The 115,343-nt window shown below is 51.8% G+C and carries 78 protein-coding genes (2 of these 78 only partly in view); 44 read left to right on the forward strand and 34 right to left on the reverse strand.

Translation table 11 applies throughout. The features are described 5' to 3' along the window. The 6 genes from SH302x_RS12285 to SH302x_RS12310 form a co-directional block, all read left to right on the forward strand. On the forward strand, nucleotides 1-553 hold the 3' portion of the coding sequence (locus SH302x_RS12285; RefSeq protein ID WP_479368979.1) for a multiubiquitin domain-containing protein. It extends 128 nt beyond the left edge of the window; 553 of the gene's 681 nt are visible here — the last part of the coding sequence; its start codon lies beyond the left edge, outside the window; it ends in the stop codon at nucleotides 551-553. After that, nucleotides 528-1,715 carry a ThiF family adenylyltransferase gene (locus SH302x_RS12290; protein ID WP_479368980.1) on the forward strand — a complete coding sequence of 396 codons (1,188 nt, stop codon included), beginning with the start codon at nucleotides 528-530 and terminating at the stop codon, nucleotides 1,713-1,715. The genes SH302x_RS12285 and SH302x_RS12290 overlap by 26 nt, the downstream gene beginning before the upstream one ends. Continuing rightward, nucleotides 1,712-2,167 carry a ubiquitination-like system serine protease family protein gene (locus tag SH302x_RS12295; protein ID WP_479368981.1) on the forward strand — a complete coding sequence of 152 codons (456 nt, stop codon included), beginning with the start codon at nucleotides 1,712-1,714 and terminating at the stop codon, nucleotides 2,165-2,167. The genes SH302x_RS12290 and SH302x_RS12295 overlap by 4 nt, the downstream gene beginning before the upstream one ends. A 95-nt stretch (nucleotides 2,168-2,262) precedes the next feature. Then, nucleotides 2,263-3,552, forward strand: a complete 1,290-nt coding sequence (locus tag SH302x_RS12300; protein ID WP_479368982.1) for an exonuclease SbcCD subunit D — start codon at nucleotides 2,263-2,265, stop codon at nucleotides 3,550-3,552. Beyond that, nucleotides 3,549-7,571, forward strand: coding sequence for an AAA family ATPase (locus SH302x_RS12305; protein ID WP_479368983.1), 4,023 nt, complete (start codon nucleotides 3,549-3,551; stop codon nucleotides 7,569-7,571). The genes SH302x_RS12300 and SH302x_RS12305 overlap by 4 nt, the downstream gene beginning before the upstream one ends. A 21-nt stretch (nucleotides 7,572-7,592) precedes the next feature. Next, complete coding sequence (locus SH302x_RS12310; protein WP_479369267.1) at nucleotides 7,593-8,684, forward strand: competence protein CoiA; 1,092 nt, start codon at nucleotides 7,593-7,595, stop codon at nucleotides 8,682-8,684. Nucleotides 8,685-9,166: 482 nt separating this feature from the next. On the opposite strand, the gene SH302x_RS12315 is transcribed toward SH302x_RS12310, so the two are convergent. From SH302x_RS12315 to SH302x_RS12325, 3 genes are read right to left on the reverse strand one after another with little or no spacing between them, the layout of a single operon-like run. Continuing rightward, nucleotides 9,167-9,520, reverse strand: a complete 354-nt coding sequence (locus tag SH302x_RS12315) for a hypothetical protein (protein ID WP_479368984.1) — start codon at nucleotides 9,518-9,520, stop codon at nucleotides 9,167-9,169. Continuing rightward, entirely contained in the window at nucleotides 9,517-10,020 is a 504-nt protein-coding gene (locus SH302x_RS12320) for a DUF2924 domain-containing protein (RefSeq protein WP_479368985.1), read from the reverse strand. Before SH302x_RS12320 ends, SH302x_RS12315 begins: the two co-directional genes overlap by 4 nt. 25 nt (nucleotides 10,021-10,045) lie before the next feature. Then, a complete protein-coding gene (locus SH302x_RS12325) occupies nucleotides 10,046-10,261 on the reverse strand; it encodes a hypothetical protein (protein ID WP_479368986.1) in 216 nt (71 codons plus the stop codon). A 343-nt stretch (nucleotides 10,262-10,604) separates the two neighbouring features. Between SH302x_RS12325 and SH302x_RS12330 the strand changes: the two genes are divergently transcribed. After that, on the forward strand, nucleotides 10,605-13,199 hold the full coding sequence (locus SH302x_RS12330; RefSeq protein ID WP_479368987.1) for an MXAN_6230/SCO0854 family RING domain-containing protein: 2,595 nt from the start codon (nucleotides 10,605-10,607) through the stop codon (nucleotides 13,197-13,199). 22 nt (nucleotides 13,200-13,221) lie between these two features. Here SH302x_RS12330 and SH302x_RS12335 read toward each other — a convergent pair whose 3' ends face one another. After that, nucleotides 13,222-14,280, reverse strand: coding sequence for an ADP-ribosylglycohydrolase family protein (locus SH302x_RS12335; protein WP_479368988.1), 1,059 nt, complete (start codon nucleotides 14,278-14,280; stop codon nucleotides 13,222-13,224). 799 nt (nucleotides 14,281-15,079) lie between these two features. Here SH302x_RS12335 and SH302x_RS12340 point away from each other — a divergent pair. Beyond that, entirely contained in the window at nucleotides 15,080-15,250 is a 171-nt protein-coding gene (locus SH302x_RS12340; RefSeq protein WP_479368989.1) for a hypothetical protein, read from the forward strand. Nucleotides 15,251-15,490: 240 nt separating this feature from the next. On the opposite strand, the gene SH302x_RS12345 is transcribed toward SH302x_RS12340, so the two are convergent. From SH302x_RS12345 to SH302x_RS12355, 3 genes are read right to left on the reverse strand one after another with little or no spacing between them, the layout of a single operon-like run. After that, nucleotides 15,491-16,777, reverse strand: a complete 1,287-nt coding sequence (locus SH302x_RS12345) for a putative sensor domain DACNV-containing protein (RefSeq protein ID WP_479368990.1) — start codon at nucleotides 16,775-16,777, stop codon at nucleotides 15,491-15,493. 11 nt (nucleotides 16,778-16,788) lie between these two features. Beyond that, the gene (locus SH302x_RS12350; RefSeq protein ID WP_479368991.1) at nucleotides 16,789-18,441 is read right to left on the reverse strand and encodes an FAD-dependent oxidoreductase; all 1,653 of its coding nucleotides are present in this window, start codon (nucleotides 18,439-18,441) and stop codon (nucleotides 16,789-16,791) included. A gap of 31 nt (nucleotides 18,442-18,472) precedes the next feature. Then, a complete protein-coding gene (locus tag SH302x_RS12355; protein WP_479368992.1) occupies nucleotides 18,473-19,210 on the reverse strand; it encodes an SDR family NAD(P)-dependent oxidoreductase in 738 nt (245 codons plus the stop codon). Between the two features lie 127 nt (nucleotides 19,211-19,337). Between SH302x_RS12355 and SH302x_RS12360 the strand changes: the two genes are divergently transcribed. Further along, the gene (locus SH302x_RS12360; protein ID WP_479363345.1) at nucleotides 19,338-20,801 is read left to right on the forward strand and encodes an IS701 family transposase; all 1,464 of its coding nucleotides are present in this window, start codon (nucleotides 19,338-19,340) and stop codon (nucleotides 20,799-20,801) included. Nucleotides 20,802-20,897: 96 nt separating this feature from the next. On the opposite strand, the gene SH302x_RS12365 is transcribed toward SH302x_RS12360, so the two are convergent. After that, nucleotides 20,898-21,233 (reverse strand): MDR/zinc-dependent alcohol dehydrogenase-like family protein, encoded by a 336-nt coding sequence (locus SH302x_RS12365; protein WP_479368993.1) that lies wholly within the window; start codon nucleotides 21,231-21,233, stop codon nucleotides 20,898-20,900. Between the two features lie 91 nt (nucleotides 21,234-21,324). Here SH302x_RS12365 and SH302x_RS12370 point away from each other — a divergent pair, with 91 nt between their 5' ends. Beyond that, nucleotides 21,325-21,657, forward strand: coding sequence for a winged helix-turn-helix transcriptional regulator (locus tag SH302x_RS12370; RefSeq protein WP_479368994.1), 333 nt, complete (start codon nucleotides 21,325-21,327; stop codon nucleotides 21,655-21,657). A 452-nt stretch (nucleotides 21,658-22,109) separates the two neighbouring features. Beyond that, nucleotides 22,110-23,183: an integrase core domain-containing protein gene (locus SH302x_RS12375; protein WP_479368995.1), complete on the forward strand. Its 1,074-nt coding sequence runs from the start codon at nucleotides 22,110-22,112 to the stop codon at nucleotides 23,181-23,183. A gap of 70 nt (nucleotides 23,184-23,253) precedes the next feature. Here the strand turns inward: SH302x_RS12375 and SH302x_RS12380 are convergent, their stop codons facing one another. The 9 genes from SH302x_RS12380 to SH302x_RS12420 form a co-directional block, all read right to left on the reverse strand. Further along, the gene (locus tag SH302x_RS12380) at nucleotides 23,254-23,550 is read right to left on the reverse strand and encodes a cyclic-phosphate processing receiver domain-containing protein (RefSeq protein ID WP_479368996.1); all 297 of its coding nucleotides are present in this window, start codon (nucleotides 23,548-23,550) and stop codon (nucleotides 23,254-23,256) included. Nucleotides 23,551-23,571: 21 nt separating this feature from the next. Beyond that, nucleotides 23,572-24,255, reverse strand: coding sequence for a class I SAM-dependent methyltransferase (locus SH302x_RS12385; protein WP_479368997.1), 684 nt, complete (start codon nucleotides 24,253-24,255; stop codon nucleotides 23,572-23,574). 52 nt (nucleotides 24,256-24,307) lie between these two features. Continuing rightward, nucleotides 24,308-25,765, reverse strand: coding sequence for a DUF6896 domain-containing protein (locus SH302x_RS12390; protein ID WP_479368998.1), 1,458 nt, complete (start codon nucleotides 25,763-25,765; stop codon nucleotides 24,308-24,310). A 3-nt stretch (nucleotides 25,766-25,768) separates the two neighbouring features. Continuing rightward, a complete protein-coding gene (locus tag SH302x_RS12395; RefSeq protein WP_479368999.1) occupies nucleotides 25,769-26,236 on the reverse strand; it encodes a macro domain-containing protein in 468 nt (155 codons plus the stop codon). Nucleotides 26,237-26,252: 16 nt separating this feature from the next. Then, on the reverse strand, nucleotides 26,253-29,360 hold the full coding sequence (locus tag SH302x_RS12400; RefSeq protein ID WP_479369000.1) for a DEAD/DEAH box helicase: 3,108 nt from the start codon (nucleotides 29,358-29,360) through the stop codon (nucleotides 26,253-26,255). 5 nt (nucleotides 29,361-29,365) lie between these two features. Next, nucleotides 29,366-32,257: a helicase-related protein gene (locus SH302x_RS12405; protein WP_479369001.1), complete on the reverse strand. Its 2,892-nt coding sequence runs from the start codon at nucleotides 32,255-32,257 to the stop codon at nucleotides 29,366-29,368. Continuing rightward, a complete protein-coding gene (locus SH302x_RS12410; protein ID WP_479369002.1) occupies nucleotides 32,245-34,380 on the reverse strand; it encodes a phospholipase D-like domain-containing protein in 2,136 nt (711 codons plus the stop codon). The genes SH302x_RS12405 and SH302x_RS12410 overlap by 13 nt, the downstream gene beginning before the upstream one ends. After that, nucleotides 34,380-35,669 (reverse strand): hypothetical protein, encoded by a 1,290-nt coding sequence (locus tag SH302x_RS12415; protein ID WP_479369003.1) that lies wholly within the window; start codon nucleotides 35,667-35,669, stop codon nucleotides 34,380-34,382. Before SH302x_RS12415 ends, SH302x_RS12410 begins: the two co-directional genes overlap by 1 nt. Before the next feature lie 88 nt (nucleotides 35,670-35,757). Further along, nucleotides 35,758-36,120, reverse strand: coding sequence for a helix-turn-helix domain-containing protein (locus tag SH302x_RS12420; protein ID WP_479369004.1), 363 nt, complete (start codon nucleotides 36,118-36,120; stop codon nucleotides 35,758-35,760). Between the two features lie 110 nt (nucleotides 36,121-36,230). Between SH302x_RS12420 and SH302x_RS12425 the strand changes: the two genes are divergently transcribed. From SH302x_RS12425 to SH302x_RS12445, 5 genes are all read left to right on the forward strand, one after another. After that, a complete protein-coding gene (locus SH302x_RS12425; RefSeq protein WP_479369005.1) occupies nucleotides 36,231-37,955 on the forward strand; it encodes a class I SAM-dependent DNA methyltransferase in 1,725 nt (574 codons plus the stop codon). A gap of 2 nt (nucleotides 37,956-37,957) precedes the next feature. Further along, entirely contained in the window at nucleotides 37,958-38,422 is a 465-nt protein-coding gene (gene tnpA / locus SH302x_RS12430) for an IS200/IS605 family transposase (protein WP_479369006.1), read from the forward strand. 274 nt (nucleotides 38,423-38,696) lie between these two features. Further along, on the forward strand, nucleotides 38,697-39,752 hold the full coding sequence (locus SH302x_RS12435) for a virulence RhuM family protein (protein ID WP_479369007.1): 1,056 nt from the start codon (nucleotides 38,697-38,699) through the stop codon (nucleotides 39,750-39,752). A 119-nt stretch (nucleotides 39,753-39,871) separates the two neighbouring features. Further along, the gene (locus SH302x_RS12440) at nucleotides 39,872-41,083 is read left to right on the forward strand and encodes an ISAzo13 family transposase (protein ID WP_479369234.1); all 1,212 of its coding nucleotides are present in this window, start codon (nucleotides 39,872-39,874) and stop codon (nucleotides 41,081-41,083) included. 98 nt (nucleotides 41,084-41,181) lie between these two features. After that, the gene (locus SH302x_RS12445; RefSeq protein ID WP_479369008.1) at nucleotides 41,182-42,411 is read left to right on the forward strand and encodes a restriction endonuclease subunit S; all 1,230 of its coding nucleotides are present in this window, start codon (nucleotides 41,182-41,184) and stop codon (nucleotides 42,409-42,411) included. A 53-nt stretch (nucleotides 42,412-42,464) separates the two neighbouring features. On the opposite strand, the gene SH302x_RS12450 is transcribed toward SH302x_RS12445, so the two are convergent. Beyond that, nucleotides 42,465-43,928 carry an IS701 family transposase gene (locus SH302x_RS12450; protein WP_479363345.1) on the reverse strand — a complete coding sequence of 488 codons (1,464 nt, stop codon included), beginning with the start codon at nucleotides 43,926-43,928 and terminating at the stop codon, nucleotides 42,465-42,467. A gap of 141 nt (nucleotides 43,929-44,069) precedes the next feature. Here SH302x_RS12450 and SH302x_RS12455 point away from each other — a divergent pair, with 141 nt between their 5' ends. From SH302x_RS12455 to SH302x_RS12475, 5 genes are all read left to right on the forward strand, one after another. Then, on the forward strand, nucleotides 44,070-45,167 hold the full coding sequence (locus SH302x_RS12455; protein ID WP_479369009.1) for an SIR2 family NAD-dependent protein deacylase: 1,098 nt from the start codon (nucleotides 44,070-44,072) through the stop codon (nucleotides 45,165-45,167). Between the two features lie 3 nt (nucleotides 45,168-45,170). Further along, the gene (locus SH302x_RS12460) at nucleotides 45,171-48,398 is read left to right on the forward strand and encodes a type I restriction endonuclease subunit R (protein ID WP_479369010.1); all 3,228 of its coding nucleotides are present in this window, start codon (nucleotides 45,171-45,173) and stop codon (nucleotides 48,396-48,398) included. A gap of 45 nt (nucleotides 48,399-48,443) precedes the next feature. Continuing rightward, the gene (locus tag SH302x_RS12465) at nucleotides 48,444-50,621 is read left to right on the forward strand and encodes a GNAT family N-acetyltransferase (protein WP_479369011.1); all 2,178 of its coding nucleotides are present in this window, start codon (nucleotides 48,444-48,446) and stop codon (nucleotides 50,619-50,621) included. Between the two features lie 58 nt (nucleotides 50,622-50,679). Next, complete coding sequence (locus SH302x_RS12470) at nucleotides 50,680-51,594, forward strand: GIY-YIG nuclease family protein (RefSeq protein WP_479369012.1); 915 nt, start codon at nucleotides 50,680-50,682, stop codon at nucleotides 51,592-51,594. Nucleotides 51,595-51,827: 233 nt separating this feature from the next. After that, nucleotides 51,828-56,594 (forward strand): DUF3320 domain-containing protein, encoded by a 4,767-nt coding sequence (locus SH302x_RS12475; RefSeq protein WP_479369013.1) that lies wholly within the window; start codon nucleotides 51,828-51,830, stop codon nucleotides 56,592-56,594. A gap of 226 nt (nucleotides 56,595-56,820) precedes the next feature. Here SH302x_RS12475 and SH302x_RS12480 read toward each other — a convergent pair whose 3' ends face one another. Continuing rightward, nucleotides 56,821-58,605: a TROVE domain-containing protein gene (locus SH302x_RS12480; protein ID WP_479369014.1), complete on the reverse strand. Its 1,785-nt coding sequence runs from the start codon at nucleotides 58,603-58,605 to the stop codon at nucleotides 56,821-56,823. A 65-nt stretch (nucleotides 58,606-58,670) separates the two neighbouring features. Between SH302x_RS12480 and SH302x_RS12485 the strand changes: the two genes are divergently transcribed. Next, nucleotides 58,671-59,018, forward strand: a complete 348-nt coding sequence (locus tag SH302x_RS12485; protein WP_479369015.1) for a four helix bundle protein — start codon at nucleotides 58,671-58,673, stop codon at nucleotides 59,016-59,018. A gap of 310 nt (nucleotides 59,019-59,328) precedes the next feature. Continuing rightward, nucleotides 59,329-59,997 (forward strand): hypothetical protein, encoded by a 669-nt coding sequence (locus SH302x_RS12490; RefSeq protein WP_479369016.1) that lies wholly within the window; start codon nucleotides 59,329-59,331, stop codon nucleotides 59,995-59,997. 138 nt (nucleotides 59,998-60,135) lie between these two features. Here the strand turns inward: SH302x_RS12490 and SH302x_RS12495 are convergent, their stop codons facing one another. The 9 genes from SH302x_RS12495 to SH302x_RS12535 all read right to left on the reverse strand — a co-directional run bounded on the left by SH302x_RS12495 (nucleotide 60,136) and on the right by SH302x_RS12535 (nucleotide 67,798). Beyond that, nucleotides 60,136-60,504 (reverse strand): four helix bundle protein, encoded by a 369-nt coding sequence (locus tag SH302x_RS12495; protein ID WP_479369017.1) that lies wholly within the window; start codon nucleotides 60,502-60,504, stop codon nucleotides 60,136-60,138. A 78-nt stretch (nucleotides 60,505-60,582) separates the two neighbouring features. Beyond that, nucleotides 60,583-61,224 carry an HNH endonuclease gene (locus tag SH302x_RS12500; protein WP_479369018.1) on the reverse strand — a complete coding sequence of 214 codons (642 nt, stop codon included), beginning with the start codon at nucleotides 61,222-61,224 and terminating at the stop codon, nucleotides 60,583-60,585. A gap of 177 nt (nucleotides 61,225-61,401) precedes the next feature. Beyond that, a complete protein-coding gene (gene tnpC, locus SH302x_RS12505; protein ID WP_479363298.1) occupies nucleotides 61,402-63,144 on the reverse strand; it encodes an IS66 family transposase in 1,743 nt (580 codons plus the stop codon). A 72-nt stretch (nucleotides 63,145-63,216) separates the two neighbouring features. Further along, nucleotides 63,217-63,606, reverse strand: a complete 390-nt coding sequence (gene tnpB, locus SH302x_RS12510; protein WP_479363297.1) for an IS66 family insertion sequence element accessory protein TnpB — start codon at nucleotides 63,604-63,606, stop codon at nucleotides 63,217-63,219. A 26-nt stretch (nucleotides 63,607-63,632) separates the two neighbouring features. Further along, on the reverse strand, nucleotides 63,633-64,013 hold the full coding sequence (tnpA, locus tag SH302x_RS12515; protein WP_479369019.1) for an IS66 family insertion sequence element accessory protein TnpA: 381 nt from the start codon (nucleotides 64,011-64,013) through the stop codon (nucleotides 63,633-63,635). 84 nt (nucleotides 64,014-64,097) lie between these two features. Continuing rightward, the gene (locus SH302x_RS12520; RefSeq protein WP_479369020.1) at nucleotides 64,098-64,490 is read right to left on the reverse strand and encodes a hypothetical protein; all 393 of its coding nucleotides are present in this window, start codon (nucleotides 64,488-64,490) and stop codon (nucleotides 64,098-64,100) included. 441 nt (nucleotides 64,491-64,931) lie between these two features. Next, nucleotides 64,932-65,294, reverse strand: a complete 363-nt coding sequence (locus tag SH302x_RS12525) for a hypothetical protein (RefSeq protein WP_479369021.1) — start codon at nucleotides 65,292-65,294, stop codon at nucleotides 64,932-64,934. 174 nt (nucleotides 65,295-65,468) lie between these two features. Beyond that, a complete protein-coding gene (locus SH302x_RS12530) occupies nucleotides 65,469-65,888 on the reverse strand; it encodes a hypothetical protein (protein WP_479369022.1) in 420 nt (139 codons plus the stop codon). Nucleotides 65,889-67,159: 1,271 nt separating this feature from the next. Continuing rightward, a complete protein-coding gene (locus SH302x_RS12535) occupies nucleotides 67,160-67,798 on the reverse strand; it encodes a hypothetical protein (RefSeq protein WP_479369023.1) in 639 nt (212 codons plus the stop codon). A gap of 450 nt (nucleotides 67,799-68,248) precedes the next feature. Between SH302x_RS12535 and SH302x_RS12540 the strand changes: the two genes are divergently transcribed. Then, the gene (locus SH302x_RS12540) at nucleotides 68,249-68,476 is read left to right on the forward strand and encodes a hypothetical protein (RefSeq protein WP_479369024.1); all 228 of its coding nucleotides are present in this window, start codon (nucleotides 68,249-68,251) and stop codon (nucleotides 68,474-68,476) included. Between the two features lie 722 nt (nucleotides 68,477-69,198). On the opposite strand, the gene SH302x_RS12545 is transcribed toward SH302x_RS12540, so the two are convergent. Continuing rightward, nucleotides 69,199-70,029: a helix-turn-helix domain-containing protein gene (locus tag SH302x_RS12545; RefSeq protein WP_479369025.1), complete on the reverse strand. Its 831-nt coding sequence runs from the start codon at nucleotides 70,027-70,029 to the stop codon at nucleotides 69,199-69,201. Nucleotides 70,030-70,368: 339 nt separating this feature from the next. On the opposite strand from SH302x_RS12545, the gene rbsK reads away from it, so the two are divergent. The 13 genes from rbsK (at nucleotide 70,369) to SH302x_RS12610 (ending at nucleotide 87,408) form a co-directional block, all read left to right on the forward strand. Beyond that, the gene (gene rbsK / locus SH302x_RS12550; RefSeq protein ID WP_479369026.1) at nucleotides 70,369-71,313 is read left to right on the forward strand and encodes a ribokinase; all 945 of its coding nucleotides are present in this window, start codon (nucleotides 70,369-70,371) and stop codon (nucleotides 71,311-71,313) included. 46 nt (nucleotides 71,314-71,359) lie between these two features. Further along, nucleotides 71,360-72,754, forward strand: a complete 1,395-nt coding sequence (locus SH302x_RS12555; RefSeq protein ID WP_479369027.1) for a DUF1593 domain-containing protein — start codon at nucleotides 71,360-71,362, stop codon at nucleotides 72,752-72,754. Between the two features lie 149 nt (nucleotides 72,755-72,903). Beyond that, on the forward strand, nucleotides 72,904-74,109 hold the full coding sequence (locus SH302x_RS12560) for a zinc-dependent alcohol dehydrogenase (RefSeq protein ID WP_479369028.1): 1,206 nt from the start codon (nucleotides 72,904-72,906) through the stop codon (nucleotides 74,107-74,109). Nucleotides 74,110-74,172: 63 nt separating this feature from the next. Beyond that, complete coding sequence (rbsD, locus tag SH302x_RS12565; RefSeq protein ID WP_479369029.1) at nucleotides 74,173-74,580, forward strand: D-ribose pyranase; 408 nt, start codon at nucleotides 74,173-74,175, stop codon at nucleotides 74,578-74,580. 25 nt (nucleotides 74,581-74,605) lie between these two features. Next, nucleotides 74,606-75,625, forward strand: coding sequence for a D-ribose ABC transporter substrate-binding protein (locus SH302x_RS12570; RefSeq protein ID WP_479369030.1), 1,020 nt, complete (start codon nucleotides 74,606-74,608; stop codon nucleotides 75,623-75,625). A gap of 2 nt (nucleotides 75,626-75,627) precedes the next feature. Then, nucleotides 75,628-76,260 carry a DUF2291 family protein gene (locus tag SH302x_RS12575; RefSeq protein WP_479369031.1) on the forward strand — a complete coding sequence of 211 codons (633 nt, stop codon included), beginning with the start codon at nucleotides 75,628-75,630 and terminating at the stop codon, nucleotides 76,258-76,260. Between the two features lie 42 nt (nucleotides 76,261-76,302). Next, a complete protein-coding gene (locus tag SH302x_RS12580) occupies nucleotides 76,303-77,895 on the forward strand; it encodes a sugar ABC transporter ATP-binding protein (RefSeq protein ID WP_479369032.1) in 1,593 nt (530 codons plus the stop codon). A 25-nt stretch (nucleotides 77,896-77,920) separates the two neighbouring features. After that, nucleotides 77,921-78,898, forward strand: coding sequence for an ABC transporter permease (locus SH302x_RS12585; protein WP_479369033.1), 978 nt, complete (start codon nucleotides 77,921-77,923; stop codon nucleotides 78,896-78,898). A 26-nt stretch (nucleotides 78,899-78,924) separates the two neighbouring features. Further along, nucleotides 78,925-79,395: a nucleoside hydrolase-like domain-containing protein gene (locus tag SH302x_RS12590; protein ID WP_479369268.1), complete on the forward strand. Its 471-nt coding sequence runs from the start codon at nucleotides 78,925-78,927 to the stop codon at nucleotides 79,393-79,395. Continuing rightward, on the forward strand, nucleotides 79,392-79,571 hold the full coding sequence (locus SH302x_RS12595; protein ID WP_479369034.1) for a hypothetical protein: 180 nt from the start codon (nucleotides 79,392-79,394) through the stop codon (nucleotides 79,569-79,571). The genes SH302x_RS12590 and SH302x_RS12595 overlap by 4 nt, the downstream gene beginning before the upstream one ends. A 58-nt stretch (nucleotides 79,572-79,629) precedes the next feature. Next, complete coding sequence (locus SH302x_RS12600) at nucleotides 79,630-80,955, forward strand: nucleoside hydrolase-like domain-containing protein (protein WP_479369035.1); 1,326 nt, start codon at nucleotides 79,630-79,632, stop codon at nucleotides 80,953-80,955. A 742-nt stretch (nucleotides 80,956-81,697) separates the two neighbouring features. Further along, nucleotides 81,698-85,849, forward strand: coding sequence for a ThuA domain-containing protein (locus SH302x_RS12605; RefSeq protein WP_479369036.1), 4,152 nt, complete (start codon nucleotides 81,698-81,700; stop codon nucleotides 85,847-85,849). 320 nt (nucleotides 85,850-86,169) lie between these two features. Then, on the forward strand, nucleotides 86,170-87,408 hold the full coding sequence (locus SH302x_RS12610) for an NAD(P)/FAD-dependent oxidoreductase (RefSeq protein WP_479369037.1): 1,239 nt from the start codon (nucleotides 86,170-86,172) through the stop codon (nucleotides 87,406-87,408). A gap of 46 nt (nucleotides 87,409-87,454) precedes the next feature. Here SH302x_RS12610 and SH302x_RS12615 read toward each other — a convergent pair whose 3' ends face one another. Beyond that, complete coding sequence (locus SH302x_RS12615) at nucleotides 87,455-88,870, reverse strand: DUF1501 domain-containing protein (RefSeq protein WP_479369038.1); 1,416 nt, start codon at nucleotides 88,868-88,870, stop codon at nucleotides 87,455-87,457. A 27-nt stretch (nucleotides 88,871-88,897) separates the two neighbouring features. Then, a complete protein-coding gene (locus tag SH302x_RS12620; RefSeq protein WP_479369039.1) occupies nucleotides 88,898-91,849 on the reverse strand; it encodes a DUF1553 domain-containing protein in 2,952 nt (983 codons plus the stop codon). 258 nt (nucleotides 91,850-92,107) lie between these two features. Here SH302x_RS12620 and SH302x_RS12625 point away from each other — a divergent pair, with 258 nt between their 5' ends. From SH302x_RS12625 to SH302x_RS12635, 3 genes are all read left to right on the forward strand, one after another. Further along, entirely contained in the window at nucleotides 92,108-94,747 is a 2,640-nt protein-coding gene (locus SH302x_RS12625; RefSeq protein WP_479369040.1) for a PSD1 and planctomycete cytochrome C domain-containing protein, read from the forward strand. 68 nt (nucleotides 94,748-94,815) lie between these two features. Then, nucleotides 94,816-96,210 (forward strand): DUF1501 domain-containing protein, encoded by a 1,395-nt coding sequence (locus SH302x_RS12630; RefSeq protein WP_479369041.1) that lies wholly within the window; start codon nucleotides 94,816-94,818, stop codon nucleotides 96,208-96,210. Between the two features lie 855 nt (nucleotides 96,211-97,065). Beyond that, nucleotides 97,066-97,806, forward strand: a complete 741-nt coding sequence (locus SH302x_RS12635; RefSeq protein ID WP_479369042.1) for a hypothetical protein — start codon at nucleotides 97,066-97,068, stop codon at nucleotides 97,804-97,806. On the opposite strand, the gene SH302x_RS12640 is transcribed toward SH302x_RS12635, so the two are convergent. Continuing rightward, the gene (locus SH302x_RS12640; RefSeq protein WP_479369043.1) at nucleotides 97,803-103,967 is read right to left on the reverse strand and encodes a hypothetical protein; all 6,165 of its coding nucleotides are present in this window, start codon (nucleotides 103,965-103,967) and stop codon (nucleotides 97,803-97,805) included. The two genes, SH302x_RS12635 and SH302x_RS12640, sit on opposite strands and share 4 nt — an antisense overlap. Nucleotides 103,968-104,192: 225 nt before the next feature. On the opposite strand from SH302x_RS12640, the gene SH302x_RS12645 reads away from it, so the two are divergent. Continuing rightward, entirely contained in the window at nucleotides 104,193-105,257 is a 1,065-nt protein-coding gene (locus SH302x_RS12645) for a metallophosphoesterase (RefSeq protein ID WP_479369044.1), read from the forward strand. A 184-nt stretch (nucleotides 105,258-105,441) separates the two neighbouring features. On the opposite strand, the gene surE is transcribed toward SH302x_RS12645, so the two are convergent. Further along, the gene (surE, locus tag SH302x_RS12650) at nucleotides 105,442-106,227 is read right to left on the reverse strand and encodes a 5'/3'-nucleotidase SurE (protein WP_479369045.1); all 786 of its coding nucleotides are present in this window, start codon (nucleotides 106,225-106,227) and stop codon (nucleotides 105,442-105,444) included. A 321-nt stretch (nucleotides 106,228-106,548) separates the two neighbouring features. Here surE and SH302x_RS12655 point away from each other — a divergent pair, with 321 nt between their 5' ends. Then, nucleotides 106,549-107,205: an arsenate reductase/protein-tyrosine-phosphatase family protein gene (locus SH302x_RS12655; RefSeq protein WP_479369046.1), complete on the forward strand. Its 657-nt coding sequence runs from the start codon at nucleotides 106,549-106,551 to the stop codon at nucleotides 107,203-107,205. Between the two features lie 22 nt (nucleotides 107,206-107,227). Here SH302x_RS12655 and SH302x_RS12660 read toward each other — a convergent pair whose 3' ends face one another. Then, nucleotides 107,228-108,490, reverse strand: coding sequence for an aminotransferase class V-fold PLP-dependent enzyme (locus SH302x_RS12660; RefSeq protein ID WP_479369047.1), 1,263 nt, complete (start codon nucleotides 108,488-108,490; stop codon nucleotides 107,228-107,230). A gap of 388 nt (nucleotides 108,491-108,878) precedes the next feature. On the opposite strand from SH302x_RS12660, the gene SH302x_RS12665 reads away from it, so the two are divergent. Both SH302x_RS12665 and SH302x_RS12670 read left to right on the forward strand, forming a co-directional pair. Beyond that, complete coding sequence (locus tag SH302x_RS12665; RefSeq protein WP_479369048.1) at nucleotides 108,879-112,418, forward strand: PVC-type heme-binding CxxCH protein; 3,540 nt, start codon at nucleotides 108,879-108,881, stop codon at nucleotides 112,416-112,418. A 5-nt stretch (nucleotides 112,419-112,423) separates the two neighbouring features. Beyond that, a protein-coding gene (locus SH302x_RS12670; protein WP_479369049.1) for a PVC-type heme-binding CxxCH protein crosses the window boundary here: on the forward strand, nucleotides 112,424-115,343 show its 5' portion. 185 nt of this gene lie beyond the right edge of the window; the window shows 2,920 of its 3,105 coding nt (coding positions 1-2,920); its start codon is at nucleotides 112,424-112,426; its stop codon lies beyond the right edge, outside the window.

Raw genomic sequence — 115,343 nt, forward strand, 5'->3', positions numbered from 1 at the left:
AGCAACCAGCCTGTTTGCGATCCTGCCCAACGGCGATTTCGAAGACGTTCGACTGAAAGAGACGTTCGATCTACGTGGTCGCGGAGTAGAGACATTTGTTTGTTTCACAACCGGCGTGGTTTATCCGTTCAAGATTAACCAAAGTCAGTTGAGCTGGGGACTTCCGACCATCAAGGGATCGCAACTTTACGAACTGTCACGAGTCGATGACGCTAACGCCGTTTTCTTGGATGTTCCCGGAGGTACGGATCTGTTGGTCGATCCGGCGGAAACGATCGATCTCACGCAAGCCGGTGTCGAACGCTTCATCACGGCACCGCGTCTGATTGAAATTTTTATCAACAGCCGATCGCACTTCATCGCCGAATCGCTGATTTCGCACGAGCAACTAGTTCAGCTTGCGTTTCCAGGAAGCGTTGATCCGAACGTGATCTATTCCATCACTTACAGCTTTGCTGCGTCTAAGCCGTACAGCGGTGATCTTAACGCCGGCCACTCTGTCCTCGTCAAAAAAGGAACGCGATTCAATGTCACGCCAACTGTTCAGTCTTAATGACGACCTCAAACGGCTACGCTCGGAAGGCTACTCGGTACACCGATACGGCGGATACTTAGTGATGGCCGACGTGCCGTATGTAAATGCTGAGGGGCAGATATGTCGTGGAGCATTCGCCAGTGCGTTGCGGCTCAGCGACGATCGAACGCTCAAGCCTGACGATCACACGATTCTATTCGTGGGAGAGCCTCCATACGCGTCCGAGGGCCAGCCGATCCCGATCCATTCTGTGGTCAATGAACGTATCGCAGAGGGTATGGTCGCAAGCATCAAGTTTTCGCGAAAGCCACCTGACGGATATCGCGACTATCACCATCAATTGACGGTGTATGCGGCGATCTTTTCGGGACCGGCCGAAGCCATCGATCCGGAAGTCAATCCTCGCGTCTTCCGATCTCCTGAGGCTGAAGAAGACACCATCTTCAACTATGTTGACACGGCAACCAGCCGTGCGGGAATCGGCGAGTTGGTGGATCGCTTGCTTGAAGAACGTATCGCCATAATTGGGCTTGGTGGCACGGGTTCGTATGTACTCGATCTTGTATCGAAAACTCCCGTCGAGCAGATTCGTCTGTTTGATCGTGACTTGATGGAAACCCACAACGCATTTCGATCACCAGGGGCAATCTCGATCGATTGTTTGCGGGAGCTGCCTACGAAGGTTGAGTACTTGCGACGTATTTACTCCAACATGCACCGTGCGATTATCGCGCATCCGGTCGAACTAAATGCTGCGAATGTTCAATTGCTGGACGGAGTCACGTTCGCATTCATCTGCATCGACAATGGCCCAGCCAAGAGGGTGATCATTGAGAAGCTAGAGCAGATCGGAGCGTCGTTTATCGATTGTGGAATGGGTATCAACCTGGTTGACGGCAAGCTAACTGGCATCGTCCGCACGACGACTAGCACGCCTGATCGTCGTGAACATACCGGACAGGGACGCATTTCTTTTGCCGGCGGAGGCGCAGATGACGTTTACTCGTCCAACATCCAGATCGCTGAGTTAAATGCGCTGAATGCCGTTTCGGCCGTAGTCAAATGGAAAAAGCACCGTGGGATTTACCATGATGCGATCGGTGAGATGCACTCCCTTTTCACAATTGAAGTGAACGAAATCGTCAACGCCAACACTGACTTAGTTGAGGTTGAAGAATGAGGTTCCATCAAATTGAACATCGCTTTGTGAACACCATTCCGTCAGCCATCGAACCCGGCGTTTTGTACGTCTCGATGGAATTTGCAACAGCGATCCATCTTTGCTGCTGTGGCTGCGGGCGCGAGGTTGTAACACCGTTCACGCCCACTGACTGGAAACTAACGTTTGACGGTGTCTCGATTAGCCTTTGGCCGTCGATCGGCAATTGGAACTTCCCATGTAGGTCGCACTACATAGTCAAAGCTAACCGCATCATCGAAGCGGCTCCGTGGTCACAAACGATGGTGGAAACGGAACGCGACCGAGATAAACGCACTAAGGCAGCATACTTCGCTGGCCAACAACAGGATGTTCAGCCCACCGAACAGCCCAAGCTAGTGGACGATATAGCAGCGCGCCCAGCAACCGGTGGCATAACGGGCCTTTGGAATTGGATTATCGGGAAAAACTAAGCGTGATAACCGCGGTTGCTTCAGCTGTGCGGCAATCGCCAATCGTAAGACAGGCAAATTAAAACGTTAACATTCGAATGAATCGAGGTTGAAGAATGGAATCAGTTCCAGAAGCAAAAGGCAGTTCGCAGGTTGTTGTTCTCCATACCGCCGATTGGCACCTTGGCCAATCGTTTCTTGGTTACAATCGCGATGTTGAACACTCTGATTTTCTTGAATGGCTGGTCAGTGAGATAAAAGAGCGGCAGCCATCATTGCTTCTCATCGCAGGGGACGTGTTTGACACGATCAATCCGTCTGCGACCGCACAGCGGTTGTACTATAACTTTCTGGCCAATGCTCACGCGGTGTGCAAGCATCTGCAAACTGTGATCATTGCTGGCAATCACGATGCGGGCGCGAGACTGGAGGCTCCTCAGGACTTGCTTGACACGATGCGAATCAGCGTTGTTGGGACGGTCGTTCGTGATGATGAAGGCGAGATCAACCTACGTCGATTATTGATTCCAGTTCGAGACCTGGATGGTAACCTTCAAGCGATAGTGGTTGCCGTTCCATTTCTTCGCCCCTCAGATGTTCCGCTTGTCATTGGGGCTAATGACCCGTACCTGGAAGGCATACACGAGTTGTATCGAAAGGCTAGCGAGCAAGCATGTAAGTACCGTCAAGAGCACGATGCAAGTGTTCCCATAATCGCAATGGGACATCTCCATCTCGATGGCGGTATTGAGTCGAAGGATTCTGAACGTCGACTAATTATAGGAGGGGCCGAAGCTGTCACCATCGAAATGTTTTCCGATGAGTTGGCATACGTTGCCCTTGGCCATTTGCATAAAGCACAAGAATTCCGAGCTGGTCGCATTCGATATAGCGGAAGCCCGCTGCCACTTTCTTTCACCGAAATGCCTTACTCGCATCAGATCATCCAGCTTAAGTTTGATGGACAAAATATGGTGGATTCTGAATGTCTCTTGCTGCCAAGAAGCGTAGAGCTGCACTCCATCCCTGCATCGGGTTATGCACCGATCGGCGATGTACTTAGAGCAATCACAGAGCTGGAACTAGAGGACCAGCCTGTCGCCGAAAAGCAACCCTACTTAGAAGTGCGTGTTCTTGACGATCACCCAGATCCGGCGCGCCGCCGAAACATTGAAAAGGCACTTGAAGGTAAACCGGTTCGACTCGCATCGATCAAAGTCGAGTATCCAAGTCGAACGAAATGCGACGACGATGAAGCGAGCGAGGTGCCTAACCGTGACCTTCGCAGTATCCAGCCAGAGGAAGTCTTCTTGAATACCTATCAGCAGCAGTACGGCAACCAACCAAGTGATGCTCTGATCGCCTGCTTTAGAGAGATAATGCTGCAGGAGGTGCAAAAGCAATGAAGATTTTACGAGTGACCGTCAACAACCTTGCATCCCTTTCGGGACAGCACACCGTTGATTTTACAAAAGAGCCTTTTCGATCGGCCGGACTCTTTTCGATAAGTGGCCCAACCGGCGCTGGGAAGAGCACTCTGCTAGACTCGCTATGTTTAGCTTTGTACGACCAGGTGCCTCGACTTGACGGCATTGGCCGCTCAAATGAGCTTCCAGACGGCGCAAATCAGTCGGATACACGAACACTTCTGAGGCGTGGCGCTAGCTACGGTATGGCCGAAGTGGCATTTGCTGGCCTGAATGGTGACGAATGGACCGCACGCTGGGAAGTTCGCCGCAGTCACGGAAAGAGCGACGGCAAACTGCAACCGGTCGATATGACTCTCTATCGCGGACACATCGCACCGGGTTCAAAAGGCGTCGTCGAAGAAGGTGGAAAGAAAACGCTGGTACAGGAAGCAATCCGAAGCAAGATCGGGCTGTCTTTTGAGCAATTCACGCGAGCAGTCTTGCTCGCGCAAAATGACTTTGCGGCGTTTCTTAAGGCGACCGACAAGGAACGTGCAGAGATACTCCAGGCACTTACGGGTACTCAGCACTATGAAGCCATTTCTCGTGCAGTCTATGAACGCTGCCAGTCTGAGATGCAGGCTGTCACAACTGCTAGGCAGGTCTTGGAGTCCAGTAGTTTTCTATCCGAAAGTGATCGCGCTGATGCGGAAGCAGCCAGCATCCAAGCCTCAACAAATGTCTTAAACCTTTCGAATGACTTGGAGAAGCATTTAGCTCATCGTAAGTGGTTCGACTTGTTAAAAGCCTTAGAAGTAGAGCGAGATGAAGCTCAAAAAAATCTAGAGCGAGCGTCAGCGGCATATAATGAATCCGAAAAGCTTGTTCGCGAGCTTGAGTTGACCGAATTGGTGAAAAGCCAAGCCGGTGAACTGCGGTCAGAACAGAAGCGTGCGTTGGACGGCATGCATAGAGCTGAGCAGCAATTGCAACAAGCCCGCGATCATTTGCAGACCGTTGAGCTAGCGTTTTCAACTGCGAAGGATAAGCGGGACACTGCGCAGCATGCGATCCAGACTGCTAGAGAAGAATCATCTCAACTGCGTAGACAGATCCAGGAGGCTCGAGATCTCGACTCGAAGCTGGTACCGCTAAAGTCTCAAGCGGATGCTGCAGAAGCAAGTTCAGCCGAATTGATTAGGCAAGCAGCGTCCGCCGTCGAGCGATTCGATGCTAAAGTCAATGAGAAGGCGGGGATTGAAGAACAAGTTGCATTGTTGGAGATGGACCATTCGTCCGTTCGGGTTTATCAACCATTCACTGCTGAAGGAAAACTTTGGGCGGAGCGCATTGGGAAAGCGACTCAAATCCAGAATTTGGTCGTGAACCTAAGCCAAGACTTAGATCAGGCCACCGAAGCAGCTGAGGCCGCTCGGTCCAACACCGCCCTGCGTCGCAACGAGTCGGCAGAAGCACTGAAGACCTTAACGCATGCCGAGGACCAGCTAAGGCTGGCACAGAATGCCGTCGCACAAATCGACGTAAGCCAACTTGAGGTCGAACGATCACAGTACAGCAACGATCTTGGGATATTGTCCCAATGGAAGACACAGTTCGTCGAATTCTGCGGTTTGCGGGATATGGTCGTTGAGCTAACCGCGAAATGCGCAAGCCTGAATGAAGAGCAGGCGGTAGAGATTGCTCGGCATTTGGCGATCTCAAATGATGAGCTACCCCAAGCGGAGACCGCGTGGGCGACTGGAATTGCCCAGTTTAATCGCATGCGAGACGCGTTAGATGATGTGGCATTGCGGTTCCGGCATGCGCTCACCGATGGTGAATCATGTCCCGTGTGTGGCTCATTGGATCATCCTTACTCGCACGATGACCCCGGCTATGAATTAGTCGCATTGAAGGTAGCGGAGGAACACGTAAATGAGCTGGGGGCTCAGGTTGAATCGCTTCGATCCCAGAAGAGCGGCCTAAAGGCAGCCTGCGACTTGCGGGCAGTAAGTGCAGAGAAGCTGGCGGATGAGTTGTCGGACCTGCAACTTCGTGTTGCGAACTTTACGTTCGATTCATTAGATCACTCTACTATTGAACATTTGCAAAGCATCCCGCTCGAACAACGATTGGCAGCAGCCAATGAAACGCAAGCGGAAGTCAGCCAGCGAGTGGAAGATATTTCGTCGAAGCTGAAGGCTTACCAATCCTCCGCCGCTGCTCTTGAAAAAAGTAGAGGCAATGTTGATGCACAACGCGAAGTGGTCAATCGATCAGCCCAAGATGTCGCCAAGGCAGAAGAAGAGGAGCGAACTTGTGCTCAAAGGCTTCAGACTGTGGCTTCGGACATTAAGAAAGCGAATGGAGAGTTTCAACGCATCGATACCGAGCTTAAAGAAGTATGGTCAGCTTGGCCAACAGCTCGCGACGAGTATCGTGCTTCTCCCGACGCCTTTGAACAAAACTTCACGGAACGAGTGAACGCTCTCATCAAAGTGCAACAAGATCTTGATCGTTTGAAAACAAATCTACGGATAGTTGAAACGGAGCTGTCGGCCTCCCGAGAGCATCTCGATCGCTCTACTGCTTCGAAAGAACAAGCAGTAGAAAATGCAAGGAAGGCTCTAGAAGACATGAATGCTGTAATGTCGGCGCGTTCCAGCTTGCTGGATGGCAGAGAGGCATCAGCTGTTGAAAAAGAGATCGAGCTGAAACTGAAGGCAGCGGAACAATCATTTGAAGATGCAGCACGAGCCTATGTTGAATACGACAAGGCTCTATCGGTGGCAAAGGAACGGCTTGCGGATTCGGAGAAAATATACGCAACTGCTGCGGGCGAACTAACCTCCGCCAACGAACAAATGGATAAGTGGATAGAGCTGTTTTTCGAAAGAAAAGGCACCCCCATAACATTCGAGGAAATCGACCTCCGATTAGGGCGCGACCAGAACTGGTTTGATAAAGAGCGATCGGAAATAGATCGGCTCAAGCAGGATGTGCAGAAAGCGCAGGGGGCGTTTGAAGTCCATGATGCTCAATTCACGCAGCACCGCAATGAGTGTCCTACTGATCGATCTTTTGAAGACGTAGTCAAGGCCATTGAAGAACTTCAAACGCAGGTGGCCCAAGCGCGATCGACGTCCGAACTCGCTCTCGATAGGCTAAAGCAAGACGATGCGTTGCGCAAAGCCAAAGCCGAGCAACTGATGCGATTGGAACAGCTCGAATCACAAGCTATTCCATGGCGGCAACTTAATGATTTGATCGGTTCAGCCGATGGAGCAAAGTTTCGGATGATTGCGCAGCGCCGCACCCTTGATCTACTTTTGGGTTACTCAAATCATCAATTGATGCAACTTTCGGCTAGATATCGATTAGAAAGATTACCAGAGTCGCTGAACCTGGTAGTCATCGATTGTGAAATGGGAGACGAAGTTCGTTCAGTTCACTCACTCTCTGGCGGCGAGTCTTTTCTGGTGTCCCTGTCGCTCGCTTTAGGCTTGGCATCTCTGACATCTGAACGAGTCAGAGTTGAGTCATTGTTCATTGACGAGGGCTTTGGGAGTCTTGATCCCGAAACATTGAACGTCGCTATGGGGGCTCTCATGCAATTGGAGTCTCAGGGAAGGAAAGTCGGCATTATCTCCCATGTCCAAGAAATGACAGACGCCATTCCTGTTCAGATCCGAATTGAGAAGGGACGTGGTGGGGCATCTCGCGTCGTGATTCCCGGCTCCGAGTCTGTTAGCCGTTCGGACGATAAAGGCGGTATTTCCCGAGTTGACAATCCGGCGGGGGAATCTGTAAGCGGAACTCACACGGATGGCCTTGCTGTGAGAATGATGGCTGTCCTTCAGCGCGAGACCGATGCAGGAAGAACTAAGGTTTCAACCCGAGCTTTGCGCGAGGAACTAGGCTGCTCGCCTTCGGAATTCAAATCGGCTCAGTCGGTCCTTTCGTCTGAAGTGATTCAGGAGGGTCGGTCGTTGCAATTGCGAGTTGAAAGGAATTGACCGTTGTTAACCAGAGCGTTCGTGGGTGAAGAGCGACTATACGCCTTTCGGAAAGGCAGAGGCGTCTGTCCTACATGCGGGGCTCCCGTTATTGCTAAGTGCGGTGTGATTAAGACTCATCATTGGGCACATGAGTCAAGAGACGATTGCGATACGTGGTCCGAAAGTGTCGGCCCTTGGCACCTTGCATGGCAGCAATTAGTCGCCGAGGAGCACGTGGAAGTAACCATTGGCGTACATCGAGCAGACATCGTGGGCAACCACGGTAAAGTTATCGAGCTGCAGCACTCGTCCATTCCGCCGGACGATATTCATGCTCGCGAGAACTACTATGGCGATATGGTTTGGGTCTTTGACGCAACCGGTCGATTTCCGTGTGTACCCAGCGGCGACAAGGTCTTTTTCTCACTTGGAAGCACGAAGCACATCGAGTTTTGTAGGAAGCCAGTCTTCCTCGATTGTGGTAACTACATCGTCGAAGTGGAATCGCTTACGAAGACCTTTGACAAGTTCTCTGGTTACGGACTGCTTCGCGATCAGAGCTGGTTCGCCAATCAGTTTTTGTCAGATGTGATCAGACCTGACAACACGTTAGCAACGCTTTCTTCTGGCCGGCTTGCTGCCGACCGCTGGCAAGGCAAACAGCCATGGAGGCTCACCGACAATCCGTCACGATGGCGAGATCCTGCGACTGGTCGTGTTTACGTTCTTCCTGCTAAAAGCTTGTATCTCCCAATGAACTACAAGTGGAATAGTAGCGAAGGAAGCGTCTGGTCGGATGTCATCCAGGACCATGACAGACTTGCGAACGGCTGGACCGAGTCAGAACTTTCAGACATGAAGAGACTTTTGAACGGGATGCCCATGATCCTCAATGGACGCCTTCGGGTAATGCCGTCACCAGCGAACCAGATGCAAGTAGAGCACACGGTTTCAACAGTACAGCAATGGATTGGCAAGGCCGATGCGCACATGCAAGCGGGTAGAATTCCATTGATCAAGTCAGAGACATTCGAATCGCTGGTCGATCGTGCCAAGAAGCGAGAAATCGAGACCTACGGAAGGCTACTTAAGCCCGAGCTAAAACCCGCCCCTCAGCAAACACTTTTCTAAATGATCGACGGACAACGTACACGTAAACTTGGAGTTGTCCGACGTGGAGCTAGTCCACATCGGCGTGGCGTTTTCGAAGGGTGAGCGATACAGGTCTGCTGAGTTGCGAATAACCCCGAGGCTCTCTGACGACTCTCCAACGCCCTCGGCCCAGGTTATTCGCCAGACCAGCCAACGAGCCATAACCCAGTCGAGAGTAACCAGGCGAGTTTCGCGAGGTGTCGGTTCCACTCAACTCTACCAACCCCGTCAAACTTTGTTTGACCGTGGGGTAAAGTCTTGAAGCCGGCGATGGTGCAATGCACTGTCGCCGGCTTTTTTCGTCTTCCCACGAGTTTTTTGGGGGGGCAAACACACTTTGGTTCAGTGTCCGCGAATCTCTGGCTCTCCAAGTAGAGACTCTCTATCGGACAGTCCCGCCATCTTCCGCGAGAGCTCGTACCCCCAAATCTCACGACTCTCTTGTCTCTCTGACCTCCGGCTTATGTGATTTTCCCACGCCGAGAGACTCTCCAGAGACCACCCCAAAAATGCCGTTTTGGCCTGCAAAGAATCATTCTGTGGGACGTCGTTCGGACAAATTGCATAGATATTCCTGAGAAGCGGTCTGGTCCGGTTCGGTAGGTTGGTCGTTCCATATTTCCGCCGGTGTAGCCGCCGTCGTCATAGTGTTCCGGCAAGCATACCCAGCCCTCGGCTTCTTGGCTCTTGATGTAACATTCGGCGGATTCGCGTTGTGCATCCAGCGTATTAAACTCTTGCTCAAGTCCTTCTTCGGTCGACTTACGAGTATAGATCGCGCAGTTGAGTGGTCGTTGATTGGTTGTTGTCTTCACGATGCGGCCTCTGTTTTACCAAGCTTGAAGAATTGACATCCGTTGATGTTCTTTGGACCCGTCACGATGCGAGCAATCGATGTGAGCGTCTTGTACTGTTCACCTTCATATTCGAACGAGTTAGGGAACACTCGCACTTGGATGCTGCGCCCCTTGTAGTTCTTCATCAGCACCGTGCCGGCAACAGGCAATCGGCTATCCGCTGGCGGCATGATGATGGTTGTGGCTGTTTCGAAGGTCGCTTCAACTGGTCGTGTTCGGATCTTTGGGGCAGAAGTTCGAATGTCGGACGATTGGGCGATCTCCATCGCAAGCCTGCGAGCTCGTTCGGAGACGTCGCCTTCTTCGTTGGCTTGGAGTTTCCAAGCGATGCGTTTGATGAGCCATTGTTTGTTGCGAGCCTTGGTGTCTTCGCCGAAGACCTCGCGGTATCGCTCGCAAAGAGCGCCGACCGAGAGTCGCTCCATGCTTGCGACTTCCTTGGAGATGTTGAGTACCATTGGTTCTCCGTTTTGAGCAAGTGACCTAGAGACCGTTAACCGGATTGGTCACAGAGAGCCCTGGCTTGGAAGAAACCTCAATCGCACCTTCGACGTATTCCGCAGAGAATTGTGGCTGGCGCTGGCCGCGATCGACTTTGCGTTTGGCTAGATAGCGCAGGACACCGTCTGACAGCAGCGAGACAAGCTCGGCTCGCATTTCTTCGGGCGACATTCTCTCAACGCTTCTCGGTGGCGACATGGGTAGCTCCTACGTGGGGATAGATTGGATCGACCGGGGAAAGACGGACGATTTCGGACGCAACAAAGATGTGCGCCTCTATCTGTAGGGTTACACGCAAAGAGTTGGATCGGACGAAGCGGCGGGGCGAGATTTCTGCAGTTAGTCACGAGAACGGAACGTTACTTAGTTCGTGTCCGAAACACTCAGCTATAGCAGACGTCTAGAACTTTGACGCAAACAGGATTTTCAAGCTTTCGAAAGCACTCGTTTATTTGCTATACTTTTGGAGGGAGGCTGTGCCTTGGCTTCCTTCTAAATCTTGAAAATAGCCTTGGCGATTACCTCCCTTTTTTCATACACGATGGCAAATTTATTTCCAAACTCGGTTCGAGAACTGCTCTTATCGCGATGCTCTCTGGTATCGCTTTCAATGGGAAATGGCGGTAGTGGAGACGACTTAGTCCGAGCCGCCGAACTCGAGTTGGCCGAGTTAGGCTATGTCGTTTCTGACAGCTTGCGACATAGACTTGCAACTTGTTCTCCCATGGGGCTACGGGAATTCCTTACGTGGACGGTTCCGGTACTACTTGCAAAGGTTGGGGCTGACCGAAAGCATGTGCCGTTGTTTCGGAATTTCCCTCAAGGTGTCCCCAGCGATACAGAAGAACTGTGGTGGCGGAAAGTCCTTGTTCATTTCCTTCAGTCTGATGATCAGCCATGCTTGTTTTGTGGACAAGTTGGCACGACCCATGTTTTGCAGCCTTGCAAGCATGTTGTTTGTAGCAACTGCTTTGACGGCTCAAACTACAGCGCATGTCCGTCGTGCGAACATCACGTCGACATGTCAAATCCATTCTTTACTACAACACGAATTCAAGAACAGCCAAAAGAAACGATAACGTTCAAACGAATCGATTTGGCCGAGGATCAAGATTCAGCCGCGCAGAATCTTTTTGCGTCGCTGTGCAATCGCACCCAGGCCATGTCACCAGTTGATCGTGAAGCACTTGGGACCATAGTCCGCGAATACGGTTCGTCAGTTCTAAATTGGATCCCCGACTCGTTTCCTGTGCGTGAAAACATCGCATTGGTCTTCGGAAAATTAATTCTGCAAAGCCAAATTGATGAGGTAATGCCGATTGCTAAACGCTACTTCAAAACAGCAACGGACATTCTTCGTTTCATTGCGGTCGCGTCAGGTACAGATGGGTCTTTGCAGCCAGAGACGGTTGTCAGAACGATTGATGCTGCAGAAAAGAACCAAGGCTTTTGGGATCAGTTGTTGCAACGATTGGAGCTATCCGCCATTCGTAATCTGCCGCCTAATACCAACGTCAAATTCCGCCTGAACCGCTTCAAAGTAGTCAAGCTTTCACGTCCGTTGCGACGTTTCCTACTTGAAATGATGAATGGCTTTTCAAGAACGAATCTCATTGAGGATATGTTGAGGCACCGTTCGTATTGGGTGTGGGTTGGCGAGTTCCTACATCCTCATGAGTATGCGAAACGATATCCACTGACTGCCGAAGCGTTTGAAGTCGTCCGCAAACGAACCCCGGACGGAAAACAAACTCCGAAGTATAGTACTTGGAACGGACAGCTTGAAGAGTCACTGGCCAAGCGTCGTGGAGACAGGGTACTTCAACTTTTGTGTGAGCGTCCAGGAGTGTTTGCTCGGCGACTGGACCATGCGCTTCGCACCGCTGACGATTCCGGCCAACTCGCGCAAATTGCCGACGCTTTTATAAGTCGAATTCAAAGCTTTGCAACGCCAGTACTGCTTACCCTGGCAAGCCACTTGCCTTTGAGAACCAAGCGGTCGTCCCAACGAGTTTATTGGCCGAAGACCAAGGTTGGATTAGGGGTTTTTGACAGCGACAAGCGTCCAACGCTTCAGGAAGACACTGTCCGTTTGGTTTGTGATGCAATCGACGAAGAATTGCTAAGTCGATTTGGCAAGGCAACTGGATTCGAGCATGCAATCATCGATAGAGAACTTGAGAACGTAGTCGTACCGTTTAATGAGCGTACAGCGAGTGTATCCGCAACATCTCTTCCGCGAGGGTCCAAGGTCGCTGTTTCAATCGACAAGACATTGCGTATGTTTCTGCATTGGTGTCAGCCAAAAACCGAAAGCAGCACAACGGATCTCGATCTTTCGGTTGCGTTGTATGACCAGCAATGGAAGTACCTGGGGGTCTGCTCGTACTACCAACTAAAGTTGGTTTCAAATGCTGGAAGGTTAGTCGCGGTGAGTGCTGGCGATTTACGTGATGCCCCATGGCCAGATGGAGCTACCGAATTCGTCGATCTCAAGTGCGATGCTGCGAAAGGAATAGGCGCTAAATACGCGGTTATGGTGGTTAACAACGATTATGGTATGCCATTTAGTCAATTGGAACGCGGTTTTGCAGGTTTAATGCTTCGCGATGACGATAGCGGTCAACACTTTGACCCACGAACTGTGAAGCTGAAGTTCGCATTGGCTGGAGAGAATGGCACATTTATGCCATTGGTATTGGACCTCGAAGAACAGTGCATGCATTGGCTAGACGTTCAGTCGAAGGGGCAATTGCAGATGAACAATGTTGCGAATTCGAATTCTGATATTACAAAAATCTGCCCAGGCTTGATCAGCTATTTCCGAAGTGGTGCGAGATCGTCCATGTATGAACTTGGATTGCTGCACGCAGCTGCACGGTGCAAAAAGGTCACGATTCGTGGAGCTAGAACAACTTCACTATTACGCGGCGATGACGAGTCGTGCGTATCTTTCCTGAAACGGTTGAGATCTAGCGAAGTTGCGACCACCGAGCAGATTCAGGTGTTTGAGAACCCTGTGCTTGGTTTCCTTTTTAATGGCGATATTGACTTGCCGATTTCTAGCAGTGTCTATGCTGTGTTTGCAGAGACAACTCGCTCCGCCCTATCGGCCAGTGATCTGCTGGCGTTCTAAGGTGCCTCCAGATTCCTGCGTCTCAGGAATACGGTGGGCCGAGTCGACGAAAACCATGGCAAAGCACGATCGCCAAAAAGATGAGATTCCGAAGGACCACAGCAATCGGATTCGCGCTTGGTACACGAGAGGCATGTGGACTCGGCCAATCCTGTGACAGAGCCGTCCCAAGCGATTCCATCCATCTGACGCTTCTTGGCCATTCCCAAATGCCGCTGATCAACTCGGTAGGAATGCCTTCCTTACCGACGCGTGCTCCGACGATGCCGCCAACGATCGCAGCGGTCGTATCTGCATCACCACCACATTCAATTGCTGCGGTCACCGCCTTTTGAAAGTCGTTCGGAAAAGAAAGCCAACAATGAATGGCAACTGGCACTGTGTGATAGGTGTACCCCGAAATACCGCGACCAAGTCCAAGTGCATTCGCGTAGGTCAAAGTCGGTTCGTTCTGCGCGACAGATGCACTAGCTGACCGCAGCATTTCAATCAAATCGGCAGCTTCGCTGGGCAAGGCTTGTGAAACGAGTTCTAGCCATCGTTCCGCATTGACACTGTCATGCTGTGAAGACTCGCGAGCGGCGAGTGCAACTGCGACAGCTCCAAATTCGGCTTTGGGATCAGTATGCGTTAGACGGGATGAGGCTCGAACGTATTCGAGTAACTTTGGAATATCGTCAATCGTCGCACCGAAAATTGCAGCTCGCATGGCGGGACCGTTGCCTGCAGAATAGACCCCGGACTTCGACGGTCGGATGCCAAACCAAAGCTTGATACAACTTCGAGCCGTGGCTTTTCCAACGCCGGCAGGCAGAGCCAAAATCCACCAACGCAATCGTGATGCAAATCGTCTGGTGAACGTGTCAACATTATCGCCGGATTCGATCAGAGACTGTGACACCATGCATGTAAGCTCGGTATCGTCCGAGACCATGCCACGCCCGAACACGAATCGATATCGTTCTGGCGGCCCCAGTAACTTGCGGGCACGACTTGGCGACATTCCTTCATAGGGCAAGCCAAGGGCATCACCCACAGCGGTTCCTAAGATGCATCCAATGATTGTCTTCTCATTTACCATTAACCTATTTGCCTCCCACAGCTTGATCCTAGATTTCGTACGGCCTCAATTCTAGCGACTTACTAACCGAGACAGCCTTTCGCCTCTGGATATCCTGAAATCCAACGATCGAACAGCACTCTGTTCGTAGTTTGGCGATCCTCTGTCCAGTCGAACGGCTTTGGGCAGGCGACCGATTGATCCGTCCTCGAATCGGAGATTAACTACGGAACAGCCGAGAGCCAGGTTAACGCGCTAGTTGCCCAGCGTTTGCCCAACGTATTGCGAACACTTAGCTCCGAAGCCAATCTCGACGAACCAACAATTCACAATGTTAAGCGTCGAAACAAGCGGGCAGGAACCGCTCGAGACCGTCTCCAACTCACTTGCAGACACTGTGTTAATCAAAACCGGGAGCGGAAACGGAGATCTTGAGAGTTCTCAGTGAAGATCTGGGGTGCCGGAGGGGACGGCTCGCGTTTCTGTCGTTGCCCGCTCCCCGGGCGCAACCCTCTTCGTAACAATACTCACTTTTGCGATTCGCGCTACAGGATTGAAGAACAAGAATTTAGGTGAGTTCGAGACCCGTTCGGTCGGACTTGCAGCGTGAAACGAGTTCGAATCTTTTTCTCGAACTCGTTTCACTCGCAGACTCAATGCGAGATACGAACCCTGGAGTTAACAGAATAAGGTTCGAACAGAGTAGTTTTGGGTGGTCACGAGTGTTGATGACGGCCCCTCCGCAACTATTCTAGAGATAGTCTTCGGTGTGCAAAAAGTGCGATCCACCCATGATTTCCATTGGTTTATGCATTTCGAGATGGCTAGCTTCCGCAACGTCTACACGTCACTTCTACTTGTCATCTCTCGCTCCACCGAGAAGGAACTCGCGCGCCAAGTGAGCTACCTCAAGGCGGAAAACCAGATCCTTCGCAGTCGCTTGCCCGATCGCATTAGTCTAGCGACTACCGTAGTAAAAATGATGACTTGAGGTGCGTCTACGAGCCGAGCTTCCAACGAGACTGCGGCGATTTGGCGAAGCTGCTGAGAACTACCAACGCGCAATCGGACTGACTTCCGATCCAGCCGTAAGAAGCTTTTTGAAGGAAAGATCCAAACTAAATGGAACCATCTGAAGTAATCGTAAACACCGATCAATGTTAGTAGAATCGTCCTCCGTGATGCCGAACGCCATTCAAGTATTAATGAGTAAGTGGAATCCGTTGCGAAGTCACGGCAGATAAGGCCAATAAGTGAGGCGGTCCTGGTGATGCGCGACAAAGCGAACGTCGCCATCTTGAGAGACAACGATCGCAATCGTATCGGGCAAGCCAGTGACCAACCGATATGCTGAGCGGTGACGAGTGCCGGAAGCGTCGGCTCGCTCATGGAAGGTCTCGTGAGCTTCGAGGTCTTTGGCGCGATGGATTGTGTGCACAGGAGTGTCACCAAGTATTTCGGCACCGAATCCTATCAATCGAAAGTTGCGGTCAAGAACTAAAGCACCATCTACGCTCATTAAGTCGGCAAGGAAATGCCCAAAGTCGATGAGCGACTCTTCGAGTTCTGCTAGTTCCGGATCTCGCATCCTTCGATAATCGCGATAGGTAACCTTCTGAAGCCCTTGTAAGTGACCGATTTGCCTAGCAAGATGGATCACACGTAACATCAGGCGTCGAAAACGCTGCGTTGAGTCGTCTTCGATGAATCGAACCCGAAATCGCAACCAGCGACTAATACCTGGATTGCGAAGGGCTTCATCGGACAAATACACCAACATTCCACCATGCTGACGATTGCGGACCAATCTCAGCGTTCGACGGACCACGCTTTGGGCTAAGTCACGCACGAAATCGTCGCACATTTTTGTTGATGCATGGTCCAAGTCGGCGACTTCACGATCGATGATCTCCATCAACTCGGTCCGCACATGGCCGAATCGTTGGGGAAGCCATTTAGCGCGGAAGGGATCAAAACCCTCAGTCAAAATACGGCCGCCCGACGACTCGAGAATTCTTGAATATCCTGAGCTGGCGATCAAATGGCCCGGACCAAGGCAGTGCAGCACCAAGTTGGGTGGTAGTTCGCCCGCTTGTTCAGTGGAAGAATCCACTCGGTTGACCCAATCCGTGCCGGTTGTGACAATACCCCAGATAACTGAATTGCCTTGCGCATCAAATTGCACTGCCAACAGCGATCGGTAGTATCCCGCAGCGGCGGCAAGTTTGCGGATCTGATGGGGCGACAGCTCGCAGGGTTCGTCAAATCGCATTACATGAAGCGGACTAGCTCCATTGTGCAGTTCACGTTCAAAGACGCTTGGCTCGCCTACGACAATCCGACAAAGAATGGGTTCGGTTTCTTCACGTAGCAAACTCGCTTGATACATGGCATCCATCAAATGCGCGATATCTTCCTTCGCTGGGAGAATATGAATATGTTGTGGATATGCAGTGGCCCAACGCTGGCAAACTGCTTCAGCGATTTCAGAAGGATAGTTAGATGGAGTTCGGCTCATAGTTCACCTTTTTATTGCAAACTGAGCATTCGGTGAACGCAGGATACAGCCAGCGATCCATCTCCGACTGCAAAGCCGCAACGTTTAGTGGTTCCAGCACGCACGTCACCGGCAGCAAGAATGCCAGGTACTGTTGTCTCCAAATCGCAGGGGACTCGGTCAAGCGTCCAGTGAGAACGCAGCTTGGCATCGCTCATGAAAGTAGAACCGGTCAGTATGAAGCCCTTGTCATCGAGCAGCACTTGTTCAGGCAACCACTCGGTATGAGGTGTTGCTCCAATAAAGATGAAGAGGCCACAGCATTCGATGGTCGCCTTCTCACCTGTGGCATAATTGACAGTCTTGACCGATTGAACCGTCCTTTCTCCCTCAATGGATATCACTTCGGTATTCGGAACGACTTGAATTTTGGGATGAGAATTGACGCGAGCTGACAAGTAAGATGACATTCCCTTCGAGAGATCGGGGCCACGGATCAACATGAACACATACTTCGCCTTAGTAGCTAGAAACATCGCCGCCTGCCCCGCCGAATTCCCACCGCCAACCACGACTGCGGTTGCCCCTTCACAAACGCGGCCTTCGACCGAGGTGGCTGCATAGTAAACACCCGATCCTTCTAGTCTCGTGCAACCAGGTAGATCAAGCTGTCGATAGCTGACTCCACTGGCAATCATCACCACGCGTGCTCGAGCTGTTTGTCCGGTACACAATTTCAAATGATGCTCACCAGACGCATGCTGCTGGAGTGACTGCACAGTGATCGGAGCGATGAATTGCGTTCCGAATTTAAGAGCTTGTAAGTAGCCACGATTGGCCAGCTCACTACCACTTAGACCTGTTGGAAATCCTATGAAGTTCTCAATCTTCGAGCTACTGCCGGCTTGACCACCGGGACCAACACTGTCGATGACCAGCGTTTGAATCCCTTCGGAAGAGGCGTACACAGCGGCCGCCAACCCGGCTGGCCCCGAACCTACGATGACCAAATCGAAAAGCTGCTGATCCACATTGCGATTGATGCCGATGCAGGTCGCAAGTTTTGGAAGCGTTGGATCGCCGATCGTCGAGCCATTGCAACGAACAACAGGCAGCTCCAATTGCTCCGCTCCCAATCGTTGAAGCTGCTGCTGGCCATCGTTGGTATCCGCTTCAAAGAATGAATACGGGACATGGTTCTTGTAAAGGAATTCGCGGAGTCGCGTTGTCGCTGGCGTGTTCGTAGTTCCAACGACTCGAACGCCGACAAAAGGAAGGTCGGCCAACAACGTTCGTCGCAGTTGAAATGCGTCCAATAGCATGTCGCTGACTGTCGGGCATTGACCAAGTAACTTTCTCAACTGATCTGCCGACAAGCGATAGGCCTCGACCGGTTCTGTCGCAACCGCCACGAATAGCGATGAGCGCCCCGTCAGCATGTCGACATCACCAACAAATTCGCGCGTACCATGATTGGCGATAAGCCGCTCACCATCGCAATCGCGTTCAACGATCTTGACATTGCCCGATCGAATCACAAAAAACGGATAGTCTTTTTGACCATGGGATACCAACTCTTCACCGGTTGCGAACTGAGCCAGCTCGGCAACACCCGATATGGTCGCAAGCTGCTGATTGTCGAACTTTGGGAAAGCTTTGAGATGGATTGCGTCGGTCTGGGACATTGTTGTTCTCTAGTTCATTTGCTACGAGCTCTTACCAGTTGAGCTCCAAAGGTCCGCCAAACTTCCGCATTTCCGCGAAGAATCGACCGTTGGGGCCACCATGAGGCAGTGTCGCTAGATACAGAGCCGTCTCTGCACCTTCCTCGGCGGTGAACGGTGCGTCGGGTCCACCCATGTCTGTCTTTAGCCAACCCGGCGAATAGGCGTTAATTAGAATATCAGAACCTCGAAGCTCCTTGGCAACAAGTGCAACAATGCCGTTCAGAGCAATCTTTGAAACGCGGTAGGATATCGCTGCTGGATAGTAGTCCGACGGAATGGAATTGAGCGAGGCCATCTCGGTCGAGACATTGACGATCCGTCCATAACCATTCTTTTGCATTAACGGAACGACCGCCTGGATCATCGATAGGACCGCTGTTGCGTTCGTCTGCATTGTTTCGGCAAACGTACTTGGATTCACGGTCAGAAAGCTAGACTCACTTGCCCCATAACTTGGATTGATCCCAGCATTGTTCACCAAGACGTCGAGTCTTCCGAACTGTTTTTCAATTTTCTCAACTGCTGGTTTGATACTGGATACAGATGTGACATCTAGCTCGACAGCGCTCGCGTCGATACCGAGAGCCGACAGCCGCTTCTTGGATTCTTCCACTTTGGAAAAATCGCGACCGGAAAGAATCACCTTCATTCCCTTCTCTTGGCCAAGTCGAGTGGCAATGGCGAGTCCAAGTCCTTTCTTACTTCCCGTAATCAATGCTATTTGCATATTCTCATTCCTATCTGCACTTTAGGGAATCTCATCAATCAAGTCGAGGATTGATCTTGCCACGAAAAAGGCCCTTCGGGAAATTGGAGGTTACCACACCAAACCAATCATCCACAAAGGGCCAAGGATGGCTAAGCGTAAACACTCCGGCAGACCTCCACAAGCTCAACATGCTGCGAAATCCACGTCGTCTCAACACGACAAACGGCAGAGGTTGGTTACGGCCAATCCGAATCGTCAATCCACTGAAGCTGCCAGCGTGCCACTGCTGGGCGGTATAGCCACACTCACTACCGCCATGAGCAGCTTGCTGGACAAGCGAATCGCGTTCCGGCTGCCGATTGTTGTTGCCGGAGCTTTGCTGGCCGGAGGTCGCCGGACGGCCGCCAGTTGGTTTCGATGTGCGGGTGTCAAAGACGATTGGGATCGCTTTTATGAACTGCTTCAATCCGTCGGCAAGAACGCCGCTGCGTTGGCGTTTGCGGTTCTTGGGGTAATCCTCAGAAAGTTTGATCCTGGTGAAAAAGGTTACTGGACGATGGCCATCGACGATTCGCCAACCAGACGATTTGGGCCATGCGTGGAGGCGGCCAACATTCACCACAATCCGACTCCTGGCCCGGGTGATGGAGACTGGCTCTACGGACACAACTGGGTCTGCTTGGCGATGCTGATAAGCCGTCCGCTGTTTGGCATAATCGCGCTGCCCATATTGTCGATGTTGTACGTTCGCGAAGTTGACATCACCAAGCTGAAACAGCGATATGAATGGGAATTTCGCACTAAACACGAACTCGCCTTGGAGCTCTGCCGAAAAGTGATGCGGACCCTTAGAGCCCTGGGAAGCAAGGCTGGGTTCATCGTCGTGTTCGACGGAGCGTATGCAGCGATGGTGTTGATCCGACCGCTGATTGCCGAAGGGGCGATCATAGTGACGAGGCTGCGTAGTGACGCCAAGCTGTTTGAGCTTCCCGTGAACAAAACCGGACAGCGTGGTCGGCCTCGCAAATACGGCAAGAACCGTATCAGCCTCAAAAAGCGAGCGACTAATCGTCGAGGTTGGAAAACGATTAGCTACTGTTGTCGCGGCGTTATGGTCGAGCGTCGCTACAAGACATTTTTGGCGACAAGCCAAGTTGTGGGTGGGACAGTTCGAGTGGTACTGCTGGAATACACCAGGGGTAATTGGGCGGCGTACGTTAGCACTGACGCTTTGATGAGCGTCGAGATGATTCTGAAGACAGCGTCGGATCGGTGGGCGATCGAAGAGCATTTTCATGACGTCAAAGAAATCTGGGGTGCAGGTGAGCAACAAGTTCGTAACGTGTGGTCGAGCATTGGCTGCTGGAACCTGTGCGGATGGTTGTATACACTGGTTGAATTGGAGTGTTGGGATCACACGAGTGAACAACTGGTGGACCGAAGCGATCGTCCATGGGACAATCCAACTCGCCGTCCTTCGCACAATGACCGCCGGCGAGGAATAGCCCGGAAAATGCTGCGCGAAGTATTTTTGAGAGATCTCCAATCTGCCGCCGATCCATCAAAAATACGCGACCGATTCGAAAGACTCTTGGCCCTAGCGGCATAAGCCTAGCACGCTATTCCAACAATCCCCTAAAGTGCAGTTCCTATAAAACTACTATGAAAATCAATCCCCACTTAGCAAAATTTGATCGGGCACAACTTATCGTTGCAGAACAAGCCGGTACCGAGGCGAACCATTGCGCAGCATTTCAAACGCTTCATTGATATCGCTCATCGCATAAACTTCTGTGACGGGTTCAATCTTGTGACGGGCTGCAAAGTCGAGCATCTTGCGAGTCGTAGCAATGCTGCCCGAGGGTGACGATGCGAGGGATTTTTGTCCCAAGAGCATCGGAAAAACAGTCGCTTCAACCTTTGGAGCCGCACCCACTGTATGTAATGTCCCTTTCGGAGCCAACGTGCTTGATGAGCAGCAAATCCATGAGCGGTGGTCATATTCGTCTCCGTAAACGTTGAACTTGAAGTCGAGCCTCAATGATCATAGAGACTATACAATCTATTGGATAGGTACTAACCTAAAGGTGCGTGCATGTCTGATTCGTGACTGTTAAGACTGAATTAATTTGATGGCCAAAACTTCTTTTCGCTGTGGCATCGAAGCCTCTTTGGCGGTGATCGGCGGCAAATGGAAATCCATTATTCTGTGGCATCTAGAGGATCCGCGACGTTTCAGCGAATTGAAGCGACGCGTGACCGGCATCAGTGAAAAGATGCTCATCCAACAACTCCGCGACCTTGAGCATGATGGCATCGTCGCGAGGAAGGATTACCAAGAAGTTCCGCCGAAAGTCGAATACTCGCTCACACCATTTGGACGTTCAGTGAAAGAGGCTCTTGCTCCACTTTGTGACTGGGGCAAGAAGCACATGAAGCGTATCGAGAAGTTGCAGGAATCGTGAGGAAGTTCGAAACGCTTCCGTGCTCACGCGACGGGTTGCTTCCCTCTCCCCGTACAGAACGCTCTCTGCAAAGAGTCTCTGAGAGATTCTTCAAAAAATGCCTTTCTGGCAATGTTTTACGGATTTCGTGCTTGGTTCGGTGGGGCGACTTAGCGAACTAGATGCTCACGAACGGCATTCGATGTCGGTTAACAGAAGAATGCTGACTAGCGGTTTTTCTTCGCTTCGAAAAGCGAACCACGCTTTGGGTTAACAGCTAGAGACACCGTGAACGCTGGCTGTGACTTTGCCGGTTGCTTCGGTTGTTTTTCGACTCGATCGACGAATGGCAGACGGCAAACCCAATTTGGGATCGCCCGATTCAAAGCTTCGTTTAGGTTCATCGGCTGAGCGGGGTACAAAAACCTCGCCACTCCGATTTTCCCGAGTCTTGCAAGGATTTCGCAGCTCCGATGGCAGCCATCATTCACCCGCTTCTGACACTGCTCGCTTCGCTGACTCGTCAGGAGCTAGCCCGCCAAGTCACCTACCTCAAAGCGGAGAATCAAATCCTTAGGAGTAAGTTACCTAAACGGATCGAGCTAAGCAATCAGGAGCGTCGCCGGCTCGTAAAGCACGGCAAGAGTCTCGGAGCGCGGATCAAAGACTTGATCTCGATCGTCAGCTATTCAACGTTCCGCAAGTGGGTGCGGAACGTTGAGGACGCGCCGGATAAGCGGCCCAAGGCAAAGGACGCTAAGCCTGGCCGGCCACGCGTCGAGGAGAGCATCAGCGAAGCGATCATTCGCATTAGAAAGGAGACCGGCTGGGGATACACCAAGATCGTTCAGGCGATGCGCAGGCTGGGCCATAATATCTCCCGCCAAACCGTTAAGAATGTGCTGGTCGACGCTGGCCTCGGTCCTCAGCCGAATGACACCCCCGATACCTGGTCAGAGTTCCTCAAGCGGCACGCCGACACCATGTGGCAATGCGACTTCGCCTGCAAGCGGAAATGGACGATTAAGGGGATGGTCGATTTGTATTTCCTGGTCTTCATCCACATCGGCACTCGGCGGATCTGGGTCTCGCCGTGCACGGCAAATCCGACGGGCGATTGGACAGCCCAGCAAGCCCGCAACTTCGATATGTTCCTGCAGGACGAGAACCTGCCCTGCACGATCCTGCAACGTGACCAGGACACAAAGTATGTTCAAGCGTTCGACGACGTATTCACAGGCGGTGGCCGCACCATCAAGAAAACGCCGATCAAGTCACCGAACCTGCAGGCGTTCGTCGAACGCGTCATTCAGACGCTCAAGCACGAGGTCTTAAACGGCTTTTGCGTCGTCAGCGAGCAGCACTTGAATCACATCCTAAGAATCGGGGCCGACTGGTACAACAAACGACGCGGCCATTCAGGTCGCGATAACTTGCCGCCCGTTCGAGACGATGGCGATCCGCCAGTTGTCGATTTGACGAAGCACAAGCTGGTCTGCCACACCGAGCTCGGTGGTCACCTAAAGTCATACCGCGCCGCGGCGTGACTAACGGGTCGCTGAAAGCGTTCATGGGATATTAGTACCACCAGTTTCCTAGATTTCCGAGACTTGGTCACTAGTAGTTGTTTGCTCGGGCCATGATGGCTCGGATTCCCGCTTCCATTTTGGTGCGAGCAGAGACGTTGGCGGAATGAACCGACATCTTCGGCGGCACGAATCCGTGCAACGCAACTTGCACTTCAATCCAAAGCACAACATCGTATCCGGTACCACGCTCGTCATCACCAAGATCGTGGTCCAAGCTAATCTCAGTCACCCGCCCAGACTTTAACAACTCGACCGCCTCGCTGGGCCAATACACTCGCGTCCAGCCCTCAGGCGTCGCTCTTTCATCATCTAAATAGACTTTCATCTTGAGCCATTCTGCTTACAGCTATTCGTAGTAGGAGGTCACGACCGGTTGCTTGGTATAGTTTGGGCCCGCGGAATCGTCCGCTCCGCGAAACTTGAAGGGAATGATCAGTTCCCTGTGGCCAGTGCGTTTCAACAAGTGCTTTGCCGGCAGGAATTCGAATCCCTCATCGCGAAGGAAACGCAAAACATTGCGTTGTCCCTTGCCTGCCTCTGACAGACACATATTGGCAACGTCTAGGTTCGCTACGAAACGGCCATCGCTAACCAGCCAAGAAGCCGCAAGTCCTATCGCTTTCAGCTTATCGCCAAGATAGTGAAGCCCATGCACACAAGTGATTAAGTCAAATTGCTCGGTCGGCTGGTAATCAAAAACAGAACACTGCAATAGCTGCAGATTGATCGATTTGTTGGGCAAGAACATTCCCACCAAATCAACACCAATGATATTTACCGATCCACCGCCGATACTCTCGCACGCTATCGCGGCTTGAATCAGAGCCTTACCGCTTCCACAGCACAGATCGAGCCAGCGAACGGTACTCTGTCTCGCCAATCGTCCTTGCAACCATTCCAGTGGATCAAATCCCAATTCCACATCGTAACCATTGGAGCCACGAAGATCCCTCTCACGATTCATGGTGCAATTGGCAACGACTGGCGAGTCTTCAAGCTCATCGGCATTCAACAGTCGATTGTTGTTCATGTTTTAGTTGGCCGAACCGCCAAGTATCCGGAAAATGCTGCCCTACGCGTGCCTACGTTGAAGCTGGGCGGAAGCGATCACGAAGTTGGTAAATTCGATCGTGCAAGACCTGGATCTCATATTGGATTAATGAGTCATTCCTTTGCTTCGCCCACTCGCCCGCTGTCAGGTATTTTTCGTTTGGACGCGAGTATGGGTTTCTTTGTTCCCAGGCATGAACCCACTGATGCAAATCAGAATTTCGGGCTTCCAAAAGAGCCGAGCGGCACTCGGTCGTTGCTTCTTGATCTGTAGTCTCATCTAAAACTGACTTCAGTTCAGTGTGACACCATGGCAAATCGATGATCGCCAGTGCCGATGCGATCTGAATTCGATTATGCGGAATGGTCGATCGGAGAGCACGACGAACGAGAATTAGCGCGCAAGGCAAGTTGAATTCCATGGCAAGAATCGCGGCATCGCTCAAACCGTGTGATTGTATCTTTAAGAATGAATTCTGCAGGTTTGCGTTTGATTTCAAATTCAGCAATAACTCGGCGACAGTACTCCAAATGTAGGGCGCTGGCACGGTACCATTGGGATCAACTCTACTTGATAGCTCAGTAAGGTTGTCTGCATACGCCGCAGCGAGCTGTTTCTCTTTGATAATCTGAACAACTCGCGACATTCTGCGGTCGGCCGGCCCCGCAAGTACTCTCTGCAATTCGTTGTCGAGCTCTGGATAGTCACAGTCTGCAAGGGCCTGCAACGCGTTGACCTCCAGATTTTGATCGCTATTTCGGCAGAATTGAAGCAACCTTTGACGCCGAGCAATCGTGCAATCATCTGCTCGTGCTTTCTCGCTTTTCAGCATGAACCAATCGGAGACAGCTGTAGCAATCAGCGACTTAACGCGGTCAAGATGCCATCGCGGTTCAAATTCATCGAGCACTTCACAATATGGTCGCCAGTCGAACGCCAACTTGAATACACGATCTGTTTCGTGCCGAACAAGCAATCCTAGCTCTTCTAATTCGGCAAACCCGAGCTCAACAGTCTCTGCAGTTGGATAAAGCTCTCGAACCCGACCCTCAACAAAAGTTGGCTGAGACAGGGACTCAAGATAGTTAACATAGAAGTATGGCGTGATCCAATCAGCGGTCTCGTCGAGAAAATCAACGTCGAGATACTCTCCGCTCAATCGATTGGTCATGGCACAACCTCTTCCATGAAAACGATACTCCCACTCCGTATCACGCGGCACTAAGCCTACCGTTGGACCATCTGGATGGCCCAATGAACCTCGATGAGCAAGTTCATTTGCATCTCCGCCGACCCGAAACTGCATACTCTCAAGCACAAACTGCTGCCGATCGCGGTGAAGCACTAAGCTCAATAGTAGCCAAACGGACCAGGGGGATAGCGAGATGGGATCGCTACGTTCGTTTGGTGAGCGTGTATCGGGGACCGCCAATGAGTCCTTGGCGATTCTAAGTCGACTTAGTATGTGATCGGACAGGCGAATGTTCATTTGCTACTTCTTGTATCGGACAACGACGATTCTACCAGAGTAATCCTCCATGCCGAGCTGATCGATCATTAGCTTCTCAACCTTCGCAATCGAGCCGCCCCCTGTACCTGCACCGATGAGCGGAAAGGCAACAGAGGCAAACGAGTGTTCTCGGGCAATTCGAATTGCATTTCGACAGGACTCACGAATCGAATACTCTGATGCTCGCCACCACATGCTAATTCCAGCCACGTGGATGATACCCTTGAAAGGCAGCCGACCAGCGTTGGTCAAGACCGCTCCGCCAAGTGGAATCGGTCCATGCTTGGCCACCTCGCGAAATGGCTGATAACCCGCGCGCTTCTTGATCGCACCTGAAACACCTTGCGGTAGCAAGAGCCACCACGGAATGATATTGCGATTCCAGGCGTTGACGATTACCTCGACGTCCTGATTGAGCAAATCACCAGTGGTTACTTCTACTTCTGCCATTTAAGTTTGCTATTTCTTATACTGCAATCTGTCGAGCCATCGTTCGGAGCAATCGAGTGGGTACTGATTGAAGCAGTTTCCACGTGATGCTTATCGGCCTGCTGCCGGTGTGATTGACGTATTTGCATGGGCCAAGGAAGTGATAGGGAGCCGAGAGGCCGGACGGCAGATTCTTGGTCTCGCGGACAAACAGCAACGGTGTGTAGCCCAGTTCACTTTGACGAATGTACCGTTGGCCCGTCGGCGATTGCTCGGACGTGTTGCTTTGCGATTGCCAATGGAACAAGTCGTGTGAAATGAGGTAGTCCTCATACATCGTGGTGGGCGAATATTCGTCTTCGGACTTCTGCAGCGTCACGAAGAACACATCGAGCTTGCGGTCCTTTAGATGCAAGACTCCTTCCCGCTGGCTCGGTCGATTATTGAAACTCCAGTGACCAAGTGCAATCAGAATTTCATCCCGCGTATAGGCAGCGTGGATCGCCAGAGGATCGTAAGCCGTTGAACCAGGCGATGCGATCAGAGGCGAATGCTTGAGGCGGTAGTCCAGTACCGCGTTGAGATCACTGATTGCAGATGGATTGGCTCGCAGCCGATGTTCAGCGAGGTCGAGAGTCAGTTCCGAATGCTGGGTCCCCCAGAGCGTCGTCTGCAGCATTTCAATGAGTGCCGGCGCTCTCGTTGACGCTGCTGGCTCGGGCGATGCAAGATACTCTGTCAACGCACTGATCTGCTGCGGGCAATTGATGTGGCTAAGACGACAAAGGCCCTTGGCAAGCTGCAGCTCGTCGGGTGCGTCGATTGGTGCTCCGATCCCAGCGTCTGCCAATAGACGCGACCACAAGCCTCGTTTGAGCAATTCGTCCAAAGATGTATCAAAGTAGTCGAGGGCGTCTTCGAGCGTCGGCGTTCGCCCAAGGTACTGCATCAAGTCACGCAACGAAGCCAACATTCGCGGGCGTACCAATCGAATCGATTCCCGGACGTTCTCAAGAACTCGCTGTTGAGCCACTCGCTCGAGTTTGATTACGCAACCGCTGGGCAAGTGCGGAAACTCGGCTTCGATTTCGTCGTCGAGCTTGGCGGTCGGCTTGCTACTAAGGGCCCGGAATCGGCTAGCGAAACGAAACTCTTTACGCTGTGCGCCAATGAAGTCGAGTACCGTCAAACAATCTTTATGTGGATGCAATCGCAGGCCACGACCGAGCTGCTGCAGGAATACAGTGAGGCTTTCCGTGGGTCGTAGAAATAACACGGTATCAACCTCGGGAATGTCGACACCTTCGTTGTAGAGATCGACAACGAAGATGATGTTCACCGTGCGATCCCGCAGTCGCTGCTGTGCTGAGTTCCGTTCCTCATCATTTGACTGGGCCGACAGGGCAATCGACGAAACGCCGTTGTCATTGAAGAACCTTGCCATGAATTCGGCATGGGCAACGCTGACGCAAAAGGCTAATCCACGAACGTTTGCAAGATTCAAAACCGTATCATAGAGTTTTTCAAGAATCAGCTTTGCTCGAATGTCGTTACCAGTATAAAGCCGATTTAGGTCATCGACTCGGTAGCCGCCACGCTGCCAAGCAAGACCGTCGAGGTCTACCGAATCGGCGACTCCGAAGTACTGGAAAGGGCAAAGTAAGCGACGGTTGATCGCATCGGGCAGCCGGATCTCTGCGCTGGCTCGCCCGCCGAACCAGCTCAGTAAATCGAGTTGATCCGAGCGTTCGGGCGTCGCAGTCAGCCCCAGCAGGATCGTCGGCTGAACGTGTCCGAGCAGCGATTGGTAGCTCGGCGCGGCCGCATGGTGGAACTCGTCGACGACAATGTATTCGAATCGATCGGCCGCCTGGTCGATCAGATTCCGCGAGTTGTAGCTCTGGATTGAGCAGAACAGATGATCGCGCTGCCCTGGATCGTGGCCATCAACAAGCAGATCGCCAAAGTTCTGGTCGCGAACGACGCAGCGGAACGAAGCCAAGGCTTGGTGGAGGATTTCTTTGCGGTGAGCGATAAACAGCAACCGAGGTTTTCGCCCAAGTTGCTGTGCCACACGAGCGTAATCAAACGCGGCGATCATCGTTTTGCCAGTACCTGTCGCAGCCACCACGAGGTGGCGATGCTTGTTCTGGACCTCACGTTCAGCAGCGATGATGTCGAGAATCTCTTCTTGGAATGGAAATGGTCGCAGATCGAAGTTGATCGCTGTTGGCGCGTCCGATAAAACCTGGCGTTCGCGTTGAATCGCATCGCGTAGTCTTGGGACAGCCTGCTCGTCGAATGCTTGAAACTCGTCGTCTTGCCAATAGGTCTCGAAGGTGGCCGTTATTTTGTCCCAGAGATACGACAACTCGTATTGGCTGATCTTGGTTGTCCATTCAAGTCCTTCAGATAACGCTGCGTTCGAAAGATTCGCCGATCCAACGTATGCGCTGCCGAATCCTGTGTTCCGATGAAACAGATAAGCCTTCGCGTGCAAACGCGTTCGTTTCGTATCGTAGCTAACTCGTACCTCAGTTCTCGGCAGCTCTCGAAGCACTTCAATGGCCTTGGGATCGGTCGCCCCCATGTAGCTCGTCGTGATCACGCGAATCACAGTTCCATCGCCAGCAGATCGTTCCGACAACTCACGCAGGTTGTCCAGCAAGACTCGCAAGCCACTCCATTTGATGAATGAGCAAAGGATGTCAACACGATCGCACGTCGCGATCTCTTTGCGGAGTTGGCTGCCAAGACTCGCATCCAACCGTGTGCCGGTGAATAGCGACGATCGCGACAGCGGACTGTCTGGGCGATCATTGGTGGAACCGCTCACAGTTCGATGAATCGCCAGCAGTCGCTGTAACGGCGTCGCAATGCTAAGGCCAGCAGAGTCTTGTTCGCTAAGGACCTCCGAGAGCGTTCCAACGATCCGCTCAACCAATAGCCGCTGCTTCTCGGCCGCATCCGAGCCACGATGCAACGCTAGGCTTGAAGCGATCAACCGTTCCAAATACTGAGCCAGAACCGAATGTGACTCCTCCGAGTCCACAGGCACGAGCGCTACCAGACGCGGATCGCCTAATCGTAAAATCTCCGCTTCGATAGCCTTCGTCAGTAAATGATCGTATAGCCCCGCCTCCATTGAACCTAAATCTCCAGGTTGAAGCTCAGTTGCTCGACGAACTGCTGCGGTAAGTTTGGCCGGCAGCCTGCGTCATCATTGGGTATCAACTTCGTGACTTCGTCTTGGCCCATCACGATGCGGAACCACTGTTCTCGGTCTCGCATCACACGGAACTGGCGCTCGTCGGATGCACCTGCAACATACGGCAAGTAGACATGAATCGAATGACGATTCTCAGCCTTACATCCAAGCCGATCAACTCGACCAGTTCGCTGTTCAATTTGGCTCGGGTTCCATGCCAGATCGTGATGAATCACGTTTCGGCAATAGCGGTGTAGGTCGACGCCTTCCCCCATGACTTCACTACAAACCAGAATGTCAGGGAAGAATGGCGTGTTGAACGCCCGCATGAGACGTGTACGCTGGTCGCGATCCGTCAGGCCAGTTGCCTCTTGAACATTCGCAAGCGTCATCGTGAATCCGTCTTTCTCATCTAGTTGATCTGATGAGAGCGTCTCGTCGACCTTGATGCGAATGGCACCGGTTGACGTTCTTCTGGCGGCCTCTAGAAATCCTTCTCGCTCTGCCGAAGAGCAGCGTCGAACGAAGAAATCCATGAAGGCTTCGAATTTACGACGCCAGGAGAACTTTGAGCCGTCGTCGTGATTTAGCATGACTCGAACAGCCTGCGCGGGAGTCACGGTTTCAAGTTGGTGAATCGGAAATGCTCGTACCAGCGTTGTCGATACTCGCATGAAACGTCGCATAATGTCCACAAGCTCATCACGCACCAAAGCCGATATCGCCTCGCCACGATTCTCCGCCAGTTTTGAATCAACGATTTGCGACAGTTCTTCATCCAATATCTGCCGACCCGTTGTCTTCACGTCATCAAAGTAGCGGTCTTGAACTTTAGCAACTAACTCGTCGATCGCTTTGTCGGATACACCGGTCTGCCCAGCGGCTGCCAATCGACGACGTGCTAGAGCGTAGCTGCGTTTCTCGACTTCATTGCTGATGTGCAGTCGCAAAGCTCTACAGGTGTGACGATAGAAAGCGAAAACGAGAACTTTCTCGCCCTGCTCCCACAGGTCGACGACCCGAGCCACCGTCGCCGCAATCTTTGGATGAGCCGCACCCGTAACAGATAACAACGCGCGATCGAACTCTTGGAGGTACCAGTCTGAATGCGTGCTGTCGACAATGTACGTCGGCGAGTTTTGCACTTCCTCTTCGTCGCGGTCTTGCTGATTGTGCTGGCGAGTGTGCCGGAATGCTTCGTACGATGAGCATAGTGCTTCACCCAACAGTTCCTTACCCGGCGCGGCGGCGCTCCGCGCTGCAAGGAAAAAGGGCAACAGTTGGTCTGGTGGCACCGCTAATCCATCTTCGCAGACTTGATCGTTGTGAATGGCTGCGCCGCAAAGTCGGAGTCTACGTTTAACCGGCAAGTTGGCCCAATTGTCTGTCTTGTTGAAACGAATCAACCAAGGGCGTAGTTGCTCTTCGGCTTTGCTCCGATGGTGCAGGCATTTCTCAAAGGACTCACGCAACGACCGTTGGCGTGGAGTTAGCGACGGCAGATCCCTTTCTTGAATCTCTTGCCACCACTGCGTCGGCTCAACATCTGATGGCAGATCTGTTGGTCCCAAACGCTGCCAGCACTTCTGCAAATGAATAGCGGCTCTTTGACTTTCAGTGAGTGCTTTCTCTAGCTCATCAAGCTTTTGATGTAGGACGGTTGGCTCCATGCACTGCGAATTCTTGTCCCAATGAATGTCGCCAAATCGCCGAAGAACCCGAATCAGCTCCTGATGCCCGAGCTGAAAAGGTGTCGCCGTCAAGAACAACATCCGATCGAAAGCGCGTGAGAGCGCCCCTTCACCAGCTCGTAAGTCCTCATCTGAATCCGGGGATTGAAGCTGTCGAGCCAAGTTGGTCGTTGGGTTCTTCAGATGGTGCGCTTCATCCATGATCAGCAACGGCGAACGCCACGAAGCTTTTGCCAAAAGCTCTCGCCATGCCACATCTTCCATCCTCTTCAACTCATGTCGAACTACCTTGAGCCGAGCTGAGAGGTTCTCGCTTTTTCGTAGCGGCATTTGCTCCAGTGCTTCGGCAAGCGGCCGCAGGTCGAGCTTGCCCTTTTCTAAAGCCTTGAGAACCGCTTCGGGCACTGGATCATCTGCGAGCTGACGCTTTTGATTCCCGACCTCGGCGTTGTAAAGCTCCCTCCATTCTCTTGGATCTTTACGCAAGAGATCGTCCCAGAGTTGTTCCTTCCAGCCACTCGCGGATTGCTCGCCGAGTGCTTGCAACAATTCCGCCATGAATCGGTGAGCAACCTTTCGCACTCCGACCAAAGCTGATTTGCCACGCGCATGTCTCCGAAACGCCTCGCGAACTAATGCAAGCCGAACCCATTTGTCAGACTGACGCCTTGCCATCGATCCTTGAGCAAGAAAGACAATATGGCAACGGATACGCGCCGGATCATCCAACAACTTCAGAAAGTCGACGCTGCTTCTCGCTACACCGTATCGAAACGCATCCGTGGCACGAAGCTCTTTCGGAGTTGCTTGGTTGCGATCGATCGGATTGTGCCCGGAGACATAGAGCTCACAAAATGTCTTTAGGTCATTCGCCCACTTGTCGATCAAATTGGGCGGGGCCATGACCACAACAGGTCCACGCTTACTTTGCAATCCAACGCAGTAGGCCACTGCCAGAGCAACAAATGTCTTGCCCATCCCTACTTCATCTGCCAAGACGACACCAGGTTGCACTCGCAGGCGATTGAGTATCTCAACCGTTTCACGCTTTTGGCGATCTTGGTCTGCAATGGGCACATGCTCATTCTGCTTTGAGCCCAGCACCAAGCTGTCCACAACTTGGAATGTATCTACTGCTGACATTGCTTTACTGTCCTTCCCCAAAATGCGAGCAGGTCTTTTCCGAACCTTCCGCTATCGGATCTTACGCGTTGGTCTAAGCACCGAACTAAGTTGCTTAGAAACGGCAGATAGATTTCATTGAACAGATCGCGCGTTACTGTTCCGGCTTCATCCGAATAGTTCACCTCGTGAAGCAGAATCATGAAATCGATCAGCGACAACAGAGCTTCCTCGGCATTGGTCGAGGTGGTCAAAGCTTCAGCGCACAATCGCTCTGCCAGTGCCTTGACACCAATGAAGCCTTCCAATCGCCAAAGTATCGCTTGCTTCGTGCGTGCCGGGCGCTCCAGGTTTTGTCGCAGTCTCGCAAACACACGGGCCCGATTCCGAATCCGATGCAGAAAGGTATTGGCCAGGGAATATGCTCTCAGCGGGTCGAGATCTGCCGGTTCAGCCGAGTCCAAGTCTTCGTCAAATCCGTCTTCACTTCGCTGTATCGTCTTAGTCCAAACCCGAAGAGCGGCACCTGGATCAGAGGCAGCCAGGATTATCAACAGATCATCGGCCGACATGTTTTGAATCTCGGTAGGTGCTGGCAGATCATCTGGGCACTCGACGTTGATGGGCAAGAAACCTTCACTCCAAGTGCCGTCGTGGCTAAGCCAACGCACCAGCAATCGAGAAGGAGGCGTTGCATGCTGCCAATCAACTTCAACTTGGGCTTTGCCTCCAGCCCCGTTCCATTCGCTGGCGGTAAGAGTGAACCAGTGTGTTTGAGGCAGTGACTGACAAATCCAGTCTGTAGGCAAATTCGTGGGATCGAGATCGAGGGTCAACTTTGGGTTGGTGCCCGCGCGAAAGGTAGCAGATACGAAGGACAACGGAACGCATGCAACATCACTTCGCTCTTCCTCATCGAGTTCTTGCGCTGGACCTCGAAGCAAGTCTTCGCTCAGATTGTCAACCGTCTCCATCTCCGGCCAAACTTGATCTAGCTGCTTCGATGCTTTGGATTGGCCACCGAGTTTAGCGATTGTCAGCAGATTCAATTCAGCATTAGCGGCCCCATCGACTCCCATGCCGGCTTTCGTGAAATTCGAAGAGCCAATCATCAGGGCAGCATAACCGCGAGCATCGTCGTAGCGTCGTAGGGCCAGCATCTTGGCGTGCCATGGACGTTCATTCCCCTGAGTGTCAGTTTGTGGAAGTATCTCGAACTCGACATGATCGACGTATTTTCTACTCGTAACGAGTAAGCTTTTTGGAGCTGCAAGTCGCGGAGCTTCCGTTCCCAATCGGTCCAGGGAAGGGACCGCGATATAGATCGATCGCGTTCTTCCCCGTGCATAGGCCTTGCAAAGGGCGGCTGTCGTTGCGTCTTCCGCGTCACCGACGTCGAAGAACGGAGAAGCAACCCATATCTCCTCAGGACCTCCATGCTTGAGACACGCTTTCACAGTCTCAGAAAGTGCGCTCCGGGCTTCCTCAGATCGAAAGGCATTCCGGGGCAGGGTTGCAACCAGTACTTGTTGTATAGACGGATCTCTAGTCGCTTTCGGCCAATCCTGAATCAGCAACTTCACTTGCCCTAAAAATGCTGTCGCACGCTTCTTCTGTGGGCTCTCGCCTTCACCACTGGGGACGAAATCGATTAACGATTCAAGGAATTGAACTGCGTCGGCGACGAGTCTCTGATCGGTACCATCCAGATTGCCGTCAATGGCGATCGTCACCTCCTGATTACTGCGATATCCCTGTTCTGTCAAATTCGCGGAACTCACAATGACACGTATGCAATTCTCCCAAGCCAGCAGACTGAGCTTGGCGTGCTGCTTCCCGCGAGGAATGTGTACTGACAATACATCCCAGCGAAGAGAGTGTTCGACACCCGCCTGCGATCGATCGACAAGCACGCCGGCGTATGCTTTTCCAAGGTTGGCCTCCCGCTCCAACAGATAAGCCAACTCCTCTCGCTGCGGATCAGAATCAACTTGCAGAAAGCGAGCCAAGCACTGTTCCTCAAAAAGTCCAGGCTGAAACGTGAATGTTGTAGCAAGACAGCCGATCGGTTCACCGGCCCCCACAGGAGCTCGCCACAGCTCAAGCATGGCAACGGCAGCGTCGGACTTCCGTTTCTTTGCCATTACCTTAGGTCCTTGTAGAAGTTGCGGATGGGTCGCGCACGGTAGTCATGGACAAAACGATCGGGCATCGGATCTGAGATGCTATCGCGATACTGCTGACGCAGATAAATACGGTCTTCCCCTAACCGATCGAACCAGGTTCGCTTGCCTGATTCGCTCTTTCCTCGTTGAATCGCTTCATGATGTTCGCACAAGGCAACGGCCGTCTCGGGTGTCGTCATCGGTTCGGCGAACGCTCTGAACCTTTCATCGAATTTACTGGCCAATCGTCCGTCCAAGGCTTGAACCGCTGCATACGCCGACTCGAACGCTGTCGAAAGATCAGCAACAGCGTCAACAAACGTCGACTCACCGCCAAGTTCTGTAACTTTAAGCCCTCGCATATCGGCATACACCGCATGCTTTCGAATCAGATTGAATCCATCGCTCAACTTGCGACAGAATGCTTCGTAGACCGTGATCGCATCAAGCAATGTTGACAGGTTCGGTACACGCGACTTCAGCTCAGCGAACACTCGCTCTTCACAGTAAATGTCGTCGTCTAACTCGTCTTGAAGGCTCCAGATATCGGGCAATGCACCAAGCGATCGGTGGTCATTGTTTAGCAACAGCCGGCTGAGAACTTTCTTTTCGTGTTTGCCTGCATCATCGGGTCGCATCGAATGTGCGAGTTGATCCCATTTGTCGGTGTTCCAATAGGTGTGTGTGCGTGGTGGAGTTGCTTCCAAACTGCGACGCAGCCCTGTTCTCCAGACGTCAAATATTTGATTAGCATCTTGTCGAGTGCCCCAACCTTGATCGCGAGCCCATGCCTGCACGAGTTCTTCTGCACTGGCCTGCGGATTCATGTGCACATCGACAAGCCCAAGATGGATGGCCAGTCGCTTGTACACACCGTGAAAGCCGAAGATCCGCGGCGTCTTCAGATAACTACGTTCATCGAGATACTGATGCGCTCTCAGCGCACGTTTTGTCACCAGCGTACCTGGCACTCCACGCAGCTCCGGAGCAATCGTTGGCGATCGCAGCAAAGCCTCCACCACCAGCCACTCCCAAACCAGCCATGGTTCACAGCCGCTGTCGCCAGCTTTCCACTCTAGCTCCTCGCTGAGAACAGCCCCAACTGCCATGACAGTCAGAAACCGGATGCGTTGCATACGTTCTCGCACCGCCGGCACCAGCTTTGTCGCAAGCTGATCAGCGATCAAGTACAGCCCCAGCGGATCGAGCGTGCCTTCGCTGCTCGTCTCTGGGTCAAACGCCGTGAGGGCGGGAAGCGTTAACGACATGAAACAACCATGGATTGCTGCAAATGCGCGGCGAACAAGACATTCTTAAACACGTATTTGAGATTGAACAAGTACGGAACGGAATGAATCACTTTGGTTTACCCACTCGGTTTCTTACCAACTTTTCAAGCCGGAGGTTTTCAACCATTCGATCAATCGTTGAAGAGTCGCATTGAGCAAGTTCGCGAAACGCTTCGGGCTGCTCGAGAATGCGTTTCGAAATGGAATCCGGGATTCTGTGCGAAAGAAGAAGCAGCTCTTCTTCATCCGCGTCGAGTGCGGATGCCAATCGTTGAATCAGACTAGCAGAGGGAAACTCCCCAAAGTCGAGCTTACCTCGTTCAATTTTGCTCAAATAAGTAAATCCGACTCCAACCATCGGTGCGAGCCTCCGCAACGAATAGTTCTTTGCTGCCCGCAGATCCCGGATTCTTTGACCAAAGGTGTTCATAGTGAATACCTGCTTGTGGGGTTAATGCTAGTATCGTACGATAGTTGCAGGTTTTAGGCAACACTCCCCGCGAGACTGAATTTTGCGGGTTACCTTTCTGGGCTATTCGCATGCCGGATGAAAAACAGAACCAATTTCTACGAGACCTAGATCGAAAGCTGTGGACAGCGGCCGATCGCTTGCGATCCGACTTAGACGCGGCTGTCTATAAGCACGCAGTTCTGGGACTTATCTTCCTCAAGTACGTATCAGATTCGTTCGAGATCCGCCAAAGAGAAGTCGAAGCTCAACTACGCGATAAAAAGCACGATTACTACCTTGACCGCGATGATTACGAATCTGAAGAATCTTACGCGGAAGCCATTCACGATGAACTGGAAATCCGCGACTACTACCTTGAACGAAACGTGTTCTGGGTACCGGCACTAGCGCGTTGGAAGACGATTCAGGAAAGCGCCCCACTGCCGCAAGGTACCGAGATCGAGGTCAAGAACGGAAAGAGGATCACGTACAAGATCAGTTCCACCGGCAAGCTGATCGATGACGCTTTGGCCGAGATCGAAAAGGAAAACCCAAAGCTCAAGAATGTCCTCAACAAGGGCTATACGGGGCTTCAGCTTTCGCAAAGCAGCCTTGTCGGCTTGATCAATTTAATTGCCGAGATCCCGTTTCAGCATGAAGAGCTTGATGCCAAAGACATTCTGGGGCACGTCTATGAGTACTTCTTGGGCCAGTTCGCTTTAGCCGAAGGAAAGAAAGGCGGTCAATACTACACACCCAAATCGATCGTCAATCTGATCGTTGAAATGCTCGAACCATTTAAGGGTCGTGTCTATGACCCAGCTATGGGTAGCGGCGGGTTCTTCGTTTCCAGTGAACGATTCATCGAAGAACACGGTGGCAAGATCGGCGACGTTTCGGTCTATGGCCAGGAGTCAAATCCAACCACATGGCGACTCGCGGCCATGAACATGGCGATTCGCGGCATCGATTTCAACTTCGGCAAAGAGCCATCCAACAGCTTTACAAGCGACCAGCACCCCGATTTGCGAGCCGACTTCGTAATGGCGAATCCACCCTTCAACATGAAGGAGTGGTGGAATGCAAAACTGGAAGGTGATCCACGCTGGATGTACGGCCAACCACCTCAGAACAACGCCAACTTTGCTTGGCTCCAGCACATGCTCTATCACTTGGCACCGAAAGGCTCGATGGCGCTGCTGCTGGCCAATGGTTCAATGAGCACCAGCACCAGTGGTGAAGGCGAAATCCGCAAGGCGCTCGTCGAAGCCGATCTAATCGAGTGCATGGTCGCGTTGCCTGGCCAGCTATTCACCAACACACAGATTCCGGCTTGCATCTGGTTCTTGACCAAGAACAAAAACGCTAGTGGTCGAGGCAAAGCGCCTTTTCGCGATCGACGCAAAGAGGTGCTGTTTATCGACGCCCGCAAACTCGGCACGATGGTCGATCGAGTGTTGCGAGCATTCAGTGACGACGACACGAACAAAATAGTATCGACCTTCCACCATTGGAAGCGCGGCCCGATCCTGAGCGGCGAGGCGCTAGCCGCCGGTGGCACAGTCAGTTATCGCGACATCGCCGGGTTCTGCAAAAGTGCGACGCTCGAAGATATCGCGGGCCACGGTCATGTGCTAACTCCTGGGCGATACGTTGGGGCCGAAGAGATCGAAGACGATGGCGAGCTTTTTGAAGACAAGATGGCCAAGTTGACCGCTGAGCTTGCCAGTCAATTTCAGGAGTCCCATCGACTCGAAAAAGCGATCCGCAAAAATTTAGCGTTTATCGGGTTTGCCCTGCCGGAGGTCGGTTAGGCATGTCCACCTTTACGAATCTACTATTTCACATCATCTACAGCACCAAATATCGGAAGCCGCTTATCCAAGCGGCATGGCAAGATGATCTCTATGGATACATTGGTGGTATCGTTCGCGAAAACAAAGGCACATTGTTGAAAATTGGGGGCATTGCGGATCATGTCCATTTATTGGCAAAGTTGAGTCCCACGCTCGCAATTTCCGATGTCTTGCGAATCGTCAAAACGAATTCATCGAAATGGGTAAATGAGCGGGTGGATGTTCATTATAAATTCCAATGGCAACCAGGATTCGCAGCATTTTCCGTGAGCGAGTCGCAAGCCCCTGTAGTCGAAGCTTACATCGCCAATCAAGCAGAACATCATCGAGCGAAATCATTCCAAGAAGAATTTCTTGCCATTCTGAAGAAGCACAACATCGAGTTCGATCCTCGCTACGTCTTCGAGCAGGAGATCATCGAATGAAACATCAATTGTCCCCAAAGCAGCTTCCGAACATAGCCGCAACGCGGCGACAGGTTGTAGCCATGGGCGTGAGCCCGTGGAACACAAGCGATTCGACGCGTGTTAGTCCCGAAGGGACGAAAGGAGCCCCGCGCCGCGCACGGCCTTTCGCCCCTTCGGGGCTGTCGATCCAAAAAACGACCACATTCCATGGGCTCGCGCCCATGGCTACAGCCTTCCGTCCCTTCGGGACTATGTACGCCATCACCATGTCCAACCGTGGGGGCGAAGTTTAATGAACGACGACCTACCCAGCCCACCCAACCGGCAGTTCTTATTTTACGACACCGAGGACGGCGTCACCCGTGTTCAGATGCTCGTCGACGGCCACACCGTCTGGATGCCCCAGAAGGCGATTGCCGAGCTATTTGAGACCAGCGTAGCCAACGTAAACATCCATATCGGCAACATTTGCGACGATTCCGAGGTCGATCCCGATTCAGTTATTAAGGAATACTTAATAACTGCCGGCGACGGCAAGCAGTATCGAACGAAGCACTATAGCCTGCAAATGATCCTCGCGATCGGCTTCCGGGTTCGCAGCGCCCGAGGAAGCCAATTTCGCCGTTGGGCCAACGACACGCTCAGGCAGTATCTCGAAAAGGGATTTGTCCTGAATGATCAGCGGCTCAAGGCAGCCGAAACGACCTTCGGCGTCGATTACTTCGAAGAGCTCCTCGAACGCATTCGCGACATCCGAGCGTCGGAGCGGCGGTTCTATCAGAAGATCACCGACATCTACGCCACCAGCTCGGACTACGATCCGAAGGCGGAGATCACACAAGAGTTCTTCGCCACGGTGCAGAATAAACTAGAGTGGGCGATTACAGGGATGACAGCGGGCGAAATCTTGAAAGCTCGAGCCGACTCGGGCAAGCCCAACATGGGGCTACAAACTTGGAAAAACGCGCCTGACGGCAAGATTCGCAAGTCTGATGTAACGATCGCCAAAAACTATCTCAGTGAAGACGAGCTTCGAGAGTTAAATCGAGTCGTCACCATGTATCTCGACTACGCCGAAGATCAAGCGCGACGCCAAAAGCCGATGACCATGTCAGCTTGGGTTGGCAAGCTTGATGCGTTTCTCGAGTTCAACGATCGAGCCGTCCTCAATCATGCAGGCAGCATTCAGAAGAAAGTTGCCGATCAGTTGGCTTTGGAGCATTTCGATCTGTACTCCGCCGAACTGCGTCGGATCGAAGCGACAGAACCGACAAGTGACTTCGATCGCTTCGTTGACGGAGTGAAGAAGATTAAGCCACCACGGAAGGATCCAAATAGCAATGACTAGCGAATGGCCAAGACGAACTGTTCATGAACTCCAACAAGATGGTGTCTTAGGCTTCGCTAAACAATAAGTGTCCGGATTAGGGTTGATTCCGATGATTAAAATTTGCGATGATTTCGGGTATGCCGGATGCACAAGTCATAACATGGATCGCACAGAAGTATACCGCAATTGAAGCGGATTTGGATGAACGCGCCCGTCGTCGATGGGCAGCCGCAGAAGCGCGATCCTTGGGTTGGGGAGGAATCTCTGCTGTTGCTGCGGCAACGGGGGTTTCGGAACGCACTATTCGTCGCGGCATTCTCGAACTCGATGATCCCAACGCAGCATCCTCCAACAGACAAAGACAACCGGGGGCCGGTCGTAAATCTCGGGAGGTTGAACAGCCGAAACTTAAAAAGGCTTTGGATCGACTCGTTTCATCCGGCACTCGCGGCGATCCGATGTCCCCTCTTCGGTGGACATGCAAAAGCACCAAGTCCCTTGCCGTTGAATTGCAGCGGCAAGGATTTCAGGTCAGCAGTGTGAAGGTAGGCCAACTGCTCAAGGCGGCTGGCTACAGCCTTCAGGCGAATCGTAAGACCATCGAAGGCAATCAACACCCAGATCGAAATGCGCAGTTTGAATTCATCTCAAAGCGAATAGTCCTACTTCAGAAGAAGCATCAGCCAACCATTTCGGTTGACACGAAAAAGAAAGAAGTCTTGGGAAACCTGAAAAACGCAGGGAAAACGTACCGACGCCGAAAAGATCCGATCAAAGTCGAGACGCACGACTTTCCCGATAAGGAATTGGGCAAGGCAGTCCCGTATGGCGTGTATGATATTGGGCGAAATGAAGCAGGCGTGACGATTGGTATTAGCAGCGATACAGCCGAGTTTGCCGTATCGGCAATCAGTAGATGGTGGAAACGGCTGGGTTCCAAAAGCTACCCGAAAGCCATGCGGGTACTAATCACAGCCGATAGTGGCGGGAGTAATAGCCCGCGCACACGACTTTGGCGAACCGAGTTACAAAAATTGGCCAATGCTACTGGGCTGATCATCGAAGTTTGCCACTATCCTCCCGGCACAAGCAAGTGGAACAAAATTGAACACAAACTGTTTTGCCACATAACCCGCAATTGGCAGGGAGTTCCTCTTGAAACTCTAGAGGTTGTTGTAAGCCTCATTGGCAACACACGTACGACCACCGGCCTAGAGGTGCATGCATGGATAGATGGAAAGACCTACGAGAAAGCTCGAAAGGTTACCGACGAGGAGCTCGCAGAAGTTATAATTCATCGGAATAAATTCCATGGAGAATGGAATTACGAAATACACCCGGCAAAATAAATAATTACGGACAGTAATTGTTTAGCAAGGCCTTACTTGTTGAAGACGGAAATCATGGCGAGAGTCGACCTCGCCCCGGAGAATTCGGAGAGGGGGAAGTGAGCTTTATCCGCGCGGCGGACATGGCCGATGGTCGAGTGCTATTCGATACTGCTCAAAGAATAAATAAAACAGCAGTGAAACGAATTCGCAAGGGAATTGGGTGCGGTGGAGACGTACTGCTCTCACACAAAGGAACAGTTGGAAAAGTGGCCTTTGTCCCGCTGGAATGCCCTCCGTTTGTATGTTCACCACAGACTACCTTTTGGAGAACTTTAAATCCTAAAAAAATTGATCGTCGATTTCTTTACTCATATCTATGCTCGTCTGGTTTCCGAAAGCAATTGGACGCACGCGCTAACGAAACGGATATGGCTGGGTACGTCAGCCTTACAGCCCAGCGGACATTCGAAATACCGCTACCGCCTATTGAAGTGCAGCGATCCATTGGTGACATTCTTGGCTCCCTCGACGACAAGATCGAGATTAACCGTCGGATGAACGCGACGCTGGAGTCGATGGCGCAAGCGATCTTCAAGAGCTGGTTCATCGACTTCGATCCCGTCCACCGCAACGCCGCCCGTCGCCTGGCCAAGCCAGCTAAACCTGATTCAATCGCGATCTTCGACCACGTTTTTCCGGATTCGTTTGAAGAGTCAGATATCGGGAGAATACCTAAAACATCAGAGGTCTGCTCACTATATGACACTGCTGAATATATTAATGGAGCCGCATTTCGCACTAGTGACTTTTGTGATCCTGCGCTGGGTCTTCCTGTGATCAAGATCGCGGAGTTGAAGTACGGCCTTTCACAACAGACCAAATACTCCATGCGACAACTTCCAGAGAATCAAATGGTCAGGCAAGGTGACCTACTCTACTCGTGGTCTGGGAGCCCAGACACGTCACTCGACGTATTCGTCTGGACGCTAGGTGAAGGCCTACTCAATCAACATATATTTAAAGTAGTTTGCAACTCTGAACCCCAGAAGCATTTCGTGTACTACCTTCTTCGGCACTTGCGATCGGTTTTGGTGGAGATTGCTAGAAACAAACAGACGACAGGATTAGGGCACGTAACTGTTGCAGATATGCGGCGTCTTATGCTCTGCGTCCCTCCGTCGAGTCTATTACGGACTTGTGATGTGGTTTTCTCAAACCTATTTAACCAATGCCTAAATATACAAATCGAAATTCAGAGGCTCGCGCTGCTCAGAGATAGCCTTCTTCCTCGCCTAATTGCCGACGGCGGCTCAGTGCCAATTCTGGGAGACGGGATAAATGGCTAAAAAAATCTGTTTAGATCTGCACTTTAGGGGATTGTTGGAATAGCGTGCTAGGCTTATGCCGCTAGGGCCAAGAGTCTTTCGAATCGGTCGCGTATTTTTGATGGATCGGCGGCAGATTGGAGATCTCTCAAAAATACTTCGCGCAGCATTTTCCGGGCTATTCCTCGCCGGCGGTCATTGTGCGAAGGACGGCGAGTTGGATTGTCCCATGGACGATCGCTTCGGTCCACCAGTTGTTCACTCGTGTGATCCCAACACTCCAATTCAACCAGTGTATACAACCATCCGCACAGGTTCCAGCAGCCAATGCTCGACCACACGTTACGAACTTGTTGCTCACCTGCACCCCAGATTTCTTTGACGTCATGAAAATGCTCTTCGATCGCCCACCGATCCGACGCTGTCTTCAGAATCATCTCGACGCTCATCAAAGCGTCAGTGCTAACGTACGCCGCCCAATTACCCCTGGTGTATTCCAGCAGTACCACTCGAACTGTCCCACCCACAACTTGGCTTGTCGCCAAAAATGTCTTGTAGCGACGCTCGACCATAACGCCGCGACAACAGTAGCTAATCGTTTTCCAACCTCGACGATTAGTCGCTCGCTTTTTGAGGCTGATACGGTTCTTGCCGTATTTGCGAGGCCGACCACGCTGTCCGGTTTTGTTCACGGGAAGCTCAAACAGCTTGGCGTCACTACGCAGCCTCGTCACTATGATCGCCCCTTCGGCAATCAGCGGTCGGATCAACACCATCGCTGCATACGCTCCGTCGAACACGACGATGAACCCAGCCTTGCTTCCCAGGGCTCTAAGGGTCCGCATCACTTTTCGGCAGAGCTCCAAGGCGAGTTCGTGTTTAGTGCGAAATTCCCATTCATATCGCTGTTTCAGCTTGGTGATGTCAACTTCGCGAACGTACAACATCGACAATATGGGCAGCGCGATTATGCCAAACAGCGGACGGCTTATCAGCATCGCCAAGCAGACCCAGTTGTGTCCGTAGAGCCAGTCTCCATCACCCGGGCCAGGAGTCGGATTGTGGTGAATGTTGGCCGCCTCCACGCATGGCCCAAATCGTCTGGTTGGCGAATCGTCGATGGCCATCGTCCAGTAACCTTTTTCACCAGGATCAAACTTTCTGAGGATTACCCCAAGAACCGCAAACGCCAACGCAGCGGCGTTCTTGCCGACGGATTGAAGCAGTTCATAAAAGCGATCCCAATCGTCTTTGACACCCGCACATCGAAACCAACTGGCGGCCGTCCGGCGACCTCCGGCCAGCAAAGCTCCGGCAACAACAATCGGCAGCCGGAACGCGATTCGCTTGTCCAGCAAGCTGCTCATGGCGGTAGTGAGTGTGGCTATACCGCCCAGCAGTGGCACGCTGGCAGCTTCAGTGGATTGACGATTCGGATTGGCCGTAACCAACCTCTGCCGTTTGTCGTGTTGAGACGACGTGGATTTCGCAGCATGTTGAGCTTGTGGAGGTCTGCCGGAGTGTTTACGCTTAGCCATCCTTGGCCCTTTGTGGATGATTGGTTTGGTGTGGTAACCTCCAATTTCCCGAAGGGCCTTTTTCGTGGCAAGATCAATCCTCGACTTGATTGATGAGATTCCCTAAAGTGCAGTTTAGATGACAAGCAATTGATAAAGTCAGTGGAGTCTCATCTAAATAACGAGTTTCAAAGGTACGAAGACTTTAATGAGGCATTCGATGGGCCGGACCCAATTCTGATCCCAAGTCTAGATAAGTACCAGGATCCCCACCGGTTTCAGGCAAGCGAACTTCTCTTCTACACAGATCGTGAAGCCTATTTTAACGAGCTTCAATTTTGGGAAAGTGCGAGGATATCTGAAGAGCATAATGAAGCCTTGGAAGTCTTAAAGTCTCATGACCAACTACCACTATTTAATGAGTTAGCAGAGGCTGTAACTCGCCGGCGCATAGCGCCATTTATTGGAGCGGGTCTGTCGTACATGTGCGATTACCCGACGTGGGGAGACGCACTTTTAGAGATCAAATCAAAAATTGACGGCGTTGATGATGTCAGTTTTTCTGAGGCAATGTCGCGTTTTGACTACCTTAGTGCCGCGCAGTTGCTCTGGGATAAGGACGAAACTCAACTCAAGAACTACATAAGAACAAAGTTCTCCGATGGTCGCCTTCCGGATGGGAAGGTGAAAGGCCCGGTAACATGGTTACCCAAATTCTGCTTTGGCTGTGTGATAACCACCAATTTCGACCCTGTAATTGAGACCGTGTTTGAAAAGCGATTCGAAGGCTACATGCATGGAGTACAGGCCGCAAACAAGTTTGTCCCGAAGCTAATCAAAGGGGAACGCTGTATATTGAAGCTTCATGGAGACGCAGAAGATCACGACTCTTACGTATTTACCAAGAATCAGTACTTGAATGCGTACGGCGATCCGTTTGACTTTAAGAAGCCATTACCAAAGGCGCTTAGACAGATATTTGTTAGTCATTCAATGTTGTTCGTCGGTTGTAGTCTCGAAACCGATAAAACTCTCGAATTGTTCACTCACGTAATTGAACGGTCTGACTTCGAGATACCCACTCATTTCGCTTTTCTGCCTCTGCCAGGTTCTGCGTGTACGGAAACAAAGGCGCAGAAGGAGAACCGGCTACTCAAGCTTCATATTCATCCAATTTGGTTCCCAGACAAAGAATTTCGTCTCGTCGATGGCTACTTAAGACTCTTGATAGACATTTCAAGCGGAAGAATTAGGGTCTAGGAAATGATCAACGAACTCTCACTTGAGAATCTCTGCCTGACTTGGTTCCAGGAAACTGGCTGGAATTTCATCCATGGCCCGGATATCGCACCAGATTGCTCATCGGCTGAACGAGTTGACTACCGGGAAGTGGTGCTGAAAGATCGTCTGCGGGATGCAATCGCCAAACTGAATCCGCAATTGCCGGACATCGCCATCGAAGAAGTCGTTCACACGCTGACAAACTCGTCTGTACCCAATCTAGTCAAGGGGAATCGCGAACTTCATGCATTGCTGATTAACGGCGTGAAGGTCGAGTACAACGCCGACTCAGGTCGTGAGACTGTTTACGCGCAGGTTATTGACTTCCAGAATCCAGACAATAACGATCTGCTGGTTGTCAATCAGTTTACGATCACTGGGACCAAGCAATCGCGTCGGCCTGACATCGTCGTGTTCATCAATGGCCTGCCACTGGCAGTTGTTGAACTTAAGAACCCGGCTGATGAAACGACAGATGTTTGGGAAGCCTACTCGCAATTCCAGACCTACAAGAAGGAAATCAGCGATTTGCTGACTTTCAATGTCGCCCTGGTCGTCAGCGACGGCATCGTGGCTCGCGTCGGTTCACTCACCGCGACACAAGAATGGTTCATGCCTTGGCATGTGATCAAGGATGAAAACGATCGACCGTACCTAGAATTCGAACTCGAAAAAGTGGTGCGTGGATTCTTCCAGCCTGAGTTGTTTCTCGACTACATTCGGCATTTCGTCCTATTCGAAGAGGACGGCGACAAGCTGATTAAGAAGATCGCCGGTTATCACCAATTCCACGGTGTGCGTGAAGCTGTCCGAGTAACTGTCATAGCAGCAAATCCCGAAAAGCCAGCGGAAAAAATTGGTGAAGAACGCGCGACCTATGGCCGCGAAGTTGTGCCCGGTTCGCGCAAGGCTGGTGTCTTCTGGCATACTCAGGGGTCTGGCAAGAGTATTTCCATGTGCTGCTATGCGGGAAAACTCATTCAACAGCCGGAGATGCGAAACCCGACGTTGGTGGTTATCACCGACCGTAATGAACTCGATGGCCAGTTGTTCCAACAGTTCTGTTCTGCCAAGGACTTGCTGAAACAAACACCCGAGCAAGCCGATAGTCGTGAGCAGTTGCGAGAGATGCTGGCGTCACGCGAGTCGGGCGGCATTATCTTTACAACGGTGCAGAAGTTTTCATTGCTCGAAAATGAGACCAAGCATCCAGAGCTATGCGCCCGTCAGAACGTCGTTGTCATTTCGGACGAAGCTCACCGCAGTCAGTATGGGCTGACCGCTAAGCTGCGCAAGATCAAAGACAAGGAAACTGGTGAAGTCGTTGGATCGAAGTACGTGTTCGGATTCGCCAAACACATGCGTGACGCTTTGCCGAATGCCTCGTTCATCGGTTTCACAGGCACCCCGATCGCACTTGAGGATAAAGACACTCGTGGCGTGTTTGGCGACTATGTCAGCATCTATGACATTCAAGACGCAGTCGATGACGGGGCTACGGTTCCTATCTATTACGAGAGTCGACTCGCCAAGATCGACATCAATCGAGCTCAGATCGAGGAACTGAACAAGGACGTCGAAGAGGTTGTTGAGGACGAGGAGGACATCGCCGCTCGTGAGAAGACGAAGAGTCGTTGGGCAGAGTTAGCCAAGCTAGTTGGCGCTGACAAACGAATCGCACAAGTGGCGGCCGACTTGGTTGCACACTTTGATAAACGCAATGATTCAATCTCCGGCAAGGCGATGGTGGTTTGTATGAGCCGCCAGATCTGCGTTGATTTGTTCAATGCGATCATCGCGATTCGCCCTGAGTGGGAAGGGACTCAGCTTAAGAACGACCGGGGAGAGGAAGTTGGCTACAACAACGAAGATGGTTCGATCCGAATCGTTATGACGGGATCTGCTTCCGATGACGAAGCAATCCAGAAACATGTCTACACAAAGAAACAAAAGAAACGACTCGAACAGCGATTCAAGAATCCAGACGATCCACTGAAAATCGTAATTGTCCGCGATATGTGGCTAACCGGTTTTGATGCTCCTGTTTGTCACACCATGTACGTCGACAAACCGATGTCTGGCCACAACTTGATGCAAGCGATTGCCCGAGTCAATCGCGTTTTCAAGGACAAACCTGGTGGTGTCGTCGTCGACTATTTGGGTATTGGGAGTGAACTCAAGAAAGCACTCAAGCTCTACACCGACGCAAAAGGCAAAGGGCAGCCGACGCTCAAGTCCGAAGAAGCTCTGACGATTTTGATTGAGAAGATGGGCGTTCTTCGCGGAATGTTCCACGGATTCGATTATTCCAAGTACAAGGACGATGCACTCCATCTTCTGTTACCGGCAGCCAACCATATCCTGGGCTTGGAGGAGGTGAACGGAAAGACCGGCAAAGCTAGGTTCCTCGATGTAATGGCGTCCGTTAACAAAGCGTATTCTCTTTGCAGTACGCTCGATGGTGCGGCTCAGTTCCATTTGGAGATTGCCTTCTTCTCGGCAGTCCGTGCCGCAATTGTGAAAGCAACGTCGGTCGATCAGAAGCGAACGGAAGAATCGAAGAATTCCGCGATGAAGCAAATCCTCGACAACGCCATTGTTGCCGAAGGTGTTGTGGATGTCTTTGCGTTAGCGAACCTCAACAAGCCCAACATTGCGTTGCTCTCCGAAGAGTTTCTGAATGATGTTCGCAAGATGCCGATGAAGAATCTGGCGGTGGAACTTCTCGAGCGTTTACTGAAAGACGCCATTCGAGGCCGTTGCCGGACGAATGTTGTGCAAGAGAAGAAATATACCGATCGGCTTATGGAGGCACTTCGCAAATATCACAATCGAGCCATTGAAACGGCTCAGGTTATCGAAGAACTGATCGCAATGGCCAAGGATTTTCAGGCTGGCCTGAAGCGTGATGAAGCCTTGGGGCTAAATCCAGACGAGCTTGCTTTCTATGATGCACTCGCAAACAACGAGAGCGCCGTTCGTGAAATGGGCGATGAAACGCTTAAAAAGCTTGCTTCGGAGTTAACAGAAAAGCTCCGTACGAGTACGACCGTCGATTGGCAGGTCCGCGAAAGCGTCCGCGCCCAGTTGCGATTACTGGTACGTCGTTTACTCAGACGCTACAAGTACCCGCCAGACCTAGAGATCGCGGCCATTGAACTTGTTATGAAGCAAGCGGAAGCATTGGCTGAGAACTGGACTCGTGACTGACCATTTTTTCATTAACAGGTTCTTGATTGTGATGGAGTGTAGCCAATGCGAGCATTACTAGAGAAAATTGAAAGCGAAAAATCACAAGCACGCTTCTACCGAAGGCAATTGGAAAAGCAGCGTACCCTCGACTATTTGAAGGTCAAGTCGCTTGGATCCAATCGATGGAGCTCGCAGAAACGCAACGTCAGTCTGAACACAAAAAATGAAAATGAATTCCACGAACTTGGTCCGTCCGTACTTGCCTGGAAACATGCTAGAAAACTTGAAAATCGTCAGCACGTTTCATTAATTGAAGGCTGCTACGGCATTAGCGAACGTCGCGCCGCTCGATTTGTAGGTGCACTAAGCAAGGAGGACTTTGGCGACCATGATGATATCGATTCACTTGATTGCTTAAGGATCGAAAAAGCAAAGCAATTTAGATCCCTCGGATATTTGACCCTTACAGACGTTGACGATTTCATTGCCTTTCAAAGTGCTGGAGGCTGCCCTACATGCTCGGTTAATATAACAAGTGATTGGTACGATCCTCCATCGGGAATCATTCCCTTGCCATCCGAAGAGTCCGTCCCTTGCGGAACTCATAGTTTCGCACCGTACTACTTCCGGGAAGAAAACAAGTTTACTTTCGACAATAGTTGGGGCATCGATTGGGGAAATCTTGGAAGCGGCGAGTTCAGTTATGAGTTCTTCGATCAGAACGTTGTGGAGATAATAGGATTCGCCGGAACCGTTGAACAACTACCAATTGAAATGCACGAAACTAGCGTATTCGGGTGGAAGTGGAGTCTTTCAGAAAAGTTCTCATTTCATTGTCGCGAGATTATAGACGGACAAACCAAAGATCGCATCGCGTGGTCTTTTGCCAAACGCATTGGTAATCATCTTGTCGTATACGAGTTTTTTGTTTGGCCAAGCTACCGTGAGAAAGGCTTTGGACGGCAACTAGCTCAACTTATGCTTGAGCTAGCACGTGATGCGAAGCTCACGATTAAGCTTGAAGTATCGTTCGCAGATACAGTCCCGGAAAATCTCGATGCAGTTGTCGCGACTGGCAATCTGTTTGGTGTGGGATTTGAAGAGGCCAGCAACCGTTTCTATAGTCTGGATGGTTTTCAGAGCAATGAGTTTAGTTCGCCAGCGATCTCTATTTGTCGGACACCGCCACCGCCAGCGGCTTCACCCTTGGAATGGATTAGAAAGAGACCCGAGCAACCTTTAGTCGAACCGGTTTCTGTGCCGGTCCTGTTCGCTACAAACAGAGCTGTCGCGGAAGAAGACGGTAGACACAAGCTTACATCGAGTCGATCCGCAACATTGAACTATGGATTTCGTACTGAACGCGTGGAGAACATCCAGCGCTTTGGCTCAGCTGGCCGTAGCTGGATAAAAGTCGCAATCGATTCTGCGGAGTGGTTAAGTAACTCGATTAGATCGTTCAAGCGCGATTTCAACGGCCTTAATCTTCAGACTCAAGATTCGTTTCAACAGTTAATTCAGCACCTCTATAAACATGAAAGCGAGCGGAGACACCTAATCTACATCCACGGATTCAATACTACGTTTGACTTTGCCATGAAGCAGGCGGCAAGGCTAAAGGCTGATTTAAAACTTACCGGTAACGTGTTTCTATATTCCTGGCCGTCAGCCGGAAATGCGACGGCCTACTCAGCTGATGAGGCAGCAATCGAAGCCTCGCTTCCACATTTCTCTGAATTCATGCGTGTCGTGCGACAAGCGACGGAAGGTGATTCTTTATCCGCACTGGCGCACAGCATGGGGAATCGGCTGCTTGCAAATTGGATTGGCTTGCAATCTACGCAACAAGCGAATCCAACTTTCAGGAGCGTAATTTTCGCTGCTCCAGACGTAGACCACGATGTATTCAAGAACACTGTTTCCGGCTGGAATAACGTCTTCGAAACAGCAACTCTTTACGCCAATAGCGCTGATATTGCACTACAACTCTCTGAGCTAAAACATTCGTATGCTCGTGCTGGCCTCGTTCCCCCGATCGTCAATGTGCATGGACTCGAGACACTTCTCGTTCAGGGTTTTGATCTGTTCGACTTAGCGCACAGTTATTTTGAACAGGCGGGTAATACCTTACATGACATTTTCGTTCTATTGAATTTTAGAGTCCAAGCTTCTGAACGCCCAGGAACTAGACCCCTAGTGTTTGAAGACGGCACAAGTTGCTGGGCTTTGCCGCACAGGTAGTTAAGCTAGATGTTTCCGAGATAGCCTAGAGCCGTAGATTTCCACTTTATAGCCAACAATGATCGGCAAAACCATTCGCATTCACCTGGTAAACGGATTGCCCTCCGAGATAATGACCGCAGAAGTCATTAACTGGACCGGCAAGATTATTGTCGCGCCGCGATCGATGCTGGCTGAACTTGCCAAGCGTGAGGAGGTGAAACGGACCGGAGTTTATTGCTTGCTGGGTCCAGATCCTGAGAATCCCGCTCGTGACAAGGTTTACGTTGGCGAGGGTGACAACGTCTTCAAGCGACTAACCGCTCATGATGACGACGAGTCAAAGGAGTTCTGGGTCCGCTGTGCGGTCATCATCAGCAAGGACCAGAACATCACCAAGTCGCATGGAAGATACATCGAGAGTCGCTTGATTTCCTTGGCAGACGAAGCCGACCGAGCAACCATTCACAACGGAACAGCGCCTCCGATTCCACCGTTACCGGAATCCGACATCGCGGATATGGAGTACTTCATCTCGCAAATGCAGCTTGTCCTTCCAGTCCTGGGCTTCAACTTCCTACAGGCCAAGCCAGTGATTCAGCCCGGAGGAACCGGAGTAACGACAGACGCTTCTCCGATCTTCACTTACTCACCATCCGGCGCATCGGCAAAGGCCCAGGAGATCAATGGCGAGTTCCTCGTCTTCAAAGGCTCCACCGCCCGAGTTACTGGGCCACAAGGCTGGACGTCCTATCGTGGCCTCCGCGATCAATTGGTCCTCGAAAAGAAGCTCGTGCCTTGCGACTCACCTGAGTTCTACGTGTTTGCAGAGAACGTCGCATTCTCAAGCCCAACCGCGGGAGCAGTGATCGTTAACGCAGGCAACGTCAGCGGTCGCACAGGATCGTGGCGAGTGGAAGGGACCAGCAAAACCTACCAAGATTGGCACGAGCAGAAACTTGCGGCGTCTGTAGGAACCTTGTTTGTCGAATAATCCAGTATGAATGCCGAACCAGAACGGAAGACATCTACGGTTTTTGACGAAAGGTGAAACAGCCAACATCCTCCTCTAGACATACTCTAAGTCGTTAGAATCTACGTAAGAGCTACAACTGACTCTACCTCATACGACCCGGAAATTTCAGGCAAGATGTTCCATCTTGACTAGGGTCCACTTGGTTAACATAGTGTTGAGAAACTAACAACGTCATTTTCCGGATGATCCCAATGGACCTGATTACCGCAATTGAGAAAACTCGACGCGACTTGCTTGAACTCTCGGCTCGCAATCGACTGATTCACACACCGCTTGAAACCAAAAAACCGGGCTGGATTCAGATTGTTGGAGAACGATCGGACCAACTTTTCGACATACTCGTTCGGCAGACCAAGGCAATGACTTTCTTGCCAAAAGATGTCGACGAGGCAGCGAATGAGCTACAGGAATTTCGACTCGCTTTCGACGATCCGGATGAAGACCTTACGGCACCGGTAACAGACGAATCCGATTGCCACACTGACCTGTTTCTTCAAACTAACATTGGGTCGGACAAGCTTCATGATAAACTTCTAAAGTGCTTTTACGAGGCCAGAACATCTGAGGAAGAGCAAGGTGTAAGCATTCTGTACCTGGCTTGCGGCTTTCTCAAATGGCGGGAATCGCCGACCTCGACCGTGAACCGTTTCGCTCCGCTGCTCCTGATACCGGTCGAGCTTTCCCGGAACAATGCTCGCAGTAAGTTTCGACTGAAGTTTCGCGACGATGAAATAGTCACTAATCTGTCCATTCAAGCGAGGCTTCAACAGGACTTCGGTATACGGATGCCGGATCTGCCGGAGTCCGCAGCCGACGATGAAAACTGGACTCCTTCGAAGTACTTTGCCGAGATCGCGAATCTTGTAAAGGAACGCGACGGTTGGGAGCTGATGAGCAATGAGTGTCTGCTCTGGTTCTTCTCATTTACGAAATTCCTAATGTTTCGTGATCTCTCCCCCGATGCTTGGCCCAAAAACGCGAGCCTCGAGAGTAACGTCCTGCTTCGATCGCTTCTGACCGAAGGCTTTCGACAAGAAGAAAGTCACGAAACGTGTAGTGACAGTGAGCCAATCGATTACATCCTAAACCCAGCCGATGTTGTTCACGTTACGGATGCCGATTCATCTCAAGCAGTTGTCATTAATGAGATTACACAGGGGCGTAATCTAGTTGTTCAGGGGCCGCCGGGAACGGGGAAATCTCAAACAATCACAAATGCGATCGCGGCCGCAGTTCACGCCGGGAAACGTGTTCTGTTCGTATCGGAGAAGATGGCTGCTCTTGAAGTTGTCAAACGAAGACTTGATCAGCTTGGACTTGGACCGATGACTTTGGAGCTTCATTCTCACAAGTCCCGAAAACAAGAAGTACTTGCGGAGCTCAAGGCAACATTGGAGCTTGGGGTTCCGACCGGCATAAAAACGGTCCCAATTGAAGAGTTGCGGCAAACCGTGTTGCGTCTTCGCGAGCATGATGCAGCTCTGCACAACCGCGTCGGCAAAACTGGCGTCTCGCCATACCAGGCCATGGGAAACCTCATGCGGTTGCGATCGCTCGGAGTTTTTCCGCTGGCCTACCAAGTAAAGCAGGCTGCGGAATGGACGGATCAGGAGTATCAATCCCGAAAACAAATTGCATTAGAGTTAGACATGCTGCTCGCACAGTCCGGGGTTCCATCGCAGAACCCTTGGTACGGGGCAAGATGCAAGCCGATGCCACCTGCGGACCTGGAGCGCCTTGTCGTCGCAATTATAGAACTGCGAACACAGGTTCAAGAATTGAAAGCCGCTGGCTGTGAACTCGCAGCTATCGTGGGACTCCCGTCTCCGACAAACCTTGTTTCAACCTCCGAAATAGCGCAGCTTGCTCAGTACGTGAAGCGATGTCCAGAGTTCACTGACCGAACCAAACTGACCTCAACTGGCTGGGAAACGGATTTGTCAACCGTTGAAAGGGCCGTTGAGAATGTTTCGAAGATGAATGAGCTTCGTATCGAGCTTAGTGATCGTGTAACAGATTCAGGCCTAATGTCGGATTTGAATGGAACTCGGAAGTCACTCGCGGCGCACGGCGCAAGCTGGTTTCGCGTTTTCAACGCTTCGTATCGGAAAGCTATTCAGACTCTTCGCGGAATTTCAAAAGAGTCTACTCCAACAGCATCCCGTGACCGAGTCGAATTGGTCGACAAGATTCTGCAATATCAAGCCGCTTTGTCGCAATTGGAAAAGGATTCAGAGCGTTGCCAAAAACTGCTGGGCGAGGTTTGGCAAGGTTCGCAAACGGTAATTGAAACAGCGAATGCCATCGTACAATGGGTCAAAGAGGGCTCAAGAGCTAAGATTCTTAAAGATCATGGACGTTCGGTGGCGAGTGGAATCTCGGATTTGCAACGCACCTCACAGCCGCTGAGCAGTATTGGAAAGCATTTGAAGGTTGTTGATACCGGATTGGCGGATATAGCAAAACAACTGAACTTGGATGTGAACGCTGTTTTTAAGACCGATCAAGTCCGTGCGGTACGACTCGAGGACTGGCTCGAGCGGTTTGAACGATGGCTGTCTAATAAAGAGCAACTAAGTCACTACTTGGCAGCAAGGACACGCATGGATCGTTTGGGCCCTGGAGGTCTGGACCGGACTGTAAGCGAAATAGAGAACGGCACCATTGAGGCGGGTAAAGTTGCAGATCAGCTTGACTTCATACGCAATGAAGCCGTATTGACCGAAGCTTGGCGTTCAATTCCAGAACTTGGCGAGTTTCAGGGACACTCATACGAATCGCTTCGAGATCGATTTGCGCAACTCGATAAAGATCGAATTGCCATGAGCCGACTTGAAGTTGCCCAGAAGCACCATAGCAATTTCCCAAGCGCCGCTGCGGATAGTGGTCAGGTTGGCGTAGTTCGCCGTGAGATTAACAAAAAGCGTCGGCATATGCCTATTCGTCGACTAATCAAGGAAGCAGGACATGCAATTCAAAAAGTAAAGCCAGTCTTCATGATGAGCCCATTATCCGTGGCGCAATTTTTGGAGCCGGGCGCTGTTGAATTCGATTTGCTTGTCATAGACGAGGCCAGTCAAGTGCAACCGGTCGACGCTTTGGGTGCAATAGCACGTTGTCGACAAATTGTCGTTGTTGGTGATCAACGTCAATTGCCACCAACCAATTTCTTTGGACGCGTCTCTGGCGAATCTGACGTCGACGAAGATGACGATGGTATCGCGAATGCTGGCGACTTGGAAAGCATCCTTGGACTTTGCGAAGCGCAAGGAGTTCCTAATCGAATGCTGCGATGGCATTATCGAAGCCGTCACGAGTCACTCATTGCTGTAAGCAATCGACAGTTTTATGAGAATCGACTTTTTATAGTTCCAAGCCCGCTAGCCAGCGGTGGTCAATTGGGACTCAAGCTACGCTTCGTATCGAATGGTTGCTACGATCGCGGTGGAACTCGGGCGAATCGAAATGAGGCGATCGCCATCGCGAACGCGGTGATGGACCATGCTCGAAAACGTCCCGAGTTGTCACTAGGAGTTGCAACTTTTAGCGCCGCCCAACGAGATGCCATCTTGGACGAGATTGAACTTCGCCGGCGTGAAGACTCTTCCGTCGAAGACTTCTTCATGGCTGGTGGGCCAGCACCGTTTTTTGTCAAGAGCCTAGAAAATGTTCAGGGAGATGAACGCGACGTTGTCTATATTTCCGTCGGATACGCACGAGACAAAGACGGTTACTTCGCCCAAAATTTTGGACCGCTAAATCGCAAAGGTGGCGAACGGCGCTTGAACGTACTGATTAGCCGTGCTGCCTCCGCCTGCGAAGTCTTCTCGTCGATTAGAGCGTGCGACATAGATTTGAATCGAAGTCAAAGCGATGGTGTTGCTGCTCTTAAAATGTATTTGAACTATGCAGAAACTGGTCATTTGGAATCAGAGAAATCGCATGGTGATGTGTACAGCGATTTTGAAGATCAAGTCGCACGAGCCTTACGATCAAAAGGACTCGAAATTGATCATCAAATTGGTGTAGGAGGCTTCTATATCGACCTCGCAATACGAGATCCAGAAAACCGAGGTCGATATTTGCTAGGGATAGAATGTGATGGTGCTCAATTTCACAGCGCCAGGTGGGTCCGTGACCGTGATCGATTGCGGCAGCAGATTCTTGAATCTCGAGGATGGCACATTCATCGAATTTGGAGCACAGACTGGTTTCAGCGACCTGACGAGCAAGTGAATCGTGTTATCAAGGCACTTGCTAGTGCAAAAGTACAATGGGCCGAGGCCGATCGTGTGAGCGCCGAATCCGCAACCATCATAACCGGCCGCATGAACCGCGATGCTCCTGATGGCCAACCCTATTGGACACGATTAGAAGTATTAAGCGGAAACGACACGGTGGATTGCTTCGTCAATGAGTATGTTGAAGCCAATTTCTCGGTTAGAGAATTCTCCGGAAGCCCGCTCAACCTCACGGAGCAGCAGTTAGCAAAATTGGTTAGGCAGATCCTCGAAATTGAAGCTCCAATCCATTTGGATGAGATTGGACGTCGTATAATCAAACTACTGGGAGAAGGTCGACTGGTAGCATCCTTCAAGAACAAAGTGGAATTAGCAGTCCAATTGCTCCTAAGCCGCAGTGCTGCTCATCGCAGAGGCGACTTCGTATTTGGAGCCGGGCAAAAAGATTTCTTAGTACGGTCTCGCCGGTCGCTCGAAAATGCAAATCTGCGTAAGCCCGAAATGATCGCGCCCGAGGAGATTCGCGCGGCAGTAATCAAAGTAGTCACCGACAGCATCGGCACGAATGTTTCCGAGACAATAGCATCAGCTGCGAAAATGCTCGGGATCAGTAACGGTCAGTCTACGCAAGCAATCTTTACGAAGGAAATCGAATCCCTTGAGACGGAATTAGCCGTCGAGGATCGGGACGGTAGGCTCTTTGTGAGATCGAACTGAAGATGTACAGAATCAAATTACGCTTTAACATTTGACTTTTCGCACCTGGTGACGATTTGCTAAATGATAGCCAAATATCAAAAAGCCTTTCGGAATTAAGTGTGAGGAATTGTCCCTGCATCAGTTGAACCAAACGCTTTAACAAAAACACCCGCGAGCCGGAATCGCGGCCCGCGGGTGTTTTATATTGTAATGGCAGCGGCTCAGCGGAGTGAGCCTACTACAGTTACAGTTCGATCGCTTCAACTTCAGCGACGAATCGCTGGTTATTGTCGGCGAGGAACGCACTGATCACGTTGAACACGGAGTCACTGAAGCCACCGATATTCATGATGTCAGTTCGCTCACAGGCCTGAACCGTGTGGTACGGCTGTAGATCGATGTTGACCAGCTTTGGATTCGCTTCCTTGCCTGCCAGCTTTCGCTTGTTGGCAACGAAGGCTTCCCAAGCCGTCATCACACCGGTCGAACCGTGCCGTCCTGTTCCGACCCAGCTCTCGTTATCGCTAACAAGAACGATGCCAGCGAACTCTCGCTTCGCAAGCTTCTGGTTGGCAGCTACCAATGGCAGCGAACAATCTGTTCCACCACCACCGTACTTTGCCAACCGTTCAGCGATGCTCAGGATCGAATCGTTTGGATCGATCTTGGCATCGTATGCCTTTGTATCGAACGGAATGACAACGCTGTCCGGGTTGCGTCGCAGGATCGCTGCGGCGAACAGTGCTGCTACGTCTACGCATCGCATCTTCGAAGTCGCACCTCGGCCTCGGTTCCCCATGACCGCACAGCTCATCGAACCAGACGTATCCAGACCAATCACCACCGGTCCCGGCAACTCCGGTACGTTTCCACAGGCGATCTCGGCTGCCTTATGCAGGGCAGTGCGGATCTTCTGCGGAACTTCCAAGTCCGCGTTCAAGTACGCAGCAAAGTACTGGTACGGAAACTGCTTCGATCGACGAATCTCCGACTCGTCAGCGATCCGATCTGCCACGTAGTCAACCATTTGTAGGTCAGTCACTCCGTGGCTGATAGTGATTCCACCATCCCCGTCACGGAGTGCCGGGGCCACATTGAGCACATCGTGTCGCAGCAACGTGTTCAAGTTCATACGCAGTGCCTGCGGACCCATTTTGCGAGCAAGTGCAGCCCAAACCGTCGGTCCCTTAGCGACATCCGACAACAAGTCCCATCGGACGTTGTCGAGTCCACCAGCGATCAATGCTTGTGCTTCTTCGCTTTCCGAATTGCGGTACGCAATCAGCGACTGAACTTCAACCGGCAAGTCGGCTTCCGTTGCCGGTGCCCACTTTTTACCTTTGCCAAGCGTGTTACCCGTGGTTGAACCACTTTCGCTTCCCGAAGCTCCTCCGTTGGAACCACCTTCGAAAATGCTCTTATCAGTCAACCAACCGAACATCGCTCGGCGAGCGTTATCCTTCGGCGTCGGTCGAGCCATACGCAGAATATCCCGCAAGCTCGGATCGTTCCCGATCGACGCGCTCAGTAGCTTTCCTACAGAAGCTGTGTTCAACCAACGCTGGAACGCTCGCTGCACAGAGCTCGACAATCCAACGCGGCCCTTGCCAGCCTTGTTCTTGACGGTGTTGTTTTTAAAACGCCCAGACCGAATCATCTGGAACACAGTACGCAGAACTCGACCGTTGTCGACCACGCGATCGAATACTCGGTGCATCAGCTCCGTATCACGAACCGACAGCGCGACCAACAATGCAGCCGGCATGTCCTTCATGAACGCCTTCTCACGTGCGTACAACGCCAGCTTCGCCAAGTACTGGTTGTCGTCGACTTCGTCGATCAACTTCAGGACTTCGTCGAGCTGCGTCTGGGCCGTGCTATAGAACGCGTTACCGAACGTACCCGTTGCGGCAACTTGAGCCAGGGCGTGCTTCGGCTCGAGCTTGTACGCGCGGCCACCCGCTTCGTTGACTGCGTTTGCTCGCGGCAATCGGTTGGTAAGACTTGCGAATAGAGACTTGATGGCCATGGTAGAATTGTGAAGTTTGAAGTTTGAAGTTTGAAGTTTGAAGTTTGAAAAGGAGCACGTTGGATATGAAGAGTGATTTACCAGACAGAACGTTCGCGTTTGCGGATCGAATTGTTCGGCTTTGTTTGCACTTGGAGCAGAATGGACGAGTATCGACAACGCTCGCAACGCAATTGCTTCGAGCGGGCACATCAGTTGGAGCCAACGTCGAAGAAGCCGGATCAGCGGAAAGTCGAAAGGACTTCGTTCATAAGTATTCAATCGCCTGCAAAGAAGCTCGCGAGTCCCACTATTGGCTGCGTTTGCTTACTGCGTCGGAAGTTGTTCCAAAAGAGCGGTTGGATCCTCTGACCACCGAAGCCAACGAACTGATCGCCATCTTGACCACGATCATCAAGAAATCCCGCGACTAGATTTCAAACTTCGAACTTCCCACTTCCCACTTCATCCGTGTAATCCGATTTGGCAGTCAGCCAAAAAGACTCGCCGCATCGGTTTCCCATTGCGACATGTCATAAAAATGGAACTGAGCGAGGAAGTGGTTTAGATCCTTCGCTTTGGTAAAGATGTAGTCCAAACCTGCAGTTCAGTTGTCAGAGCCGATGACTGGATTCGCGCCAGCATGGACCTGTTCGATATTTGACAAGAAAGTTGCAGAAATCATCGCGTTCCGTTACGTTGATGGTTTAGGTCTCACTTCCTCATTGCCGTACAGAGTTCCCAATGCGTGTAGCAATAAGCTTTTTGCTGACGATACTCACTTTCGCCACTCATTCATACTCGCAAGAGGTTGATTCTCCGGATGCACTTCAAAGTGGCAAACAAGCTGACTACTACATAGCTGCACATTTTGCTACTGGCTATTGGGGCAAGAAGGGTAACGAATTTCTGTGTCCAGTTTTAGGAGAGGTTGAGCAGACGAAAATTGCCATCTATGTGAAAGAAATCAACACCGGAACAATAGCTACGGCAGTCGAGCTTGATCGGATGATGCAGAAGTTCCCGCAACTCAGTCGATCTTTCATGATCGTGAGTGAGGAAGGGCGTTCCGAATCGATGACCGACGAGGAACTTACAACACGGCTTAAAAAGCTTCAAGATTTGGAGAAGCAATCTGGGATCGAAAAGCTCTCCCTTGCTTATTTGCAGTACTCCATCACACCGTCACGCTGGAGGAACTCTCTGGGATTCTTCGAATCGGCGGATATAATCGTCGCTGTCATAGAGCCGGGCATCTCCCAAGCCGCCTCGACCAAAGAAGACAGCGGAAGATTGCCCTTACGAACGGTCAAGCCGTTCTACCGGTTTGTCGAGCGAATTGACTCAAAAGACATAGATCAGAAATCAGCCGAATCGCTAATTGTTAGAGCACTGGCATCCCTATCTGAATAGTCGCACTTAAAGATTTACTTTGCGTGGGTCAGCAGGAACGCAGTGATTCGAACACTGTCCATCGGCTTTGGAGACCGAGTCCGCTCCCAGGCGAACATTCCTGAGTAAGTTGTAAGGGGTGAGGTGCGAGTAGTGAGGTTAAGAACCGGATTCATCGCGGCGTTGCGACTTGATAAGCCCACTGAGGACCTTCATCAGTTCATTGACGATTGCATCCAGTTTCTGACTATTACTTTCGTTTATGTAGTCCAGGCGAGTCGCGAGCGACAGTTGATACTCGAGTTCGCGTCCCGATCCAAATGCGATATCCAGAAATCTCAAGAAGTCAGCATTTGAATTTCGTGCACAGCCTTCCACTATGTTGGAGGGAACCGAAACAGCCGCTCGCCGAATCTGGGACGTCATTCCAAACATTTCTTCTTTCGGAAAGTTCCTAGTGATTTTGTAAACCTCCAATGCCAGCTGGTCGGCGAGTTCGAAAGCTCGGAGTTTTCTATGGTCACGCATTTCCTGAGTCCTGCGGGGTGAGTATTGAGAAGTGAGGTTCTTGCACTGATCTTTCGATTTTACCTCACAACTCAACTCTCAATCCTCAATGCTTACCACCCAGTAGGCTTCGCTAATGAACTTGGACCAGCTCTTCACGCGATTCATTCGATCGGCGTAGATCGGCTTCCACGCTGGACGCTCTGGCTCCTTGCGAAGCTTCATGTGCGCCTGCGCCGGAGTCCGGTCAGCCTTCTTCGAATTGCAGTCGATGCAAGCCAGTACGCAGTTGGTCCAGGTTGACGTTCCACCCTTAGCTCGCGGAACAATGTGGTCAATCGTGAGCTCTTCGCTGCCAGGCTGCTTTCCGCAGTATTGGCAGGTCATCTTGTCACGCTTGAAGACGTTGCGTCGGCTGAAGGTAACCGTCTGCGTCGGCATCGCATCGAACTTCGTCAACGTGATGACTTCCGGGATGCGGATGCGCTGGCGTACCGACTGGATGAACGGCTCGTCGCGATCAGGAACTAGTCGGCTCCAATCGCTCCAGTCGTACAACTGGTAATCGACTGGATCGACGATCTTGGCAGAGTCGTTCCACAGCATGATCAGAGCACGCGCAACCGTCGCCACGTTGATCGGCTGCCAGCTACGGTTCAGCACCAACGCGGGACGCTGAAGCGATGGGCTCAGGCCGATAGACGTTTCGTAGTTGTCGAGGGTTGCTGCGATGGTGCTCATGATAGAATTGTGAAGTTTGAAGTTCGAAGTTTGAAATGAGTATGTGCAGATGAAGAGTGATTTGCCCCAGCGGACGTTCGCTTTTGCTGAACGGATTGTTCGGCTTTGTGTTTTTCTTGAGAAGAATGGTCGAGTGTCAACGACTCTGTAAGCGTCCACCACAACCAGTTGTTGGGGTTAGTTGGATTGGCCCTGGGTTTGCTGTCGCTTGAGCTTGGCGGAGATGATTCTGCGGGCTCGTGTTATCTGCTTGCGGTCTGATTTATAGCGGCTTTCCTCTGCCCGGTACTCGCGAATCGCTTCGGGATGCTCCTGCTTCCATACGTCCGGCAAAAGTTTCTCGTATTGAGTCTCGCCTGCTAGTACGCGATCCAAAATGTCCTTCAAGTACTGCCAGACATCCAAGTGGTGACGTTTGGCACTGCTCACAATGCTCATCAACCTAGCCACCCGCTCGCCAGATTCCACGTTGCCAACAAACAACCAGTTCTTCCGTCCCAATGCCACCTGACGCATCAACTGCTCTACGCGATTGTTGTCGATCGGAATCTGGCCATGCGCCGTGTAGATCGTCAGAGCATCCCAGTGGTTACGGATATATCCCAACGCTCCTGCCATGTCCGACTTGGGAAACAATTGCCCTTCATCCAAACTATCAATGTACTTCTTCATCGCCTCCAACAACGGTACCGCATAACGCTGACGATGCTCCACTCGTGATTCCGCATTCATCCCCTGCTCGCGCGCGTTCACATCGTAAAGCCCCTGCAGCATATCCAACAGCTTTTGCCGATACGGATTCTCCTTGGACACCTCGTAAACCTTACGACGCGCATGCGCCCAACAAGCCGCGAACTGCAAGCGATCGCGGTTATCAAGCACCACGGCTTCATTTCCTGAGAAACAATCACCTTGAATAATACAGCGACTCTCTCGAAAGAATTCATCCGGGCCATCCCGGTGACGCGATATCCGAAAGTCAAAGATGTTATAGGGCGCTTGATCTAGACCCCGATAAGCCCACATCTTCCCTATCAAGCTATCTTCACCCTTGCCTTTCGCTTCACGCATCTTCTCGATCAACCGCTGCGTCTTCAGGTCACCGGGTTTAACCTTCGGCTCCTCCTCTGGCATCAGCATTCGACAACTGCTTTCATCCAGTCCGACTGCGGAGTCCTTCTGCACACGCCTGGCCATGAACATGAAGAACCCAAGCAACGCAAAGTCCACTTGCACCATCAGATTCTGCAATGTCGAACGACTGGGCGTCCAACCACTGCTGGCAAAGACATCCGTCTGACGATACAGCGGAAGATGCAAGTCAAGCTTCTGAGCGACCACCACCGCACCGATACTCGAATCGTATTTGTTACCCTCAACCAATCCGGTTGGTCGCTCGGCAGAAACGATTCCATGCTCTTTGCAACATGGGCAGCCATACTTGGGGTTCTCGATCACTCGCTTATAAAGCTTGGCTGGTTCATAAACCAAGGTTTCGGTCCTATCGACACCGATCATCGCCATGGGACCATGCTCTGGACAGATGCGATCTTGCTCTGGAACATCGCGAAGTTCCTTCACTTCAGGAAGGTGCGACGGGAGCGATTCATTGCGTTTCTTCTTGGCTTTGGGCGTGCTTTTGGATTGAGCGTCATCCAGAACCTTTTGTGCTTCGGCCTCCGCTTCTTGCCGAGCTTGCTCAAGTTCTTCTTGCGAATCGAAGGGGAGCCAAGGAGTCGCACCGGGCGAAATATGCTTCTCTTTTTTCTTGTGCATGTTGGCAAGCATCGCTGCCAACTTGCGGTACTCTGTCTCGAACCATTGGAGCTTGGCCTTGAGTTGCTCGTTCTCTTTCTGCAGCAATTCGATTGCCGAGAGAGGCTTGTCAGATGGATGATTATTCGAGGTCGCGTCTTGCATACTTATTGAACGCATGAAGCCCTAAAGTGGTTCCGCAATATCTTCAAAAAAGAGTAACTTGATAAAGAGATTTTACAAGCCTGATGACGAGGTAGTATTGTTGCTAACATGAGCCTGCACCGAGAATCGTTTTCGACGCTTGATGTTGGAGACATCGATGCCACTGAGCAACATGGAAAGCTGAGCGTGATCAATGACTAGGCTCTTGGACTGGCTTGAAGTAAGTGGCACCTGGATGGTACCAGCTTCTAATCTTTTCATGAAGATGGCGAGCCCATCTCGATCCCACCAGAGTATCTTGACGCGATCACGACGACGATTGATGAACATGAAATAATCACCAAGTCGAATATCGCGTTGAAAGTTGGCTTGGACGATGGCGTGCAGGCCATCGTAGGAACGTCTCATGTCGACCGCTTGCATGTAGAGGTAGACCCGAGTGGTTGAGGCGACAGCGAGCATAGACGGACTCAATAAGTTGCGGATGGCTAATTGCGAACAATGAGTTGCTGGAAACCGGCGTCTAGATGATCGCCGGAGTCATGCTGTCGAGCGGCCCATGTCAACAAAGTCTCGACAGCGCTGGAGGAATCAGAGCGGCAAAGGATCTTGATGCCACGTGTTTCGATGGTGAAGTGAAGCGTATTGTTGCTTGAATCGGATTGCGTTTGGCTTGGTGACGTTGCGCTAAGAGTTGTTGGATTAGGATTAAGGGCTGTTGGATTCGAGTGAAGCTTCTTTCTCCAATAGTTGAAGACATGGAACGAAAGGTTTTCATTTCGACAGAACTGAGCGATGCTAAGCCGCGAGGACTGAAAACGTAGGAGTCGTTGAGCCCAAAGTTGGGACTTGGAAAGATCACGAGTCATGCTGTAGGTTCCTGGCATAGAGATTTCGGCAACCCCATCGGTCGCCGCTATCAAACCCTACCCTCCAAATCAAGCCCCCGCCGACTAAAAACCCACTGGTTCTGATGTACGCTTACCGTCCAGCAACATGCCAGCGTCAACTCTTAAATCGATCCTTGTACGCTGGATTTGCTCCAATGGAAGTTCAGTTGAGGTAAACATTGGCGGAAGCTGCCATTCCTCACTAAGAAGGTACCATTTTTCACCAATAAGGACTACTTTTTTGGATAACTCGGGGCGTGCAAGATCGAACGAAAGTGGCTCAGGGTCGCGAATCGCAGGTTCTTCCCCAATACGTTGCAATCGAGGCGGTGTCTTTCCCATGGTATCTGGAGAGAAATCAAGTGAGGGATCTGGACCCATGGTTTGTGAGTATGCTTGCAGCTCCAGGAATACAAGTGCTGCGAGAATTAGCGAAAAAATAGTAACGCGATTCATGCTCCATCCTTCATAAACTTGCTGAACGTGACCAATATCTCGATCGTCTTTGGATCAATGTCCAGAACCCGAGAAGCGGAAACTGTCGTGTCAACTAAAGGGGGCACTGATTCGAGTGTGCGTTCGTCAGCTTGAGAACTGGCTCGATCAGTATAAATGTTCGGACCGAATTGGCAATAAAGCATTCTGCGTGAGCGTCCTGATGCATTTCTATGATTGTTGAATCGCTAGGCGGATCTCCTTCCCATTCGACGAACGGGCGTAAGCGAACTGATTCGCAATTAAATTCAGCGGGATGACGACAACGGCAACCGTGCTCACACAAGTAACGTCGATTTCAAGTAACGCGCGATCGGGGGCGTTGATTCATTGCTTGGTGGTCCGCCGTTAGTGCTCAGATTAACCGAGGGTTTAGGCCGTGCTCGCCGTTGCGGGACTAGGCTACGGAACAACCCCCATCTCCTTGAAGCTAGCAAAGCCTGCTTGGGTGAGTTCAGCAAGCTCCTTAAAAAGCGTGGGCTCGACGGAGGTGAAGTTGAAGCAGGACTTGCCCTGCATGCGGGACTTGAGCTCAGGCGATGCGGATGCCAAAAGCTCAGGTTTCAGGTAGACGGGCATGAAGTGAAAGCTCACGTACGACTTTTTCACTTGAACAGCTCCGAAGAACAAGGGTTTCTTGTTCTTCTGCATGTGCCGAGTGTCGACGTAAAGCTCTGTCGCGTTGTCTTTCTTCGTATCGAGCTTCGCTGCGTAGGGTGCCATGACCTTGTGCAGTTCTGAGAAGACGGCGGTGAAGTCTTGCAATGGAGTTCCTTAATCGGCGAAGTGTCTATGAAGCAGTTCTTCGCGGCCTAAATTCCGCGATCATCCCATACCGTCCAAGACACGTACCATCGGGAAACGGCTGCTCCACGACTTGGGTGCATCGAATTGTTCGGTTATTTGATACTTTTCAGCGTTGTGACTGGTTGCCGTGTTTTAATCAAGTCTATAGTTCTCGCGAGTTCCATCCTTTAAGTATCTATAAACCGCTATATTGGGATCTGCCCAAATCGTATATAGCCTTCTGCCATTGGGACGCGTGAAAGGTTTTGCATCTATATCATTCGTGAACTTAAAGTCCCAGTCAATTCCAACATATCGTTGGATCTCACGCAATCGCTTTGGATATCCGTTAGCCCTATCATCGGGATCAGATACACCAAGAAAATGAATGCATTGATCGTTTGGTTTCACCGTAGCTACTAGTTCATCCCAGTTGGCAGGCCATTGTTTATCATTGCGCTCCAAGTAGCAGACGACTAGTATACCTGCATCCCAGGCAGCATAAGCTTCGTTAAGATGGATGTAAGCGTTAAGAGACGGGAAAACTGCGATCCCCACGATGATAATAATCATAGCAAACAAGACTAATTGCGCTTTGCGTGTGTCTTCCATTCTTCCTCTCTTAATAGCCGCACAGCAGCGGTAGCAGAGACGCGACGATCAATTGCTTTTGTCAAGATCGTCGGCTCCGTGATTTCAGTTCCTCGGATGATTCGCCGCTTTTACAACAAGTTGTGCGGAGCCATCGTAATCGACCGAGTCATTTGCGTCGGAGAACGTCGGCATCCACCTAACGCCATATTGGGCGTCAATAGTTGACATACCGATCGCGTAGAGCTTCGGCGCGACTCATTAATTGTGTGTTAGGGCAATTCTTTTAGGAGCACAATGTTTGAATGAAAGTGGTAACCGTTGGTTGCATAATCAGGTTGGAATTCGCGTGGAAGATCTGATGGTACGCCTACGTACCCACCTGTCTCATAAACAAGCAACCTATACTGCTTTCCCACGTATCCTTCTTTTAGATTGTCAATCATCTTGATGTTAAGTTGGCTAGCGTTCGTACCATGCTTCAGTTTGTACAAACTAAAATGATCTGTCGCGATCTTTATTATTGCCTTCTCATGTACCTGGAAATCAACTACAGGGTGATTGTGCAATTCCTTATCTCCGACCATCTGAATTCTTAGCAGGAAGGTCCCAGATGCAGCTTTATAACCTAGCGAGTCGCCGTCAACTACGGTCGCGACTATGTTCGTCATTGTACCCATTGGAATCCCTAAATTTCCAAGAAGGCCGCGTTCGTGGATATTTCGCAATGTGGCCTGTTGAGATTCTCCGCTATTCTGTGCGGAAATTTCTTGCGCTGAAACACTAACTGCATGCACTACAGAATATGTGATTAGCACGCACATCAGCGGGACTATACTACTGGATCGCATTCTCATGATGTCGCTTGCCAAGGTTGTGATATCGTAACAGAACGACTGGGTTCACCCAGTCCGAGCAGTTGACTCGACGCAATCGAAAACGGCTGATCGAGGGTAGTGCCTGAAAGTACACCCAACCTTGGCGTGAGTTTGCGGCTTGGGGAACTTGTGGATGTGCTTACTTCCCTGCGTTTGATTCCAAAGCAACCGCTCCGATTCTATTGCAAGTATCAGTATACCAAACGATTGGCAAGTGATATTAAAATTGGAGACCAGCGTTTCGTATCGGGCTTCACGGTCTGTAATACACGATGACTAACTCGCAACTGAAAAAGGCTGGCTTGGAAAATCACCGGATTACTGGACGAAGCTTGCTCTTGAACGACGAAACAGTCCCAGTTGCGGACGCAAAGACTACGTTTCACGAGAGCGATCCCGGGTGTCCGGGCAACTATTTCGATCGCAGGATGCTTCGTGTTCGACACTTGAATTTTCAGAATCAATGAGCCGGAAATTTCCGAATTCGGCATATGTCCTTGCGAGATTCAGTATCCGACGGTACGAAACATGGTGAGCCAAATTATAGCGTTTCGTCTGTCCGCCCTCAACATAAACAAGGTTCGCTTGGTAGGGGCCTTTCCCGATCAATTGGATCGCATCGACATCGCAAAACCTGATTGATATAGTTTCATGAATTGGATGAAGTATCAGTTGATCAAGAAATCCCGAAAGGAATCGGCGCAGAATTGAACGGCTCGTATTACCCTTGCCAATAGTCAGGATCTCCAATTTGGGATCGAGTGAAATATTATCTCCAAACTGAGTTCGGATAAAGTAGGGGATCAGTCCGCCGAAGCCTCCCCAAAGTAGAATCATCGCCAAAATGTAGCGGAGATCAATATCGAAGAATGTTGTAGGAAATTGAATCGGAATCACCACAACAACCACCGCGAAAATCGCCATAACTGACGCAAAAGCGAAATGTGAGTACGACGCCTCTTGATAAAGGATTCCATCTCGACAATGCAGTGCGGTGTCCGGAAGCAGCCCCATTGAAGTATGATCAAACTTAAGAGGTTCCCTAGGTATTTGCATAGTTGACGCCGTCTTTCAACCGGACTGAATGCCCCAATGGCCGAGCGAAGGCAAGTGAATTTACCATGAGGAATCGACCGATCCCCTGCTTTGGTGAAACGTATTGTTCGTTCAGAATTTCTAATGACGCCGGAGTTAGCAGTCAACTGGTGCAGTACCAGGAGATAAATGTTTCTTCTGCCGGCCAAAACAAAAAGCGAGCAACCAAAAAATCAACATCACAGGCAATGAGTATATCCCAATGAAGAAGAGCCCGATCGATGCTTGTGGATCCGGGTGTAGGTAGACAATATCAGTAAACGCCCATACGAAGTAGAACGTGTAAATTACAGAAGAAACAACGATTGTCGCCTGAGCTTTTCGTGAGTTGTAGAAATGTGCAACGATTATGCTAAAAACCAGCGGACCATGACTGAACGGAAAGGCAATCAACAAGAAGGGATCGTACAGCGCGAAGACGATGGCCCCTATGGCGATTGCAATACATACGGAAACGAAGCCGCTATGATTCAAGTTTTCCTATGCACTGCCTATATGAATTCACCCAGCGAATTGCTGGTCAAAGCCATTTTACAGGTTTTACTCGATAGTTGTGTCGTGGTGAAATCTCGATTAAGGCGGCCATCGACTGCTTGATTACGAAGCATTCTTCTGCAGTCGACTGTCAAACGACTGCGGGAAACGTACATGCCATTGGTCGAGACGCGAAAGACAGCACTGTCGGCAGACGGGCGCGGACTTCGTTCCCATGGGTGACACTCAGCACGCCCACTAGGTTCGAAATGTAGAACAAGTTTGCGTTGGCACAACGTGTTGGGCTTGAGATGAGGCTCGGCATACAAAGCGTCGATCAAACCCTCGTTCGCTTGAGCTGAGTTACACTATTACACTCGTATTTTACTCAGGCCGATTGCGCCCGTGTGGCTCACTAACGCGTCAGCTAGAGGCTTTTTCTGAGGATTTTCCATGACAAAGTCGGCGGACGACCACAATCGCTAAAGTCAACTACTGATGGAAACAACCGAGTAGACTTAGCGGCCGGTTTTGGGTTTGTTTCCAAAGGGGGGGGCCAAAGGGGCTGCCCCTCCCTGGCAATCCAGTTTCCCGATGGAGATTCGCTTGCCGCTAGAGGGTCAGACCGTTTTAGAAAAAGGCCTCATTAGTCTTGGAGCTGATTGGTTACTTGATCATAAAAACTGATGAGCCCCTGATCGAATTGGTACTTACAACGGCAACGGGATGTATGGACAAGACGACGATTGCCGGCATCTTGTAAAGGCATTCGGTTGCTCATGTGTGTAAGCCAAGGACAGAAACGGCTAGTTGACCCGAGATACGCCGAGCAATTGCATTGCGCCCTATTCCAATTTGTTTCGGTGCAACTTTCGATAGTCGCGAGGGGAACACCCGCACTCGCCTTTGAACGCTTCGTTGAATCGACTCAGACTCTGAAAGCCTGCTTCCATCGCGACGTTCAGGATCGAGTCGTCTGTCGTTACCAACAATCGCTGTGCATGAGAGAGTCGATGCTGGACAACGAAGGCGGTCATGGTTGTGCCAAATGTCTTCTTAAAAAGACTCATCGCGTAATTGGGATGCACTTCATTTGCAGCGGCAATGGATTCAGAAGTTAGCGGTTGCTGGTAGTTCTTTGCGATATAGCAGGCAAGTTGGTCAGCACGTGATAAGCCAAGAGGAGTAGGGCGTGTTGCCGCCGACGCAATCCGTCCCGACATCCGCAAGAGCCTCGCTCTGACCTCCAACTGTGCAGCTCGCTCATAGACTGGCGATTGTGATTTCAGGTCGACTTCCCACCTCGCGAAAAGTGAAGTATCCGCATCATCAACCACACTATCGATCAGCAACTCACCCTGCAATGCTCGATTCACAAACTCGCGACTGATTCCAGCGCGTAGGAATTCCGTCAACGGGAGCGTCACAACAAAATAGGGGGAATCCGTGCCAAAGTCTACTATCTGATGCGGAATCGCGGCCCAAAACAGACCGAGTTTCCCTGCGGATATGGTTGTTCGACGCCCACCGAGCAAGTATGTCAACGAGCCAGACGCAAGCCAGTTCAGCTCGATCTCGTTATGCCGATCCGGACGCTGCATGAAAGCCGGAGTCCAAGCTTCGCACGTGAATCCATACGGTGAAAATTCCGGTCGTTTGTCATCGAACTTCTTCATACAGCTTAGAATACCGTGAGTTCTTGCCGCATGACAGTGAGATAAACGGTGAAACGGAAGGTAAACTCCTCAAACCTGCAGCGGGTCTTTACTTGCCTTTCCAAGAACCATCTGCAAGACCCACCTAATTGCCTCGTAAGCTTGACCGTCCCGCCAACCGCCCAACCGACTAGCATGTCGAAGCCGCGAAAGGATTTTCAATGAGAATTCGCAGAGCACGCCGACATGTGTGTCGAAGAATAGACGTTGTCAAATCGTCTTTGACGCTGCACCACATAAAACATTCGAGTACGCAACTGGCAATAATAAGGACAAGGGAGAAAGCACGAAAGGATCTCAATGACAAACCGTAGCCGCATCTGTGTTATCGGTTCCGCTAACGTGGATCTCACCTTCCGCACGCCGAGATTTCCGCGACCGGGTGAGACGTTAACTGGAGATTCGTTGCATCAAGGAATGGGAGGCAAGGGAGCTAACCAGGCGGTTGCAGCGGCGCGTCTGGGCGCTGATGTCACTTTTATTGCCTGTGTCGGTGACGATTCTTTTGGCGCGGTAGCGATTCGGCATTACCAGGTAGATGGTATCTGCACTGATCATGTACGTCGCGTTGTTGGGCAACCCACGGGAACCGCTGCGATCGTCGTGAATGATGATGCAGAGAACTGTATCATTGTGATCCCGGGTGCGAATGCGCAATTGTCTAAATCTGACATTCAGCGAGCGGCCAGCGTTATTGAACAAGCCGACGCCGTCGTGTGTCAACTCGAGACCCCGATCGATGCAACTTTAGAAGCATTCAGAATAGCGCGAAGGGCAGGCAGACTCACCATTTTAACGCCTGCTCCTGTGACTGAATTGCCAGACGAGTTGCTGCGTTTGTGCGATTTGTGTGTTCCCAATCGAACTGAGATTGAAGTGCTGGTGAAGCGCGTTGTCCGTAACGAAGAGGATGCTCAAGCAGCGGCCGACCTGCTTCGTGCTCGTGGCGTGGGGGCCGTTGCAGTGACGATGGGACGTCATGGAGCCTTTATCGTCAACGAGTCCCAAGCCATGCATATTCCCGCCATGAGAGTAGACGCCGTGGATACAACGGGAGCTGGCGATGCGTTCTCGGCTGCACTATCGGTTTTCCTCTGCGAAGGATTTTCGATGCACGAGGCGGCTGTACGGGCCAGCATCGTTGGCGCGTTGACAGTGACGCGTATCGGAACTCAATCTGCATTCCCTAGTCGTGAGAAGGTCTCACAAATTATCGCCGCCCCTTCGATGCAGCCACTATTGTAAACGTTCGGATCACTCAGCCAATCACACTTACCCTCGGAGATGCCACATGTTAAATACCAAAATCGTGCAAATCGTTGCCTTTTTTATGCTCGCATTTGCATTCGAATCTTCTGCAGTTTGCACCGCCGATGACGCAAAGCCACGCGTGGTTGTTCTGACGGACGTGTCGACCTGGGAGACAGACGACAGTGAATCGTTAGTGCGTTTGATGGTCCACGCAGACTTATTAGAAATCGAAGGGCTCGTGTTCACGACTGGCTGGAGTTTAGCGGAAACGCGCGATGACTTCATGGGGCTCATCCATAAAGCCTTGGACGCTTATGAAAAGGATATTCCAAACCTGCTCAAACGCTCTGGACAAAATGGGCACCTAAATATTGAGTCGCGTCAATCCATTGGCTATTGGCCTAGTCCGAAGTACCTCCGCGAGCGCACCATGTTTGGGAGCAAGAAACGTGGTGCTCAACATATTGGGGAAGGAAACGATTCGCCCGGCAGTCAACTCATTATCGATCTTGTGGATGAAGATGACGATCGCCCCCTTTGGATTACTGTCTGGGGTGGAGGCAACACGTTAGCTCAATCGATCTGGCGAGTTAAGCAGGATCGTAGCGAAGCGGAACTCAAGAAGTTTCTGAGCAAGCTGCGAGTATACACGATTACCGACCAAGACCGCGATCAGAAGACCCCGTTTAGCGATAGTGCTCATCAATGGATGCGACGCGATTTTGAAAAGGATCTGTTCTTCATCTGGGATGAATGCGCCTGGAAGTTTCAGAATGGAACGGGGCGAAAGAACTGGGTTGAATATGAGAAGCACATTCAAGGGCATGGACATCTTGGGAACGAATACCCGAAATACAAGTACGGAGTGGAAGGTGATACACCTGCGTTCTTGCATCTGTTGCCTACTGGATTGAATGACCCCAATGTTCCAACACACGGAGGCTGGGGCGGCTATTTTGCCTGGGGCATAGGCGAAGATAAAGAAACGTCGTGCTATACGAATTTTGATGCACCTGTGTACGAGCAATGCCGCAAGCTGCAAGAGCATTTTTACCCAGCTACTTTCAACAACTTCGCAGCTCGTATGGACTGGGCGAAAGACGGCACGGGCAATCGCAACCCAGTTGTTAAAATTGATGAGGACCTGTCATTGAATATCCTAACGAAAGCTCCAAAGGCAGGTGAACAAGTAACGCTCGATGCATCCGGTTCAACGGATCCTGACCACGACAATCTGTCGTTTCAATGGTGGGTATTATCTGCTGCTGGCACCTACGATCATGCAGTTGAGATTGACGGGCACGACCAACCCAAAGCTACACTGAACCTGCCACTTGATTCGGCAGGCAAAGTTATTCATGTCATTTGCGAGGTCACTGACGACGGCTCTCCTAGTTTGACCAGTTATCGCCGAGTCATCGTCGAACCACGCTAATGACACTCACCCAAAAGCTTAGTTTTCCGTTAGTACGGGCCCCAAAACCGGAGGACTTCTTGTTTGGTGGCTGTAATAATTGCCGATAGACTGGCACGCTCAAGACTTGCATGTGCTTTACAGAGTAATTCAAAGGAAAAGGCCTACCGATGGTACAAGTAACTGAAAACCGACCGGCAACCAAATTATCTCCCAGCAAGACCACGCAAGTTCGAGCGGTCTGCATGACGGCTCCAGGCCAGACGGAGATGCGTACCTATCCTTACCCGAAGATGGATCACGACTCAGCCATCGTGAAGGTTGACATGTCGGGTATCTGCGGAACAGATCGGCATATCTTCCTAGGAGAAGCTACCGAGTTGCGAGGCAAGTCGATCTATCCCTATATCGGTGGTCATGAAGTCATCGCGACGATCGAAGAGATCGGTGACAATGCCGCGCGAGTGATGGACTTCGACGGCCAGTTGTTGCAGCCGGGCGATCGAGTTGCGATAGCGGTTGAAGTGAACTGTGGTGAATGTTGGTATTGCCGCAATCAATACAACAATAAGACTTGCGAGAATCAACTGCAAGCATATGGACTTCATCCAAACGCCGACATTGCTCCGCATGTGCGAGGAGGCTTTGGGGAGTACATGTTCTTGCGTCCGAAGACTCATCTTTTCAAAATCCCCGAGGAGATGCCGACGGATGTAGCGGTCTTTGTCGAGGAAATGGCTGTTGCTTACCATGCGTTAGCTCGCGCAAGTGTGCCATTCGCGCCAGTAAACGAAGGCTTCGGCCCAGGCATGTCGGTAGCTGTGCTTGGCAATGGTCCTCTCGGAATACTGCATGGCGTTATGGCAGGCATTCAAGGCGCTGGTTTGTCAGTCGCCACAGACCTGTCCGATTTGCGACTTGGCATTGCGAAGAACTTGTATGCTGATGTGACCATCAATGCGTCCAAAGTGCACGTCGAAGAGCGCATTGAGCGAGTCAAAGAAATGACAGAGGGAGTTGGCCCGGACCTAGTAATCGAGGCTGCTGGCGAGCCAGAGGCGTTTGTAGAAGCGCTGCGCATGGTTCGCAAAGGGGGCACAGTGATCGAAGTCGGAAATTGGGTCGACTTGGGTAAGACGGTTTCGATAGACGTGATGCGTCATATCAATTCCAAGAACCTACACATCCATTCGGTCTTCCATTGCGGAACGAACTGGAAACCTGTGTTAAAGGTGCTTCAGCAGCAAGCGGACCGATACGATTTTCCCTCCCTCATCACTCATCGATTCAGCCTGGACGAGCTAGTCACAGGATTCGGTACTGTGACTGACTTCAACAAGTGTTGCAAGATCGAGGTCATTCCGCACAAACGGTAAGTTTTTCCCGTACATTAATCGATGGGTGGGTGGTCCAAGGGAAAGTGCGGAGATTTAAGCCACATGAAACGCGGACGGTTGTTGAACAGTGAATTGAGTTACGCGATAAGCCGAATCGGCCACTCGTCCTCGATCGTTTTATGCGATGCAGGGCTGCCGATTCCTGGCGAAGTCAAACGTATCGACCTGGCCATTGAAGATGGTTATCCATCGTTCATTCGGACGCTAGATGTATTGCTAAGTGAAATGCAGGTCGAAGAAATTGTCGTCGCCAGCGAGATCCATCAAAGCAACCCCGCCGTCTATCATGCTATGTTGGAGGCATTTAAGAAGCATGGCATGGAACCCGTTGTTACTGAAGTTTCGCATGATCAATTCAAGCGGATGACGCGTGATAGCGAAGCGATAGTGAGGACGGGTGAGTGCACTCCGTATGCAAACGTAATACTTAGGTCAGGTGTGGTGTTTTAGTCTGGATAACTTGAAGGCGGAAATCATGTATCGTTTAAAAAGCAGCTTGAAGCTACTACTTCTTGCAATCTGCGTACTTGCCATTGGCATCACCGGCTGTTCCAACTCGTCCTCAACAACAACGGGTGAGGAATCAGGTAACATCAATGAGCTATCAAAAGAAGCGATTCCGAAGAAGTCCCTGAAAATAGCCGTGATCATATCGACTCTCAACAATCCATGGTTTGTGGTTCTAGGTGAAACAGCTCGCGATCGTGCGCTTGAACTGGGGTGCGAAGCGACGATCTTTGACTCACAGAACGATACCGCCAAAGAGGCTGCACACTTTGACAACGCGATGGCCGCTGGATTTACCGCGATCATCTTTAATCCGACGGATGCCGATGGTTCTATCGCAAATGTGAAGAGAGCCAAGGAAGCGGGAGTGCCGGTATTTTGTATTGATCGCGAAATAAACTCGAGCGATGCTGCAACCACGCAACTTCTCTCGGACAATTACTCTGGCTGTATCGCCCTCGGCAAGTACTTTGTTGAGACGGTTGGTGAACAAGGGGAATATGTTGAGTTGCTCGGCTTAGTTGCAGACAATAACACCTGGAACCGTTCGAAGGGTTTTCATGCCGTGGTTGATCGTTACGAAGGCCTGAAAATGGTGGCGCAACAAAGTGCTGACTTCGATCGTAGCAAAGCGATGGAGGTGATGGAATCAATTTTACAGTCGCAGGACAATATTAGTGCCGTATTTTGTGGTAATGACGCGATGGCGATGGGAGCATATCAAGCTCTGTTAGCGGCTGGTAAAGCAGACTCGGTGAAGGTGTTCGGCTATGACGGTTCGGACGACGTGATCCGATCGATTAGCGAAAAAAAGATTGCAGCGACAGTTATGCAGTATCCCAAATTGATGGCGACCACTGCGGCTGAATATGCTTATGAGTATTTAGTGAACGGCAAGAGAGACTTTGAACAGAAGATTCCCGTCAGCGTGGACCTGGTGACTCAGCAGAATATTGCAGAGTTTGTTGGGTTTGGCAAAAAGGAGTAACCATGTCGAACAGGCGGCGATTCGTTTTCAGCGGGCTTCTTGGAATTCTTGTGGTTCTATGTTGGTTTTTTCCGCTATTTCACATTCGCCAACTCGGTGGAAGTGCTGCGAAGGCTGCGGGAGCCAAAGCTACGAGTGGTGAATCAGAAGCCAAGATGCAACCTCGTCCATTGAAAGATTACGCCACGAGGGCGACGGACGTAAGGCAGTTGTGGGAATCCTATGCTGCCGACGCGGCTAGCGCCAAGAAGCAATTCGGCCAGCAAGCAGGACTGGGTGGCGCGGTCTACTTCTGCGTTCAAGGAAGTGGAACTGTCGAGTCGATCAGAAATGATCGTGCGACTGTATTCATTCAAGGCAGCGAACGCCGCGTTTGCTTAGAACTCGGCATTGTTGTCGATGGTACGGTACGTGAGGCGATTGGTGTGAAGGCGAGTGAGTTTTCTAATTCACAGGACTTCAACTCTTTTTCATCCGAGCTAAATCGCCAAGTCGAACAAGCTGTCATAGCTCCAAATCGTGAGCTCATTAAAGACGGAGCCCTCGTCGACTTCGTTGGGTGCGGGAAGGTTGGTGGTGAGTCAGACCTGGATCCCTTGTGCCTTATTCCAATTCAATTGAGGGTATCTCAGTAAAGCTAAACGTCATTCAAGGACGTAACGCGTCGACGATTCATCATGACATCAGCCAGCCAACGATTTTTACTAGCAGGCGAAGGGCTCTCTAAGAGGTATCCTGGGGTTGTTGCGTTAGATCAAGTGGACTTCACGGTCCATGTCGGCGAGGTTCATGGATTGATTGGTGAGAACGGTGCCGGAAAATCAACGTTGATGAAGATTTTCGCTGGCATCATCCAAGCTGACGAGGGCGTGATTCGCTTGGACGATCAGCCGATTCAGTTGTCGAGTCCACGTAATGCAAACGATCGAGGGATCGCACTGGTGCATCAGGAGCTCAATCTCGTCCCCTATCTGACTGTTGCAGAGAATATCTTTCTCGGGCGAGAGCTAGTTTCAAAAGCAGGTCTCATTCGATTGAAGGAACAAGAACGCAGGTGTCACGAATTGCTTGCAGAACTCGATCCCTCGATTGACCCCCGCTCCGTGGTCCACCGCCTGCGGGTCGGGCAACAACAAGTCGTTGAGATTGCCAAAGCAATCAACTGCAAGGCTCGAGTTATCTTCATGGATGAGCCTACATCTGCGATTAGCGATACAGAAGTCGCCGCTCTCTTCCGATTAATTACATCGCTTCGTAACTCTGGCATTTCGATTGTATATGTGTCGCATAAGCTAGATGAACTACTTGAGATCACAGACCGAATCACCGTACTACGCGATGGCCAGTTTGTTCAGACGGTTCAGACAATTCAGGCGGATCGCAACACGATCGTGCGGTTGATGGTCGGTCGAGAACTGAAAGATCTTTACGTCCATTCACCTCCCCTGCAGCAGCGTTGCGAGCGTCTGCGAGTGGACTCGCTAACCCTGACCCGGAAGAACACGGCGCGGCCTGTCGTCGATAACTTCACGTTCGACGCGTATGGTGGCGAGGTGCTGGGGATTTTTGGCTTGATGGGTAGCGGCCGAACGGAACTGCTTGAAGCGATTTATGGCTTACATGCTCAGCAAATGTCTGGCAAGATCGCGATTGACGGTGTATCCACAACCATCAACTCGCCCGCTCAAGCTATCCGCTTAGGGCTGGGGCTAGTTCCCGAGGATCGTAAACACCAAGGCTTGATTCTGTCGATGAGCGTTGAACAGAACATCAGTTTGTCTAATCTGCAAAACATGACGAACTGTGGAATTCTTAGCAACCATCGTGAGCGCAATCATGCTGAAAGCTATGTGCAACAATTTGCGATTAAGACGCCCACGGTAACGCAACCAGTTCGAACACTCAGCGGCGGCAATCAGCAAAAAGTGGTTCTATCGAAAGTGCTCTCAAGAATGCCTCGCGTTCTGATGCTTGACGAGCCCACGCGCGGGATTGACGTAAACGCCAAGCGTGAGATCTATGCATTGATTGATCGACTAAAAAGGGAAGGCATGGCCGTTATTGTTGTCTCATCGGAGTTGCCAGAACTGCTGGGAATCGCCGATCGCTTCCTCGTGATGTGCGAAGGTTGCAAGACCGCAGAGTTCGATCGAAACGACGCGAGCGAGGAACTGCTGATGCTGGCGGCAGTGCCCAAACAGGCAGCAACCGCAGCGGTGGTGACGAAAAACTCCAAACCAACCGACGCGTTCAACACCAATACAAACTAAACAGAAACTTACTCTGAACACTTTAATGTCCGATCAACAAAAACTTTTTCACTATGCCAGCCGCTTTCAATCGCTGCTAGTGCTAATACTCATGATTGTCGCGATGAGCCTTTTGTCAGACCGCTTTCTGACAGCGGCGAATGGCTGGAATATATTGCGTCAGATCTCTGTGAATGTCTGCCTTGCCATCGGGATGACCATGGTCATCGTATCGGGTGGCATCGATCTTTCTGTCGGTTCGGTCCTGGCATTCACGGGTGCGGTTACTGCAGGCTTAATCAAAAGTGCCGTTCCGATCCCTTGGTTGGGCGTAGAGCTTCAGTTCACGGTCTGGGGAGCGATCGTTGCTGGACTTTGTGTGGGTACGTTTCTTGGGTGGTTTAATGGCGTGATGATCACCAGGTTGAAGATTCCTCCGTTCGTGGCAACGTTAGGCATGCTCAGTATTGCACGGGGGCTGACGATGCTGTGGACCAAGGGATTTCCGATTACGGGTCTAGGAGATGATTTTGCAGTTCTGGGAACACGAGCGTATGCCGGTGTTCCCGCGCCGGTTTGGATCGCAGGCATACTGGTTGGCATCTTTGTTTTAGTTACCAAGAAGACACGTCTGGGTCGTTACATCTATGCAATTGGCGGCAATGAAGTGACAGCAAAGCTATCTGGCTTAAATGTGAGCGGCATCAAGGTGACTGTATACACGTTAGCGGGAGCGCTTTCAGCAATTGCCGGGCTGATTATGACCTCAAGACTGGACTCCGCGCAACCAAACGCGGGCACTGGATATGAACTTGACTGTATCGCAGCGGTTGTAATCGGTGGCACATCGCTGTCTGGAGGCCGCGGCTCCATTTTGGGGACCGTTATCGGCTGCTTAATTATTGGCGTGTTAAACAGTGGGCTTGTGCTTCTGAATGTTTCTCCTTTTTGGCAACAAGTCGTCAAGGGGGCTGTCATTCTTGTGGCAGTCGCCATCGATCGAAGGCGCGAGTCCCATGAGTAAGCTGAAACTGATTCACTTTAAAACTGCTGTCTTGGGGCGGAGCCAATACGACCGCTTCAGCGCTGTGGGAACTAAAAACAGAGTACTCAAAAGAACAATTCGACTATGCAGTCTCACGCATTCGAATCTACTGCATCTGGTACCAAGACGATGGTGGTAAATGGATTCAAGAGAATGTCCCTGAGGCTTATATCAATGAGGCCTATCAGTGGGATAACGTGTGGGATTATGAAAGCTATGATCATGCCCGTAAGCCCGGCAAACTCAGCGCGAACCCACCCTTTGTGCAAGAGCTGATGAAGCCAGAGTGGGTCACCTCGCACGTTACAGTTGGGCATGGACCACTCGGTGCGCTCTATCCACAAAAATACATTAGCGAAGGCGACACTCCAGCGTTCTTGCACTTGGTCAACAATGGCCTTGACGCTTCCCGAGACTACTCGCTTGGAGGTTGGGGAGGACGGAGCGTTTTCGATGATTCGATGGAGACCAAGTGACGTTCCGCTGGTGGCAATATGCCGATGCAGACTCAGCCAATTCGGTTATTAAAATTGCCAATGACAATTCCATGGATAGGGCAAGCTTCGTTGTTCCTAACGAGCGAGGCAAGCAGGTCCAGATTATTCTCGAAGTTACTGACAATGGAACACCAGCGCTGGTTGGCTACCAATGAGTTTTATTGAACATCGAGTAGTTGCGTCTTCTTTTTACCGTTCAAATATAGCACCATCATGATTCAAATTCTAAAACCGCTAGCGATTCTCTACGTCATTATCTCTGCAGGAGTAGTTTGTGCCCAATCGAAAACCAACGCTGAATCCAGTTCAATGGCTCACGGGGCATTGTTTGGTGATCGGCATCGCGCAATCGTTTCAACGGATATCGGCGGAACTGACCCTGACGATTTTCAATCACTCGTGCATCTATTGGTATACTCCGATGTCATCGACCTTGAGGGGCTCATCTCGTCACCTTTTGGACCAGGACGTAAGCAACACATACTCGAAGTCATCGACTGCTATGAACAAGATTACGAGAGGCTGCGTAGCTGGTCGGATCGGTATCCCCAACCTGCAATGTTACGGAGTATTACAAAACAGGGTGAGATCGATTGCGCGCCCTATTCGGGTGTTCGCTTTTCTACCGAAGGTTCGCGCTGGATCGTTGAATGCGCCAAGCGTGATGATCCCCGTCCACTTCACGTCCTTGTTTGGGGTGGTCTAGAGGATCTCGCCCAGGCGCTACATGATGCGCCCGAGATATTGCCAAAACTGCGTATCTACTTTATCGGTGGCCCGAACAAGAAGTGGTCGGTTGATGCCTATCAGTATATCGCCGACAACTATCCAAATTTGTGGATTATCGAAGCGAACTCGACATACCGCGGTTGGTTTAATGGAGGCGTTCAAGATGGACAATGGGGGAATACCGAGTTTGTTCGACAACATATTGCGCAACATGGAGCGTTGGGCGAATTCTTTGTTCAACAAATGCCAAACTTAAAAATGGGTGACTCGCCTTCAGTAGCTTGGCTTTTAGTGGGAGATCCTGGTCGCCCACAGCAACCCGGATGGGGAGGCCAGTTTATTCGTTCGGACGAACTTCCGCACAAAAGGTTTACAAGATTGACAAATCGCAGCGACGAAGTTGAACTTTTTGGCGTCGTGGAATTTGAGTTTTCCTCGAGAAGCGAAATCCAAACGAGCTTGGCTGCCAAAATGATCATTGAGAACCAGGAACTTGAGGGCTACTCAATTGGGGACGGAACGGTGCGATTTCGCTTTTGTCCAAAGGCTGCAAAGACGTATCAGTACAAACTCGTCAGCAACCAACCGCAGTTGAATGGGCAATCCGGCGAGATCACAGCCGTTGCTCGTTCCATGAGAACACCTCAGCCACCTGAATCCAAACTCACCAACTGGTGGACCGATACCCCCGAACCGTCGATGGCAGTTGGCGAACATCTTGGAGCAAAGTCTGTAAGCCAATGGAGACAAAACTACCTTGCTGATTTTGCGGAGAGAATGGACCGTTGTGCTCGTTTCGCGAAGGAGTAGCTCGAAATCTTAGAAATTAGCGCACCAATCCTGTTGCGACGCGTTGGGGCAAGCCCAACGGTCGCTCAGAACTCACCTTCACAATCAAAATGTCGCTGCGATTGGAATGCAAAGCTGAACCTTGTGCCCAGTGTACGCAATGGGATTGGTGCGCTGAGACGTAGCGGCCTAACAACTGAAGCAGAACGCGTACGGCTACTGTTTGTAGTACCGCCTTCAGGCGGAATGGTATTATGGTTAAAGCGTGCATCCGGCTAAAGCGGGGACTACGAACTAAGACCGGCTAAAGCCGGGACTACGAACGATGCACCCTCCCCGGACGCTCGCGGAACTCGCGTCCGACCCTCCCGAGCGGGACGGTGAAGGGGAAAACGCGTACGCCTGACGGCTGACGGTTAAACGAAGACGATGCGAACTCAGTTGGTGAGTGGGCGTTGTCATGGTGCTCCCTCCCCGGACGCTCGCGGAACTCGCGTCCGACCCTCTCGAGCGGGAGGTTGAAGCGGAACAAGTACACCTGTCGGCTGACGGAAAATCGTCCGAAAAATGCGGAGCGGAATTCTGATCGCCCTGCAATGTGGTCTAACTCAACTTATTCAACACCGGTTGTATCCGACAACGGCGCGATAAGTCATACTATAGAGCCGGCCATGCCGCCGGTCCCCCCCGCTGAAAACGACGCATAGCGAACCACAATCGCTCAACGCGTCTTCCCTCCCTATTACAAATAGGTCGACTTACCGTGAAGCTGCGTATCGAGCATAGCCATCGTCGAATTCTCGCATTAGCTGCTACTGCTCTGCTGCTGGCGGCAAATATCCCAGAAGTTCGCGCGCAGCTCAGTGTGCGAGATGGTCTTGTCCTCTGGTTGGACGCGAGTGCTCTTGCAAATCAGCTCAATGCCGATCAGTCGACAGACCCGGTTGCGGTCGCCAACTGGCCGGATGCTGCGGAACGCACAAAAGTGTTCACGCAACCAATCGAATCAGCGCGGCCGTCGCTTGTCAAAGTCGGTGAAGACTTCGTGGTGCGTTTTGACGGCCAAGATGACTTCTTACGCAGTGTCGGCAACGATGCTCAAGCGGATCAAGTAAGCGTTTTTCTCGTTGCTGCGCCTCATGAAAATGTCGGGGATTTCGCTGGATTCTTTGCAGCCAACGGCAGCAATCAACGCGACTACCAATCAGGCTTCAATCTTGATCTCGGCCCTGGCCCAACACGTAAGTTTGATAACCTGAATGCGGAAGGCCTTGGGTTCGGTGGTGCGGCCGATTTGCTCGATTCCAATTTCGAATTTGGCTCGCTCCGCACGATCGTCATGATTATGGATCCGAGTAAGCAAGTTGTAAGTCTTCGCGTCGATGGCAAACAGACCGGGCAGCGCTCGCTTGGACCTTCGCAAGTTTCGCTTGCTGAATTCACTCTCGGTGCTCGCTACTTCCCTATCGGCCCCAGCAACCAACAAGTCCAACGACCATTGAAGTGCGATATTGCAGAAGTGCTCGTCTTCAATCGGACATTAAGCATCGATGAAACGGTTGCGGTAGAGTCATATTTAATGACCAAGCATCAATCGTTGGCCGAACGACTTCCTCAGGAACTGAACCTAAAAGGCGAACCAGTAGAATTTGTGAAGGTCGAGAACCCGCCGGCCATACAAATGCTTGTGCCTGGTTTTGAAGTGCTCGAGATCCCGCTCGAACTAACCAACATCAACAATGTACGATTTCGCCAGGATGGAGCATTGCTCGCGCTGGGCTACAACGGGGACGTTCATCTGCTGCGCGATACCGACGGCGACGGTTTAGAGGATCAAGCTAAACTGTTTTGGAAGAATGAAGGCAATTTGCGCGGTCCCATTGGGATGGTGGTCACGCCCCCGGATTACGTTCACGGCCAAGGGATCTTTACGCCCAGCAAAGGCAAGCTGTCGTTAATCGTCGATAAAGACGGCGACGACATCGCAGACGAAGAAATCGTCGTCGCCTCCGGTTGGAACGAAATAGTCCAGAACGTTGACGCCACGGGGCTCACAATGGACGCAGACGGGAATCTCTATTTCGGATTGGGAACGGCAGATTACTCGAACGCTTACCTTGTAGATGAATCTGGCATAGCCAAGTACGACATCAAGAGTGACCGCGGCACTGTCCAACGCGTTTCGGCAGACTTTAAATCACGAGAGACCATTTGTACTGGCATCCGCTTTCCAATCGCATTTGCCTTCAACAAGCATGGCGACTTGTTTTGCAGCGAGCAAGAAGGTGCGACGTGGCTACCTAACGGCAATCCGTTCGATGAACTGTTGCATATCGAGCCTAACAAGCACTATGGTTTTCCGCCGCGACACCCTCGCCACAATCCTGGCGTGTTAGACGAGCCATCGGTCTTCGATTATGGCCCTCAACATCAATCGACATGCGGCATGGTGTTTAATGAACCCGTGAATAACGGCCCCGTCTTTGGTCCCACTTGGTGGGCCGATCAAGCTCTCGTGTGCGGCGAATCGCGTGGAAAAATCTGGAGAACACAACTTAGCAAATCAGCCCACGGTTATGTAGCCGATACACAGTTGCTCGCTTGTTTGCAAATGTTAACCGTCGACGCTTGTGTGGCACCTAACGGCGATTTGGTGGTAGCCTGCCATAGTGGCCCGCCTGATTGGGGCACCGGGCCGACTGGGATAGGAAAACTGTATCGCATTCATATGCGAGACTCAAACGCCGCGCGGCCGTCCAACGTTTGGGCGAACTCGGAGCGTGAGATTCAAATCGCATTTGATAGTCCACTTGATCCAATGATGCTGCAAGGAATCGCCGACAAAATCGAAGTCCATTTTGGCGATTACGTGCGAGCCGGCGACCAATTCGAAACTCTCATACCACCCTACGCAGTAGTCCAACGTCAGGCGGTTGCTCCCAGACACAAACTGAACGTGAGAGGCATGGCGATTTCCGCCGACCGCCGTAACTTGCTGCTCCAGACAGATCCTATGTTGGCGAATACGCACTTCGCGATCTCGATTCCCTTCCATGTGATACAGATCGATAACAAAGTTGCGCCGTCGAGTACTTCCGCGACAGGCAGTCAGCACAACTCGATCGATGTCGACTTTGCACTCACCGGAGTCGAGGCCAAATTTGTTGCCAGCCAGCCCAGCAAAAGTTCTGACACTTTGGAGTGGCAAGGCTGGTTACCGCATATCGATTGGCAAGTGAGCAACGAGTTCACTCAGCAAAGCGCGTCACATGATCAGCTTCGCGAATTGATTTCCGTTGGTGGCGATTTGACTTTGAAGACGAAGCTTGATCTTCAAGACATACTTCGCCCCGCCATCCAGCCAGGCTCTTCGATTGATTACCAATGGCCGGAAGAGATTGTGAGCCTGCACATCCAATCGTCGCAGCCCTTCAAGTTTACGGTTGCCGACAACACCGAACGAGCAGGGGAGAGAAGCGAAGCGGGCTACATCGCAACAATTCAGTTGGCTAAGAGCAACCTTCGTCAAGTTCCGTTTGAAATGCTAATCAGCGTTGAAGAGAACGCAAAGCTCGACTGGACAGTGTCCGTTTCGACCAATGAAGACGCTCGGCAACGCGCGTTACCGCTGCGTCGATTCTTTTTACCTTGGACGACCGAGTTACATGGAACGCAGACTTTATCTGAACCAGCCGCGATCGCTGAGATCGAAGGCGGAAGCTGGGGCCGTGGCCGTCGAGTATTTCATAGTGAAGCTGCTAGTTGCTTTAAATGCCATGCGATTCATGGCCCCGGTGAAATAATCGGACCCGACCTAACAAACCTAGTACACCGCGATTACGCTTCCGTTTTACGGGATATCAAGAACCCCAGTTTCGCCATCAATCCCGATCATCTCGGGCAAGTTTTATTGATGAAGGACGATCGGATCCTGACGGGTGTGCTACGGACAGAGAACAATCAACTTTACTTGGGTGATGCCACTGGTAAGGTCACTCGAATTGCCCGAGACGAGATCGAATCGATGAAGCCTGCGGAAGTTTCCATTATGCCAAAGGGTCTCGATGAAAAACTAACAGCGGATCAAATGCGCGACTTGATGACGTTCCTGCTGACAGCTCCGCCAAGTATGCCGCTGGATTCGCCCCTGGACGCTCCGCCCGTTCGCACGCGGGCGGAGGTTGCGAAAGTGCTAGCTGGTGCCGAAAAGCTTCCCGAAGAACTCCGGATGCTTAACATTGTGCTGGTCGCGGGCGACAAAGATCACGGACCAGGCGAACACGACTATCCTGCCTGGCAACTGCAATGGGGGCAATTGCTTGTTGCAGCACAGCAGACGTCTGTCGAAGCCGCTTGGGGATTCCCAAACGACGATCAACTTTCTAGGGCCGATATGTTGGTCTTCTTTCAGAAAGGCGCTTGGGATGATGAGCGACAAAAGAAGATGGATGCCTATTTTGAACGAGGGGGCGGAGCAACCTACATCCATTGGGCCGTAAATGGCGACGACCGTGTCGTTGATTTTTCTCAACGCATTGGCTTGGCGTCTAAAGGTGGCAGCGTTGGTTATCGACACGGCCCACTGAGCTTGCAGGTTCACAATACCGACCATCCGATTATGCGCAACATCGATCCATTAGAGTTGTATGATGAAAGCTACTGGCGGTTAACTGGGAATCTGCAAGATGTCACGCTGTTTGCGACCAGCGTGGAAGACGGAGCTGCGACGCCACAAGTTTGGGCGTATGAGCGAGGAAAGGGGCGCGTCTTCGTGAGTATTCCAGGGCATTATAGCTGGACGTTTGACGACCCAATCTTCCGAGCGTTGTTGTTGCGAGGCATGGCCTGGACAGCGAACGAGCCTGTCGACCGGTTCAATGAGCTCGTGACTCTGGGCGCTCGGATTGGAATGTGAAGTGGCAGAGTATTTATTTACCGCTGCGTCAACTGCTGCGGTACTAGCGATTTTGCGAAGCGAGAAGCGACTGTCACTAGATCAACAGCCCGCGAGCCCTGGGGGATTTGGATCGCGCTGCGATGCGGACTGCGAAGCTGGGCCTTGAGGCCAGGCTTCGCAATAGGCTTGGTGCGCTAAGGCTTGGTGTTCTAGACAGCCAACTTGCTTTTTTGACGAAAACTTGTTAAAACAGGTATTGTTCTAACAGGTAACAGCGGTGCGTCCGATATCTAGTTCGGTACGACCGCAACTGCACCAGCCTTCCAGGAGCGAAGAAAATGATCCAACGTAATGATGAATTCGATTGTGTCGTCATCGGTGCCGGGCCCGCAGGGGCCACCGCCGCCGCTTTGGTCGCCGAAGCCGGACATCGCGTTTTGCTGGTCGAACGTGAAAAATTCCCACGTTTCCACGTCGGCGAGTCGTTGATGCCGGAGGTTTTCTGGCCACTGCAACGACTTGGATTGATCGACCGCATGAAGCAGTCAAAATTCATGCGGAAGCACAGTGTGCAGTTCGTCACTTACAACGGCAAAGACTCTGAACCCTTTTTCTTCCAACAACATGATCCCCGCGAAAGCAGTTTGACGTGGCAAGTGGAAAGGGCCGAATTTGACAAGATGTTGTTCGATCGAGCCTGCGAACTGGGGGCCGATTGCCGCGATGAAACGCGAGTGCTGGATATCTTGTTCGACGGCGACCAATGCACTGGCGTAGTAATCAAAGACAAGTTTGGTAACACGTCGGAAATCAAGTGCAAAGTGGTCATGGACGGCTCCGGCCAACAATCGCTGGTCGCCAGTAAGTTGGGGCTAAAAAAAGTCGACCCACATCTCAAGAAGGCGGCGATTTGGAGCTATTGGAAAGATGCGGTACGTGATCCCGGTGACAATGCGGGCGCAACCATCATCTTACACACGGAGAAGAAGGACAGTTGGTTTTGGTTTATCCCGCTATCGGACGGCGTGACAAGTATCGGTTGCGTTGGCGACAACGACTACATGCTGAAGCGCGGCACGGACGTCGAGCAGACGTACGCTGATGAAGTTGCGATTTGTCCAGGGTTGCTACCGCGTCTGGCGAATGCAACTCGTATCGACAAGCCGCACGTAGCGAAAGAGTACTCCTATCATACCACTCAGCACGCGGGCCCAGGTTGGGTTCTGATCGGTGATGCGTTTGGGTTTATCGATCCGATTTATTCTTCCGGTGTGTTCTTTGCCATGGTCACTGGCGAGCGAGCGGCGGATGCGGTGATCGCTGGCCTTGAAAAGGATGACTTATCCGAAACGCAATTGTCTAGCTGGTGCGATGATTTTAAGAGTGGCGCGAACTGGGTGCGAAAGCTAGTCGAAGCGTTCTATACCAAAGAGTTCAGCTTCGGCAGTTTCATGCGTGAGAACCCTCAGTTCCGTGGGAACCTGACCGACCTGCTCATCGGGCGCATCTTCTATGATGGCGTGGGTACCATGTTCGATGAAATGGATCCTGCGCTCGCCGAATCCAAGGCGATGTAAACAGTACGCTTCAACTTGACCTTGGCCGGGCGTCGCTAGATGCCGCTCAAGCTAAAATGCCTTTGACAATGCGGCCATAGACGTCGGTCAGACGAAAGTCGCGACCGGCGTATCGATAGGTAAGTTGTTCGTGATCGATGCCCAGCAGATGTAGCAACGTGGCGTGGAGATCGTGCATATGCACTAAATCGACGATTGCTTTGTGGCCGAATTCGTCGGTCTGGCCGTAGGAGAACCCTTGCTTGACACCGGCACCAGCCAGCCACATGGTGAATCCCCCCGGGTTGTGGTCGCGACCAGTGCCATTGTTTTCAGCGTAAGGTGTACGTCCAAACTCGCTGCCCCACCACACGATGGTGTCTTCAAGTAAGCCGCGTTGGCGAAGGTCTTCTAATAATCCGGCAACGGGTTTGTCAGTTGCGACCGCGTGCTTCCCATGCTTCTCTAAATTCGAGTGTTGATCCCAAGCGGGGTTGGCAGAGTTATCACCGTAGTTGACTTGAATGAAACGCACGCCGGATTCGCATAGTCGGCGTGCTAACAAGCATCGACGGCCGAAAGTGTCGGTTTCTTTCTCTCCAATTCCATACATCGCCAACGTCTGCTGGCTCTCGTCTTGGATGTCTAACAATTGCGGCGCTGAGGACTGCATACGCCAAGCGAGTTCATATGAATTGATGATCGCTTCCATGCGGCTATCGTGAGTCAGATCACGCCGAGCTTGCAGGCGATTGAGTTGCTGGGTAAGTTCAAACTGTTTGCGAGCGTCTTGGCTGGAGCCCATTTGGCGTTGAAGATTCTCTATCGTCAAGCCGTGAGCACTCGAGTCTGCGGAACCAAGCGCCGTGCCTTGGAATTTTGCATCCAAGAAAGCATTTCCATAATTCCGCGGTCCACCGTTCCCAATGGATGGCGCGATGGTAACAAAGCCGGGAAGGTTCTCATTTTCGGAACCTAGGCCATACAATACCCAAGAGCCGAAGGAGGGGCGTACAAAGTTGGTCGATCCGCAGTGGAGAAACAGGGTCGCTGGTCCATGCGCAACGCCTTCGGTGTGCATCGAATGAATGAAGCACAGGTCGTCGACCTTTTGCGCAAGGTGCGGAAACAGATCGCTGGCCCATTTTCCGGTTTGGCCATGTTGAGCGAAATTCCAGGGGCTGCCCATCACGCGTTGGCTGCTGTCACGGACGCCCGTCTTGGCAATGGTACGAGCATCGGCGAAGCCTAAATTCTCGCCATTGCGTTTAGACAACAGCGGCTTGTAATCAAAGCTGTCGATCTGGCTAACGCCCCCCTGCATAAAGAGAAAGATAATGCGTTTGGCGCGTGGCACGATAGTGCTTTCTAAAGCGAAACCCCGTTGTGTTGCGGCATCGTGATGCGCAAGCGCTGTTGCGGCCAAGGCCCCGAATCCACACGCGGTGGTGCGTAGAATCTGTCGACGATTGAAAGTTTGCATGTTGATTCCTGAATCGACTGAACATTGCTAATCAAGGTAACGAAACTCGATAGAGCTGATCAAACTGTGAATAACTTGTGCCCAAGCGTTTTGCAAAGGGCTTGCGAGCGCAGTGTTACTTGAATGATGTGGTGGATCATGCAAGTAGTTCTGCACCACTTGCAATTCTTCCATTGAGATCGAGCGTCCTAGGACAGCGAGCCAAGTTTTAGCGATTATCGCATTGCGATCGGTTGATGGATCGAGTGGGAAACGTTGAGCGATCAAGTCTGCTTGCTCGGCGACCCAGGGCGAATTCATAAACAGCAAGGCTTGCGATGCGACAATCGTTTCATTGCGCACGCCAACCACCGTCGAAGCATCGGCGACATCTAGCAATGAGAGCACAGGATGCTTCGAATTTCGCAGAATAGGGACGTAGACGCTGCGGAGGTTGGATGAGTGCTGGTAGTTAAAGTCATTTGCCAGCCCGCGGATCAAGTCGCCTTGATCAGGCAGCAACACTAGCTGTCCGCTGTGCATCAAGACCGCATCACGGACGGCTTCGGCTGGTAACGGTCGCCGCACATTCATCGCGTAACAGGATTGCATTTGCGAAATCTGTTCGGGTAGGATATCGAGAGATGTTGGAGGTTGGCTGGAGCGCTGATAAGCCTGCGACTGCACGATGTGTTGGACCAACCATTTCGTGGACCAATTGTGCTGCATGAACTGACTGGCAAGATAATCAAGCAACTCTGGATGCGTTGGTGGTTCGCCTGTCGTTCCAAAGTTATCAACCGAAGCCACCAAGCCACGGCCCATCAAATGTTTCCAAACGCGATTCACATAAACGCGGGCGGTCAGAGGATTGCGAGCATCCACCAACCATTCGGCTAGCTCGATTCGTCCTGGACTGGTAGGTTCGATGAGTGACTGAAATTCGGTGAAGGAAAGCATCCCGCGTGGTACGGTTTTGCCTAAGGAGTGCACCGAACCGCGAACATGGATTGCTAGGTCTACCGGTTCGACCTGACGCAAGCCAATGGCACGTGGACGCTGACTGAGTTGCTTTTCCAAGTCAGCAACCTGCTCCTTCAGTTGTTTCAATTGCGACTCGCGTTCGACGCGGCGGTTCGCTTGCTCTGAACCGACATTCGAGTCTGGCAGGGCGCTGGTGGGAGTTGCTGTGCGCAGGAGTCCGACGTTTTGCTGTCCGTCGCCGCTGGCAGCGGCTTTATCCGGAAGATTCACTTTCACAGGCAGGAACTGGACCGCGTCGGCAATTACATGGCCGGTCGAATCGGAGTTGGTCACCAGTACGTAGGCCTGTCCATCTTGTTCAAAACGATAGCGTCCCAAGTCCAGCCACAGGCGATCGATAGGAGCGGGTTGGCTTTGGTCAATGATATGATCAAACTCGCCGTCGGCGCTGGCCACGACGACTTTGACTTGCCGACTGCGGTTCGCATCTGCTTGATAAGCCAGTCGAACGTCGTAATCGCCGGGCGCGACATTCTCTGCGATAAAGGTGATACTGGATTGGCCTTTGTCTCGATTCTGGTCATGCACGTAGCCTTGATCGACATAAGGTTTGGTATAAGTGGACGGTTGCCAGTTGCCTACCTTCAATGCGGCGCTATCATCGATCACGATGCCCGGTAAAGCTTTTGAGCTGACTTGGTCAGGCGACTTACTTTCATCGCTGATTTCTTTGGTTAGTCGAGCTTGTTCGGCTTTCAGTTCCTTTAGGTCGCTGTCCAGTCGATCGAAATATTTCTGGGTGACTTCATCCAGTGGCAGCGCGGTGGCAAGCGTCGACGACACATTGGCATGTTCTACGGTGACCACGCTTTTCAGAATACCAGCCAGCGCATAATAATCCGCAGTTGGAATTGGATCGAACTTATGATCATGGCAACGAGCGCAGGTAATGGTCTGACCAAGAATCGCTTTACCGATCACGTCCAATTGTTCGTCGACGATGTCCATATCTAATTGAGCTTTGTCTTGTTCCTCTAAATTGGTATTTCCCAGCAGCAGCATAGACGTCGCCACGAGCCATCGCTGCCGGTCCTCGATTGTCGCGTCTGGATAGCGTTCAGCCAGTAGATCGCCGGCAATCTGCTGGCGAATGAACTGATCGAAAGGTACGTCAAGGTTGTAGCTTTCGATTAGGTAGTTGCGGTAGCGCCAAGCGTTCTCTAGCAGAAAGCCTCTCAGCGTTATGGAATCGGCGTAACGTACGACATCCATCCAGTGCCGCGCGAATCGCTCGCCATATCGTGGCGACGCCAGCATCTGCTGTACCGTTTGTTGATAGCTATTTGCATCTCGCAGTAACTGTTCGGCATTGTCAAGCTGTTCTGGTGTTGGTGGCAATCCCAGAAGGTCGAAGCTTAAACGACGCATCAGCACTTGGGCTGGCGCGCGTTCCAATGGCTTAATTGCAAGTTGCTTGATTGCAGGTTGCAAGAGAAGATCAATCGCGGAAAGATTTGAAGCCGATGGATCTGCTGGACTGGCAAACGAGCTTGGGGGCGCCGCTTCCAATAGCGGGGCTACCTTTAGGATTGGCCGATAAGCCCAATGCTCTTGAGCGCGTTCCAGCGGTAATGCAGAACTCTTCTTGCCAGTTGAAGTAGCATCGATGGGGGGGGCACGCGGGTCAATGGCACCATCCTGTACCCACTGTCGCAGAACTTGCTGCTCTTTTGCGGTCAGCGGATTGTCGGGGGGCATGTGGAGGTAAGGATCCTGGTAGCTGATTGCTGTCAGCAGTCGACTGTTCTGCCAGTCAGCCGGATCGATGGCGGGCCCTGAATCACCGCCTTGGAGAATGCCATCGCGATCGGAAAGTGCAAGGCCGCCGCTCATCTCTCCGGCTCGATCATGGCATTCCAGGCAGCGCTGGATCAGCAGCGGTCTTACGTTGGTTTCAAAGAAAGCGAGCTTATCCGGCGCGAGTTCGTCAGCCTGAACCCGGGTGGCGTGTGCCAAGCAAGCTGCAAAAGCGAGCGTCGCAAGGGTAAGTCGTATCCGGCAAGGGGCCTGCGAATATTTCTTGAAAATCAGATGCACGACTGTCTCCGTTTGGACTTTCCGATGCAATATTGGCGGGAAATGCGACCGCCGCGGCAAGGCTAGCGTTCTGCATGCTAACATTGTACTGACTTTTTTGGCAATTGGCGGAACGTTGTGGGTTTTTGGGTTCCATTCCCTTTACCTGTGACGCTAGGGCAAACTGGAGTTCGATTCATGAAGATCTATGTTCGACAGGGCATCGTCAGGTTGTCGACGCTGCAATCCGTTGCGTGCTGGTTGACCGTTGCGCTCGCCCTCTCATCGGCGCACGCTCAAGATGCCAAGAAGCTATCGCAACGAGAGCTGGATTTTTTTGAAAGCAGCGTTAGGCCATTATTGATCAAGCATTGTTACGACTGCCATAGCGTCGAAGCGGGGGCGGCGGAGGGTGGATTGCGAGTGGATTCCGCTGCGGCTTTGCGCAAAGGCGGAACGACGGGACCTGCCATTGTTCCAGGCAGTCCCGATCGCAGTTTGCTGATGTTGGCGGTTCGGCATCAGAAGCCTGCCAAAGCGATGCCACCGGTAGACCATGCCGACAAGCTTTCGGACCAAGAGATCAACGTTTTAGCAAGATGGATTCAAGCCGGTGCTCCTGATCCTCGTCCCGACAATGCTCGATCACTTGAACGCAAAGAAACCCAAGACTTTTATAGTGCTCTGAAAACTTGGTGGGCGTATCAACCTATTCAAGCCGCGGCGGCCAGCGTCGTCGATGCAGATTTTTCCAAACAGCCGATCGATCAGTTGGTGCGGGCCGCTCAGATTCGCGCCGGTACCAGTCCTGTGGCGGACGCATCGCCAGAAACACTGATGCGTCGCGCGTACTATGATCTGACCGGCTTGCCACCGACTCGCGAGCAAGCCGATCAATACAATGCCAACGTGCAATCAAAGGGCCCTCAGCAAGCTTACGTTGACTTGGTCGATTCGTTATTGGCCAGCGAGCAATTCGGAATGCATTGGGGACGCCACTGGCTGGACGTCGCACGCTATGCGGAGTCGACGGGGCGCGAAGTCAATTTTGCTTATCCGAACGCTTGGCGGTATCGCAATTGGGTTATTGATGCGATCAACGCAGATAAGCCTTATGATGATTTTCTGGTAAAGCAGATTGCAGGCGATTTGTTGCCAACAAAATCTCAAGCGGAGAAGGCGAGTAATCTGATCGCAACTGGCTTTCTAGCTATTGGTTCAAGAGCATTGAATGAACGCAACCCACAGCAGTTTGCCGTTGATCAAGCGGACGAACAGATCGACGCGACCTTCCAAGCGACGATGGGCCTTACTTTTGCCTGCGCGAGGTGCCATGATCATAAGTTTGATCCCGTGACCCAGCGAGACTATACCGCTGTCGCTGGTATCTTCTTGTCGACCAAGACGCTCTTTGGCACTACGACCAGTAGCAATCAGAATCAAAATGCAAGTTCGCTCAAAACGCTGCCCGCTCAATCGAACCATGCAAAACTGAATTCCGATGTCGATGCAAGCACGCTAATCAAGCAGCGTGAAAAGCTGGCGACGTTGGAAGCTCGAGCAGCGCAACTCCAGCGGGAGCTTTTCGTGGCTCGACAGAAGAATGACGATCTAGACACAGGCTCTGTTCGCGAACTGCGACGAACTCAAGAAGAGGTTGGTTTGCTGAAGTCGCAGTTGAATGCGTTGGATGACGCTGGTAAACCGCTAGCACTGGCCATGGGTGTTGAAGACCATTCCGCGCAGCCCACAAGAACACCTCGAATGGTTACCGCGTTGCGCAAGAGGACGGGACGCACCGTCTTTGATTCCATTACCGACAGCCCCTTCTATGCACGTGGCGAAATAGCCTTAGCGGGTGAAGCGGTGCCACGCAGCGTTCCAGAAATCTTCGGAAAAACGAAGCGATATGCCATACCGCCAGAGTCTAGCGGGCGGTTGCAGTTGGCGCGTTGGATCACCGCTTCGCATAATCCAATGACAGCCCGCGTGGCGGCCAATCGCATTTGGACATGGATAACCGACGAGCCGATCGTCGACTCCGTCGATAACTTTGGAACCAGTGGCAGCGAGCCCAGTAACCTTGAACTGCTAGACTACCTCGCAACCCAACTAGTCGCCCAGGGCTGGAGCCAAAAGGCACTCATCCGCGAAATTATGCTGAGCCGTACGTACCGATTGTCCAGCGATCATGATGCGGCGAATTTCGAAAAGGATCCTGAGAACATAACGCTGTGGCGTGCCAATCGTAAACGCCTGCCCGCCGAAGCGATTCGGGATTCCATGTTGCTGATGGCTGGCCAACTGGACTTAGACATGCAGCTTGGCAGCGAGATCGCGGAAGCCGGTGACGGGGTCGTTCGATTGTTGCCTGAAGGGCTGTCCAAGCAACGTTTGAAGAACAGCGTCTTTTCCAAAGTGACACGCACCGCGATCTCTGCCGAGGGGCGTACAGGGCGCAGCGTCTTTCTGGCATACCCGCGTGGGGAAGCGTACGAGTTATTCGAATTGTTTGACGCTCCTGATGGTTCTGCAGTTCAAGGCCGACGCGATTCGACCAACGTTCCTACGCAGTCGTTATTCTTGCTAAATAATTCGTCAGTGCAAACGTATGCAGTCCAGACTGCCAAGTCGATTATCGAAGCGGCCGGGAAAAGCAGTAGTCGTGAAGAGAAGATCGATGCGATGTTTCGTTCGGTGCTAAGTCGTCGGCCTACTGAGTCGGAGCTTGCTAGCTCGATTCATCTGATCCAAGAGCTACGGGGAGACGAAGCTCAAGCCTTTGCCAGCCTCGCCAGATCGCTTTTTGCAACTGCTGAGTTTCGTTATGTCGAATGATTAAAGCGATTTGTGTCATACTACAAAACTCGAACTATTAGCTACGCCAAATCAAGGAACTTTCAACGATGACCACCGCACTTTGCAATAATCGCCAGTGGTTGACCACGCGCCGGGAGGTGCTGCAGACCGCATCCTGTGGCTTCGGCTACCTCGCCTTCGCGGCGTTGGCAGGGACACAAAACAACGCATCCGCAGCGGAATTTGCTTCGAGCGTCCAAAGCGCGACGGCTGGAAGATTTGGGACGGCAAAGCATGTGATCTTTTTATGTATGCGCGGTGGGCCGTCGCATGTCGATATGTATGACTACAAGCCCAAGCTAGCGCGAGATGATGGAAAACCAGCAGTGCGCGGCAACAGCACTTGGCTCAAGTCGCCATGGAAATTCAACCAGCATGGCGAAAGTGGGTTATGGTTTTCGGAACTGCTGCCAAACGTTGCGAAACACGCAGACAAAATGTGCATGATTCATTCTATGCAGACAGAAGTTCCTGCGCATCCGCAAGCGATGGTTCGTCTGCATACGGGCTCCAGCCAATTCATTCGCCCCAGCTTGGGGGCTTGGACCGTGTATGGTCTGGGCGTTGAGAACAAGAATTTGCCAGGCTTTATCAGTATCGCTCCGCAAGGTGCTGGTGGCGCGCAGAACTATGGCAGCGCGTTCTTGCCAGCCACGTATCAAGGTATGCGTTTAGGGAATGATCGCCAAAGAATGCAGGACACACGCGTCTCGAATTTGTCACCAATCGCGGGCCCGAAACGGCAGGCGTTGGAGTTGGAATTGATTCAGAAGATGAATCAAGACAAGCTATTGGCGAGCGGTAAGGCGAGCGAAATCGAAGGCGTGATTCAGTCCTACGAGACCGCTTTTCGTATGCAAGAAGAGCTCCCGGATCTTCTGAACTTGAACGCCGAAGACCAAGCGACGCGGTCACTTTATGGATTGGATGATCGTGAAGCGGAAAATTTTGGATCGAAGTGCTTGCTAGCTCGACGGTTGGTGGAAGCCGGCGTGCGCTTTGTGGAGGTGACGTTCGGCAATTGGGACCACCATAATAATCTGGATACGGATTTGCCTCGCAATTGTCGGCAGATCGACAAAGGTATTGATGGGCTATTAACGGACCTCGCTGCGCGGGGCTTATTGCAAGATACATTAGTCGTTTGGACCGGCGAGTTTGGGCGAACGCCTTATGGTCAGCAAGGCAACGGTCGAGATCACAACAACAAAGCGTTTACATTGTGGATGGCTGGCGGGGGGGTAAAGGCTGGAACGAAGTACGGTGATTCTGGCGACTATGGGCATGAGGTGGCCGAGAACCCTGTCCCTATAGTAGATCTGCACGCCACGATGTTGGCGTTGATGGGCATTGACCATTTGAAGTTGACTTATCCGTATGCCGGCCGGGATTTTCGTCTAACGGATACTGCAGGCCGCGTCGTCCAAGATGTGATTGCGTAGCCCGAGGACAAGGTCGCGTCACATCTTGCCGGAACTGCGTCTTCACCCTCCTGTGGGAGGGTCGGACGCGAGTTCCGCGAGCGTCCGGGGAGGGCAGTCCCGTAGCCCGATAGCAAGGTCGCTTCACTTCTTGCCGGAACTGCGTAAAGCCCAATCGAACAATGCCTGATTGACTTGGTGATGCTGAAGGGGATCAAGCGACCGAAGTTCCGGCGTGAGGCGGGCTTTACTTGTTACCGGCCTACGTCCCTCGCAAGCGGGAGATTGAAGCAGAACGCGTACGCCTAACGGCTGACGGTTAAACGAAATCGACGCTCTGCGTAGCCCGGTAACAAGGTCGCATCACATCTTGCAGGAACTGCGTAAAGCCCAAACGAACAATGCCTGATTGACTTGGTGATGCTGAAGGGGATCAAGCGACCGAAGTTCCGGCGCGGCGGGGGCTTTACTTGTTACCGGCCTACGTCCCTCGCAAGCGGGAGGGTGAAGCAGAACGCGTACGCCTAACGGCTGACGGTTAAACGAAATCGACGCTCTGCGTAGCCCGATAGCAAGGTCGCTTCACTTCTTGCCGGAACTGCGTAAAGCCCAATCGAACAATGCCTGATTGACTTGGTGATGCTGAAGGGGATCAAGCGACCGAAGTTCCGGCGCGGCGGGGGCTTTACTTGTTACCGGCCTACGTCCCTCGCAAGCGGGAGATTGAAGCAGAACGCGTACGCCTGACGGCGGTCGGGGAAACAAAATTTTTCATTACTGACATCCATGGCCCGGAAAGTCCTGCCAGTAGCTAAGATAGATGCGTGGTAAATACCTGACCGTTCACGCCTCGTTATCGTCTTTGGATTCCTCACTATGGCTCAAGCTCCGTTGGTTCCGGCCACTTGGCAATTGCCCGATGTCTTTCGCAACCGACTAGGCAGCTCGGCAGGCCGCCAACGCATCATGCTGGAGAACAACGAGTTGTTGGTTGTCGCTCACGAAGCACCGCTGGCCGATGAAGACACTCGACGGGGCGTACTGTTTTGGCTTGACGAACGCGGAGAATGGCGTGCGAGCAACGGCGATCCAGGCAAAGTTGCGATCAGTAACTTGTTGGGCCGCTACAACAAACGCATCGATGAATACGATCAAGCGGAATCGAAGGCCGCACGCGCGGATGATTATCTGCATTTGCTGGAAGGGCTCGCACCGCTAGTACGCTCAACTCGAAATCTATCGAATGTCTTGGATGAAGCTCGTAAGGCGAAACCCAATGAACGCATGCTGATCGATGCGCGTGATCGCGCTTATGAGACAGCGCGTCGGTGCGAGTTGTTGTACGATGATGCAAAGAATGGAATGGACATTGCGGTTATGCGTCGCGTGGAGGAACAAGCTGCCTCCGCTCATCAAATGACGGTTGCCGCGCATCGCCTCAATCGCTTGGCGGCTGCGTTCTTTCCGCTGGCGACAATGGGTACTGTCTTGGGAACTACGTTGACCGAGAACTGGTCTTGGTCCAGCTCCCCGTTCCCTTTTATCTTGTTTATTATGGTCGGCACAGCGATCGGATTCGGCTTGATGGGCTTCGTGAGCAGACCGCCAGAGCATTAATGGTCCCATTGCTTTAAACGTTCAAGATATGCGAGAACCTGGGGACGGTTCTTTTCGAAGTAGCCCAGTGTTCCAATCAAGCTGACGCCGGTCACAATCCCAAACGCCCACCACGGCCATACTTGCCCAATCGCTTGCTGCGCGTGCCAGACCATGCTAGTTAATGCAATCGCAGTAAAGGTCGCGCCGCAATACAAAAATGTGCGAACTTGCAACAATATCCCGGCCGCAATTCCCAACAGAGACAAGATTAACAGTAAGAGCGGTTGCCAGATCTGGCCATCGAAGGCTCTTAAGAAAACTTCCGCCGTACTGCTGAAATATGCAACTAGCAATGCGACATAGCGAGCTGCCATAGCTGCGGCGGAATGCATCCGGTAACGGTTGATCTGCAAATATGCCAATGTTGCCAGCGACGGCGGCAACAACCAGAACTGCGGATGTTCAAAGAGTCGCAAACTTGGCTGGCTTTGTAACAGCGACCAAAATGAAAGCAGCGCAAAGCCCGCAGCGGCCACTTTGGACCACGATGATGGATTCAACCAAGCGTGCACACCGTACACTAGCGCCGATAGCAGCAGCAACAATGCATATCGATCCCAGTCACTCCACGACCATGTCGGGCTTGGGCCGCTTACTAACCAAACGCATATCAACGATACAATCGGAAGCAAGAGGCTGGTCCGCTGAAGTGGGTCAGCGACAATCGGCTGCTTCGCTCGCTGCAGAAATTCCGCAATACCTGCACCGAACATGGCTAATGCAAAAGCCACTATTGGCCACCACTTGAGCAAGAAACCTTGGAACAATTCGGGATAGTGAAAATAGCACGCAGCACACACAAGTCCAAATGCGACTTCCGCCATATAGACCGCGAATTTGCGACTTGCGATCGAACCTCCCGATTCAACTTGCATCGGTCGCGCCGCATACTGCATGCAACGTCCCGTGAAGGTGAGCCAAGCGGCAATCGTGATGAGTTTGACAGGCGTACTTACAGTGGCTGCGGTCGCGCTCCAGTCAAACTGCCATTGGCCGATCAATAAAACGCAACCCGCAGCGCCTCCTGCCCCCATCAGCAACCATGCGATATGCAACAGCGGCCCGCTCCACAATGCAGTATTAAAAAATTTACTTGCTAGCCAAGGATAGATCGCTCCCAGTAAAACACATGCAACAAAAGCGCGATGAACGAAATGCCATAGGTCATCGTGGTTGGCATGGAACAAGGCCTGGGGGAGATCAGCCCAACTGCTTAAAACGAAAAAACTACTGATCAACGACAAACCAATGTAGCGAAGGACCCGCGGGCTGTGGTCCTTAATGATCGGCAAGAACGATAGCGCGCCAATGAGTGGTAGCGATGTTGCCGCCATTCGCAATCCCCGATCCTGAAATGAAAGGACTAACAGAATGGCGGGTACGAGAGCTAAGATCGAAAGTACCGCATTGGCGCGAGGCATCCAATGCAACGCACGAGCGATAGCTGCTGGATTCAGCACAGATTGCAAACGCAAGTGTCTGCCAATCACAGCTCCGTGCTGCTCCAACTCCCTTAGAATACCTGCCATCACCGCCAGCGATGTGAGCGAGGCAAACATCCACAGCAAGCGAGCCTGCAAACCGTTCAGCGGTACGGACACGGAGACACCAAGTGCTAAAATCTGGGCTAAGGCAATAAAGCTGAGGTAGAACGCTAAACTTCGCTGACCAGATCCGGGCTCAAATTGCCTCCATATGGAAAGCACCAAGGCACCGATCCCAAATGCGACCATCGGCAAACGCGACAATTCCATGGTCGCCAGCATGGAAGGATGTACCATGATTCCAAACAAGCTTAGCAAAATGGCAAGCACTGGAAGAGTCAGGCTTGCTGAGCGTTCGACCGTCAGTGTTTGGAGTAAAAGTGAGTTCTGCGTTGATCCGCTGATCCACTTTGCAGGGGTGATGCGTCGTAGCACTGCGGAGAGCAACGCGATCCACAATGGCCCCCAGAGTACGAGCCAAGCCATTGTAAACAACCTGCCGTAATAGGTAGGGTCTTGGTACAGCGAGGCGAGCCCAGCAGCGGCCGTAAAACCCGCTACCTGACCACGCCAGTTCTGGTTCGACAGAACGCCGCTGATGGCAGTTACCAACGCCAAAATGCTAAGCTGCATCATCGGCCAGCGATAGTAAAAATCATTCGTGATTCCGATCAATGACAACCCACCGACGGCGCATGCCAGTGACACCCACGCCAGTTCGTCGAACTTTCGCAACGCGTCACCCCGGATATTGGCAACTAAACGCGTCACTAACCCAATGAACAACGACGCCAGCCATACCCCAATCAAGGTCCGTGTGCCGACGATGCTATAGGGAGTAACGTGATACCATCTCGTGGTCGCTGCCATCGCCATGAGACGTTCGACTATCACCATGGACGCGAGTGGGGCGAGCACGCCGAGGCTGACAGCGAGCAGACCAAAGGCTCGGCCACCACGTTTCAATGTTTGATACCAGAACAAAAGCACCGTGAAGAAGGTTGTTGCCATTACCCAAAAGCTCGAAAACCTCCAGCCTTTCGCTCCTACCCGAACATACGAGGGTAAGCTCACCACTTCCACTGCAGCCCACATACATATGCCAACTAAACAGCAGACCGCTAGCCAGTTGATTCCAACGCTACCTTCGACAGCACGTCGAAATCTGGCTCCTTTAGCCGCAGTGCGTAGTAAACTAACGACAGAACTATTACCGGCAGCCATGCGTCGAACGCCCATAAAGTTGCGAACTAAAGTAAACAATAAAGTTGCCCACCCAAGCAAGGCTGCTGCTAATCCCGCGCTTTGCAGCCACGGGAGAGCAAATTCCTTGATGCCCTGCGGTTGCGGCAACGCTAGCATCGAATAAATGCCAGTCATGGCCGCAGTCGCGATGCCTGCGGTTCGCGTCATCGCGACGCTTTCTTGATTGGCAATGCTGCATGCCCAACGCACCAAAGCTACCAGCAGAGCCGGTCCGATCAGCCAGCCTACGGACTGCAGATTTGAAAACCAACGTGCGGTTTCATCTTCTTCAATAATAGAAGACGTCCTCGTTATCCAGTGAACCGCCAGCATTGTGGTTGCAAGATACAACACCACCACAGCGACTTTTCGACTTGAGCCCAGCCATTGCCACTGCCGGTCAAGATTGGGGACTAACTGCCAAGCACGCAGGCTACGATCTCGCCATGGACTGCTGATCCATGTACACGTCTCGCTGGCAATAAGCAATAACCCCAACCACCACACGCCAGCTTGCAGTGCATAAGGTGGAGCGATCCGAGCGACGACTAACAATGCCGTCGCGATAGGAATCAATGCAAGACTGTCTAGCAATAGGAATTTCCCCCGGCGGCGATTGATCCACCACGCAGTGACACTCAACAGACACAATGTTGCCACTGCCATTGCAAAGCTGAGGCTAGAGGCTGGCTGAGTGAAAAATGAGCTAGAATGCGTTTCAGGGACCGCTCCCAAACAGATCGCAGCATTTCGGCCTGCAGGACCGATCAAGCCCACCAGCATTAACACCCAAGAAGCTGCGTATACTGTATCGGTTCCCCAATCCCCATCTCCCGTTTCGTGATCGCGTGGAAACCGCCATTCGTAGACGATCAGAAACGGCAGCATCGCGCACACCAGCATCGCAACACTGCCGACTATCCCCAGCGCATTCCACCAACTGTAGTATTGGCTGATCGCGATAGACGTAGAGACGCTCCACAAACAAGCGGCGACCAACGCTCCCTCGCGGGCATGAACCGCATGGCGGGCAAGGTAGATTCCGAACAACACGAGCGGAAAGCACCAGCTCAATCGGCTGACCAAGTGCCACTTGATCGGAGGCCACCAAATCGCAAGACCGGAAAACAAAATCAGAATCGCCGAGATCGCTAGCGGCGCGTTAATCTTATACTCAGAATTTTGTGGATCGTATTCTGGGTGAAGTCGTTGGATCGATACTGCCATCGACGTAAGTAGCAGCGCGACGCTGGTGGTCCCAATCGCCCATGCTCTGCCGGGCCGCCATTGCCATAGTATATCATTCAACATTGGATTACGCTGACACACGAGGATCGCTCCCAGCAACAGCACGCAAACGCTAATTGGCAGCAGAGTTTTGACTAGCGATGATTGCCGGCTTACCATCGCGGCGGCTAAACCTAAAATGCCATACAGTACTAACAGGGACGACGCCCAACTTCCACCATATGGCTGCTGGCCAATTGGTAGCAGGCTGGCAATTGTCGTCAACGCTGCTGTCGCGGCAAGGCTGGTACAACAAGCAATCGTGATCGCAGGAGCCATGGGGAAGTGTCGATTGGAAAGCGTGGTCCATAACGAACCAGCTAGCCCTATCAACGAAACTAGCGTAAGTACACCAATGCGTTGCAAGCTGATCCAATCGATCATCTGCATGGCGACTGTATCGCCTAGCGATAATTCACCCAGAAACGTCAGAGTGAGTAAAAGCGATAGCGTGCCCATAAAGGTGGCCACTCTCGTCTGAAGCCAAACGCCAAACGACAACCATGTCGCAGCCGCGATAGCGAGGAAAGCAATCATGCTCAATCGGCTATCCACCAATTGCCACACACAGGCCAGGATCCCAGTCATAAATACTGCGGCGGCCAGCCAGCCAAACACAGAAAACCAAACAGCCCCTTCTGAAGTGTTTCGATGGTTCCTTTCGCTGCTTTCGCTGCTTTCGCTGCTTTCGCTGCTTTCGCTGGAGCGTTTGGCGGTATTGGCGGTATGGACTAGCGGACGGGGTTGGCTGGCCACCCATCCCCAGTTGGACCACGCGACCGCTATGACGCCGCTGGCAATCCACCACCAATCATGTATGCCGCCGCTGACTCTTGCCTGCAAGAATGCGAACACAAACGCCAGCGTCGTCGCAAAGATCGCTTGAATGAAGATGCCAGCAATTTGCCGCAACTTCATCAATCGCAATGACCTGAGTCGCGCCGTCGCCTTTGCAAGTAGCAAGCTGGCAAACAGGTTTGCAAGTATCAATGGAATCGCAACTGCGCATGATGCAGGATGAGCGAGCAAGCCTCTCGCACCGAGGAAATATATTGGTATTAAAGTGACGCTGGCAATCATTGTGGTAGCCGCAACAGGCAGCCAGCGACTGGCAAACAATGCTCGTGAAGCGGTAATGGCCAGCAGGCTGTAGGCAACCGTCCCCACAGCGATGACGCCGATGGTCACTGCATCCATCGTTGGCGTTTCGTTAGGTCGCTTGGCCAACAAGATGCCCACGAGAACGGATAGCGGAATTAGCATCAGTCCAATGTGCAGAATTCCTCGCGATGTGGAACGCAGTTTCCATTGCCGCAGCGTGTATTGACCGACGCCGTGAATGGCAAGTGTTGCAATTAAGAAAACTAGCGATGGGAAGAAGCGACTAGTGCTCGAGAGCGTACTCCACAGACTGATCACCAAGCCTACACTGCAGACGACGATCAATGTCGCACTGATAAGTTCTATCCAGCGTATATTCGATTGCTCCATGAATGTTTTGAGCAACTGGCCGCTGATACGCTGTTTCAATTCGGACTGCGTGGTTAAACTTGCCTCCGGTGCGTACTCTTGTTCCAGGGCATGCGAGACTTCAGCAAGCTCGCTAACTGGGGGGCTTGATAAAGCAGAAGCCGGCCGCTGTGGAGCCAACGAAGGCTCGTTGCCATACAAGTGATCGATCCGCTCGCCCAGTGACATCGGTTCTGGATTTGTCGCGTTAGAAAGCGTAGGCGCGGTAAGCTGGCTCGGAGTCGATGCTTGCTGGTCAGTCTGCACGCGGATGGCCAGCCGATCGACAATTCGCTCCAGTTCATTGATTTGCTCAGGTTCCATCCAGCGATTGAAACGAGTGAAGCTGATCAGTCGCTTAGCAGCTTGCACGTCGGCATGGACATCCGGTTTGGTACCTGCGCTCTTCAATGCATCTAGCTTGCCACAACCTGGGCAATGCAACTCGCGGTACCGAACGCCGCATCGTTCGCAGGCTCTACCAAACACTGCCAGTAGAAGCCATTTCATCACCAGCCACAGCGTGTGCCCAGTGCCCGCCCAAAACAATGCGAACACAAACGCGACCAGCAGAAATGTTAGAAGATCTTCCATGGGACTGTTTCCGCACCGGAAATAGAAAAGGAATATGAAGATTGTATCGAAATTGCGTACGAGCGCGACTTAGCCGCCAGAATCGCTACAATTAGAACTGAGATTTGAACTGCTAGCATCCAAGCTTACATCGTCAGAACGATTTGGATGCGAAAGTGTGTGTCACCTTCCCTTTTGTCCTCGCCCAATCCCTCCCCATCCCACCTTACCTAACTGGATTGCTCTATGAACTCAATTTCCCGCCGTAACACTCTAAAAGCTGGTCTGATTTGTTCCTTGATGCCGCAATACTTTGCCAGTCGCGATGCGTTGGCTCAAGAGGCAAAAAATCCTTATGCTGATGGCGTGCTCAAAGATGGACAGCCACCATTGCCAGAAGATGGCTCGTTCACCATCGCAGTGCTGCCAGATACCCAGAACTACAGCGAAAAGTTTCCGGACCAGTATTTTGCGCAGACAAAGTGGATCGTCGAACAATCGCAACGGCGCAAGATCGCTTGTGTGCTCCACTTGGGAGATGTGACCAATCGGAACTCTGACGCTGAATGGCAGAATGCGATTACCGCGATGAACACACTGGACGGACAAGTCCCTTACTTTATGGTCCCAGGAAATCACGATTACAGCGCTGGCGGCGTTTGTAATGATCGCTCCTGCGGGTTGACTAACGCTTTTCCGGTGGCCAAGTTTCGGGAACTCCCGACCTTTGGTGGAACCTATGACCGCGAACCCGAGCGACTTGAAAACTCTTTCCATCGCTTTGTGGCCAGCGGACGGAACTATTTGTCGTTGTGTCTGGAGTTTGGCCCGCGCAAGGATGTCGTCCGTTGGGCGAACGAAGTTGCCGCTCAGCATAAGGACCACGCCATCATTCTGTCGACGCACGCGTTTATCTATCACGATGACACACGTTACGACTGGCAGTTGCATGGCGAAAAGCAATCCTGGAATCCACACAGCTATGGGATCGCGAAAACAACCAAGGGTGACGTTTGTGACGGCGAAGAATTGTGGAAAGGTTTAATAAGCAAGCATGAGAACTTCATCCTGACGCTCAATGGCCACGTATTGGGAGATGGCTTGGGACGCGTGGTCACGCAGACGCCAGCCCAGCGAAATGTAGAGCAACTGCTGGTGAACTTTCAGATGCGACCGCAGGGCGGCGATGGTTGGCTGCGATTGTTAGAGTTCAAGGCAGATGGTAAGCACGTGCAGACTTACGATTATTCGCCGACGCGTGACCAACGCAACGAGTCCGCACAGAATCAGTTCCAGTTTACCGTGGGTTAAGGGCTGCAGGACGTGTGGCGTGGTATGCGTCATGATTGGATCGTCATTTAACCGCGTGCTCAACGGGCCGCGTTACTACCGCTGTACACATCCAACGCGGGGCGATGCCCAACGCGGTTAAACGACAGAGCAGCAGCAGCCTAGCAGTTCGTTGCTGCATAATGCAAACGCTACGACGCAAACCCTACGACTTAATCCGAAAATCGCTGTTGTTCATCTGCTGCAAGCAAGCCATGTCAGTCAAGTTGAAATTCAACGGAGTCACTGTCACTGCGCCGTACCACAAGGCCTCCACATCAGTCTCCTTGGCTCCGGAAGGCGGTGGTGGTAAATCGCCGCTAACCCAGTAATAATCACGACCTTTAGGGTCTTGGCGTTTCAAATAGCGATCGTTGTGACTGTCTGTCCCCATTGGCACGCAATGCACCTCAATCGGCTCACCCTTGCGAAACTTCTTGGTTACCGATGTTGGTATGTTAACGTTCAACAAATGATCCTTTGCCGCTTTACTCGCTAACAATTGTGGGATCAACTGCACCGCGATCTGAGCGGCTGCGTCGAAGTCCGCTTTCGGATCGAACTCTAATGAAACCGCAATGCTTGGTCGTCGAAAAAAAGCGCCTTCGATCGCTGCGGCTACGGTGCCTGAGTACAACACGTTGATGCCTGCGTTCAGTCCGCCGTTGATTCCGCTGACTACCAAGTCGACTGGTTCGGCAATCAACTCAGTTAAACCCAGCTTCACGCAATCAGCGGGCGAACCATCGACGGCCCACCCCCTAAATCGCTCTCCATCAAACGCTTTCTTGCATGTCAGCGGTGTTAAATACGTGATTGAATGCCCCACACCGCTTTGTTCGGTTGCGGGTGCCACTACTGTTACGTTCGCAATGGTCCTTAATTGTTGCTCCATCGCGGCCAACCCGGGCGCGTAGATTCCATCATCGTTGGCAAGCAGTACGTTCAGCATCGATTTTATCTTTTGATTCCAAAAAGGTTCTTTTCCAAAGGCGACAAGTGTACCGAACGCCAGCGTTTCTGCGAGTCGTCTTCGTGGCAGTGACTTTTGTGCGGCCAAAGGTGCGATACTTCTTGCCAGACGGCTAACCGTTACAGCCATTGTGAATAATTGGAGATTTCTGCCCTCAATTCGCGAGCAAGACTTGTTCAACACCCAAACGAATGTTATCGTCGATCGACGATACAGCAGTTTCCTTCGTCGCGGGGTACGCAAGCTCATCTCATGGATGATGCGGCATGCGTGTCCTGTGCAGAACCACACCGGAACACAATGACAACACGGCAAGCCTCCGCACATTCCCTCAGTTTTTATCCAGAACTTCAAGCTTACTTGGCTCAGGGGCTGAGCGAGTTTCACCTGATTGACGATCAGCGAAAGTCGGATTTAATGCGGGTGGCGCAGTACATTGTTCAATGTGAATCGGAGCAGAGGCCAGCGAAGCTGACCTTTATTTGCACTCATAATTCACGTCGCAGTCATTTATCGCAAGTCTGGGCGCAGGTTGCTGCGGATTACTTTCATGTGAATCATGTGGAAACTTATTCGGGCGGCACCGAAGCAACTGCCTTCAATCCGCGCGCAGTGGCTGCTTTGCAACGTGCAGGACTGAACGTTCAAGCGCAAGATGCGACGGCATCCAATCCGATCTACGAAGTGAAAACGCACGAAGCCGCGAAGCCTCAGTTGTGCTTTTCCAAAGTGTACGATGGAGCGCCGAATCCGACCAAAGCTTATTGTGCCATCATGACATGTTCACAAGCGGATGACGCTTGTCCGTTGGTAATGGGCTGCGACTTACGCATGCCGATTCGGTATGAGGATCCGAAGATTGCAGACGATACCGATCAAGAGGTAACGTTGTATGACGAACGTTCGCGTCAGATCTGTCGCGAGATGTTGTACATGATGTCGATATCTCTGGCATAGCGGCGGCGAACGACAGAACAACCTATCGGGTCCGAGTGCGCTGCTGGAATCGCACTTTGCACGCTTCTACCGCGTTGACTAAACGTTCAACTTCGTCGCTCGTGTTATAAAGATAGAACGTCGCCCGCGCACTGGCAGAAATCCCCAGTCGTTCATGCAAAGGCATCGTGCAGTGATGGCCGGGCCGTACCGCAACGCCATGTTGATCCAAGATCTGAGCGACATCATGTGCGTGAATTTTATCCAATACAAAACTGATGATGCCAGCGCGATGCTGGAGCGCAGGGCCCAGGATCGTGAGCCCTTCAATCGCAGAGAGTCGCTGGTAAGCGATTTTCGTCAGTTGTTGTTCGTGCGCTTCAATATTCGGCAGTCCAACTTGGTGTAGGTAGTCAACTGCGGCGGCTAGCCCAACGGCCTCTACAATAGGGGGCGTGCCAGCTTCAAACTTTGAAGGAACAAGGCCCGCTGTAAATCCCGACTCGCTGACGATATCGATCATTCCACCGCCGCCTAAGAATGGGTCCATGGCATCTAGCAACTCCGCTTTGCCATACAATACGCCAATGCCGGATGGGCCAAGCATTTTGTGACCAGAGAAGACAAGGAAATCGCAGTCCCATTCGATCACGTCCAGCGCATGGTGCGGGGCTGCCTGAGCAGCATCGACCAGGACCAGCGTTCCAACCGCATGCGCTCGCTCAATGATCGACTTGATAGGATTGATCGTTCCCAGAACATTGCTGACAGCGGTAACTGCCAGTAGCTTGGGGCGCTGAGCAAGTTTTAGGTTCAGGTCTTGTTCGTCCAGCAAGCCATCTTCAGTAATTTTTACAAACTCCACTTTGGTACCGACCGCGTCTCGAAGCTGAAACCATGGGACGATATTCGCATGATGTTCCATCTGTGTCGTCAAGATCGTGTCGTTGGCGTTGGTAAACTTTCGTCCCCAACCATGAGCGACCAAATTGATCGCGGCTGTGCAACCCGCGGTGAAGATAATCTGTTCGCTGCTGGGCGAATTGAGGAAGCTAGCAAGCTTGGCGCGAGCACTTTCGTATCGGTCTGTCGCAGCTTCCGACAAGTAGTGGATTCCGCGATGGACGTTTGAATAAGCGTGCTGATAGCAATCGTGCATCGCCTGCAAGACTTGCTGGGGATGTTGCGTACTTGCCCCGTTGTCCAGGTAGGCAATTGGCAGCCCGCTGGGATGTGCGACATCGAGAAACGCAAAATCGCGACGCAAAATCTCAACGTCGATCGGGCTTTTTGTCAGAGTAGTCATAATTCGTCGAAGGAGGTGCTGTAGTTGGCTTGTCTGTTCTATGGTAGCCGAAGTATTCGTTTGGTGAAAGTTTGGCAGTGAATCTGTGGAGCTAACCGTAACCGGGAGTTCAATTCAACAATTGGGGAAAATCAGCCGGGTCGCCATGTAGGCAACTTGCGTCTTGACGTTGTTTAGTTCAAAATCAAGACGCTAGCGGCCACTTAAGGGCGTAACCACGTTGCTGCTATAAACAATGCTGTCCTACACGGCAGGTTCGGTTGGCGTCACAAAACGAACTCCGACGCGCTTCCCAACGGACCAGCATTGCCCCCACCTTCACGAGTTTACTCGCATTATCTTCTACCGCGGAACACGTATGCACAGCCCTCTAGATAATCATTTAACGATGGCAACTTTCCAATTTTCTCTGGTCGCTCGACGGGCGGCACTTGCGCTTTTTTTCGGATCGATTTGCCTTCCAGCGCTGGCACAGCAAGAAACGAAAGCCATTAAACCAGCTTACCAATCCCCGCTGGTCAATACGACGACCTCTCGGCATCAGGTCGACATCGATTTGTCGATCGCGGGTGCAAAGAAGTTGTTCTTGGTCGTTCGCGATGGTGGCGACGGGTTCGCATGTGATTGGGCGGATTGGGTGAATCCAATCTTGGTGCTAAATGATGGCCAACAGCAAAAGCTGACCGATTTAAAGTGGGTTCGTGCGGAAAGCGGCTGGGGACGCGTGAACGTCAATCGCAACGCAGCCGGTGGGCCGTTGATGATTCGCAATCAGCGCTTCGAGAATGGAATCGGAACACATGCCAATAGCGTGATCGAATATGACCTGCCGCCTGGCGTCAAAACCTTCCAAGCGATTGCAGGCTTGGACTTCGGCGGCACATCGCAGCAAAATGGCAACGTCACCTCGGTGCAGTTCATGATCTTCTTGGACCAACTGCCTGCCAACTTGGGAGCCGTGGCTACGCCTGCGTCGGAGCAACGTAAACCGGAGAATGCGGTTGCTGGCTTGGATGCCCATCCTGAAGTGGTCGTTCAATTGGCAGCGTCGGAACCAACTCTGAAGAGCTTAACAAATATTGATATTGATCATCGTGGTCGAGTTTGGGCTTGTGAAGTGGTCAACTACCGCCGCCATCGCGATGACCGACCCGAAGGCGACCGCATCTTAATTTTGGAAGATACCAATCAGGATGGAGTGATGGATTCATCCAAGGTGTTTTATCAAGGGCGAGATATCGATTCCGCGCTGGGGATTTGTGTATTAGGCAACCGCGTGTTGGTAAGTGCAGCCCCTTATATCATTGAATTCATTGACGAAGATGGTGACGATATCCCTGACCGCAAGACAGCGGTGTTTACCAAGACGGGTGAGCCGCAGCATGACCACAGTGTACATAGCTTCGTCGTTGGCCCGGATTATCGGCTGTACTTTAATTATGGGAACACAGGCCATCAGATCTGCGATCAAGATGGGCAACCGTTCCGTGATCCTTGGGGCCGAGTGATCAATGATTCTGGCAAGCCATATCGTCAAGGGATGGCGTTTCGTTGCAACTTGGATTTTAGCAACATGGAAGTGGTCGGACACAACTTCCGCAATAACTATGAACTCGCCGTCGATTCCTTCGGTTCCATTTGGCAATCGGATAACGACGATGACGGCAATCGGGCCACACGCATCAACTTTGTGATGGAGTACGGAAACTATGGTTACACCGATGAAGTGACCGGTGATTCGTGGCAGAAATTTCGTACGAATATGGAAAAAGATATTCCTTCGCGGCACTGGCATTTGAATGATCCTGGCGTTGTGCCCACGATGTTGATTACAGGTGCGGGCTCTCCGACCGGCATCATGGTTTACGAAGGCGAATTGTTGCCCGCTGGATTCCGTAATCAGGTGATTCACTGTGACGCCGGCCCCAATGTCGTGCGTGCTTATCCAACTCAGCGTGATGGCGCAGGCTATTCAGCGTCCATTTTAAACTTGGTAGAAGGTTCACGCGACAAGTGGTTCCGCCCTGCGGATGTGTGTGTGGCACCGGACGGCAGTGTCTTTATCAGCGACTGGTATGATCCAGGCGTGGGCGGACATTTGATGGAAGACACCGAACGCGGTCGATTATTCCGTGTAGCGCCGCCCGGAAGCAAATACTCAATTCCCCAGTACGACTTGAAGACAGTCGCGGGTGCGGTCGCTGCGTTGGCAAATCCAAATCAGTCTGTTCGCTATTTGGCGATGCAAGCGTTGGCTGGATTTGGTTCACAAGCGGAAGGGCCATTGGCAAAGGTCTTGCAAGAGTCAGCCGACCACCGTCTAGCGGCGCGAGCACTTTGGGCTTTGTCTCGCATCGAAACGGTTGGTGCAAGATACATCCAGCAGGCACTAACGAGCGATAGCTCCGATCTACGAATCACTGCTATTCGTACGGCTCGGGCTATGAAGTTAGACCGCAAGTTGTATATCGACACCATGTTGAAAGATACCGATGTGCAAGTGCGACGTGAGTTGTGCGTTGCGTTGCGTGAAGACGCTTCGCCGGAAATGCCGCGGCGTTGGTTGGCTTTGGCCAATCAATATGATGGGCGGGACCGCTGGATGTTAGAAGCGTTGGGGATTGCGGCCATGGATCGATGGGATGAGTGCTTGGACTTGTTTGTCGAACAGCACAAGCTGGAGCCTTCGAATCCAAAGGTGGCTGATATTATATGGCGAAGTCGAGGTGCAAAGACAAGTCAATGGATTGCCAAGATGCTGCAGGACGAATCGATCGCTAGCGAGCAGATCGACCCAATGTTCCGGGCACTTGATTTCCAGAGCAACGAAGCCAAATCGCAGGCGCTGCAGCAACTGCTGGAGTTCGCTGCAAGTGACCGCATCGTCACCGAAGCGGCTTTGCGGATGAGCGATACTGGCAAAGTAATGTCAGTTCCCAAGGTTGCTGGGGCTGTGAAGCGTTATGTCAGTTCGCTAGGCAACAGCCCAGCGGCACTCACCATCGTTGAGAAGCTGAACATGGTTGGCATGGAAGCCGAACTGGTATCTATGGCGCTTGGTTTGGGTGCAACGTCCGATGGCGTCAAAGCGATTGACCTTGCATTGAAGCAGAATGCCGCCTCAGCGATCGAGGCGATGGTCCTGGTGCCCGAAGAACAAGCCGATGCACCCAAAAAGCAGCAAGCACTGGCCTTGGCCAAGCTGCTGTCGTTGAGCAATCGCGGCGATGCAAGCCAACTTCTCCGAAAAGCTTTGGAGCAACCTGGAATTGATTCGTCGATTCGGATCGTCGCAGCAACGGGTTTGGCTCGTAAGGCCGAAGGCCAACGGTACTTGCTGGATCTTGCTGTCGCGAAAAAGCTTCCTGCGGATGCAAGCACGATGGTCGCTGGCACTTTACGGTCTTCACAAGATGCTGCGATCGCGAAAAAGGCGTCGGAGCTCTTTCCCGCTTTAGCATCCGCGGGGCGGCCTTTAGCGCCAATCGACCAGCTTGCCGAGATGCGCGGCGATTGGCAAGCTGGAAAGAAGGCATTCGATTCGGTTGCCACGTGCGCTCAATGTCATGTTGTCCGCGGAGGTGGAAAGAACGTGGGGCCAGACCTTTCCGAGATTGGCGACAAGCTGACGCGTGAAGCGATGCTGGTTGCGATTGTGAATCCTAGCGCAGGAATCTCGCACAATTATGAAGCGTACTCGGTGCTGACCAGCGACGACGAAGTCATTACGGGGCTGCTGGTCAGCAAGAATGACAACGAAGTTATTTTGAAAGACAAAGACGGTATCGAACGCAAGTTTGCGATGGAGAACGTTGAAGCATTTAAGAAGCTAGAAACGTCTTTGATGCCCAACAACTTGCAAGACTTGGTCGATCAGCAAGGTTTGGTCGACATCGTGGAATACATGACTACTTTAAAGAAGCAGTAGGATTGATGAATCATATCAAAAGCGGGTTGTCGTCAGCATGCGGTCGCTTGGCAATCGCAATGGTCTGCGTTGCATGTTGCGTGATCGCTCGCGGAGATGATTTCCCAGCGATCTACAATTCCGAACCTGATGCCACTTTGATGCCTATGGAAGCGGAACTAGCGGCGGCTTCGATGCGGGTGCCCGACGGTTTCCGCGTCAACGTCTTTGCAGCGGAACCGGACGTGCAGAATCCGATCGCTTCTACGTGGGATCTGCAAGGGCGATTGTGGGTGGCAGAGAATTATACGTACGCTGAACAGTCGCAGCGATTTGATCTTAACTTGCGAGATCGTGTCGTCATCCTGCAAGACACAACCGGCGATGGCCGCGCGGATGTTCGTAAGGTCTTTACGGATCAAGTCCAGATGCTGACTAGTGTAGAAGTTGGCCATGATGGCATCTGGCTGATGTGCCCTCCAAGCTTGCTGTTTATTCCTGACCGCAATCATGATGATGTGCCCGATGGTCCGGCAGAGGTGGTGCTGGATGGCTTTGAGGTTGCCAAGGAAAACTATCACAACTTTGCCAATGGATTGCGATTGGGGCCTGACGGTTGGCTGTATGGTCGCTGCGGTGGGTCGTGTCCTGGCCGCATTGGAGTGCCTGGAGCCAGTGAAGCTCAGCGAGTGCCACTGGAGGGCGGAATTTGGCGATTTCATTTGTCCGACAAACGTTTTGAAGTCCTCTCGCATGGAACCACCAATCCTTGGGGCCACGACTGGAACGAACAAGGCCAAGCGTTCTTTATCAATACCGTGAACGGCCATTTATGGCATGTGATTCCCGGCGCCCATTTTGTTCGCCCGTTCACATTAGATCCCAATACGAAAACGTATGAGCAAATCGATATGCATGCGGACCATTGGCATTTCGATACCGGCAAGAAATGGCAAGATTCTCGAGACGGAGCGGCGGATGATTTTGGCGGTGGGCATGCCCATACTGGTATGATGATCTATCTGGGAGGCAGTTGGCCAAAAGAGTATGGGAACAACTTGTTTACATTGAACTTTCATGGTCGGCGGGCCAATCGTGAGATACTGAATCGACATGGCAGCGGCTATCTGGCATCGCATGCACCTGACATTTGTTTTGCAACCGACAAATTTTTTCGCGGTACCGAGTTAAGCTACGGTCCTGATGGAGCAGTGTACATTCTCGATTGGAGCGATACGGGGGAATGCCATGAGCACAACGGAGTGCATCGAACTAGCGGGCGAGTTTTTCGCGTGAGCTATGGCGACTCGTTGGATTCTGACAACAGGCCGCACGTGGCAATGGTCAATAACATGTCAATCGATCAACTGATTGATTGTCATCGTTCGCCGAATGAGTGGTATGTTCGACAAGCTCGCAAACGATTGGCAAGTGCTGGCGACCAGAAAGCATTGCAACTGGCTCATATCCAGCAATTGCAAACTTGGTCAAAGGGAGCTGATGAAACGCTTGCTTGTCGAGCGATGCTTACCTTGCAAGTGATGGGACAAGCGGAGGACGAATTTCTTGGTGAACAATTGCATCATGCGAATGAGCATGTACGAGTGTTGGCTTTACAAGCGTTGACCGAAGGCTGGCAAATCGACGATATCTTTAGCCAGCGGCAGCAGCGGTGGGATGACAGGCTGGCGTATCAGCAACAGGTGCAACGCTGGATGCCAAGGTTCGTCCAGCAGGCCCAGCAGGATGCAAGCGGACTGGTTCGGCTAACGCTGGCCTCGACATTGCAGCGTTTGCCGGTGAAGCAGCGATTGGAATTGGCTTTGGCCCTTATGACTCATGAGGCTGATGGCGAGGATCATAACTTGCCGTTGATGGTTTGGTACGGCTTGATACCGGTAACCCAGTCGGCTCCTTTGACCTTGGCTGAAGCGGTACCGCAGATGAAATGGCCGAAGGTCCAGCGATTTGTGGTGCGACGTTTAGCCGAGCAACTTGATTCGAACCCTGCCGGTATCGATCGAATCGTTGCTGCCTTAGCGAAGTTGCCTGAGCAGTCGCAAGTGAATGTTTTGAGGGGCCTGCAAGATGGATTGAAGGGATGGCAATCCGCGGCCAAGCCAGAAGCTTGGGATGTGTTTGTGGCTAGTGTTGCAGCCAAACCCGACAAGGATCTAGAAGCGGCAATACGCGACCTGAGTGTGTTGTTTGGCGATGGATTGGCGATGGAACAGATACGGCAGTTGGTGTTGGATCCGGGCACTGAAATTGGCTTGAGGCAATCGGCGTTAGAGACGTTGGTGCGCAGTAAAGCTGAGGGGTTGCGTGAGATTTGCGAAGCGTTATTGCCGGAGACCCGTATCAATGTAATTGCGGCCCAAGGACTAGCGGCATTTGACGACCCAGATATTGCGAGACAACTTGTTCGGCGTTATCGCTACTTTCGTGCTCCGGAGCGTCCGAAAGTGATATCGATTTTGACCTCGCGGGTTTCGTTTGCGAAAGTTTTGGTCGATAGTTTGGCGAATCAGCAGATCCCAATGGGAGATGTGTCTGCTTACGATGCGCGGCAATTGATTTCGCTGGGAGATACCGAACTTACAAGGTCGTTGACCGAGGTTTGGGGAGAAATCCGTGACAGTTCCGAGGAGAAAGTCCAGCGGATTGCGTCGTTGAAGGAGCAGCTTACGGAAGACGTGCTATCGCATGCCGATCGTTCGCAGGGACGCTTGGTGTTTCAAAAGAATTGCAGCAAATGCCATCGCATGTTTGGAGAGGGCGAAAGGATCGGGCCAGATTTGACGGGCTCGGACCGCTCAAACTTGGACTATTTGCTATACAACATCATTGACCCTAGTAACGTCGTATCGAAAGATTATCGGATGTCGATTGTGATGACCCAAGACGATCGAGTGTTGAATGGGTTGATTGTGAGTCGCTCCGAGA

Source organism: Njordella calcicola (genome assembly GCF_056494125.1).

What these genes read in the sequence shown, in the direction of transcription:
- SH302x_RS12290 (WP_479368980.1), top strand. Translation starts at nt 528, where the DNA reads ATGTCACGCCAACTGTTCAGTCTTAATGACGACCTCAAACGGCTACGC.
- SH302x_RS12295 (WP_479368981.1), top strand. Translation starts at nt 1,712, where the DNA reads ATGAGGTTCCATCAAATTGAACATCGCTTTGTGAACACCATTCCGTCA.
- SH302x_RS12300 (WP_479368982.1), top strand. Translation starts at nt 2,263, where the DNA reads ATGGAATCAGTTCCAGAAGCAAAAGGCAGTTCGCAGGTTGTTGTTCTC.
- SH302x_RS12305 (WP_479368983.1), top strand. Translation starts at nt 3,549, where the DNA reads ATGAAGATTTTACGAGTGACCGTCAACAACCTTGCATCCCTTTCGGGA.
- SH302x_RS12320 (WP_479368985.1), bottom strand. Translation starts at nt 10,020, where the DNA reads ATGGTACTCAACATCTCCAAGGAAGTCGCAAGCATGGAGCGACTCTCG.
- SH302x_RS12325 (WP_479368986.1), bottom strand. Translation starts at nt 10,261, where the DNA reads ATGTCGCCACCGAGAAGCGTTGAGAGAATGTCGCCCGAAGAAATGCGA.
- SH302x_RS12330 (WP_479368987.1), top strand. Translation starts at nt 10,605, where the DNA reads ATGGCAAATTTATTTCCAAACTCGGTTCGAGAACTGCTCTTATCGCGA.
- SH302x_RS12335 (WP_479368988.1), bottom strand. Translation starts at nt 14,280, where the DNA reads ATGGTAAATGAGAAGACAATCATTGGATGCATCTTAGGAACCGCTGTG.
- SH302x_RS12340 (WP_479368989.1), top strand. Translation starts at nt 15,080, where the DNA reads ATGGCTAGCTTCCGCAACGTCTACACGTCACTTCTACTTGTCATCTCT.
- SH302x_RS12345 (WP_479368990.1), bottom strand. Translation starts at nt 16,777, where the DNA reads ATGAGCCGAACTCCATCTAACTATCCTTCTGAAATCGCTGAAGCAGTT.
- SH302x_RS12350 (WP_479368991.1), bottom strand. Translation starts at nt 18,441, where the DNA reads ATGTCCCAGACCGACGCAATCCATCTCAAAGCTTTCCCAAAGTTCGAC.
- SH302x_RS12355 (WP_479368992.1), bottom strand. Translation starts at nt 19,210, where the DNA reads ATGCAAATAGCATTGATTACGGGAAGTAAGAAAGGACTTGGACTCGCC.
- SH302x_RS12360 (WP_479363345.1), top strand. Translation starts at nt 19,338, where the DNA reads ATGGCTAAGCGTAAACACTCCGGCAGACCTCCACAAGCTCAACATGCT.
- SH302x_RS12370 (WP_479368994.1), top strand. Translation starts at nt 21,325, where the DNA reads ATGGCCAAAACTTCTTTTCGCTGTGGCATCGAAGCCTCTTTGGCGGTG.
- SH302x_RS12375 (WP_479368995.1), top strand. Translation starts at nt 22,110, where the DNA reads ATGGCAGCCATCATTCACCCGCTTCTGACACTGCTCGCTTCGCTGACT.
- SH302x_RS12380 (WP_479368996.1), bottom strand. Translation starts at nt 23,550, where the DNA reads ATGAAAGTCTATTTAGATGATGAAAGAGCGACGCCTGAGGGCTGGACG.
- SH302x_RS12385 (WP_479368997.1), bottom strand. Translation starts at nt 24,255, where the DNA reads ATGAACAACAATCGACTGTTGAATGCCGATGAGCTTGAAGACTCGCCA.
- SH302x_RS12390 (WP_479368998.1), bottom strand. Translation starts at nt 25,765, where the DNA reads ATGAACATTCGCCTGTCCGATCACATACTAAGTCGACTTAGAATCGCC.
- SH302x_RS12395 (WP_479368999.1), bottom strand. Translation starts at nt 26,236, where the DNA reads ATGGCAGAAGTAGAAGTAACCACTGGTGATTTGCTCAATCAGGACGTC.
- SH302x_RS12400 (WP_479369000.1), bottom strand. Translation starts at nt 29,360, where the DNA reads ATGGAGGCGGGGCTATACGATCATTTACTGACGAAGGCTATCGAAGCG.
- SH302x_RS12405 (WP_479369001.1), bottom strand. Translation starts at nt 32,257, where the DNA reads ATGTCAGCAGTAGATACATTCCAAGTTGTGGACAGCTTGGTGCTGGGC.
- SH302x_RS12410 (WP_479369002.1), bottom strand. Translation starts at nt 34,380, where the DNA reads ATGGCAAAGAAACGGAAGTCCGACGCTGCCGTTGCCATGCTTGAGCTG.
- SH302x_RS12415 (WP_479369003.1), bottom strand. Translation starts at nt 35,669, where the DNA reads ATGTCGTTAACGCTTCCCGCCCTCACGGCGTTTGACCCAGAGACGAGC.
- SH302x_RS12420 (WP_479369004.1), bottom strand. Translation starts at nt 36,120, where the DNA reads ATGAACACCTTTGGTCAAAGAATCCGGGATCTGCGGGCAGCAAAGAAC.
- SH302x_RS12425 (WP_479369005.1), top strand. Translation starts at nt 36,231, where the DNA reads ATGCCGGATGAAAAACAGAACCAATTTCTACGAGACCTAGATCGAAAG.
- tnpA (WP_479369006.1), top strand. Translation starts at nt 37,958, where the DNA reads ATGTCCACCTTTACGAATCTACTATTTCACATCATCTACAGCACCAAA.
- SH302x_RS12435 (WP_479369007.1), top strand. Translation starts at nt 38,697, where the DNA reads ATGAACGACGACCTACCCAGCCCACCCAACCGGCAGTTCTTATTTTAC.
- SH302x_RS12440 (WP_479369234.1), top strand. Translation starts at nt 39,872, where the DNA reads ATGCCGGATGCACAAGTCATAACATGGATCGCACAGAAGTATACCGCA.
- SH302x_RS12450 (WP_479363345.1), bottom strand. Translation starts at nt 43,928, where the DNA reads ATGGCTAAGCGTAAACACTCCGGCAGACCTCCACAAGCTCAACATGCT.
- SH302x_RS12460 (WP_479369010.1), top strand. Translation starts at nt 45,171, where the DNA reads ATGATCAACGAACTCTCACTTGAGAATCTCTGCCTGACTTGGTTCCAG.
- SH302x_RS12465 (WP_479369011.1), top strand. Translation starts at nt 48,444, where the DNA reads ATGCGAGCATTACTAGAGAAAATTGAAAGCGAAAAATCACAAGCACGC.
- SH302x_RS12470 (WP_479369012.1), top strand. Translation starts at nt 50,680, where the DNA reads ATGATCGGCAAAACCATTCGCATTCACCTGGTAAACGGATTGCCCTCC.
- SH302x_RS12475 (WP_479369013.1), top strand. Translation starts at nt 51,828, where the DNA reads ATGGACCTGATTACCGCAATTGAGAAAACTCGACGCGACTTGCTTGAA.
- SH302x_RS12480 (WP_479369014.1), bottom strand. Translation starts at nt 58,605, where the DNA reads ATGGCCATCAAGTCTCTATTCGCAAGTCTTACCAACCGATTGCCGCGA.
- SH302x_RS12485 (WP_479369015.1), top strand. Translation starts at nt 58,671, where the DNA reads ATGAAGAGTGATTTACCAGACAGAACGTTCGCGTTTGCGGATCGAATT.
- SH302x_RS12490 (WP_479369016.1), top strand. Translation starts at nt 59,329, where the DNA reads ATGCGTGTAGCAATAAGCTTTTTGCTGACGATACTCACTTTCGCCACT.
- SH302x_RS12495 (WP_479369017.1), bottom strand. Translation starts at nt 60,504, where the DNA reads ATGCGTGACCATAGAAAACTCCGAGCTTTCGAACTCGCCGACCAGCTG.
- SH302x_RS12500 (WP_479369018.1), bottom strand. Translation starts at nt 61,224, where the DNA reads ATGAGCACCATCGCAGCAACCCTCGACAACTACGAAACGTCTATCGGC.
- tnpC (WP_479363298.1), bottom strand. Translation starts at nt 63,144, where the DNA reads ATGCAAGACGCGACCTCGAATAATCATCCATCTGACAAGCCTCTCTCG.
- tnpB (WP_479363297.1), bottom strand. Translation starts at nt 63,606, where the DNA reads ATGCTCGCTGTCGCCTCAACCACTCGGGTCTACCTCTACATGCAAGCG.
- tnpA (WP_479369019.1), bottom strand. Translation starts at nt 64,013, where the DNA reads ATGACTCGTGATCTTTCCAAGTCCCAACTTTGGGCTCAACGACTCCTA.
- SH302x_RS12520 (WP_479369020.1), bottom strand. Translation starts at nt 64,490, where the DNA reads ATGAATCGCGTTACTATTTTTTCGCTAATTCTCGCAGCACTTGTATTC.
- SH302x_RS12530 (WP_479369022.1), bottom strand. Translation starts at nt 65,888, where the DNA reads ATGATTATTATCATCGTGGGGATCGCAGTTTTCCCGTCTCTTAACGCT.
- SH302x_RS12535 (WP_479369023.1), bottom strand. Translation starts at nt 67,798, where the DNA reads ATGGGGCTGCTTCCGGACACCGCACTGCATTGTCGAGATGGAATCCTT.
- SH302x_RS12540 (WP_479369024.1), top strand. Translation starts at nt 68,249, where the DNA reads ATGACTGAACGGAAAGGCAATCAACAAGAAGGGATCGTACAGCGCGAA.
- SH302x_RS12545 (WP_479369025.1), bottom strand. Translation starts at nt 70,029, where the DNA reads ATGAAGAAGTTCGATGACAAACGACCGGAATTTTCACCGTATGGATTC.
- rbsK (WP_479369026.1), top strand. Translation starts at nt 70,369, where the DNA reads ATGACAAACCGTAGCCGCATCTGTGTTATCGGTTCCGCTAACGTGGAT.
- SH302x_RS12555 (WP_479369027.1), top strand. Translation starts at nt 71,360, where the DNA reads ATGTTAAATACCAAAATCGTGCAAATCGTTGCCTTTTTTATGCTCGCA.
- SH302x_RS12560 (WP_479369028.1), top strand. Translation starts at nt 72,904, where the DNA reads ATGGTACAAGTAACTGAAAACCGACCGGCAACCAAATTATCTCCCAGC.
- rbsD (WP_479369029.1), top strand. Translation starts at nt 74,173, where the DNA reads ATGAAACGCGGACGGTTGTTGAACAGTGAATTGAGTTACGCGATAAGC.
- SH302x_RS12570 (WP_479369030.1), top strand. Translation starts at nt 74,606, where the DNA reads ATGTATCGTTTAAAAAGCAGCTTGAAGCTACTACTTCTTGCAATCTGC.
- SH302x_RS12575 (WP_479369031.1), top strand. Translation starts at nt 75,628, where the DNA reads ATGTCGAACAGGCGGCGATTCGTTTTCAGCGGGCTTCTTGGAATTCTT.
- SH302x_RS12580 (WP_479369032.1), top strand. Translation starts at nt 76,303, where the DNA reads ATGACATCAGCCAGCCAACGATTTTTACTAGCAGGCGAAGGGCTCTCT.
- SH302x_RS12585 (WP_479369033.1), top strand. Translation starts at nt 77,921, where the DNA reads ATGTCCGATCAACAAAAACTTTTTCACTATGCCAGCCGCTTTCAATCG.
- SH302x_RS12600 (WP_479369035.1), top strand. Translation starts at nt 79,630, where the DNA reads ATGATTCAAATTCTAAAACCGCTAGCGATTCTCTACGTCATTATCTCT.
- SH302x_RS12610 (WP_479369037.1), top strand. Translation starts at nt 86,170, where the DNA reads ATGATCCAACGTAATGATGAATTCGATTGTGTCGTCATCGGTGCCGGG.
- SH302x_RS12615 (WP_479369038.1), bottom strand. Translation starts at nt 88,870, where the DNA reads ATGCAAACTTTCAATCGTCGACAGATTCTACGCACCACCGCGTGTGGA.
- SH302x_RS12625 (WP_479369040.1), top strand. Translation starts at nt 92,108, where the DNA reads ATGAAGATCTATGTTCGACAGGGCATCGTCAGGTTGTCGACGCTGCAA.
- SH302x_RS12630 (WP_479369041.1), top strand. Translation starts at nt 94,816, where the DNA reads ATGACCACCGCACTTTGCAATAATCGCCAGTGGTTGACCACGCGCCGG.
- SH302x_RS12635 (WP_479369042.1), top strand. Translation starts at nt 97,066, where the DNA reads ATGGCTCAAGCTCCGTTGGTTCCGGCCACTTGGCAATTGCCCGATGTC.
- SH302x_RS12640 (WP_479369043.1), bottom strand. Translation starts at nt 103,967, where the DNA reads ATGGAAGATCTTCTAACATTTCTGCTGGTCGCGTTTGTGTTCGCATTG.
- SH302x_RS12645 (WP_479369044.1), top strand. Translation starts at nt 104,193, where the DNA reads ATGAACTCAATTTCCCGCCGTAACACTCTAAAAGCTGGTCTGATTTGT.
- surE (WP_479369045.1), bottom strand. Translation starts at nt 106,227, where the DNA reads ATGCTGAACGTACTGCTTGCCAACGATGATGGAATCTACGCGCCCGGG.
- SH302x_RS12655 (WP_479369046.1), top strand. Translation starts at nt 106,549, where the DNA reads ATGACAACACGGCAAGCCTCCGCACATTCCCTCAGTTTTTATCCAGAA.
- SH302x_RS12660 (WP_479369047.1), bottom strand. Translation starts at nt 108,490, where the DNA reads ATGACTACTCTGACAAAAAGCCCGATCGACGTTGAGATTTTGCGTCGC.
- SH302x_RS12665 (WP_479369048.1), top strand. Translation starts at nt 108,879, where the DNA reads ATGGCAACTTTCCAATTTTCTCTGGTCGCTCGACGGGCGGCACTTGCG.